Annotated in this window: 100 protein-coding genes, 2 tRNA genes, 1 pseudogene and 1 riboswitch (2 of these 104 running past the window's edge); of the genes and pseudogenes, 53 read left to right on the forward strand and 50 right to left on the reverse strand. The window is 70.7% G+C overall.

Annotated elements, in window-relative coordinates; translation table 11 throughout:
- A protein-coding gene (locus OG303_RS28865; RefSeq protein ID WP_405871966.1) for a DUF1876 domain-containing protein crosses the window boundary here: on the forward strand, positions 1–46 show its 3' end. It extends 230 nt beyond the left edge of the window; the window shows 46 of its 276 coding nt (coding positions 231–276); its start codon lies beyond the left edge, outside the window; the stop codon is at positions 44–46.
- A 1-nt stretch (position 47) separates the two neighbouring features.
- Here the strand turns inward: OG303_RS28865 and OG303_RS28870 are convergent, their stop codons facing one another.
- The 6 genes from OG303_RS28870 to OG303_RS28895 all read right to left on the reverse strand — a co-directional run bounded on the left by OG303_RS28870 (position 48) and on the right by OG303_RS28895 (position 4,931).
- Positions 48–1,223 carry a serine hydrolase domain-containing protein gene (locus OG303_RS28870; protein ID WP_405871967.1) on the reverse strand — a complete coding sequence of 392 codons (1,176 nt, stop codon included), beginning with the start codon at positions 1,221–1,223 and terminating at the stop codon, positions 48–50.
- Positions 1,224–1,297: 74 nt separating this feature from the next.
- Positions 1,298–1,744 carry an organic hydroperoxide resistance protein gene (locus tag OG303_RS28875; RefSeq protein WP_405877532.1) on the reverse strand — a complete coding sequence of 149 codons (447 nt, stop codon included), beginning with the start codon at positions 1,742–1,744 and terminating at the stop codon, positions 1,298–1,300.
- A 114-nt stretch (positions 1,745–1,858) separates the two neighbouring features.
- The gene (locus OG303_RS28880) at positions 1,859–2,329 is read right to left on the reverse strand and encodes a MarR family winged helix-turn-helix transcriptional regulator (protein WP_405871968.1); all 471 of its coding nucleotides are present in this window, start codon (positions 2,327–2,329) and stop codon (positions 1,859–1,861) included.
- Positions 2,330–2,339: 10 nt separating this feature from the next.
- On the reverse strand, positions 2,340–3,119 hold the full coding sequence (locus tag OG303_RS28885) for an energy-coupling factor ABC transporter ATP-binding protein (RefSeq protein WP_405871969.1): 780 nt from the start codon (positions 3,117–3,119) through the stop codon (positions 2,340–2,342).
- On the reverse strand, positions 3,107–3,868 hold the full coding sequence (gene cbiQ, locus OG303_RS28890; RefSeq protein WP_405871970.1) for a cobalt ECF transporter T component CbiQ: 762 nt from the start codon (positions 3,866–3,868) through the stop codon (positions 3,107–3,109). Before cbiQ ends, OG303_RS28885 begins: the two co-directional genes overlap by 13 nt.
- Position 3,869: 1 nt before the next feature.
- The gene (locus tag OG303_RS28895; RefSeq protein ID WP_405871972.1) at positions 3,870–4,931 is read right to left on the reverse strand and encodes an energy-coupling factor ABC transporter permease; all 1,062 of its coding nucleotides are present in this window, start codon (positions 4,929–4,931) and stop codon (positions 3,870–3,872) included.
- Positions 4,932–5,140: 209 nt separating this feature from the next.
- Between OG303_RS28895 and OG303_RS28900 the strand changes: the two genes are divergently transcribed.
- Positions 5,141–5,485, forward strand: a complete 345-nt coding sequence (locus OG303_RS28900; RefSeq protein ID WP_405871973.1) for an SsgA family sporulation/cell division regulator — start codon at positions 5,141–5,143, stop codon at positions 5,483–5,485.
- Between the two features lie 21 nt (positions 5,486–5,506).
- Here OG303_RS28900 and OG303_RS28905 read toward each other — a convergent pair whose 3' ends face one another.
- The 3 genes from OG303_RS28905 to OG303_RS28915 form a co-directional block, all read right to left on the reverse strand.
- Positions 5,507–7,183: a penicillin-binding transpeptidase domain-containing protein gene (locus tag OG303_RS28905; RefSeq protein ID WP_405871975.1), complete on the reverse strand. Its 1,677-nt coding sequence runs from the start codon at positions 7,181–7,183 to the stop codon at positions 5,507–5,509.
- 113 nt (positions 7,184–7,296) lie between these two features.
- Positions 7,297–8,928 carry a penicillin-binding transpeptidase domain-containing protein gene (locus OG303_RS28910; RefSeq protein WP_405871976.1) on the reverse strand — a complete coding sequence of 544 codons (1,632 nt, stop codon included), beginning with the start codon at positions 8,926–8,928 and terminating at the stop codon, positions 7,297–7,299.
- Between the two features lie 108 nt (positions 8,929–9,036).
- On the reverse strand, positions 9,037–10,776 hold the full coding sequence (locus OG303_RS28915) for a dolichyl-phosphate-mannose--protein mannosyltransferase (RefSeq protein WP_405871977.1): 1,740 nt from the start codon (positions 10,774–10,776) through the stop codon (positions 9,037–9,039).
- A 98-nt stretch (positions 10,777–10,874) separates the two neighbouring features.
- On the opposite strand from OG303_RS28915, the gene rsmI reads away from it, so the two are divergent.
- The 11 genes from rsmI (at position 10,875) to OG303_RS28970 (ending at position 25,076) form a co-directional block, all read left to right on the forward strand.
- The gene (gene rsmI / locus OG303_RS28920) at positions 10,875–11,735 is read left to right on the forward strand and encodes a 16S rRNA (cytidine(1402)-2'-O)-methyltransferase (RefSeq protein WP_405871978.1); all 861 of its coding nucleotides are present in this window, start codon (positions 10,875–10,877) and stop codon (positions 11,733–11,735) included.
- A gap of 244 nt (positions 11,736–11,979) precedes the next feature.
- Entirely contained in the window at positions 11,980–12,384 is a 405-nt protein-coding gene (locus OG303_RS28925; RefSeq protein ID WP_405871979.1) for a hypothetical protein, read from the forward strand.
- Positions 12,385–12,431: 47 nt separating this feature from the next.
- Positions 12,432–13,370: a TatD family hydrolase gene (locus OG303_RS28930; RefSeq protein ID WP_405871980.1), complete on the forward strand. Its 939-nt coding sequence runs from the start codon at positions 12,432–12,434 to the stop codon at positions 13,368–13,370.
- A 166-nt stretch (positions 13,371–13,536) separates the two neighbouring features.
- The gene (locus tag OG303_RS28935; protein ID WP_405871981.1) at positions 13,537–14,955 is read left to right on the forward strand and encodes a ubiquitin-like domain-containing protein; all 1,419 of its coding nucleotides are present in this window, start codon (positions 13,537–13,539) and stop codon (positions 14,953–14,955) included.
- Positions 14,956–15,167: 212 nt separating this feature from the next.
- Positions 15,168–16,061, forward strand: coding sequence for a 16S rRNA (adenine(1518)-N(6)/adenine(1519)-N(6))-dimethyltransferase RsmA (gene rsmA / locus OG303_RS28940; RefSeq protein ID WP_405871982.1), 894 nt, complete (start codon positions 15,168–15,170; stop codon positions 16,059–16,061).
- Complete coding sequence (locus OG303_RS28945; RefSeq protein WP_405871983.1) at positions 16,058–16,987, forward strand: 4-(cytidine 5'-diphospho)-2-C-methyl-D-erythritol kinase; 930 nt, start codon at positions 16,058–16,060, stop codon at positions 16,985–16,987. The genes rsmA and OG303_RS28945 overlap by 4 nt, the downstream gene beginning before the upstream one ends.
- 154 nt (positions 16,988–17,141) lie before the next feature.
- Entirely contained in the window at positions 17,142–18,254 is a 1,113-nt protein-coding gene (locus tag OG303_RS28950) for a peptidoglycan recognition family protein (RefSeq protein ID WP_405871984.1), read from the forward strand.
- Positions 18,255–18,349: 95 nt separating this feature from the next.
- Positions 18,350–20,152, forward strand: coding sequence for an ABC-F family ATP-binding cassette domain-containing protein (locus OG303_RS28955; RefSeq protein WP_405871986.1), 1,803 nt, complete (start codon positions 18,350–18,352; stop codon positions 20,150–20,152).
- A 193-nt stretch (positions 20,153–20,345) separates the two neighbouring features.
- The gene (locus OG303_RS28960) at positions 20,346–22,184 is read left to right on the forward strand and encodes a PQQ-binding-like beta-propeller repeat protein (RefSeq protein ID WP_405871988.1); all 1,839 of its coding nucleotides are present in this window, start codon (positions 20,346–20,348) and stop codon (positions 22,182–22,184) included.
- A gap of 61 nt (positions 22,185–22,245) precedes the next feature.
- Positions 22,246–24,060: a PQQ-binding-like beta-propeller repeat protein gene (locus tag OG303_RS28965; RefSeq protein WP_405871989.1), complete on the forward strand. Its 1,815-nt coding sequence runs from the start codon at positions 22,246–22,248 to the stop codon at positions 24,058–24,060.
- Between the two features lie 254 nt (positions 24,061–24,314).
- Positions 24,315–25,076, forward strand: a complete 762-nt coding sequence (locus OG303_RS28970) for a LuxR C-terminal-related transcriptional regulator (RefSeq protein WP_405871990.1) — start codon at positions 24,315–24,317, stop codon at positions 25,074–25,076.
- A 17-nt stretch (positions 25,077–25,093) separates the two neighbouring features.
- On the opposite strand, the gene OG303_RS28975 is transcribed toward OG303_RS28970, so the two are convergent.
- Complete coding sequence (locus tag OG303_RS28975) at positions 25,094–25,441, reverse strand: hypothetical protein (RefSeq protein ID WP_405871991.1); 348 nt, start codon at positions 25,439–25,441, stop codon at positions 25,094–25,096.
- A gap of 29 nt (positions 25,442–25,470) precedes the next feature.
- Complete coding sequence (locus tag OG303_RS28980) at positions 25,471–27,150, reverse strand: sodium:solute symporter family protein (protein ID WP_405871993.1); 1,680 nt, start codon at positions 27,148–27,150, stop codon at positions 25,471–25,473.
- 148 nt (positions 27,151–27,298) lie between these two features.
- Here OG303_RS28980 and galT point away from each other — a divergent pair, with 148 nt between their 5' ends.
- Genes galT through galK form a run of 3 tightly spaced genes read left to right on the forward strand, consistent with a single transcriptional unit; the run spans position 27,299 to position 30,480 of the window.
- The gene (gene galT / locus OG303_RS28985; RefSeq protein ID WP_405871994.1) at positions 27,299–28,357 is read left to right on the forward strand and encodes a galactose-1-phosphate uridylyltransferase; all 1,059 of its coding nucleotides are present in this window, start codon (positions 27,299–27,301) and stop codon (positions 28,355–28,357) included.
- The gene (gene galE / locus OG303_RS28990; RefSeq protein ID WP_405871995.1) at positions 28,357–29,325 is read left to right on the forward strand and encodes a UDP-glucose 4-epimerase GalE; all 969 of its coding nucleotides are present in this window, start codon (positions 28,357–28,359) and stop codon (positions 29,323–29,325) included. The genes galT and galE overlap by 1 nt, the downstream gene beginning before the upstream one ends.
- Entirely contained in the window at positions 29,326–30,480 is a 1,155-nt protein-coding gene (gene galK / locus OG303_RS28995) for a galactokinase (protein ID WP_405871996.1), read from the forward strand.
- Positions 30,481–30,600: 120 nt separating this feature from the next.
- Here the strand turns inward: galK and OG303_RS29000 are convergent, their stop codons facing one another.
- Positions 30,601–31,044, reverse strand: a complete 444-nt coding sequence (locus OG303_RS29000) for a GNAT family N-acetyltransferase (RefSeq protein WP_405871998.1) — start codon at positions 31,042–31,044, stop codon at positions 30,601–30,603.
- A gap of 301 nt (positions 31,045–31,345) precedes the next feature.
- Here OG303_RS29000 and OG303_RS29005 point away from each other — a divergent pair, with 301 nt between their 5' ends.
- Positions 31,346–32,113 carry a LuxR C-terminal-related transcriptional regulator gene (locus OG303_RS29005; RefSeq protein WP_405871999.1) on the forward strand — a complete coding sequence of 256 codons (768 nt, stop codon included), beginning with the start codon at positions 31,346–31,348 and terminating at the stop codon, positions 32,111–32,113.
- Here the strand turns inward: OG303_RS29005 and tamR are convergent.
- On the reverse strand, positions 32,072–32,569 hold the full coding sequence (tamR, locus tag OG303_RS29010) for a MarR family transcriptional regulator TamR (RefSeq protein WP_405872001.1): 498 nt from the start codon (positions 32,567–32,569) through the stop codon (positions 32,072–32,074). The genes OG303_RS29005 and tamR overlap by 42 nt on opposite strands.
- A gap of 118 nt (positions 32,570–32,687) precedes the next feature.
- On the opposite strand from tamR, the gene OG303_RS29015 reads away from it, so the two are divergent.
- Complete coding sequence (locus OG303_RS29015; RefSeq protein ID WP_405872002.1) at positions 32,688–33,506, forward strand: trans-aconitate 2-methyltransferase; 819 nt, start codon at positions 32,688–32,690, stop codon at positions 33,504–33,506.
- A 2-nt stretch (positions 33,507–33,508) separates the two neighbouring features.
- Positions 33,509–33,871, forward strand: coding sequence for a VOC family protein (locus OG303_RS29020; RefSeq protein WP_405877534.1), 363 nt, complete (start codon positions 33,509–33,511; stop codon positions 33,869–33,871).
- A gap of 72 nt (positions 33,872–33,943) precedes the next feature.
- Here OG303_RS29020 and OG303_RS29025 read toward each other — a convergent pair whose 3' ends face one another.
- Entirely contained in the window at positions 33,944–34,621 is a 678-nt protein-coding gene (locus tag OG303_RS29025; protein ID WP_405872003.1) for a TetR family transcriptional regulator, read from the reverse strand.
- The gene (locus OG303_RS29030; RefSeq protein WP_405872004.1) at positions 34,618–35,625 is read right to left on the reverse strand and encodes an acyl-CoA desaturase; all 1,008 of its coding nucleotides are present in this window, start codon (positions 35,623–35,625) and stop codon (positions 34,618–34,620) included. The genes OG303_RS29025 and OG303_RS29030 overlap by 4 nt, the downstream gene beginning before the upstream one ends.
- A 310-nt stretch (positions 35,626–35,935) precedes the next feature.
- Between OG303_RS29030 and ppc the strand changes: the two genes are divergently transcribed.
- Entirely contained in the window at positions 35,936–38,677 is a 2,742-nt protein-coding gene (gene ppc / locus OG303_RS29035; protein ID WP_405872005.1) for a phosphoenolpyruvate carboxylase, read from the forward strand.
- A 66-nt stretch (positions 38,678–38,743) separates the two neighbouring features.
- Here ppc and OG303_RS29040 read toward each other — a convergent pair whose 3' ends face one another.
- From OG303_RS29040 to OG303_RS29070, 7 genes are all read right to left on the reverse strand, one after another.
- On the reverse strand, positions 38,744–39,421 hold the full coding sequence (locus OG303_RS29040; protein ID WP_405872006.1) for an LPXTG cell wall anchor domain-containing protein: 678 nt from the start codon (positions 39,419–39,421) through the stop codon (positions 38,744–38,746).
- A gap of 135 nt (positions 39,422–39,556) precedes the next feature.
- Positions 39,557–40,060 (reverse strand): hypothetical protein, encoded by a 504-nt coding sequence (locus OG303_RS29045; protein WP_405872007.1) that lies wholly within the window; start codon positions 40,058–40,060, stop codon positions 39,557–39,559.
- A gap of 42 nt (positions 40,061–40,102) precedes the next feature.
- Entirely contained in the window at positions 40,103–40,705 is a 603-nt protein-coding gene (gene pth / locus OG303_RS29050) for an aminoacyl-tRNA hydrolase (RefSeq protein WP_405872009.1), read from the reverse strand.
- Positions 40,706–40,782: 77 nt separating this feature from the next.
- The gene (locus tag OG303_RS29055) at positions 40,783–41,379 is read right to left on the reverse strand and encodes a 50S ribosomal protein L25/general stress protein Ctc (protein ID WP_405872010.1); all 597 of its coding nucleotides are present in this window, start codon (positions 41,377–41,379) and stop codon (positions 40,783–40,785) included.
- Between the two features lie 211 nt (positions 41,380–41,590).
- Positions 41,591–42,565 carry a ribose-phosphate diphosphokinase gene (locus OG303_RS29060; RefSeq protein WP_405872012.1) on the reverse strand — a complete coding sequence of 325 codons (975 nt, stop codon included), beginning with the start codon at positions 42,563–42,565 and terminating at the stop codon, positions 41,591–41,593.
- Positions 42,566–42,702: 137 nt separating this feature from the next.
- Positions 42,703–44,151: a bifunctional UDP-N-acetylglucosamine diphosphorylase/glucosamine-1-phosphate N-acetyltransferase GlmU gene (gene glmU / locus OG303_RS29065; RefSeq protein WP_405872013.1), complete on the reverse strand. Its 1,449-nt coding sequence runs from the start codon at positions 44,149–44,151 to the stop codon at positions 42,703–42,705.
- 122 nt (positions 44,152–44,273) lie between these two features.
- A tRNA-Gln gene (locus tag OG303_RS29070) sits at positions 44,274–44,345 on the reverse strand.
- 297 nt (positions 44,346–44,642) lie between these two features.
- On the opposite strand from OG303_RS29070, the gene OG303_RS29075 reads away from it, so the two are divergent.
- Positions 44,643–45,947 carry a sensor histidine kinase gene (locus OG303_RS29075; protein ID WP_405872014.1) on the forward strand — a complete coding sequence of 435 codons (1,305 nt, stop codon included), beginning with the start codon at positions 44,643–44,645 and terminating at the stop codon, positions 45,945–45,947.
- A gap of 25 nt (positions 45,948–45,972) precedes the next feature.
- Here the strand turns inward: OG303_RS29075 and OG303_RS29080 are convergent, their stop codons facing one another.
- Together OG303_RS29080 and OG303_RS29085 are read right to left on the reverse strand one after the other, a co-directional pair.
- Positions 45,973–46,467: an SUKH-3 domain-containing protein gene (locus OG303_RS29080; protein ID WP_405877536.1), complete on the reverse strand. Its 495-nt coding sequence runs from the start codon at positions 46,465–46,467 to the stop codon at positions 45,973–45,975.
- A 76-nt stretch (positions 46,468–46,543) separates the two neighbouring features.
- The gene (locus OG303_RS29085) at positions 46,544–47,080 is read right to left on the reverse strand and encodes a YwqJ-related putative deaminase (RefSeq protein WP_405872016.1); all 537 of its coding nucleotides are present in this window, start codon (positions 47,078–47,080) and stop codon (positions 46,544–46,546) included.
- A 356-nt stretch (positions 47,081–47,436) separates the two neighbouring features.
- Between OG303_RS29085 and OG303_RS29090 the strand changes: the two genes are divergently transcribed.
- The 3 genes from OG303_RS29090 to OG303_RS29100 all read left to right on the forward strand — a co-directional run bounded on the left by OG303_RS29090 (position 47,437) and on the right by OG303_RS29100 (position 52,316).
- Positions 47,437–48,435 (forward strand): SMI1/KNR4 family protein, encoded by a 999-nt coding sequence (locus OG303_RS29090; RefSeq protein ID WP_405872017.1) that lies wholly within the window; start codon positions 47,437–47,439, stop codon positions 48,433–48,435.
- A gap of 7 nt (positions 48,436–48,442) precedes the next feature.
- Entirely contained in the window at positions 48,443–51,208 is a 2,766-nt protein-coding gene (locus OG303_RS29095) for an SUKH-4 family immunity protein (RefSeq protein ID WP_405872018.1), read from the forward strand.
- A 220-nt stretch (positions 51,209–51,428) separates the two neighbouring features.
- Positions 51,429–52,316: a cellulose-binding protein gene (locus OG303_RS29100; protein WP_405872020.1), complete on the forward strand. Its 888-nt coding sequence runs from the start codon at positions 51,429–51,431 to the stop codon at positions 52,314–52,316.
- 90 nt (positions 52,317–52,406) lie between these two features.
- Here the strand turns inward: OG303_RS29100 and OG303_RS29105 are convergent, their stop codons facing one another.
- From OG303_RS29105 to OG303_RS29115, 3 genes are all read right to left on the reverse strand, one after another.
- A complete protein-coding gene (locus OG303_RS29105) occupies positions 52,407–54,020 on the reverse strand; it encodes a cation acetate symporter (RefSeq protein WP_405872022.1) in 1,614 nt (537 codons plus the stop codon).
- A complete protein-coding gene (locus OG303_RS29110) occupies positions 54,017–54,469 on the reverse strand; it encodes a DUF485 domain-containing protein (protein ID WP_405872024.1) in 453 nt (150 codons plus the stop codon). Before OG303_RS29110 ends, OG303_RS29105 begins: the two co-directional genes overlap by 4 nt.
- Before the next feature lie 190 nt (positions 54,470–54,659).
- A complete protein-coding gene (locus OG303_RS29115) occupies positions 54,660–56,162 on the reverse strand; it encodes an MFS transporter (protein WP_405872025.1) in 1,503 nt (500 codons plus the stop codon).
- Positions 56,163–56,604: 442 nt separating this feature from the next.
- Between OG303_RS29115 and OG303_RS29120 the strand changes: the two genes are divergently transcribed.
- The 3 genes from OG303_RS29120 to mfd all read left to right on the forward strand — a co-directional run bounded on the left by OG303_RS29120 (position 56,605) and on the right by mfd (position 63,939).
- Positions 56,605–57,393, forward strand: coding sequence for an ABC transporter ATP-binding protein (locus OG303_RS29120; protein WP_405872026.1), 789 nt, complete (start codon positions 56,605–56,607; stop codon positions 57,391–57,393).
- Entirely contained in the window at positions 57,390–59,969 is a 2,580-nt protein-coding gene (locus tag OG303_RS29125; RefSeq protein WP_405872028.1) for an ABC transporter permease, read from the forward strand. The genes OG303_RS29120 and OG303_RS29125 overlap by 4 nt, the downstream gene beginning before the upstream one ends.
- A 439-nt stretch (positions 59,970–60,408) precedes the next feature.
- Positions 60,409–63,939, forward strand: coding sequence for a transcription-repair coupling factor (gene mfd / locus OG303_RS29130; RefSeq protein WP_405872029.1), 3,531 nt, complete (start codon positions 60,409–60,411; stop codon positions 63,937–63,939).
- Positions 63,940–64,079: 140 nt separating this feature from the next.
- Here the strand turns inward: mfd and OG303_RS29135 are convergent, their stop codons facing one another.
- Entirely contained in the window at positions 64,080–64,265 is a 186-nt protein-coding gene (locus OG303_RS29135) for an antitoxin (protein WP_405872030.1), read from the reverse strand.
- A gap of 189 nt (positions 64,266–64,454) precedes the next feature.
- Between OG303_RS29135 and OG303_RS29140 the strand changes: the two genes are divergently transcribed.
- Complete coding sequence (locus OG303_RS29140; protein WP_405872031.1) at positions 64,455–65,171, forward strand: HNH endonuclease family protein; 717 nt, start codon at positions 64,455–64,457, stop codon at positions 65,169–65,171.
- An 82-nt stretch (positions 65,172–65,253) separates the two neighbouring features.
- Complete coding sequence (locus tag OG303_RS29145) at positions 65,254–65,997, forward strand: GNAT family N-acetyltransferase (protein WP_405872032.1); 744 nt, start codon at positions 65,254–65,256, stop codon at positions 65,995–65,997.
- A 43-nt stretch (positions 65,998–66,040) separates the two neighbouring features.
- On the opposite strand, the gene OG303_RS29150 is transcribed toward OG303_RS29145, so the two are convergent.
- Both OG303_RS29150 and OG303_RS29155 read right to left on the reverse strand, forming a co-directional pair.
- Complete coding sequence (locus OG303_RS29150; protein WP_405872033.1) at positions 66,041–66,871, reverse strand: hypothetical protein; 831 nt, start codon at positions 66,869–66,871, stop codon at positions 66,041–66,043.
- Between the two features lie 195 nt (positions 66,872–67,066).
- The gene (locus OG303_RS29155) at positions 67,067–67,741 is read right to left on the reverse strand and encodes a hypothetical protein (RefSeq protein ID WP_405872034.1); all 675 of its coding nucleotides are present in this window, start codon (positions 67,739–67,741) and stop codon (positions 67,067–67,069) included.
- Between the two features lie 203 nt (positions 67,742–67,944).
- Between OG303_RS29155 and OG303_RS29160 the strand changes: the two genes are divergently transcribed.
- From OG303_RS29160 to OG303_RS29185, 6 genes are all read left to right on the forward strand, one after another.
- Positions 67,945–70,245, forward strand: a complete 2,301-nt coding sequence (locus tag OG303_RS29160; protein WP_405872035.1) for an N-6 DNA methylase — start codon at positions 67,945–67,947, stop codon at positions 70,243–70,245.
- A gap of 152 nt (positions 70,246–70,397) precedes the next feature.
- The gene (locus tag OG303_RS29165) at positions 70,398–71,009 is read left to right on the forward strand and encodes a hypothetical protein (RefSeq protein WP_405872037.1); all 612 of its coding nucleotides are present in this window, start codon (positions 70,398–70,400) and stop codon (positions 71,007–71,009) included.
- A 38-nt stretch (positions 71,010–71,047) separates the two neighbouring features.
- Positions 71,048–72,541, forward strand: a complete 1,494-nt coding sequence (locus tag OG303_RS29170) for a protein kinase domain-containing protein (RefSeq protein ID WP_405877538.1) — start codon at positions 71,048–71,050, stop codon at positions 72,539–72,541.
- A gap of 141 nt (positions 72,542–72,682) precedes the next feature.
- The gene (locus OG303_RS29175; protein WP_405872038.1) at positions 72,683–73,510 is read left to right on the forward strand and encodes a glycoside hydrolase domain-containing protein; all 828 of its coding nucleotides are present in this window, start codon (positions 72,683–72,685) and stop codon (positions 73,508–73,510) included.
- A gap of 157 nt (positions 73,511–73,667) precedes the next feature.
- Complete coding sequence (locus OG303_RS29180; protein WP_405872039.1) at positions 73,668–74,315, forward strand: SurA N-terminal domain-containing protein; 648 nt, start codon at positions 73,668–73,670, stop codon at positions 74,313–74,315.
- A gap of 105 nt (positions 74,316–74,420) precedes the next feature.
- Positions 74,421–75,473, forward strand: a complete 1,053-nt coding sequence (locus tag OG303_RS29185) for a nucleoside triphosphate pyrophosphohydrolase (RefSeq protein ID WP_405872040.1) — start codon at positions 74,421–74,423, stop codon at positions 75,471–75,473.
- On the opposite strand, the gene OG303_RS29190 is transcribed toward OG303_RS29185, so the two are convergent.
- Positions 75,438–76,676: a cytochrome P450 gene (locus OG303_RS29190; RefSeq protein WP_405872041.1), complete on the reverse strand. Its 1,239-nt coding sequence runs from the start codon at positions 76,674–76,676 to the stop codon at positions 75,438–75,440. The two genes, OG303_RS29185 and OG303_RS29190, sit on opposite strands and share 36 nt — an antisense overlap.
- Before the next feature lie 206 nt (positions 76,677–76,882).
- Here OG303_RS29190 and OG303_RS29195 point away from each other — a divergent pair, with 206 nt between their 5' ends.
- From OG303_RS29195 to OG303_RS29230, 8 genes and pseudogenes are all read left to right on the forward strand, one after another.
- Positions 76,883–77,896: a transglycosylase family protein gene (locus OG303_RS29195; protein ID WP_405872043.1), complete on the forward strand. Its 1,014-nt coding sequence runs from the start codon at positions 76,883–76,885 to the stop codon at positions 77,894–77,896.
- Between the two features lie 195 nt (positions 77,897–78,091).
- Positions 78,092–78,259: riboswitch (cyclic di-AMP (ydaO/yuaA leader) on the forward strand.
- 3 nt (positions 78,260–78,262) lie between these two features.
- Positions 78,263–78,940, forward strand: coding sequence for a transglycosylase family protein (locus OG303_RS29200; protein ID WP_405872044.1), 678 nt, complete (start codon positions 78,263–78,265; stop codon positions 78,938–78,940).
- A gap of 326 nt (positions 78,941–79,266) precedes the next feature.
- Positions 79,267–80,553, forward strand: coding sequence for a phosphopyruvate hydratase (gene eno, locus OG303_RS29205; protein WP_405872046.1), 1,287 nt, complete (start codon positions 79,267–79,269; stop codon positions 80,551–80,553).
- Between the two features lie 116 nt (positions 80,554–80,669).
- Positions 80,670–81,146: a septum formation initiator family protein gene (locus tag OG303_RS29210; RefSeq protein ID WP_405872047.1), complete on the forward strand. Its 477-nt coding sequence runs from the start codon at positions 80,670–80,672 to the stop codon at positions 81,144–81,146.
- 53 nt (positions 81,147–81,199) lie between these two features.
- A pseudogene (locus OG303_RS29215) lies at positions 81,200–81,601 on the forward strand (DUF501 domain-containing protein); the annotation flags it as partial.
- Between the two features lie 204 nt (positions 81,602–81,805).
- A complete protein-coding gene (locus OG303_RS29220; protein WP_405877540.1) occupies positions 81,806–82,762 on the forward strand; it encodes an exopolyphosphatase in 957 nt (318 codons plus the stop codon).
- Positions 82,763–83,218: 456 nt separating this feature from the next.
- Positions 83,219–84,619 carry an NAD(P)/FAD-dependent oxidoreductase gene (locus OG303_RS29225; protein WP_405872049.1) on the forward strand — a complete coding sequence of 467 codons (1,401 nt, stop codon included), beginning with the start codon at positions 83,219–83,221 and terminating at the stop codon, positions 84,617–84,619.
- A 229-nt stretch (positions 84,620–84,848) separates the two neighbouring features.
- Positions 84,849–86,144 carry a class I SAM-dependent methyltransferase gene (locus tag OG303_RS29230; RefSeq protein ID WP_405872051.1) on the forward strand — a complete coding sequence of 432 codons (1,296 nt, stop codon included), beginning with the start codon at positions 84,849–84,851 and terminating at the stop codon, positions 86,142–86,144.
- A gap of 61 nt (positions 86,145–86,205) precedes the next feature.
- Here OG303_RS29230 and OG303_RS29235 read toward each other — a convergent pair whose 3' ends face one another.
- On the reverse strand, positions 86,206–88,734 hold the full coding sequence (locus tag OG303_RS29235) for an ABC transporter permease (protein WP_405872052.1): 2,529 nt from the start codon (positions 88,732–88,734) through the stop codon (positions 86,206–86,208).
- Positions 88,734–89,507 (reverse strand): ABC transporter ATP-binding protein, encoded by a 774-nt coding sequence (locus tag OG303_RS29240; protein WP_405872053.1) that lies wholly within the window; start codon positions 89,505–89,507, stop codon positions 88,734–88,736. Before OG303_RS29240 ends, OG303_RS29235 begins: the two co-directional genes overlap by 1 nt.
- 403 nt (positions 89,508–89,910) lie before the next feature.
- Here OG303_RS29240 and OG303_RS29245 point away from each other — a divergent pair.
- The 3 genes from OG303_RS29245 (at position 89,911) to OG303_RS29255 (ending at position 92,480) form a co-directional block, all read left to right on the forward strand.
- Positions 89,911–89,994 (forward strand) — tRNA-Leu (locus OG303_RS29245).
- 170 nt (positions 89,995–90,164) lie between these two features.
- Positions 90,165–91,340 (forward strand): 4-hydroxybenzoate 3-monooxygenase, encoded by a 1,176-nt coding sequence (locus tag OG303_RS29250; RefSeq protein ID WP_405872054.1) that lies wholly within the window; start codon positions 90,165–90,167, stop codon positions 91,338–91,340.
- A gap of 213 nt (positions 91,341–91,553) precedes the next feature.
- On the forward strand, positions 91,554–92,480 hold the full coding sequence (locus tag OG303_RS29255) for a Bax inhibitor-1/YccA family protein (RefSeq protein WP_405872055.1): 927 nt from the start codon (positions 91,554–91,556) through the stop codon (positions 92,478–92,480).
- A 75-nt stretch (positions 92,481–92,555) separates the two neighbouring features.
- Here the strand turns inward: OG303_RS29255 and OG303_RS29260 are convergent, their stop codons facing one another.
- Entirely contained in the window at positions 92,556–92,786 is a 231-nt protein-coding gene (locus tag OG303_RS29260) for a DUF4287 domain-containing protein (RefSeq protein ID WP_150951115.1), read from the reverse strand.
- A gap of 104 nt (positions 92,787–92,890) precedes the next feature.
- Between OG303_RS29260 and OG303_RS29265 the strand changes: the two genes are divergently transcribed.
- Positions 92,891–93,202, forward strand: a complete 312-nt coding sequence (locus OG303_RS29265) for a hypothetical protein (protein ID WP_405872057.1) — start codon at positions 92,891–92,893, stop codon at positions 93,200–93,202.
- A gap of 3 nt (positions 93,203–93,205) precedes the next feature.
- Here OG303_RS29265 and OG303_RS29270 read toward each other — a convergent pair whose 3' ends face one another.
- The 3 genes from OG303_RS29270 to OG303_RS29280 all read right to left on the reverse strand — a co-directional run bounded on the left by OG303_RS29270 (position 93,206) and on the right by OG303_RS29280 (position 96,800).
- Complete coding sequence (locus OG303_RS29270; RefSeq protein WP_405872059.1) at positions 93,206–93,988, reverse strand: hypothetical protein; 783 nt, start codon at positions 93,986–93,988, stop codon at positions 93,206–93,208.
- A 295-nt stretch (positions 93,989–94,283) separates the two neighbouring features.
- A complete protein-coding gene (locus OG303_RS29275; RefSeq protein WP_405872061.1) occupies positions 94,284–95,504 on the reverse strand; it encodes an acetyl-CoA C-acetyltransferase in 1,221 nt (406 codons plus the stop codon).
- Between the two features lie 237 nt (positions 95,505–95,741).
- Positions 95,742–96,800: an SGNH/GDSL hydrolase family protein gene (locus OG303_RS29280; RefSeq protein ID WP_405872062.1), complete on the reverse strand. Its 1,059-nt coding sequence runs from the start codon at positions 96,798–96,800 to the stop codon at positions 95,742–95,744.
- A gap of 179 nt (positions 96,801–96,979) precedes the next feature.
- Here OG303_RS29280 and OG303_RS29285 point away from each other — a divergent pair, with 179 nt between their 5' ends.
- Entirely contained in the window at positions 96,980–98,368 is a 1,389-nt protein-coding gene (locus OG303_RS29285; RefSeq protein WP_405872064.1) for a cystathionine beta-synthase, read from the forward strand.
- A gap of 352 nt (positions 98,369–98,720) precedes the next feature.
- On the opposite strand, the gene OG303_RS29290 is transcribed toward OG303_RS29285, so the two are convergent.
- On the reverse strand, positions 98,721–99,572 hold the full coding sequence (locus tag OG303_RS29290; protein WP_405872066.1) for a helix-turn-helix transcriptional regulator: 852 nt from the start codon (positions 99,570–99,572) through the stop codon (positions 98,721–98,723).
- Positions 99,573–99,720: 148 nt separating this feature from the next.
- On the opposite strand from OG303_RS29290, the gene OG303_RS29295 reads away from it, so the two are divergent.
- Positions 99,721–100,485: an SDR family oxidoreductase gene (locus tag OG303_RS29295; RefSeq protein ID WP_405872068.1), complete on the forward strand. Its 765-nt coding sequence runs from the start codon at positions 99,721–99,723 to the stop codon at positions 100,483–100,485.
- A 13-nt stretch (positions 100,486–100,498) separates the two neighbouring features.
- Here OG303_RS29295 and OG303_RS29300 read toward each other — a convergent pair whose 3' ends face one another.
- The 7 genes from OG303_RS29300 to OG303_RS29330 all read right to left on the reverse strand — a co-directional run bounded on the left by OG303_RS29300 (position 100,499) and on the right by OG303_RS29330 (position 106,813).
- Complete coding sequence (locus tag OG303_RS29300) at positions 100,499–100,930, reverse strand: hypothetical protein (protein ID WP_405877542.1); 432 nt, start codon at positions 100,928–100,930, stop codon at positions 100,499–100,501.
- A gap of 32 nt (positions 100,931–100,962) precedes the next feature.
- The gene (locus OG303_RS29305; RefSeq protein ID WP_405872069.1) at positions 100,963–102,564 is read right to left on the reverse strand and encodes a SulP family inorganic anion transporter; all 1,602 of its coding nucleotides are present in this window, start codon (positions 102,562–102,564) and stop codon (positions 100,963–100,965) included.
- 54 nt (positions 102,565–102,618) lie between these two features.
- On the reverse strand, positions 102,619–103,293 hold the full coding sequence (locus OG303_RS29310; RefSeq protein ID WP_405872071.1) for a carbonic anhydrase: 675 nt from the start codon (positions 103,291–103,293) through the stop codon (positions 102,619–102,621).
- Positions 103,294–103,513: 220 nt separating this feature from the next.
- Positions 103,514–104,446 (reverse strand): ABC transporter substrate-binding protein, encoded by a 933-nt coding sequence (locus tag OG303_RS29315; protein WP_405872073.1) that lies wholly within the window; start codon positions 104,444–104,446, stop codon positions 103,514–103,516.
- Between the two features lie 12 nt (positions 104,447–104,458).
- Positions 104,459–105,121, reverse strand: coding sequence for an ABC transporter permease (locus OG303_RS29320; RefSeq protein WP_405872074.1), 663 nt, complete (start codon positions 105,119–105,121; stop codon positions 104,459–104,461).
- Position 105,122: 1 nt separating this feature from the next.
- On the reverse strand, positions 105,123–105,764 hold the full coding sequence (locus tag OG303_RS29325) for an ABC transporter permease (RefSeq protein WP_405872075.1): 642 nt from the start codon (positions 105,762–105,764) through the stop codon (positions 105,123–105,125).
- Complete coding sequence (locus OG303_RS29330) at positions 105,761–106,813, reverse strand: ABC transporter ATP-binding protein (RefSeq protein WP_405872076.1); 1,053 nt, start codon at positions 106,811–106,813, stop codon at positions 105,761–105,763. The genes OG303_RS29325 and OG303_RS29330 overlap by 4 nt, the downstream gene beginning before the upstream one ends.
- A gap of 142 nt (positions 106,814–106,955) precedes the next feature.
- Here OG303_RS29330 and OG303_RS29335 point away from each other — a divergent pair, with 142 nt between their 5' ends.
- The 3 genes from OG303_RS29335 (at position 106,956) to OG303_RS29345 (ending at position 110,043) form a co-directional block, all read left to right on the forward strand.
- Positions 106,956–108,470, forward strand: coding sequence for an aromatic amino acid ammonia-lyase (locus tag OG303_RS29335; RefSeq protein ID WP_405872077.1), 1,515 nt, complete (start codon positions 106,956–106,958; stop codon positions 108,468–108,470).
- The gene (locus OG303_RS29340; protein WP_405872078.1) at positions 108,470–109,330 is read left to right on the forward strand and encodes a MurR/RpiR family transcriptional regulator; all 861 of its coding nucleotides are present in this window, start codon (positions 108,470–108,472) and stop codon (positions 109,328–109,330) included. Before OG303_RS29335 ends, OG303_RS29340 begins: the two co-directional genes overlap by 1 nt.
- A 119-nt stretch (positions 109,331–109,449) precedes the next feature.
- Positions 109,450–110,043 (forward strand): hypothetical protein, encoded by a 594-nt coding sequence (locus tag OG303_RS29345; RefSeq protein ID WP_405872079.1) that lies wholly within the window; start codon positions 109,450–109,452, stop codon positions 110,041–110,043.
- Positions 110,044–110,078: 35 nt separating this feature from the next.
- Here OG303_RS29345 and OG303_RS29350 read toward each other — a convergent pair whose 3' ends face one another.
- The 5 genes from OG303_RS29350 to OG303_RS29370 form a co-directional block, all read right to left on the reverse strand.
- Entirely contained in the window at positions 110,079–110,453 is a 375-nt protein-coding gene (locus OG303_RS29350) for a hypothetical protein (RefSeq protein ID WP_405872081.1), read from the reverse strand.
- A gap of 20 nt (positions 110,454–110,473) precedes the next feature.
- Positions 110,474–111,007, reverse strand: a complete 534-nt coding sequence (locus OG303_RS29355) for a roadblock/LC7 domain-containing protein (protein WP_405872082.1) — start codon at positions 111,005–111,007, stop codon at positions 110,474–110,476.
- A 13-nt stretch (positions 111,008–111,020) separates the two neighbouring features.
- A complete protein-coding gene (locus tag OG303_RS29360; RefSeq protein ID WP_405872084.1) occupies positions 111,021–111,863 on the reverse strand; it encodes a transcriptional regulator in 843 nt (280 codons plus the stop codon).
- Positions 111,860–112,276, reverse strand: coding sequence for a hypothetical protein (locus OG303_RS29365; RefSeq protein ID WP_405872085.1), 417 nt, complete (start codon positions 112,274–112,276; stop codon positions 111,860–111,862). The genes OG303_RS29360 and OG303_RS29365 overlap by 4 nt, the downstream gene beginning before the upstream one ends.
- A gap of 169 nt (positions 112,277–112,445) precedes the next feature.
- A complete protein-coding gene (locus OG303_RS29370) occupies positions 112,446–113,813 on the reverse strand; it encodes a diaminopimelate decarboxylase (protein ID WP_405872087.1) in 1,368 nt (455 codons plus the stop codon).
- A gap of 166 nt (positions 113,814–113,979) precedes the next feature.
- Here OG303_RS29370 and hutU point away from each other — a divergent pair, with 166 nt between their 5' ends.
- Positions 113,980–114,596: the start of a urocanate hydratase gene (hutU, locus tag OG303_RS29375; RefSeq protein WP_405872088.1), read on the forward strand. 1,048 nt of this gene lie beyond the right edge of the window; 617 of the gene's 1,665 nt are visible here — the first part of the coding sequence; it begins with the start codon at positions 113,980–113,982; its stop codon lies off the right edge, out of view.

Raw genomic sequence — 114,596 nt, forward strand, 5'->3', positions numbered from 1 at the left:
GATCGACTCGGCGTCGGGCCGGACCTCGCACTCGATCAACGTCTGACCTACGCCGGTACGGCGGACACCGCGCTTCGTACCGCCCTGACCAGGGCCTGCGCCCGCGGGTCCGCCGTCACGCTCTTGCGGAAGCCGTTCGTCACATAGCCGAAGGCGATGCCGGAGTCGGGGTCGGCGAATCCGAGGGCGCCGCCGCGGCCGGGGTGGCCGAAGGAGGTGGGGGACAGGAGCGGGGAGGCCGCTCCGTGCAGCATGTAGCCGAGGCCGAACCGCGTGCCCACCACGAGTACGCGGTCCGGGCCCGCGCTGCGCTCGGTGCGGGCCAGTTCCACCGTCTCCGGCGTGAACAGGCGTGTCCCGCCGTCCAGTTCGCCGGACAGCGAGGCGTAGAAACGGGCCAGGCCGTCCGCCGTGGCGATGCCGTTTGAGGCGGGCAGGGCGGCGGCGCGGTAGCCGGGGTCGTTCTCGTCGGGGAGCGGGGTGATCGCGGCGAAGGCCCGGCGGGTGAGCGAGGCCGGGTCCGCGTAGGCGTCGGCGACCGCCTTCTTGGGGCGCGTCCGCAGCGTGCCGGCCGGGTCCGCCGGCGGGTCGACCTGGGCGACCCGGCCCACCCGCGCCGCCTCGCTCCTGGGCAGTCCCAGCCACAGATCCGCTCCGACCGGCCCGGCGATCTCGTCCGCGATCCACTCGCCCACCGTCCGGCCGGTGATCCGCCGGACCAGCTCGCCCGTCAGCCAGCTGTACGTCTGCGCGTGATACCCGTGGTCCGTGCCCGGCTCCCAGACCGGTGCCTGCGCCGCGACCGCCTCGGCACCGAGGTCGGGGTCCGCGGCCTGGGCGGGCGTGAGCGGGCGGTCCAGGACGGGTACGCCCGCGCGGTGGGCGAGCACATGCCACACCCGCGTCCGCTCCTTGCCCGCCGCCTTGAACTCGGGCCAGTACTCACCGACCGGCGCGTCCAGGTCCAGGTCCCCGCGCTGCCGCAACAGCAGCAGTACGGCGGCGGCCACACCCTTGGTCGCCGAGCGCACGATCTGCGCGGTGCCCTGCTCCCAGGGTTCGGTGCCGTCGACGTCCTTCGTGCCGCCCCACAGGTCGACGACCTTGCGCCCGTCGCGGTAGACGGCGACGGCCGCGCCCCGGTCGCCCAGCACCTCGAAGTTGCGCACGAACGCGTCCCTGACCGGCTCGAAGCCCCCGGCCACCGCACCGTTCACGTCCACGCCCGCACTTCCCTCCGGATCACCTACGACTGCGGGGGCAACACCCCCGTACAGCCTGCGATTCCCCGGTGTCGCTACCCCAACAGGATCGTTACGTCGATGTTGCCGCGCGTCGCATTCGAGTACGGGCACACCTCGTGCGCCGCGTCCACGAGCTTCGCCGCGACGTCCGCGTCCAGGACCGGGAGTGAGACGCTGAGGGCGACCGCGAGGCCGTAACCGCGCTGCTTGTTCGGGCCGATGCCGACCTTCGCGGCGACCGTGGAGCCGGTGAGGTCGAAGCCGGAACGGCGGCCGACCAGCACCAGCGCGTTGTGGAAGCAGGAGCTGTAGCCGGCCGCGAAGAGCTGCTCCGGGTTGGTGCCGTTGCCGTCACCGCCGAGCTCCGGCGGCATCGCGACCTTCAGCTCGATCTGCCCGTCCTGGCTGGTGACGTAGCCGTCCCGGCCGCCGTGCGCGGTCGCCTCGGCGACGTACATGATCTTCGACGGACGGGTGTCGACGGCGGTCTCGTCACTCACGGCGCTCATGGCTGGCCCCCCAAAACGAATGCGCACAAGTACATCGTGCACAAGATACTGGCCAGTAGGTAGTGCGGGAATGACCAGGGGGTGGCAACTGCGGGTAACAGGAGGTCAGTGGGGGCGCTCGGCTGCCTCGTGCGCTCTCTGCGCGAGCCGCCACAACTCCTCGCGCAGCTTCGCCACGTCCGCGCCCTCCAGCCCCGTCGCCGCGATCAGGGCTCCGGGGACGCGTGCCGCGCGCTCCCGCAGTTGCTCGCCGCGCCCCGTGCACGCCACCAGCACCGAGCGCTCGTCGTGCGCCGCGCGCTCCCGGCGCACGAAACCCGCCGCCTCCAGCCGCTTGAGCAGCGGCGACACCGTGCCGTAGTCGAGCCGCAGGGCCGCTGCCAGTTCCTTGACGGTGCTCTCGCCGCGCTCCCACAGGACGAGGAGCACGAGGTACTGCGGGTAGGTGAGGCCGAGTTCCTCCAGCACCGGACGGTACGCGGCCGTCACCGCGCGCTGCGCGGCGTACAACGCGAAGCACAGCTGGTCGTCGAGCAGCAGCGAGCCCTCGGCCGCCGTATGGTCCTCGTTCGTCACGCGCCCATTGTCACGGACGGCCGGTGCCCGCCGTCACCGAACGCGGATCGAAGCCGAAGGGCAGCTCCAGGCGGTGGGCGCGCATCAGGTCCTCGTCAGACAGCAGATCCGCCGTCTTCCCGTCCGCCGCGATCACGCCCTCGCTCAGAATCAGGGAGCGGGGGCACAGCTCCAGGGCGTACGGCAGGTCGTGCGTGACCATGAGGACGGTGACGTCCAACGAGCGCAGGATGTCGGCCAGTTCGCGGCGCGAGGCCGGGTCGAGGTTGGAGGAGGGCTCGTCCAGGACGAGGATCTCCGGCTCCATGGCGAGTACGGTCGCCACGGCCACCCGGCGCCGCTGCCCGAAGGAGAGGTGGTGCGGGGGCCGCTCCTTGAACTCGGCCATGCCGACCTGCGCGAGCGCCCGGTCCACGCGCTCCTCCAGCTCCGGGCCCTTCAGCCCGGCCGCGGCCGGGCCGAACGCCACGTCCTCGCGGACCGTCGGCATGAACAGCTGGTCGTCCGGGTCCTGGAAGACGATGCCGACCTTGCGGCGGATCTCGGCCATGTGCCGCTTGCCGACGGGCAGTCCGGCGACCGTCACGGTGCCCGCGCCGCCGGTCAGGATGCCGTTGAGGTGCAGCACGAGGGTCGTCTTGCCGGCGCCGTTCGGACCGAGCAGCGCGACCCGTTCGCCGCGCTCGACCCGGAAGTCCACGCCGAACAGGGCCTGGTGGCCGTCGGGGTAGGCGAAGGCGAGGCCGGAGACCTCCAGGGAAGCAGGAGAAGCAGTACTCACAGGGCCCATCCCAACACGCAGACGACAAGGGCGGCGACGGGGAGCGTGAGGGCGTACGACCACTGCGCCCGGGACGCGGTCACCTCGTCGATCACCGGCATCGAACCGGCGTAACCGCGGCTGACCATGGCCAGATGCACGCGCTCGCCGCGCTCGTAGGAGCGGATGAACAGCGCGCCCGCCGACTTCGCGAGCACGCCCCACTGCCGCACCCCGCGCGCCTCGAACCCGCGCGACTCCCGTGCGATCCGCATCCGCCGCATCTCGTCCGTGATGACGTCGCCGTAGCGGATCATGAAGGACGCGATCTGCACGAGAAGCGGCGGGAGCTTCAACCGCTGCAGTCCCAGCAGGAGTTCGCGCAGTTCCGTGGTGGAGGCCAGCAGCACCGACGCGGCGACGCCGAGCGTGCCCTTGGCGAGCACGTTCCACGCCCCCCACAGGCCGTTGACGCTCAGCGACAGCCCCAGGACGTCCACCCGCTCGCCCTCCGCCACGAACGGCATCAGCACGGCGAACGCGACGAACGGCACCTCGATCAGCAGCCGCTTGAGCAGGAAACCGGCCGGCACGCGCGCGAGGTACGCGACGGCGGCAAGGAGTACGGCGTACAGGCCGAACGCCCACATCGCCTCCCGCGGCGTCGACACCACGACCACCACGAACGCGAAGGCGGCGGCCAGCTTGGTGTGCGGCGGCAGTGTGTGCACGGGGGAGTGCCCGTGCCGGTAGAGCCTGTGTGCGTGCCCGGCGCCCATGTCAGACGCTGCTCGTGCTCGCCGGCGACACCGCGGAGGCGTCGGCCGTACGGCGCCTGCGCACCGCCCAGAACACCGTGCTGCCCGCGACGACGGTCACGCCGACGCCGATCACGCCCGCCAGCCCCCCGGACAGGCGGGCGCTCTCGACGTCCTTGACGCCGTAGTCGGCGAGCGGGGAGTCGGAAGACGCGTGCTTCTCGGTCTTCCTGTCGATGCCCTTGTCCCGGGCGACCTTCTCCAGGCCGTCGGGGTTCGAGGAGGCGTAGAAGCTGACGAACCCGGCCAGGACGAGAGAGGTGACCAGGCCGATCGCCCACACCTTGCGGTGCGAGCGGGCGGCGACCGGGACCGCCGCCGGCCCGGCGGCGGGGGCGTCGACGAGCTCGCCGTTCACCCGCAGCTTGAGCTTCTGCTCCAGTCCGCGCGCGCCGTACACGAGATCCGGGCGTACGGCGATGACCGCGCCGACGGTCAGCGCCGTGATGGCCGCCTCGCCGATGCCGATCAGGACGTGTACGCCGATCATCGCCGTGGCGACCTTGCCGATGGCGATGTCGGTGGTGCCGCCGACGGCGTAGACGAGCGTGAAGGTGACCGCGGCGGCCGGTACCGAGAGGAGCGCGGCGACGAAGGAGGCGACGGTGATCGAGCGCCGCTTGCGGGGCAGCACCTTCACCAGACCGCGGAAGACGGCGTATCCGACGACCGTCGTGACGATCGCCATGTCCGTGATGTTCACGCCGAGCGCGGTCAGACCGCCGTCCGCGAACAGGATGCCCTGCATGAGCAGGACCACGGAGACGCAGAGAACCCCGGTGCAGGGCCCGACGAGTATCGCGGCGAGCGCGCCGCCGAGCAGATGGCCGCTGGTCCCCGCCGCGACGGGGAAGTTCAGCATCTGCACGGCGAAGATGAACGCCGCGACGAGGCCGGCCAGCGGCGCGGTGCGCTCGTCGAGCTCGCGGCGTGCGCCGCGCAGGCTCACGGCGATCGCACCCGCGGCGACGACACCGGTCACGGCGGAGGCAGGGGCGTTGATGAATCCGTCAGGCACATGCACCGTTCGATAATAGAGGCTTATTGCGAACGCTTTGCAAGAGCTAGACGCTCGTGCATCGTGCAGGGGGCGTCACCCGCGGGGCCTCCCCTGTGGGACGTCAGTCATGAGTTTGTCCGGCGCCAGGGGGCATGATCCGGAAAATATGGGACATTGGAAAGAGGTGGATGCACAGGTTCCACACAGGTCACGCAGCGTGAAGGGCCGTCACGATGTCCGTAGTCGAACAGTACGCACGAGCCCACCTGGTCACGGACGCGGACATCCCGGAGGACGAGACGATCCCCGTCGTCCTGCGCTACGACCCCGACGCCGACCCGCGGTCGGTGCGGGTCGGACTTCCCGGGACGGATGAGTGGACCTTCTCGCGTGCGCTCCTCGAGCAGGGCCTGCGCGCCCCGGCCGGCAGCGGAGAGGTCCGCGTGTGGCCGTGCGGGCGGGTGCAGGCCGTGGTCGAGTTCCACTCGGCGCAGGGCGTCTCGGTGGTGCAGTTCGAGCAGAAGGCCCTGCTGCGGTTCCTGCGCCGCACGTACATGGCGACGCCCGTCAGCAGCTGATCAGCCGCCCGACCGCACCGGTCAGCCGCCCATCTTCAGCAGCGCCGCCACGATCGGACCCGCCGTGTCACCGCCGTGGCCGCCCGCCTGGACCACACCCGCGGCCGCGAGGTCGCCCCGGAACGCGGTGAACCAGCCGTTGGGCTTCTTCTGGCCGTCGACCTCCGCCGAACCGGTCTTCGCCCCGTAGTTGGGGCCGAGGCCCGCCATCGCCTTGGCGGCCGTGCCGTAGGACGCCGTGTACTGCATGACCTCCTTCAGCTCCGCCTGCGTCGTCGACGACATCGTGCGCGAGGCCTTCGCCAGCGTGCGGTTGTCCACCGACGGGGCGACCAGGTACGGCTGGTGGAAGACGCCCGTCTCCACCGTCGACGCCACCGACGCCATGTTCAGCGGGTTCATGCGCACGCCGCCCTGCCCGATCAGCGAGGCGCCCATCTGCGCGCCGCTCTGCACCGGGATCGAGCCGTCGAACGACGGGACGCCGATGGCCCAGTTGTTCATGCCGAGGCCGTAGACCTGCTGGGCCTCGTTCGTCAGGTCGCTGTTGGACAGCTTCGGCGCGAAGTTGATGAAGGCGTTGTTGCAGGAGGCCCCGAAGGCCAGCTTGAACGTGCCCTTCTTGATCTCGGAGTCGTCGTCGTTGTGGAACGTCCAGCCGGCGAGCTTGTACGTCTTGGGGCAGGGGTGCGACTCGTCGGGGTGGACGAGGTCCTTCTCGAAGAGCATCGTCGACGTCACGATCTTCATCGTGGAGCCGGGGGCGAGGGAGCCCTGGAAGGCGACGTTGAAGCCGTGCGAGGTGTTCGCGACGGCCAGGATCTCGCCGGTCGACGGACGCATCACCACCGCCGACGCCTTCGCCTGCTTGGCCACCTGCTGCTCGGCGGCCGCCTGCAGGGTCGGGCTGAGCGTCGTCTTCACCGAGCCCGGCGTGCCCTTGGTCAGCGTCAGCAGCGTCTTGTCGGACAGCTTCGACTTCTCGGACGCCTTGCCCCGCACCACGCGCAGCTCGATGCCCGCCTTGCCGCCGGCGATCTTGCCGTACTTCTCCCGCAGGCCGTCCAACACCGGGCCCAGCGACGGGTACTTGGCCGTCGTCAGCTCGCCGCCGTCACGGTCGTACGCCTTGACCGGGGGCGTCCCGGACTCGCCGGTGACCAGCGAGTCGCCGTCCTTGAGATCGGGGTGCACGACGGAGGAGTGCCAGTCGACGTACGGCTTGCCGTCCTCCTTGCTGCGCACGACCGTCAGCGAACTCTCGTACGCGAGCGGCTTCTTGGTGCCCTTGTACGACACCGTGCCCTTCACGGAGAAGGGGACCTCGTCGCCGGTGCGGGTGCCCTCGGTGAGGGTGACGCCCGTGATGTGGGCGTCCTTGGTGTAGCCGGTCAGCAAAGTGGTGGCCGCCGTCGAGTCGTTCGTGACGGCGGCCGCCTGCGGCACCTTGCCCTGCTGCCAGGCCGTGAGGAAGCCCGCGGCCGCCGTCTTGACCTCGGCCGCGGACAGCGGACCGGTCTTGATGTCCTTGTGGTGGGCCGTCGCGGACGTGGCGGTCGACCTGTCGTCGGCCGCCGCTCCGCCGCCGTACAGCGCGTAGACGCCGAAGCCGGCGCCGCCGATCACCACGGCGATCATCCCGCCGACCACGGCGGGTTTGGTCTTCCGTCGCTCGGCGACGCGCCTTCTGTTGCCCACTGCTCCCGATCCTCCGCGATGTCCCCAGGGTCCCCGTCAGCGCACGCTGCCCTCGTTGTCCTCACAACACAACGACGGCCACCACCCTAGAGTCCCGTCCTGTACGGGTGACGTCAGCCACCAGTCCGTAGCACAGCTGCGACAATCGGACCCGCCGCGTCGATGCCGTGGCCGCCGTCCTGGGTCATGGCCGCGGCCGCGATGTCATTGCGATAACCGGTGAACCAGCTGTTGGACTTGGACTGCCCGTCGACCTCGGCGGAACCGGTCTTCGCGCCGATGGTGCCGTTCAGGCCCGCCATCACACCGGCCGCGGTGCCACTGGTCGCGGTGCGGTTCATCATCGCGCGCAGCTGGGCGACCGTACCGGCCGACAGGCCCTGGGCGGTGGCCAGTTGGCGGTCGTCGAGCTTCGGCGACACGATGATCGGCTGCCGGAAGCGGCCCGTCATCGCGGTCGCCGTCACCGACGCCATGTTCAGCGGGCTCATCTGTACCTGGCCCTGGCCGATCATGTTCGCCGCCGTGTCCGGGCCGCCGGAGGCGGGGACCGAGCCGTCGAAGGACGGGATGCCGGTCTTCCAGTTGTCCTGGCCCAGTCCGAAGCGGTTCTCGGCCTCCTTGGTGAGGGAGTCCACCTTCACCTCGTCCGCGTACTTCACGAACGCCGTGTTGCAGGAGCGGGCGAAGCTCTCGGAGAGGGTGGCCTTCTCGTTCGGGGCCATGCCCTCGAGGTTGTGGAAGGTCTGGCTCTGCCACACCGCCTCGTTCGGGCAGGGCGCCGGGCCGTTCATGCTGGTGATGCCGTTGTCGATGAGCGTGGCGGCGCTGAGGATCTTCATCGTGGAGCCGGGCGCCAGCTTGCCCAGGAACGCCGCGTTGAACGCGTCGTCGCGGTGGTTGGCGACCGCCAGCACCTCACCGGTGCTCGGCTTCACGGCCACCACGGACGACTCGGCGTACTTCTTCACCGCCGTCTCGGCCTCCGCCTGCGCGCTCGCGCTGAGCGTGGTCCGCAGCTTGCCCGGCCTGCCCTTGGCGAGCGTGAGCAGCGTGGTCTCGGCGGTGTCCTCGGCCTGGTGCTGGATGGACAGCTCGATACCGGGCGTGCCGCCCGCCGAGTCGCCGTACTTGGCGCGCAGTTCGTCCAGGATCGGCCCGAGCGACGGGTACTTCTCCTTGGTCAGCACGGCGCCGTTGCGGTCCACGGCCTCGATCTCCGGGTTCGCGGACTCACCGGTGACGAGCGTGTCGCCCGTCTTCAACTGGGGATGGACGACGGACGGCTCCCAGTCGACCAGCGCCCGCCCGGTGGTCTTCCCGCGCACCACCGTCAGCTCGCTCCTGTACGTCAGGGGCTTGGACCTGCCCTCGTACGACACCGTCGCCTTGACCGTGTACGGAATCGTCGCGCCGCTCGCGGCACCCGGCGTGATCTTCACGCCGGTGATGTGCGCGGCCTCGCCGTAGGCGGTCAGCAGTGGTTCGGCCGCCGCGTCGTTGTTCGTGTACGTCGCCGCCTGGGCCGCCTTCCCCTTCTCCCAGGCCGCGAAGAACTTCGCCGAGGTCTCCTTGATCTCGCTGCTGCTCGGCGGACCGGTCTTCACGCTCGCGGACCCCCCGGTCCCCGAGCTCCCGCCGTCGTCGCTCAGCGCCGACACGATGTTGAAGGCGCCGTAGCCGGCACCGCCCACCATCACGGCGAACACGCCGCCTACGACGGCGGTTCTGACCCCCTTGCCCATGAAGGGCCCCCTCCCCGTTCCCCGTTTCAGTGCTCGCACTGTATGTGGCGTGAGGGCCCTCTGTGGGGGGTGTTTCCGTTTGTTGTCCCAACGGAGACGGGGAAGGGGCTAGACCCAGGTATCCAGCCACATACGTGAACGCCAGTCGTCGATCGGGATGGCCGTACCGGTGTACAGAGGCCAGAAGTAGATGAAGTTCCAGGCGATCAGCAGGACCAGGACGCCCGCTCCCGTCGCCCCGGCCACACGGCGGGTGTCGCTCGACCCCGGTGGCCCGACGATCGCGCCCAGCAGCATCGCCACCGCCAGGCAGAGGAACGGCACGAACACGACGGCGTAGAAGAAGAAGATCGTCCGCTCCTGGTACATGAACCAGGGGAGGTAACCGGCCGCGATGCCGCAGGCGATGGCGCCCGCGCGCCAGTCGCGGCGGAACAGCCAGCGCCACAGGACGTACAGGACCGCGAAGCAGGCCACCCACCACAGCAGCGGGGTGCCGATCGCGAGGACCTCGCGGGCGCACTTCCCGCCCGCGTCGGCGGGGCAGCCGTCCGTGCCGGGCGAGGGGGACTCGTAGAAGTACGAGACCGGGCGGCCGTCGACGATCCAGCTCCACGGGTTGGACATGTACGTGTGCGGCGAGGAGAGGCCGACGTGGAACTTGTAGACCTCGTGCTCGTAGTGCCACAGGCTGCGCAGCCAGTCGGGCAGGAAGGTCCAGCTGCCGCCCTTGCCGTCGGTGGCGGCCCAGTTGCGGAAGTAGCCGCCGGAGCCGTTCGTGGGCGAGAGGATCCAGCCGATCCAGGAGACGAAGTAGGTGACGACCGCCACCGGGACCGTCGCCAGGAACGTGATGCCCGTGTCGCGCTTGAGGACCGCCGCGTACGGGTGGCGGGCGCCGGCGACCTTGCGCGAGCCGACGTCCCACAGGACCGCCATCACGCAGAACGCGACCAGGATGTACAGGCCGTTCCACTTGGTGCCGATGGCCAGGCCCAGCAGGAGGCCCGCCAGCCAGCGCCAGGGGCGCCACCCGAAGCGGGTCGTCTGAGCCGCGTGCGCGTCCGGACGGACGGTGCCGTCCGGGTCGGCCGGCAGCGCGGCGGCGAGTTTCTCGCGGACCCGGTCGCGGTCGATGACCAGGCAGCCGAACGCGGCCAGCACGAAGAACATCAGCACGCCGTCGAGCAGCGAGGTGCGCGCCATGACGAAGGCCAGCCCGTCGACCGCCATCAGCGCGCCCGCCAGACAGCCGAGGAAGGTCGAGCGGAAGATACGGCGCCCGATGCGGCACAGCATCAGGATCGACAGCGTGCCCAGCAGCGCGGTCATGAACCGCCAGCCGAACGGGTTGAACCCGAACATCAGCTCGCCGAGCCCGATGACGTACTTGCCGACCGGCGGATGCACGACGTACGCCGCGTCGGCCGGGATCGTGACATGCCCGTTCGTCTGCAGGATCAGGTCGTTGGCGTTCTTGTCCCAGTTGACCTCGAAGCCGCGGTGGACGAGCGCCCAGGCGTCCTTGGCGTAGTACGTCTCGTCGAATATCACCGCCTTCGGGCTGCCCAGGTGCCAGAACCGCATGACGCCCGCCAGCAGCGTGACCAGCAGCGGACCTCCCCAGCCCGACCAGCGCGTGATCCGCTCGGCGAGCGACTTCGGCACGCCGAGGACCTGCCACACACGCGGGCTGGGCCGGACGTACGGCGGCACCAGACGCTCGCGGACGTCGCTTCTGGGCCCCGCCGTGTAGCCGAAACGGCGCAGCCGCTGCTGCCACGACGGCCGCTGGTCCTGCGGGCTCTGGCCTTGGCGGGTGTCCGGGGAGGACGCGGTACTGGTCACCGCGCCATCGTAGGGAACCGTGCTGTGTGAGTCCCGTGCATGAGAGGTAACGGGGCGGTATGCGTTCGCCCGCGTCGGCCCCTGGGAGGATGGGGGGCGTGACTGGAACCCTTGTTTTGGCGGGCACCCCCATCGGCGACACCGCGGACGCGCCGCCCCGGCTCGCCGAGGAGCTGGCCGGGGCCGACGTCGTCGCGGCCGAGGACACGCGGCGGCTGCGCCGGCTGACCCAGGCGCTGGGCGTCACGCCCAAGGGGCGGATCGTGTCGTACTTCGAGGGCAACGAGTCCGCGCGTACGCCCGAGCTGGTCGAGGAACTCGTGGGCGGCGCGCGCGTGCTGCTCGTGACGGACGCCGGGATGCCGTCCGTGTCCGACCCCGGGTACCGCCTGGTCGCCGCCGCCGTCGAGAAGGACATCCGGGTCACCGCCGTGCCGGGCCCGTCCGCCGTGCTCACCGCGCTCGCGCTCTCGGGGCTGCCCGTCGACCGGTTCTGCTTCGAGGGGTTCCTGCCGCGCAAGGCGGGGGAGCGGCTGTCCCGGCTGCGGGACGTGGCCGCCGAGCGGCGCACGCTCGTCTACTTCGAGGCCCCGCACCGCCTCGACGACACCCTCGCCGCCATGTCGGAGGTGTTCGGGGGCGAGCGACGGGCCGCCGTCTGCCGTGAGCTGACCAAGACGTACGAGGAGGTCAGGCGGGGCGGCCTCGCCGAGCTGGCGGCGTGGGCGGCCGAGGGGGTGCGCGGCGAGATCACCGTGGTCGTCGAGGGCGCGCCCGAGAAGGGGCCCGAGGAACTCGACGCCGCCGAGCTGGTGCGCAGGGTGCGTGTGCGCGAGGAGGCGGGGGAGCGGCGCAAGGAGGCCATCGCGGCGGTCGCCGCCGAGGCGGGGCTGCCCAAGCGGGAGGTTTTCGACGCGGTTGTGGCCGCGAAAAACGCCGCTTCCGCGAGTCGTTCGTGAGGAGTTCGTGAACTGCGCCACACCGCCTCTGAGCAGGGCGCATCTCTCCTGAGCGTGCGCCCCACGGACAGGCAAAGGGCTGTCGCCGAAAGCAAAGCCCAGACCCCGCCGGCGAGGCCGGATGGCAAGGAGAGTCCAAATCGACTCCAACAGTCGACAGGCCTGATGCATTCGCGCCGGCGGAAGCGTCCACTGGTTGCAGGGACGCACCCGTCCCTGTGTCCAGCGGACTAGAGGAGCTGGCATGAGTGAGATCGCAGGGCAGTCTGCCCCCCGCGGCGCGGCGACCGCAGTCGTGCACGAGTCGTATTCCTTCGCCTGCATGCGCTGCGGGCAGGGCTGGGAGCAGTCCTACGAGATAGAGCACCACACCGACGCCGAGGGCCACCAGTTCGTCATGTACGTGGCCGACGGCCAGGTCGTGCCGTCTCCGCTGTCCAAGCCGACATGCCACAACTGCGACAGCCATGTCGTACGGATCATGCGGCCCGGGCAGGTCTCGTCGGTGCAGGACGCGGTGCACCGGCAGCAGCGCCGGACGCCCGAGGCCGGGCCGGTCGAGGCGCCGGAGCCGGGCGTCGAGGGCGGGCACCGGGACCACCACTGGCATCTGTCCGATCTCCTGCATCCGTTCCGCAAGGCGAGCTGACAGCTCCGGCAGCAGAGACGGGCGTGCCCCTTTCGTAGGATCGGGGCATGCCTTCGAACGAGCCCGACAAGAACGCGGCGCCGCCGCTCCCGGAGCCCCTCCGGGTGCCCGTCGCCGACTCCCACACCCACCTCGACATGCAGTCCGGCACGGTCGAGGAGGGGCTCGCGAAGGCCGCCTCGGTGGGTGTGACGACCGTGGTGCAGGTCGGCTGCGACGTACGTGGGTCGCGGTGGGCCGCGGAGACGGCGGCACTGTACGACGCCGTCCACGCGACCGTCGCCCTGCACCCCAACGAGGCGCCGCGCATCGTCCACGGCGACCCGGACGGCTGGTCCCGGCAGGGGGCGCGCGAGCCGGAGAATCAGGGGGCGGCCCGAAGGGCCTCGGTTGAGGACGGTGGTGGGAGACGGGCGGGCGGCACGGCGGCGCTCGACGAGGCGCTCACCGAGATCGAGCGCCTGGCCGCGCTTCCCCAGGTCAAGGGCGTCGGCGAGACCGGCCTCGACTTCTTCCGCACCGGACCCGAGGGCAAGGACGCCCAGGAGGCCTCCTTCCGCGCCCACATCGAGATCGCCAAGCGGTACGGCAAGGCCCTCGTCATCCACGACCGCGACGCCCACGCGGACGTGCTGCGCGTCCTCAAGGAGGAGGGCGCCCCCGAGCGGACGGTGTTCCACTGCTACTCCGGCGACGCCGAGATGGCGGAGGTGTGCGCCCGCGCCGGATACTTCATGTCCTTCGCCGGCAACGTCACCTTCAAGAACGCCCAGAATCTGCGGGACGCGCTCGCCGTGGCGCCCCTGGAACTGGTCCTGGTGGAGACCGACGCGCCGTTCCTGACGCCGGTGCCGTACCGCGGACGGCCCAATGCCCCGTATCTCATTCCGGTCACGGTGCGCGCGATGGCCGCCGTGCGCGGCATCGACGAGGACGCGCTGGCGACAGCCCTCGCGGCGAACACGGCCCGCGCCTTCGGCTACTGAGGGTGCCTCGTTCATAACCCTCCGATAACGCGAGGGAGGGCCCACCTTGGGCCTTGCCGCCACTCTGTGTAGTCGTATGACTTTGGAGAGTGATACTAGCTCCGCTAGGTTCTGGTGCCCGATTCCGGACCCCTCTGGACCCCTCCGGCCCCTGGAGCGTGTCGGCGTGAGCAGCTCGCAGTACTCGCAGAACTCGCAGTACGAGACGTATGAGGAGCACGGCCCGGACCCGGCGTACCAGCCGCCGGAGTACGGCGGTTTCGACGTGCACAGCGCGCAGACGCTGGCGTACGGGGTGTCCGGGGTGTTCCCGGCCTACGACGACACCTACCGGCCCGCCTACGAGGTGGCCCAGGCGGCCGAAGCACCCGAGCCGGTACTTCCGCGGCAGGTGGGGAGCGCGGCGGGTGAGGCAACGCCCGCGCCCGTCGCGCCCGCCGGGGCGGGGCGGCGGGCCGCACGCCGACGCAAGGCGCGGTACGCCGTGCGCTCGGACGGCTCCATGCGCCGGCTGCTGCCGCAGGCACTGGTCGTCGCGTTCCTGGCCGGCGGCACCACCGCGTTCGTCGCCAAGGACAAGGCCATCGAGCTGAGCGTCGACGGTAAACCGCGCACCCTGCACACCTTCGCGGACGACGTGACCGAGCTGCTCGCCCACGAGGGCGTCGAGGTGGGGGCGCACGACGTGATCGCGCCGGCTCCCGGCACGGCGCTCGCCAGCGGTGACGAGGTCGCGGTGCGCTACGGGCGTCCCGTGCGGCTCACCATCGACGGTCACCGGCGCGAGGTGTGGACGACGGCGCACACGGTGCAGGAGGCGCTCGAACAACTGGGGGTGCGGGCGCAGGGCGCGTACATGTCCGTCTCGCGCTCCCAGCCCATCGGGCGCACCGGGCTCGCGCTGGACGTGCGCACCGAGCGCTCCGTGACGATCATGGCCGACGGCCATGCGCGCACGGTCCGCACGAACGCGGCCACCGTGCGCGAGGCCGTCGAGGAGGCCGGGATCTCCCTGCACGGCCAGGACACCACGTCCGTCCCGGGGGACAGTTTCCCGCGCGACGGGCAGACCGTCACCGTGCTGCGGGTCACCGGCACGAAGGAGGTCCGCGAGGAGGCGATCCCCTTCAAGACGGAGCGGACGGAGGACTCCGCGCTGTTCAAGGGGACGGAGGTCGTCGAGCGCGCGGGACGGCCGGGGCTGCGCCGGGTCACCTACGCCCTGCGCACCGTCAACGGCGTCAAGCAGAAGCCGCGTACGACCGACTCCGAGGTGGTGCGCGAGCCGCGGCCCGAGGTCGTGAAGGTGGGCACCAAGCCGCTGCCGACGTCCGTGCGCGGCGCCGACGACCTGAACTGGAAGGGCCTCGCGGCCTGCGAGTCCGGCGGGCGGACGCACGCCGTCGACCCGTCGGGGACGTACGGCGGCCTCTACCAGCTCGACTCCCGGACCTGGCACAGCCTCGGCGGCAGCGGGCGACCGCAGGACGCGTCGGCGGGGGAGCAGACGCTGCGCGCGAAGAAGCTGTACGTACGCCGGGGGTCGAGCCCCTGGCCGCACTGCGGGGTGCGGCTGCACGGGTGAGCGGCGGCCCAGGGCCTGTGTCGGAGCTGGCGCCTGCCGGCCGACGCCTGGCACGCACTCTCGCCGCACCGGGCGAAGGCCCAAGTACGTCCAGTACGAGGGCTTCCGCCCGGCGCACCGAGAGCACGCACCAGACGCCGCCCGGCCCGCCCTTCGGGCGGACGACGCCACCTCCGACACAGGCCCTGGCGCCGCCCCGTACCCTTGTCGCCGTGAGCACCGCCCCCACCCCCGACGCCCTCCTGGGCCCCGCCGACGTCCGTGAACTCGCGGCAGCCCTCGGCGTCAGGCCGACCAAGCAGCGCGGACAGAACTTCGTGATCGACGCGAACACCGTCCGCCGCATCGTCCGTGTCGCCGAGGTCCGCCCGGACGACGTGGTGGTGGAGGTCGGCCCGGGGCTCGGCTCCCTCACGCTCGCCCTGCTGGAGGCCGCCGACCGCGTCACCGCCGTCGAGATCGACGACGTGCTGGCCGCGGCGCTGCCCGCCACGATCGCGGCCCGGATGCCCGGCCGCACCGACCGTTTCGCGCTGGTCCACTGCGACGCGATGCAGGTGACCGAGCTGCCGGGCCCGGCGCCGACCGCGCTCGTCGCGAACCTCCCCTACAACGTCGCCGTGCCCGTCCTCCTGCACATGCTGGAGACCTTCCCGAGCATCGAACGCACCCTGGTCATGGTCCAGTCGGAGGTCGCCGACCGCCTCGCCGCGCCGCCCGGCTCGAAGGTGTACGGCGTCCCGTCCGTGAAGGCCAACTGGTACGCCGAGGTCAAGCGGGCCGGCGCCATCGGACGCAACGTCTTCTGGCCCGCGCCGAACGTCGACAGCGGGCTCGTCTCCCTCGTCCGCAGGACCGAGCCGCTCAAGACCACCGCCTCGCGGCGCGAGGTGTTCGCCGTCGTCGACGCGGCGTTCGCCCAGCGACGCAAGACGCTGCGGGCCGCGCTCGCCGGATGGGCCGGATCGGCCGCGGCGGCGGAGGCGGCCCTCGTCGCCGCCGGGGTGTCGCCGCAGGCGCGCGGCGAGTCCCTCACGGTCGAGGAGTTCGCCCGCATCGCGGAAAACGCCCAGCACGTCGACAACAAGGAGCCCGGTCAGAAGTGAGCGTCACCGTACGCGTCCCCGCCAAGGTCAACGTCCAGCTCGCGGTGGGGGCCGCCCGCCCCGACGGCTTCCACGACCTGGCGAACGTCTTCCTCGCGGTCGGTCTCCACGACGAGGTGACCGTGACGCCCGCCGACGAACTGCGCGTCACCTGCGCGGGACCGGACGCCGAGCAGGTGCCCCTGGACCGTACGAACCTGGCGGCGCGCGCGGCCCTCGCGCTCGCCGAGCGGCGGGGCATCGAGCCGGCCGTGCACATTCACATCGCCAAGGACATCCCGGTCGCCGGCGGCATGGCGGGCGGCAGCGCGGACGGCGCGGGCGCGCTGCTGGCCTGCAACACGCTGTGGCAGGCGGGCGCCTCCCGGGCCGAACTCCTCGCCATCTGCGCCGAGTTGGGCAGCGACGTGCCGTTCAGTCTGGTGGGCGGGGCGGCGCTCGGCACCGGGCGTGGCGAGAAGCTGCGCACGCTGGATGTCGGCGGGACCTTCCACTGGGTCTTCGCGATGGCCGACCGCGGCCTGTCGACCCCGGCCGTCTTCCGCGAGTTCGACCGGCTGGGGGAGGGGATGGACATCCCCGAGCCCGTCGCCTCCGAGGAACTCCTCGACGCCCTCGCGAAGGGCGACCCGGACGCGCTCGCCGCGGCCGTCTCCAACGACCTGCAGCCCGCCGCCCTCTCCCTCTTCCCCGACCTCGCCGAAACCCTCGCCGCAGGCCGCACCGCCGGCGCCCTCACCACGCTGGTCTCGGGCTCCGGTCCGACCACGGCGTTCCTCGCGCGGGACACGGAGTCGGCGGTCAAGGTGGCGGAGGCGCTGCGCAGTTCGGGCACCTGCCGGACGGTGCGCACGGCGTCGGGACCGGTGCCCGGCGCGACGGTGCTCGCGGCGCCGCACGACGAGACCGCGCGTACCGGCGCGTAACCAAGCGCCGACGCGGGCGTCTTCGCCGTATCTCCACACAGAAGTACTGCAACGGCAGTACGGGTGGGGCGGACGGGACCGTTAGTGTTTGTTGATGTTTCAAGCGCCTGGTGTGGCGCATTTACGTCTTCTGCACTGCCGAAGGGTCACTCCCGTGTCCGAACCCCCCACCCCCACCCCCACCCCCACCCCCGCCCACCGCAGGAAGCGGTCCCTGTCCCGTCGCGGCGTCATCGGGACCGCCGCGGCCGTGGCAGGCGCGGCCGCCCTGACACCGGCGGTCTTCGCGGCCACCGAATCCGGAGAGTCCGGTGCCTCCGACAGCCCCGGCACCACGCCGGAGAAGTTCCCCGCGACCCGGACCGAGGCCGCCACCGGCACCGGCGGGGCCACCACGGCCTTCGCCGCCTCCTACGTCGGTCTGCGCTGGTCCGGCGCGCAGGAGGGCGCCGCCATCCGGCTCGCGAACGGCGACTGGCAGACCCTGACGAGCGGCTGCGCGACCGTCGAGGACGGCGGCACCGCCCTGGTCGCCGCCCAGAACGCCACCGCGTACGAGGTGAAGGCCCCGAGCGACGTCACCGACGTGCGCTCGCTGGCGATCGACACCACGGACGGCCCCGACCACACCTTCAAGGTGCCGAGCGAGCCCACGCGCGTGCGGGGCGTGCGCTATCTCTCGCGTCCGGCCTGGGGCGCCGACGAGTCCAAGCGCTACAAGGACGGCAAGGTCAACTCGCCCGAGACGTACTACCCGTTGCAGGTGATCACGGTCCACCACACCGCGACGCCGAACGGCGATCCCGACCCGGCCGCGACGGTGCGCGCGATCTACGAGTACCACGCGATCACCAACGACTGGGGCGACATCGGCTACCACTTCCTCATCGACGAGGCGGGCACCGTCTACGAGGGCCGTTACTCCGGCGACGACGGCATTCCGGCCTTCAACCCGGACGGCGACCTCGTCACCGGCTTCCACAGCGTGGGCTACAACTCCGGCGCCCTCGGCATCGCCCTGATCGGCACCCTCCAGGAGAACGGCCCCACGGCCGCGGCCAAGGCCTCCCTGATCCGGCTGATCAAGGTGATCTCCCGGTTCAAGGGCCTGGACCCGCAGGCGAGGGTCACGTACGTCAACCCCGTCAGCGGCGTGAAGAAGGACACCAACACGGTCGGCGGCCACCGCGACTACTTCGACACCGAGTGCCCCGGCCAGGACATGTACGACCTCCTCGCCGAGGTCAGGGCGGCCGCTGCCCGCTGACCTGCGGGTGATCTGCCGCTGACCTGCTGGGGGATCGGCCACCGACCGGCGCGCATTAGGCTGGGAGGCTGATCGATCCCCCGGGCAGGAGCAAAATGGCCGTCAATCTGGTCAATGTCGAGAACGTCAGCAAGGTGTACGGCACTCGTGCCCTCCTCGACGGCGTCTCCCTCGGCGTCTCCGAAGGCGACCGCATCGGGGTGGTGGGGCGCAACGGCGACGGCAAGACGACGCTGATCCGGATGCTGGCCAAGCTGGAGGACGCGGACACGGGGCGGGTCACCCACTCCGGCGGGCTCCGCCTCGGCGTGCTCACGCAGCACGACTCCCTCGACCCGACGGCGACCGTCCGCCACGAGGTCATCCGGGACATGGCCGACCACGAGTGGGCCGGCAACGCGAAGGTGCGGGACGTGCTCACCGGGCTGTTCGGCGGGCTCGACCTGCCCGGCTTCCCGCAGGGCCTGGACACCGTCATCGCGCCCCTGTCCGGCGGTGAGCGCCGCCGTATCGCGCTCGCGAAGCTGCTCATCGAGGAACAGGACCTGATCGTCCTCGACGAGCCCACGAACCACCTCGACGTCGAGGGCATCTCCTGGCTCGCCGGGCATCTGCGCGAGCGCCGTTCCGCGCTCGTCTGCGTGACCCACGACCGGTGGTTCCTCGACCAGGTGTGCACGCGCATGTGGGACGTCCAGAAGGGCGACGTCTACGAGTACGAGGGCGGCTACTCGGACTACGTCTTCGCACGCGCCGAGCGCGAGCGCATCGCCGCCACCGAAGAGGTCAAGCGGCAGAACCTGGTCCGCAAGGAGCTGGCCTGGCTGCGGCGCGGCGCCCCCGCCCGTACGTCCAAGCCGCGCTTCCGCGTCGAGGCCGCCAACGAGCTGATCGCCGACGTGCCGCCGCCGCGCGACAGCAGCGAGCTGATGAAGTTCGCCTCCACCCGGCTCGGGAAGACCGTCTTCGATCTCGAGGACGTCACCGTGCAGGCCGGCCCCAAGGTGCTGCTCAAGCACGTCACTTGGCAGCTCGGCCCCGGCGACCGCATCGGTCTGGTCGGGGTCAACGGCGCCGGCAAGACCTCCCTCCTGCGGGCCATGGCCGAGGCCGCCCGCAGCGAGGGCGAGGTGCAGCCCGTCGGCGGGCGGGTCGCCGTCGGCAGGACCGTCAAGCTCGCCTACCTCTCCCAGGAGGTCGCCGAGCTCGAACCGACCCTGCGGGTCCTGGAAGCCGTACAGCAGGTGCGCGAGCGCGTCGACCTCGGCAAGGGGCGGGAGATGACCGCAGGGCAGCTGTGCGAGACGTTCGGGTTCAACAAGGAGAAGCAGTGGACGCCGGTCGGGGATCTCTCCGGTGGTGAGCGGCGGCGGCTGCAGCTGCTGCGGCTGCTCATGGACGAGCCCAACGTCCTCTTCCTCGACGAGCCCACCAACGACCTCGACATCGAGACCCTGACCCAGCTCGAGGACGTCCTCGACAGCTGGCCCGGCTCGATGATCGTCATCTCCCACGACCGGTTCTTCGTCGAGCGCACCACCGACCGGGTGTTCGCGCTGCTCGGCGACGCCACCCTGCGGATGCTGCCGCGCGGCATCGACGAGTACCTGGAGCGCCGCCGGCGGATGGAGGAGGCGGTCGCCGCCTCGGCGCCGGTCGCGGTCAAGGCCGTACCCGAGAAGAGCGCGGCCGACCAGCGCGCCGCCAAGAAGGAACTGCAGAAGATCGAGCGGCAGCTCGACAAGGTCTCCGAGCGGGAGTCCAGGCTCCACGCTCAAATCGCCGAGAACGCCACCGACTTCGCGAAGGTGGCCGAACTGGACGCCGAGTTGCGGGATTTGACCGGCGAGCGAGAGGAACTGGAGCTGCGGTGGCTGGAACTGGCCGAGGACGCGTGAAGGGTGCGTGAAGGCGCATAACAGCGGCATCACGGGCCGGTCCTCCCTTGGGAACAGGGGATGAACCGGCCCGGTGCGTTGTCGGTCCCGGGTGATAGAAAGAGCCGTCTGAGAACTTTCTGAGTACGACTCTGGGTCCATCACGTACCTCGGGGCGTGGCTAAAAATCAGTGAACGAGGGGGAGACGCGCTGATGACTCAGCCGCCCAACCAGCCGCCGCAGCCCGGTGGTTTCGGAGCACCGCAGGACCAGCCGCAGCAGCCGCCGCAGGGTGGCTTCGGCGCTCCGCAGACCCCGCCGCCGCCCCAGGGCCCGCCGCAGACGCCGCCGCCCCCGCAGGCCCCGCCGTCCGGCGCGCCCCAGCCCGGCTACGGCTACCCCCAGGCACCGCAGCCCCCCCAGCAGCCGGGTCCCTACGGCCAGCCGTCGGGCCCGTATTCCCAGCCCGGCCCCTACGGCCAGCCCGGCGCGTACGGGCAGCAGCCCGGCCCGTACGGACAGCCCCAGCAGCCGGGCCCGTACGGCCAGCAGCCCGGTTACGGCTACCCGCCGCAGCCCCAGTACCCCGGCGGGCCCGGCACGCCGCCGCCCGGCTCCGGCTCCCGCAATCCCTTCAAGGGCAAGCCCGCCCTCGTCATCGGCGCGGTGGTCGCCGCGCTGGTCGTCATCGGCGGCACCGTCTTCGCCGTGACCAGTGGTGGCGACGACGACAAGAAGCCGGTCGCCGAGAAGAGCGACGACTCGAAGGCGTCCGCCTCCGGCAACCCGGTCAACCCCGGTGACGGCAGCGGCGACGGCGACTCGGACCCCGAGAACCTCAACGAGGCCCGCCAGGCGGGCGAGTCGAAGGTGCTCTGGTACAAGGAGGCGCCGGACGCGCCCGGTTCCGGCGCCGACGCCCCCGGCATGTGGATCACCGACAAGACGGCGGTGAAGGCGGCGTACAAGCAGGTCGTGGCCTACAACGTGGGCGACGGCAACCCCACTTGGGACCCGATCACCTTCCCGCAGAAGATCTGCGCGGTCACCCCGCAGCAGTCGGGCGACGGCAAGGTCGTGGTGGCGTACGAGAGCGGCACCAGCGACCGCGCCAAGTGCAACCAGCTCCAGCAGATCGACCTGAACACCGGCAAGAAGGGCTGGAGCGACGAGCTCGCCGACGGTGCGCTGTTCGACAGTGCCATCACCATCGAGATGTCCATCACCGGCAAGACGCTGATGGTGGGGCGCTCGCAGTCGGGCGTGGCGTTCAACGTGGACTCCGGCAAGAAGCTGTTCGACAAGAAGAAGTACGGCGACTCGTGCTTCCCGACCGCGTTCGCGGGCGGCAGCAAGCTGATCTCCGTCGCCTCCTGCGACGCCACCGGGTCGAACGAGCACGACGAGATGCAGGAGCTCGACCCGACGACCGGCAAGGTCAAGTGGACGCAGAAGTTCGACAAGGGCTGGACGGTCGCGCGGACCTACTCCGTCGACCCGCTGGTCGTCTACAGCACGAACGAGGACAAGAAGGCGTGGAACATCTCCACGTTCACCGACGGCGGCAAGTTCCGCTCGCAGGTCGGCTTCGACGAGGACTTCGGCCCCGAGTGCGGGTGGGCCATCCTCGACCGTGACCTGCAGGGCTGCAAGGGCGTGGCCACCGACTCCACCACGCTCTACCTGCCGACCGAGGCGACCAGCGGCGCGAACGAGGTCGTCGCGATCAACCTCGCCACCGGCAAGGAGAAGTGGCGCGTCAAGTCCCCGGCGGACGAGTCGATGCTGCCGATGAAGGTCGAGGGCGGCAAGCTCATCGCCTATGTGCAGCCGTCGTACGACGCGGGCGGCCAGGTCGTGTCGATCGCGACCGGCGGGTCGAGCCACAAGCCGGTGAAGCTGCTGCAGAACCCGGCGAGCACCGCCGAGATCGAGAACGGCTTCTACTCCAAGGACTTCGACTGGGTCGACGGCCGCTTCTACCTCTCGACCACCCGGCTGACCGGCAATGACGAAACGAAGGAGAAGTTGATGCTCGCCTACGGCAAGTGACTCTTCCTCCGCCCGCGCCGTCCCCGCCGCCCGGCCACCCCGTTCACGAGGTATTCACGCGATGACCCAGCCACCGCCCCCACCGCCCAACCAGCCCCCGCAGCAGGGCGGTTTCGGCCCGCCCCAGGACCAGCCGCCCCAGCCGCCGCAGCAGCCCGGCTTCGGCGCCCCGCAGCAGCCGGGCTACGGCTACCCGCAGGCGCCCCAAGCTCCGCAGACACCCCCGCCGCCGCCTCCGCAGCAGCCCGGCTACGGCCACCCCCAGGCGCCGCAGGGCCAGCAGCCGCCGCAGACGCCCCCGGGCTACGGCTACCCCGGCCAGCAGCCGAACCCGTACGGCCAGACCCCGAACCCCTATGGCCAGCAGCCCGGTTACGGCTACCCGCAGCCGACCGTGCCGCTGCAGCCGCAGGCCGGGCAGCCCACCGGCGGACGGGGTGTCAACGCGCAGCTGATCATCATCGTCGCGGCGGTCGTCGCGATCGCGCTGATCGTCGGCGGCGGCATCTGGTACGCCTCCTCCGGCAAGGACGACGGCAAGAAGGACGACACCGCGAGCTCCAGCGGCGGCACCGGCGGCAAGGAGGACAAGGGCGACACCGGCGGCACCTCCACCAAGGGCGAGGAGAAGGTGCCCGCGGACACCAGCGCCAAGGTCCTGTACCAGATCCCGGAGCCCAAGGTGGACGACAGCACCGTGGTGTCCGGTTCCTGGCTGACCGACAAGGCGTACGTCAAGGCCGGCGTCGCCGAGATCAACGGCTACGACCGCGACAAGGGCACCAAGCTGTGGACGATCAAGCTGCCCGGCCCGGTGTGCGAGGCCAGCACGCACACCACCGCGGACGACAAGACGGCCATCCTCTTCCAGCCCAAGATGCCGGCGAAGAACAGCTCGGCGGGCTGCAGCCAGGTCGCGGCGCTCGACCTGGACGCGGGCAAGAAGCTGTGGACCAAGACCGTCAACTCCGGTGACCGGGCGATCAGTCTGGACAACGTCACGGTCAGCGGGAGCACCATCGCCGTGGGCAGCACCAGCGGCGGCGCCGCCTGGGACGTCTCCGGCAAGTCCCTGTGGTCCCCGAAGCCGACGGACACCTGCTACGACGCCGGTTACGGCGGCGGCGACAAGCTGGTCGCGGTGCGCAAGTGCGGCTCGTACGACCAGCGTCAGTTGCACATCCAGACCATCGACCCGAAGTCCGGGAAGGTGATCTCGGAGTACAAGATGACCCAGGGCATCGAGTACGCCTCCGTGGTGTCGACGAACCCGCTGGTGGTGGCCGCCGACGTCGGCGACAGCGCGGGCGACGGCAGCGGCATCTCCGACTTCTTCTCCATCGACAACAAGACCGGCAAGCTGATCACCCGCATCTCGGCGCCGGGCGACCAGTTCGCGGCCCGTTGCGACGGCATCTCGAAGATCGAGGCGTGCAGCGGCATCGCGGTCGGCAACGACCGGCTGTACATCCCGACCGAGGAGCACGACGGCACCGGCGAGTACAGCCAGACCAACGAGATCGTCGCGTTCGACCTGGCCACCGGCAAGCAGACCGGCCAGCGCGCCGACGCGGGCGACGGCTACACGATCACCCCGCTGCGCATGGACGGCGGCAACGTGATCGCGTACAAGCGCCCGCCGTACGACAAGGGCGGCCAGATCGTCAGCATCGACGGCGGCTCCTTCAAGGAGACCAAGCTCCTGGAGAACCCGTCGACGGAGTCGGTGCGCGACGCGGAGTCCAGCATGTCCCCGGACTACTCCGAGATCATCTACGCCCAGGGGCACCTGTACATGTCCGGGGTGTACGCGGACAAGTCGTCGGGTTCGAGCGACAAGGAGTACCTGGCGCTCGCGTTCGGCACCGCCGGCTGAGCCTTCCAGGCACCCGCGTGACGGCCCCGCCCCTGCTCAGGGGCGGGGCCGTGCGCGTATCGCTCATCACCCTCGAATGCCAGAAATTCCGTCGATCCGGGGCACTTCTCACCAGTAGGGGGAGCGCAACGTCGAACAAGCGTGTAGCTTCCGGGGGCATGAAGGGGCGGGGGGAGCCGGGAGGGGGCTTCTGTCCGTGAGGACCAGTGGGCATCCATAGTGGGCATCCATTGGGGGGACTGGGGGGTTGCTCGATGGGAGTGCGGCTCATGGTGGTCGACGACCACCGACTGCTCGCCGAGGCGCTGGCCTCGGCGCTGAAGCTGCGGGGGCACCGGGTGCTCGCCGCGGCGGCGCCGGCCGCGGGCGCGGCGGAGCTGGTGATCACCCGCGCGCCGGAGGTGTGCCTGCTGGGCACGGCGACACCGGCCGAACCGGGCATCTTCGACCCGGTGGTGAAGATCAAACGGGAGCGTCCGCAGGTCGCGGTCCTGGTGCTGGGCCCGGTGCCCAGCCCGCGAGGCATCGCCGCCGCCTTCGCCGCGGGCGCCTCGGGCTACGTACGCCATGACGAGCGCATCGAGGGAGTGGAGCGGGCGATCATGAAGGCGAGGGCGGGCGAGGCGGCCGTGGCCCCGCAGCTGCTGCAGGGCGCCTTCAGCGAACTGCTCAACCCCGCAGCCCAGCCCGACGACGAGGGGCAGCGCCTGCTTCAGATGCTCACGCCCAGAGAGGTCGAGGTCCTGGTCAGGGTCGCCGACGGCGAGGACACCCGTCTGATAGCGGCCGGCATGGGCATCGCCCCGTCCACCGCGCGCACCCATGTGCAGCGGGTCCTGATGAAGCTGGGCGTCGGCTCCCGTCTGGAGGCGGCGGCCCTGGCGGCGCGGACCGGCCTGCTGGACAGGGCGGGTCCGATACCGCACTCGCAGCCGCCGGAGACGGAGACGGGGATGGGGACAGGGGCAGGGACCGGGCTGGGTACGGAGGCGGGGGCGGGGCCGGAGGCCTTGTAGCCCCGGCCCCGCGGCCGTCACGGCGTCGGCTCGTCCGGCCTGTCCGGCTCGCCCTCCGGCGCCGCCGCAGGAACCGGCGGCGGTGTGGGCCGCAGCTTCAGCCAGACCAGGAAGAAGATGCCGAGGAGCAGCATCCCCAGCCCTGTCCACAGGTTGATGTTGATGCCCTGTGCCTTGTCGATCTCGGCGTCGGAGTCGGTGAGGCCGGCGATCCCGACCATGAGGCCGTAGAGCACGAAGATTCCGCCGATGATGCGGCGCAGGTCGAAGATGCGGGCCGCGGTCGCGGACTTCCCCTGCAGCTCGGTGACCTCGCGCTGGACGTCCTTGTCGGAGTATCCGGAGGGCCCGGACTGATCAGTCATGGTTTTCCAACTCCTCAGTCAGGATGCCATCAGAACGAGAACGGGATGTAGCAGGCGGCGGCCAGGATCACGGCACCCCAGCCCAGCAGGGCCGGCCTGCGGTACCAGGCGTCGTCGCCGGCCGCGGGCGCCTCGGACATGCCGGGGGAGCGGGTGCCGTAGACCAGGCCCTGCAGCTCCTCGGCCGGCTTCGGCCTGGTGAACAGCGACACGATGACCATGACCACCGCACCGGCGACGAAGCCGACGATCGCGGAGACGAAGTTGGCGCCCTGGTCGGTGGGGATGTCGATGATGCCCTTCTTGTAGATCACGAAGTAGTTCACCATCGCGGCCACGGTGCCGGCGAGCAGGCCCCAGAAACCGGACTTCACGGACGCGCGCTTCCAGAACATGCCGACGATGAAGACGACGAACATCGGCACGTTGAAGAAGGAGAACAGCGTCTGGAGGTAGCTCATGATGTTCGAGAACGACGACGCCAGGAAGGCGGTGCCGACCGAGGCGCAGACGCCGATCACCGTGATCAGGCGGCCGAAGCGGACGTAGTACGCGTCCTCGCGGCCCTTGACCACGTACCGGCCCCAGATGTCGTTGGTGAACACGGTGTTGAAGGACGACACGTTGGCCGCCATGCCCGCCATGAAGGCGGCCAGCAGACCGGTCACCGCGATGCCGAGGACGCCGTTGGGCAGCAGTTCCTGCATCAGGTAGGGGATGGCGTCGTTGTACTGGTAGCCGGAGTCGGTGGTGCCGAACTTCGGCACGAGCGCGGCGGCCACCAGACCCGGGATCATCACCAGGAAGACGATGAAGATCTTCGGGTACGCGGCGATGAGCGGCGTGCGCTGGGCCGCGCTGAGGTTCTTGGCCGACAACGCGCGCTGCACCTCGGCGAAGTTGGTCGTCCAGTAGCCGAAGGACAGCACGAAGCCGAGGCCGAGGACGATGGTGAGCCAGTTGGCGCCCAGCGGGTTGGCGCTGCCGATGCCGGTGCCGCCCCACGCGGTGGTGAAGTCGGCGCCGTGCGTCCTGGTGAGTGCGTCGGTCAGGCCGTCCCAGCCGCCGACCTTCTTCAGGCCCAGCACGCAGAGTGGGATGAGGGCCGCGAGGATCACGAAGAACTGCAGCACCTCGTTGTAGATCGCGGACGACAGACCACCGAGGGTGATGTACGCCAGCACGAAGGCACCGGCGACCACGATCGCCACCCACTGCGGCCAGCCCAGCAGCGCCTCGACGACGATCGCGAGGGCGTAGAGGTTCACACCGGCGATCAGGATGGCGGCGAACGCGAAGAGGACCGAACTCAGGATGTGTGCCCACTTGTCGAAGCGCAGCAGCAGCATCTCGGGGACCGAGCGCACCTTGCTGCCGTAGTAGAAGGGCATCATCACCAGGCCGAGGAAGACCATCGCCGGGATGGCGCCGATCCAGTACCAGTGCACGGTGTACGCGCCGTACTGCGCACTGTTCGCGGCCATGCCCAGGATCTCGGTGGCGGCCAGGTTGGCCGAAATGAACGCAAGACCGGTGATCCAGGCGGGCAGTGAGCGGCCCGAGAGGAAGAAGTCGAGGGTGGTCTTCACCGATGTGCGGGCGGCGAATCCGATGCCGAGAACGACGGTGAAGTAGATGCCGAGGATCGTGTAGTCGAGCCAGTTCGTGGGGAGCCGGAGCTCGGCAGCCAGATAGGTGGGGGTGTGCATGCACGTATCTATGCCCTCCGCGCACGACATACGCCTGGTCACGATGGGCGACTCTCCGTTTCCGGCCTCCCGACCATTGACGTCGCTGTTGCCTTGTGGTTTGTTATGTTTAGTTATGTTGAGGGTTGCGTGTGTGAGGAGCCGTGGCGTGAAAAAGACCTCGACCTCGTTGGCCGACGGTCGCGAGCTCATCTACTACGACCTGCGGGACGACACCGTGCGCGACGCGGTGGACAGGCGTCCGCTGGAGCGGACCGTCACGACCTCCGAGATCCGCCACGACCCGCTGCTCGGCGACGCGATCGCCATCGCCTCGCACCGCCAGGGCCGCACCTACCACCCGCCGGCCGACGAGTGCCCGCTGTGCCCCTCCCAGGGCGAGAGGCTGAGCGAGATCCCGGACTCGTCGTACGACGTGGTCGTCTTCGAGAACCGTTTCCCCTCGCTGGCCGGCGACTCGGGCCGCTGCGAGGTCGTCTGCTTCACCTCCGACCACAACTCGTCCTTCGCCGACCTGACCGAGGAGCAGGTGGCCCTCGTCCTGGAGGCATGGACGGACCGGACGTCCGAGCTGTCGCATCTCACCTCCGTGGAGCAGGTGTTCTGCTTCGAGAACCGGGGCGCGGAGATCGGCGTGACGCTCGGACATCCGCACGGCCAGATCTACGCGTACCCGTTCACCACCCCACGCACCGCGCTGATGCTGCGTTCTCTCGCACGTCACAAGGAGGCGACGGGCGGTGAGAACCTCTTCGACGCCGTCGTGGAGCGTGAACTCGTCGGCGAGCGGGTCGTCCTGGAGGGTGAACACTGGGTGGCGTTCGTGCCGTACGCCGCGCACTGGCCCTACGAGGTCCACCTGTACCCCAAGCGCCGCGTGCCCGACCTGCTCGGCCTCGACGAGGGGGCGCGCACAGAGTTCCCCAAGGTCTATCTGGAACTCTTGAGGCGCTTCGACCGGATTTTCGGCGAAGGTGAACCGCCCACGCCCTACATCGCGGCCTGGCACCAGGCCCCGTTCGGCGCGCTGGAGGACTTCGAAGGCGTCAACCGCGACGACTTCGCGCTCCACCTCGAGCTTTTCACCATCCGCCGTACGTCCGGCAAGCTGAAGTTCCTCGCGGGTTCCGAGTCCGGCATGAACGTGTTCATCAACGACGTGCCGCCGGAGCGCGCGGCCGAGCGACTGCGAGAGGTAGCGAGTTGATGAGCGGTAAGTACCTGGTCACCGGTGGCGCGGGCTACGTGGGCAGCGTGGTCGCCCAGCACCTGCTGGAGGCGGGGCACGAGGTCACGGTCCTCGACAACCTCTCCACGGGCTTCCGGGAAGGCGTCCCGGCCGGTGCCGCCTTCATCGAGGGCGACATCCGCGACGCCGCCAAGTGGCTGGACTCCTCCTGCGACGCGGTCCTGCACTTCGCCGCGTTCTCGCAGGTCGGCGAGTCGGTCGTGAAGCCCGAGAAGTACTGGGACAACAACGTCGCGGGCACGATGGCGCTGCTCGGCGCGATGCGCGAGGCGGGCGTCCGCAAGCTGGTCTTCTCCTCCACGGCGGCGACGTACGGCGAGCCGAAGGAGGTTCCGATCGTCGAGTCGGCGCCGACCTCCCCGACCAACCCGTACGGCGCCTCGAAGCTCGCCGTGGACCACATGATCACCGGCGAGGCGGCGGCCCACGGCCTGGGCGCGGTCTCGCTGCGCTACTTCAACGTGGCGGGCGCGTACGGCAAGCAGGGCGAGCGCCACGCCCCCGAGTCCCACCTGATCCCGCTGGTGCTTCAGGTCGCGCAGGGCAGGCGTGAGGCGATCTCGGTCTTCGGCGACGACTACCCGACGCCGGACGGCACCTGCATCCGCGACTACATCCACGTCGCGGACCTCGCCGACGCCCACCTGCTCGCGGTGCGGGCCGCCACCCCCGGCGAGCACCTCATCTGCAATCTCGGCAACGGCGAGGGCTTCTCGGTCCGCGAGGTCATCGAGACGGTCCGCACGGTCACCGGCCACCCGATCCCGGAGGTCGTGGCCCCGCGCCGGGGCGGCGACCCGGCGGTCCTGGTGGCCTCGGCCGCCACGGCCCGCGAGAAGCTGGGCTGGAACCCGTCCCGCGCGGATCTCGCGGGGATCGTCGCGGACGCGTGGGAGTTCGCTCAGCACATCGCAAGGGAGCAGTAAGTGGGGGCACATCAGGTGCGGGACGGTTTCGTGGAGCTCTACGGAACCGCCCCCGAGGGTGTCTGGTCGGCGCCGGGCCGCGTCAACCTCATCGGTGAGCACACCGACTACAACGACGGCTTCGTGATGCCCTTCGCGCTGCCGCACACCGCCGTGGCGGCCGTCTCCCGCCGCACGGACGGCGTGCTGCGCCTGCACTCGGCGGACGTCGAGGGCGGGGTCGTGGAACTCCGGCTGGACGCGCTGACCCCCGAGTCGGACCGCAACTGGACGGCGTACCCGGCGGGTGTCGTCTGGGCCCTGCGCGAGGCAGGCCACGCGGTGACCGGCGCGGACGTACACCTCGCCTCGACGGTCCCGTCCGGCGCGGGTCTTTCGTCCTCGGCGGCCCTGGAGGTCGTCGTCGCGCTGGCCCTCAACGACCTGTACGAACTCGGCCTGCAGCGCTGGCAGCTGGCCCGCCTGTGCCAGCGCGCCGAGAACGTCTACGTCGGCGCCCCCACCGGCATCATGGACCAGACGGCGTCGGCCTGTTGCGAGCAGGGCCACGCCCTCTTCCTCGACACCCGCGACCTCTCCCAGAAGCAGATCCCCTTCGACCTGGCCGCCGAGGGCATGCGCCTGCTGGTCGTCGACACCCAGGTCAAGCACGCCCACAGCGAGGGCGAGTACGGCAAGCGGCGCGCGGGCTGCGAGCGGGGCGCGGCGCTGCTGGGCGTCGACGCGCTGCGGGACATCCCCTACGCCGACCTGGACGCGGCGCTGGCCCGCCTCGGCGACGACGAGGAGGCGGTCCGCCTGGTCCGCCACGTCGTCACGGAGGACGAGCGGGTGGAAAAGGTCGTCGCCCTCCTCGAGTCGGGCGACACCCGGGCGATCGGCCCGATCCTGATCGCGGGCCACGCCTCTCTGCGCGACGACTTCCGCATCTCCTGCCCGGAACTGGACCTGGTCGTGGACACGGCCCTGGCCTCCGGCGCCCTGGGCGCCCGCATGACCGGCGGCGGCTTCGGCGGCTCGGCGATCGTCCTGGCGGAGGCGGCAGACGTGGACACGATCACCAAGGCGGTGGAGGAGGCCTTCGCGGCGGCGGACTTCACGGCGCCGCGGGTGTTCGAGGCGGTGCCGGGGGCGGGGGCCCGGCGGGTGAGCTGAGGGCCGTGAGGCTGTCGTGGCCGTCGGGCCGGCAGGTCCGGCGGACCGCCCGTCCGGACGCCCCGCGAAGGGTGCGGCTGCTACCGGCTCCCACCGGCCCGCAGGTTCGCTGCCCGGTGCTCAGCCCAGCCGCTTCACCAACGTGTACTCCGTGACACCCGGCGGATAGTCCGGGATCACGGACACCACCTCGTACCCCTGCTTCTTGTAGAACTCCGGCGCCTGGAAGTCCCACGTCTCCAGGCGGGACGACCTGCAGCCCCGCTCGCGTCGTGCGATTCCTTCGGCCTCCGAAAGCAGGCGTGATCCCAGCCCCGCCCCGCGCCATCGCTCGTCCACCCACAGGTACGTCACGTGCAGCCAGGTCGTCCAGGTGTGGCCGACCAGGCCGGCGGCCAGGTCGTCCTGGTTGTCCAACACCCAGACGTGGAGCGGAAGTTCGCGTTCGGCGGGTGTTCCGCGCAGGGCGCGCAGGACGGGGGAGGCCTTCGTGTTCGTGTCGCGCAGGCGGGAACGGAGAAGATCGCGCCGGGCCTTGTCGACTTCTGTCTCAAGACGAAACATGCGGCTCACGATAAACGTGCTGGACAGCCAGTTCTGCAAATTACCTTCCGCTCCTGGCCCCCGGCCGTACCCTGATGAACAGCACCGGTGGGGGCCGGTGCTGATCAGGGGGCGAGACAGTCGGGTACGACGCCCGAAGCGGGGGTAGCAGTTTCCGCATGGCGGCGGCCGTGCGGTGTGCCGTTCCGGTCCCGGGTGGTCACATGTGACCCGGGGCGCTTCGGGCGCCGTACCAGCGCCCGTGCCGTCTCCCGACGATGAGGTATCCCCTGCTCTTCGAGAGCTTGGGGAAGGGGGTTTCGTGGTTCGCATCCGAGTCCTGGTCGTCGACGACCATCGCATCTTCGCCGAGTCGCTCGCCGCCGCACTGGCGGCCGAGCCCGACGTCGACGTCTCCGCGGCCGGCAGCGGTCCCGCCGCGCTGCGCAGCCTGGAGCGTGCGGCAGCCGAGGGGCGCCGGTTCGACGTGCTGCTCGTCGACTCCGACCTGGGGGGCAATGTGCCGGGCGTACGTCCCGCCGTGCCCGTCCAGGAAGGCAATGAGGACGGGCTCGTCGACGGGATTTCACTGGTCGCCGGGGTACGCACCGGGCAGCCGGGCGTACGGATCATCGTGCTCGCCGAGAAGGACGATCCGCGGCGCGCCGCGCTCGCCCTGCAGGCCGGGGCCTCCGGCTGGGTGGCCAAGGACTGCTCGCTGTCCCGGCTGCTCAGCGTCATCCGGGGCGTGCTGCGCGACGAGACGCATCTGCCGCCGGCCCTGCTCACGGGCGTCCTGCGGGAGTTGACCGCCGCGCGCAAGCACCGCACCGAGAGCGAGCGGCTGGTGGAGTCGCTCACTCCGAGAGAGCGGGAAGTGCTGCGCTGCATGGTCGCCGGGCTGGGCAGAAAGGCCGTCGCCGAGCGGCTGTTCCTGTCGCCCCACACCGTGCGCACGCACATGCAGAACGTCCTGGGCAAGCTCGGCGTCCACTCCACCCTTGCCGCCGTCGCGCTCGCGCGCCGGGCCGGGGTCGGACCCGTCGACCTAACCGGGGATGTTGTCGAACGGGGCGGTCAGCTGGCGTAGCAGCCCCGCGAGTTCGCCGCGCTGGGCACGTGACAGCTCGGCGAGGATCGCGCGCTCCTGGTCCAGCAGACCGGCCAGGGCCTGGTCCGCGCGGTCCTGGCCCTCGTCCGTCAGCCGCACCAGCACACCGCGGCGGTCGCTCGGGTCGGGCAGCCGCTCCACCAGGCTCTTCTTCGCCAGGCGGTCGATGCGGTTCGTCATCGTGCCCGAGGTGACCAGGGTCTGCGTCAGCAGCTGCCCCGGCGAGAGCTGGTACGGCGTTCCCGCGCGCCTGAGCGCCGTCAGCACGTCGAACTCCCAGGGCTCCAGGCTGTGCTCGGCGAAGGCCAGCCGGCGTGCCCGGTCCAGGTGCCGGGCCAGTCTGCTGACCCGGCTGAGCACCTCGAGCGGTTCCACGTCGAGGTCCGGGCGCTCCCGGCGCCATGCTGCGACCAGCCGATCGACCTCGTCCTCCATGGCGATCAGTGTAGTGGTTGTGTCGATGTGAAGTCTCTTGACATCAAGTCTCTTGACGTCAAGGTAAATGGCGGCGAGGCTGGGTACGCGTCCAGTACCCGTACGTCGAGGAGGCCTCATGCCCGCCACCGCCCCCACCTGGGACCCCGCCCAGTACCTGCGTCACGCAGGCCATCGCGCCCGCCCCTTCACCGACCTCCTCGCCCGCATCCCGGAGCTGCCCGAGGATCCGCCCCGCATCGCCGATCTCGGCTGCGGCCCCGGCAACGTCACCGTCCTGCTCGCCGACCGCTGGCCCACCGCGCACATCACCGGGTACGACAACTCGCCCGAGATGCTGGACAAGGCCCACGTCGACCACGGCGGCCCCACCCCGGGCGGCGGCCGCCTCGACTTCGCCCCCGCCGACGTACGGACCTGGGCGCCCGCGCGGCCGTACGACCTGATCGTCAGCAACGCCACCCTGCAGTGGATCCCCGGGCACGCCGAGCGGTTCGGGGAGTGGGTCGCGGGGCTGAAGCCCGGCGGCACCTTCGCTTTCCAGGTGCCCGGCAACTTCGGCGCCCCCAGCCACACGCTGATGCGCGAACTCGCCCACTCCGCCCGCTGGAAGGACCGCCTCGCCGACGTCCTGCGCCATGCCGACGCCGTCCTCGCGCCGGAGACCTACCTGGAGCGCCTGGCCGCCCTCGGCTGCGAGGCGGACGTATGGGAGACGACGTACGTGCATCTCCTCACCGGCGAGGATCCGGTGCTCGACTGGGTGAAGGGGACCGGGCTGCGGCCGGTCCTGACCGCGCTCGCCGGCGACCCGGCGGCCCGGGAGGAGTTCGTGGGCGAGTACCGGGCGGCCCTGCGGGAGGCCTATCCGGCCACGGCGTACGGCACTGCGTTCCCGTTCCGCCGTATCTTCGCCGTCGCCCGCAAGGAGGCGTGAGAGTGATCACCGCCGTCGATCATGTCCAGCTCGCCGCACCGCCCGGCTCCGAGGACCGGCTGCGGACGTACTACGTCGACGTCCTCGGGATGACCGAGATCCCGAAGCCGCCGGTGCTCGCGGCGCGGGGAGGGTGCTGGTTCCAGGTGGGAGGCGTGCAGCTGCACCTCGGGATCGAGGAGGACTTCCGTCCGGCGAAGAAGGCCCATCCGGGGCTGCGGGTCAGCGGCATCGAGCGGTACGCCGCCCGGCTGGAGGCGCGGGGCGCGACCGTCACCTGGGACGACAACCTGCCGGGGCACCGGCGCTTCTACTCCGAGGACCCGGTCGGCAACCGGCTGGAGTTCCTGGAGCCGGGGCGCTGACCGGCGTCTGCCGGCCGCCGGGCGCCTGGAGAAGCCGAGTCCCGTGCCGACGGTTCCACGTCGGTACGGGACTCAGTGCTTTCGGCGCCCTATCAAGTGCGGCTTGGCCTCCAGGCCGTCCAGGCCGTGCCAGGCCAGGTTCACCAGATGTGCGGCGACCTCCGCCTTCTTCGGGCGGCGCACGTCCAGCCACCACTGGCCGGTCAGGGCGACCATGCCGACCAGGGCCTGGGCGTACAGCGGGGCCAGCTTGGGGTCGAAGCCGCGCAGCTTGAACTCGCGGCCCAGGATGTCCTCCACCTGGGTGGCGATGTCCGAGATGAGGGACGCGAAGGAGCCCGTGGACTGGGGGATGGGGGAGTCGCGGACCAGGATGCGGAAGCCGTCCGTGTACTCCTCGATGTAGTCCAGGAGCGCGAAGGCGGCCTGCTCGCACAGCTCGCGGGGGTGGCCGGCCGTCAGGGAGCTGGTCACCATGTCCAGCAGGCGCCGCATCTCGCGGTCCACCACCACCGCGTACAGCCCCTCCTTGCCGCCGAAGTGCTCGTACACCACCGGCTTGGACACCCCGGCCTTCGCCGCGATCTCCTCCACCGACGTGCCCTCGAAACCCTTGGCGGCGAACAGGGTGCGACCGATCTCGAGCAGCTGCTGACGGCGCTCGGCCCCCGTCATCCGGGTGCGACGCGCTCGCCGCGGCTTCTCATTGCTCGGGGTGCTGCTTGAGTCGGTCGCCACGGCGTCAATCATGCCGCCTTCGCCGACTCCTTCCGGGGCCCGGAGCCGTCCTGGCCGGTGATACGGCGTGAATCGATACGCGAGCGTGACGGCCAGCGCACGTCGTACGCCCAGCCGAGCATCTCGAACCAGCGGATGAAGCGTGCCGACGAGTCCACCTGGCCGCGCATCACACCGTGCCGCGCGGACGTCGGGTCGGCGTGGTGCAGGTTGTGCCAGGACTCGCCGCAGGAGAGCACCGCCAGCCACCACACGTTGCCGGACCTGTCACGCGACTTGAAGGGCCGCTTGCCGACCGCGTGGCAGATCGAGTTGATCGACCAGGTCACGTGGTGCAGCAGAGACACCCGCACGAGCGATCCCCAGAAGAAGCCGGTGAACGCGCCCCACCAGGACATCGTCGCCAGGCCGCCGATCAGCGGGGGCAGGGCCAGGGAGAGCACCGTCCAGTAGATGAACTGGCGGGAGATGGCCCGGATCGCCGGGTCCTTGATCAGGTCCGGCGCGTACTTCTCCTGCGGCGTCCGCTCCTCGTCGAACATCCACGCGATGTGTGCCCACCAGAGGCCCTTCATCAGCGCCGGAAGCGTCTCGCCGAAGCGCCACGGAGAGTGCGGGTCGCCCTCCGCGTCGGAGAACTTGTGGTGCTTGCGGTGGTCGGCGACCCAGCGGACCAGCGGGCCCTCCACCGCCATCGAGCCGGCGATGGCCAAAGCGATGCGCAGCGGGCGCTTCGCCTTGAAGGAGCCATGGGTGAAGTAGCGGTGGAAACCGATCGTCACGCCGTGGCAGCCGAGGAAGTAGAAGAAGACCATGAGGCCGAGGTCGAGCCAGCTCACACCCCAGCCCCAGGCCAGCGGGATCGCGGCGAGAAGCGCGACGAAGGGGACGACGATGAAGAGGAGCAGCGCGATCTGCTCGACCGACCCCTTCTTGTCCCCGCCGAGGGTTGCCGAGGTCGAGGTGCCGTCGTTCGCCTTCGGGGCGTCTTCGATCACATCGGAGCTTGTGGTCATGGGCGTCCCCTGTGGGGTCGAGGGTTGAGAGAGATGCCGGTGCGGCTGAGGGAACCGTGCCCGGGTTCCGTTACAGCGGTCCCTACGGTTCCGTAACCTACGGCGTCGTAAGTATGGCAGCGAGTCGCCCGGCGGCAAGAGCCCGAAATTCTGCGCGTCCGCATGGACACCTATCCTTGGACTCGGTCGGACAGCGCGGTCCGCTCTGATTTCTTCCCGGATGTCAGGGCCGTATGCGGCGCCCGCCGCGCGGCCCCACCGCCCGGGTTCCCCTCCCGGACGAGCTTCAACACTGCAAGGAGCCGCACCTGTGAGCAGTGCCGACGACCAGACCGAGTCTCAGACGAACACCAGCAGCGAACTGCGCGCCGACATCAGGCGACTGGGTGACCTCCTCGGCGAGACCCTCGTCCGGCAGGAGGGTCCCGAGCTGCTGGACCTCGTCGAGAAGGTCCGCCGCCTCACCCGCGAGGACGGCGAGGCCGCCGCCGAGCTGCTGCGCGGCACCGAACTGGAGACCGCGGCCAAGCTGGTCCGCGCCTTCTCCACCTACTTCCACCTGGCCAACGTCACCGAGCAGGTCCACCGCGGACGCGAACTGCGCGAGCGGCGCGCCGCCGAGGGCGGACTTCTGGCCCGTACGGCCGATCGGCTGAAGGACGCCGACCCCGAGCACCTGCGCCAGACGGTCCGGCACCTCAATGTCCGGCCCGTGTTCACGGCGCACCCGACCGAGGCCGCGCGCCGTTCGGTCCTCAACAAGCTCCGGCGCATCGCCGCACTCCTGGAGACCCCGGTCATCGAGGCCGACCGCCGCCGCTACGACACCCGGCTGGCCGAGAACATCGACCTCGTCTGGCAGACCGACGAGCTGCGCGTCGTACGCCCCGAACCGGCCGACGAGGCCCGCAACGCCATCTACTACCTGGACGAGCTGCACGCCGGCGCCGTCGGCGACGTCCTCGAGGACCTGACGGCCGAGCTGGAGCGGGTCGGCGTCAGGCTCCCCGACGACACCCGCCCCCTGACCTTCGGCACCTGGATCGGCGGCGACCGCGACGGCAACCCGAACGTCACCCCGCAGGTCACCTGGGACGTCCTGATCCTCCAGCACGAGCACGGCATCAACGACGCCCTGGAGCTGATCGACGAACTCCGCGGCTTCCTGTCGAACTCGATCCGCTACACCGGCGCCACCCCGCAGCTCCTGGAATCCCTCCAGGCCGACCTGGAGCGCCTGCCCGAGATCAGCCCCCGCTACAAGCGCCTCAACGCCGAGGAGCCCTACCGCCTCAAGGCCACCTGCATCCGGCAGAAGCTGGAGAACACCAAGCAGCGCCTGGCCAAGGGCATCCCGCACGAGGCGGGCCGCGACTACCTCGGCACCGCCGAGCTGCTCCAGGACCTCACCCTGATCCAGACCTCCCTCCGGGAGCACCGGGGCGCGCTCTTCGCCGACGGCCGCATGAACCGCACCATCCGCACCCTGGCCGCCTTCGGGCTCCAGCTCGCGACCATGGACGTACGCGAGCACGCGGACGCCCACCACCACGCCCTCGGCCAGCTCTTCGACCGCCTCGGCGAGGAGTCCTGGCGCTACGCCGACATGCCCCGCGAGTACCGGGCCAAGCTCCTCGCCAAGGAACTCCGCTCGCGCAGGCCGCTGGCGCCCACCCCGGCGCCCGTGGACGCGCCCGGCGAGAAGACCCTCGGCGTCTTCCAGACCGTCAAGCGGGCGCTGGAGGTCTTCGGACCCGAGGTCGTCGAGTCGTACATCATCTCGATGTGCCAGGGCGCCGACGACGTGTTCGCGGCGGCCGTGCTGGCCCGTGAGGCCGGTCTCGTCGACCTGCACGGCGGCTGGGCGAAGATCGGCATCGTCCCGCTCCTGGAGACCACCGACGAGCTCAAGGCCGCCGACACCATCCTCGAGGAGATGCTCTCCGACCCGTCCTACCGGCGCCTCGTCGCGCTCAGGGGCGACGTCCAGGAGGTCATGCTCGGCTACTCCGACTCCTCCAAGTTCGGCGGCATCACCACCTCCCAGTGGGAGATCCACCGCGCCCAGCGCCGCCTGCGCGACGTCGCCCACCGGTACGGCGTACGGCTGCGGCTCTTCCACGGCCGCGGCGGCACCGTCGGCCGCGGCGGCGGCCCCTCCCACGACGCGATCCTCGCCCAGCCATGGGGCACCCTCGAGGGCGAGATCAAGGTCACCGAGCAGGGCGAGGTCATCTCCGACAAGTACCTCGTGCCGTCCCTGGCCCGCGAGAACCTCGAACTCACCGTCGCCGCCACCCTCCAGGCCTCCGCGCTGCACACCGCGCCCCGCCAGTCCGTCGAGGCGCTCGCCCGCTGGGACGCCGCGATGGACGTGGTGAGCAACTCCGCCGAGGACGCCTACCGCAGGCTGGTCGAGGACCCCGACCTGCCCGCGTACTTCTTCGCGTCGACCCCCGTCGACCAGCTCGCCGACCTGCACCTCGGATCCCGGCCCTCGCGCCGCCCCGACTCCGGTGCCGGCCTCGACGGCCTGCGCGCCATCCCGTGGGTCTTCGGCTGGACCCAGTCGCGGCAGATCGTGCCCGGCTGGTACGGCGTCGGCTCCGGCCTCAAGGCGCTGCGCGAGGCCGGTCTGGACACCGTGCTCGACGAGATGCACGAACAGTGGCACTTCTTCCGCAACTTCATCTCCAACGTCGAGATGACGCTCGCGAAGACGGACCTGCGGATCGCCACGCACTACGTCGACACCCTCGTCCCCGACGACCTCAAGCACGTCTTCGAGACGATCAGGGCCGAGCACGAACTCACCGTGCGCGAGGTGCTGAAGGTGACCGGAGAGAAGGAACTCCTCGACGCCACCCCGGTGTTGAAGCAGACCTTCACCATCCGCGACGCCTACCTGGACCCGATCTCCTACCTCCAGGTGACCCTCCTCAAGCGGCAGCGCGACGCCGCGGCCGCGGGCGAACAGGCCGACCCGCTGCTCGCCCGCGCCCTGCTGCTGACGGTCAACGGCGTCGCGGCGGGCCTGCGCAACACCGGCTGACCCGTCGTCGGACATGAGGGTGCCCCCGAGCTCGTACGAAGCTCGGGGGCACCCTCATGTCATACGTCAGGCCCTGCGCCGCCGGACCAGCAGGTAACCGCCCGCGGCGACCAGCGCGGCCGCGACGCCGGAGAGCAGGCCCACGGGCGCGCCGTTGCCGGTCTCGGCGAGGTCGCCCGAACCGCCCTGCGGGGACGCGGAGGCCGCAGCCTCACCCGCCGACGAGCCGGGGGACGTGGAGGCCTCGGAGGACGGGGACGCGGAGGCGGACGGAGAAGCGGACGTGGACGGAGCCGGCGTCGTACCGCCGTCCTCCCCCGAGTCCTTGCAGTCCGTCCAGAACACCTTGTGCTTGGCGGCGCCGTTCTCGCCGTCGAAGTTCCAGAACAGCTTGTAGTGCCCGTCGGGCAGCGACAGGTCCACCGTGCGGCCGTGACCGTCGGCGTCCAGCGTGATGGCGCCGGTCTTCACGGTCTCGCCCTTGGTGGCGGCCGTGGGAGCCCAGGCCTCGATGTGCCAGTCGACCTGCTGGACGGCGTCGAAACCGAACGCGTCCAGATAGAAGGTGCAGACGTGAGGCTCGTTGCGCCTGAGCTCCTCGCCGGTGGTGGAGTCGTGGATCTTCACGGTCCCGTTGTCGCCAGGGCCTGCGGCAAAGGGAGTGGCATGAGCGGAGACCGGAGCGGCGAGCAGCGCTGCCGCAGCGACGGCGGACAGGGCGCCGGCGCGGGTGAGGGTACGCATGGGGCAGTCCATCTTCGAGTTACGGACGGGAAGATGTGGAGGGGGCGGCTCAGCTTCCAGCTCCGCCTGACCCAAGGTCAATCACGAACAGACAACGCTCAGGCTCTCCACAGACGTGGAGAACGGTGAAAGGCCTCAGATCGTCACGAACGCCGCCGTCAGCAGCGCGACCCCCGACCCCGCCATGACCCAGCCCGTGCGCGTCCGCCCCAGCCCCCCGGCCACCACGACCGACGCCAGCAGCAGCGCCCCGCCGAACGGGACCCACGAGTACAGGATTCCCGCCGGTCCCGAGCGCACCACCTCGTCGCTGCCCGGCTTCACCACAACCGTGTAGGTCTGGCCCTTCTTCACCGCGACCGTCTTCTCGATCACGACCCGGTCGTGGTCGGACGAACCCTGCGCGAGCGACGTGAACGGGCCGGTGCAGGTGTCGTCACCGCACCGCGTCACCTCGATCGTGCCGCGCTCCCGCCCCTTCGTGAGCATCACGTACGGGGCGGTCTTCCACGACGCCCAGACACCGGCGATCAGGATCAGCGCCGCGACCGTACCCATCGCCGCGAGCCGCCCGAACCGCAGCGCGACGACCGAGGCCTGGCGGGAGGTGGTGGCAGTGGCAGGCATGGCCGGGATCATTGGCCATGGTCCTGCACGCGGTCAACTCCGGTGGTGGACAAGTCAGGAGTTGTACGTGCTTTGCGCCCGCTCGAGGCCCTCGATGACGAGACACTCCACGGCATCCGTCGCCCGGTCCACCAAGTAGTCCAGCTCCTTGCGCTCGGCGGCGGAGAAGTCCTTCAGCACGAAGTCCGCCACCTGCATACGCCCCGGAGGCCGCCCGATCCCGAACCGCACCCGGTGGTACTCCGCCCCCATCGCCTTCGTCATCGACTTCAGCCCGTTGTGCCCGTTGTCCCCGCCACCGAGCTTCAGCCGCAGCGTCCCGTAGTCGATGTCGAGTTCGTCGTGCACCGCCACGATGTTCGCCACCGGCACCTTGTAGAACTCGCGCAGCGCGTTCACCGGCCCGCCCGACAGGTTCATGTACGACATCGGCTTCGCCAGGATCACCCGGCGGTTCGCCGGCCCCGGCGGCCCGATCCGGCCTTCGACGACCTGCGCCTGCGCCTTGCCCGCGCGCTTGAACCTTCCCCCGATCCGCTCGGCCAGCAGATCGGCCACCATGAACCCGACGTTGTGCCGGTTCCTGGCGTACTCGGGTCCGGGATTCCCGAGGCCCACGACGAGCCAGGGGCCATTGGCGGGGGTGGTCACGTCCATGTCTCCTTGATACGGGCCAGCCGCTGCCCCCGGAGGGAACAGCGGCTGAACGAACCGTCGAACAACGTCGGTGAGGATCAGGCCTCGGCGACGGCCTCTTCGCCCTCGGACTCCTCGCCCGCGGCCTCCTCCGCCTGCGCGGCCAGGACCTGCAGGACGACGGTGTCGTCGTCCACGGCCAGCTTGGTGCCGGACGGGAGCACGATGTCCTTGGCGAGGATGGAGGCGCCGGCCTCCAGGCCCTCGACGGACACCGTGACCGACTCGGGGATGTGGGTGGCCTCGGCCTCGACCGGCAGCGCGTTCAGGACGTGCTCCAGCAGGTTGCCACCGGGGGCGAGCTCGCCCTCGGCGTGCACCGGGATCTCGACCGTGACGGTCTCGCCGCGCTTGACCAGCTGCAGGTCGACGTGCTCCAGGAAGCCCTTGATCGGGTCACGCTGCACGGACTTCGGGATCGCCAGCTCGTTGCTCTTGCCGTCGATGTCCAGGGAGATCAGGACGTTCGACGCGCGCAGCGCGAGCTGCAGCTCGTGGCCCGGGAGGGTCAGGTGGATCGGGTCGGAACCGTGACCGTACAGAACACCGGGAACCTTGCTGTCACGGCGGATACGGCGGGCAGCGCCCTTGCCGAACTCGGAACGGGTCTCGGCGGAGATCTTTACCTCGGACATGATCACTCCTCGTAGAAATAGGAACGGACGTGGTCACCCGGCCACGAACGGCCTGCTACGAAGAGCGCGTCGATAACGGACAGCCGATTCCCTGGACCTTCGAACCTTCCGGAACGGGGAACGGCCTCCCTCGCCGAGCAACTTGAGGATTCTACTCGGAGGGGGAGGCCGTTCCCAAAAGGATCTTCGCTGAAGAACCCTTACTTCTCGTCTACTGCTCGTCGAACAGGCTCGTCACCGAACCGTCCTCGAACACCTCGCGCACCGCACTCGCGATGGTCGGTGCGATGGAGAGGACCGTGATCTTGTCCAGTTCCAGCTCGCCCGGGGTGGGCAGCGTGTTCGTGAAGATGAACTCGCTGACCTTCGAGTTCTTCAGGCGGTCGGCGGCCGGACCCGACAGCACACCGTGCGTCGCCGTCACGATGACGTCCTCCGCACCGTGCGCGAACAGCGCGTCCGCGGCGGCGCAGATCGTGCCACCGGTGTCGATCATGTCGTCGACCAGGACGCACACGCGCCCCTTCACCTCACCGACCACCTCGTGCACGGTGACCTGGTTGGCGACGTCCTTGTCACGACGCTTGTGCACGATCGCCAGCGGCGCACCCAGCCGGTCGCACCAGCGGTCCGCGACCCGCACCCGGCCCGCGTCCGGAGAGACCACGGTCAGCTTGTTCCGGTCGACCTTCGCCCCCACGTAGTCCGCGAGCAGCGGAAGCGCGAAGAGGTGGTCGACGGGGCCGTCGAAGAAGCCCTGGATCTGGTCGGTGTGCAGATCGACCGTCAGGAGCCGGTCCGCACCCGCCGTCTTCATCATGTCCGCGATCAGACGCGCCGAGATCGGTTCACGGCCGCGGTGCTTCTTGTCCTGCCGCGCGTAACCGTAGAACGGCACGATGACCGTGATGGAGCGGGCCGACGCACGCTTCAGCGCGTCGATCATGATCAGCTGCTCCATGATCCACTGGTTGATCGGAGCCGTGTGGCTCTGGATCACGAAGCAGTCCGCACCGCGCGCCGACTCCTGATAGCGGACGTAGATCTCGCCGTTGGCGAAGTCGAAGGCCTTGGTCGGGACAACCCCGACACCCAACTGCTCGGCGACCTCCTCGGCAAGCTCGGGGTGGGCGCGGCCGGAGAAGAACATCATCTTCTTCTCGCCGGTCGTCTTGATCCCGGTCACAGCACTGTCTCCTCAGAGGTGTCTCAGCTGGGTGTCGAGCCGACCTCTCAACTGGGCGTGAGATGCCGTCTCAGCTGGTGGGGGTGCGGGTGTGTGCAGTTATCACGGTACGCCGTGTTTGACGCACCCGTTTCCGGTCAGTCTTCGCTCTCGCCCTGCTGGGAGGCCGCCTCGGCGGCCTTCGCCGCAGCGCTGCCCGGACGCTTGCGAGCCACCCAACCCTCGATATTCCGCTGCTGACCACGGGCCACGGCCAGCGAACCGGGCGGCACGTCCTTGGTGATCACGGATCCGGCAGCGGTGTACGAGCCGTCCCCAACCGTGACGGGAGCCACAAACATATTGTCCGAACCCGTGCGGCAGTGCGACCCGACGGTGGTGTGGTGTTTCTCCTGCCCGTCGTAGTTCACGAACACGCTGGCGGCACCGATGTTGGTGTGGTCGCCGATGGTCGCGTCACCGACGTACGACAGGTGCGGGATCTTGGTCCCCTCGCCGATGGAGGCGTTCTTGGTCTCGACGTACGTACCCACCTTGGCCTTGAGCCCGAGCCGCGTACCGGGCCGGAGATAGGCGTACGGCCCCACGCTCGCCTGCGGCCCGACATGGGCGCCGTCGGCCACGGTGTTGTCGACTCGGGCGCCGGCGTCGACGCGGGTGTCCTTGAGGCGGCTGTTGGGCCCGACCTCCGCGCCCTCGCCGAGGTGCGTCGTGCCGTGCAGCTGGGTGCCGGGGTGGACGACGGCGTCCCGCTCGAAGGTGACGGTGACGTCGACCCAGGTGGTCGCCGGGTCGATGACGGTGACGCCGGCGAGCATCGCGCCGGTGAGCAACCGGTCGTTGAGGATCCGCCGCGCCTCGCTCAGCTGCACGCGGTTGTTGATCCCGGCGATCTCGCGGTGGTCACCGGCGACGGAGGCCCCCACGCGGTGACCGGCCTCGCGGAGGATGCCGAGGACGTCGGTGAGGTACTCCTCGCCCTGACTGTTGTCCGTACGGACCTTCTTGAGGGAGTCGGCGAGGAGCTGCCCGTCGAAGGCGAAGACGCCGGAGTTGATCTCACGGATCGCCCGCTGCTCCTTGGAGGCGTCCTTGTGCTCGACGATCCCGGTGACGGCGCCGGTCGCCTCGTCCCGCACGATGCGCCCGTATCCGGTCGCGTCCGGGACCTCGGCGGTCAGCACGGTGACGGCGTTGCCGTCGGAGGTGTGGGTGGTGGCGAGCTCCCGCAGAGTCTCGCCGGTGAGGAGAGGAGTGTCCCCGCAGACGACGACGACCGTCCCGTCGACGCTGCCGCCGAGTTCGTCCAGCGCGATCCGCACGGCGTGCCCGGTGCCGTTCTGCTCGGCCTGCACGGCGGTGCGTACGGCGGGGTCGGTCTCGGTGAGGTGGGCGCGGACCTTCTCGCGGGCGTGGCCGACGACCACGACGAGGTTCTCGGGCTCCAACTCCCGTGCGGCGGCGAGCACATGACCCACCAGGGAACGGCCACAGATCGCGTGCAGGACCTTGGGTGTGGCCGACTTCATACGGGTGCCCTCACCCGCTGCGAGAACGACGACGGCTGCCGGGCGAATGGCGCTCACGGGGTTGCCCTTCGGCTGTGGAGTAGGTGGGGACAACCGCAGGATACCGGGGCGTTTCATGGGGGACATGAGAGTGGGCCCCGACCGTGCTGTCACTGGTCAGGGCCCGAAGAGTGCCGTTGCTCCCCCGCCAGGACTCGAACCCGGACAGATGGCACCAAAAGCCACAGTGCTGCCAATTACACCACGGGGGATGGAACTCGACTGGACCGGACATTGCGTCAGGTCGCCGAGCGGCCACCCAACACTATGCCGTACGGGGCGCCCTCCGTGCGACGGTCAAAGTCGTCGCCCCCGCGGACTCGATCGGCGAGCGCCTGTCGAGGACATGTCGGCCGGGCGGAATTCGAACTTCCGGTGTCGAACGGTGTGCGATTCGGCAGTTCGAGGGATATCGGGCTGTTTCGCTTACGGGCGGTCACGGAGTGTGGTGTGCGCCAGTCACGGAAACTCACCGGAAAACGGGGCACGGACGCCCGTAGGCTGGAGGCATGACCACGACGGGGGAAGACCGCGCCGCGGCCCGGGGAGGGCCGTGGTGGTGGGCCAGGTGGCGCAGTGCGGCGTTGGATGTCGGTCTGGCGGCGGCGTCCGCGGTGGAGTGTGCGTTCGAGGGGATCCGGTTCGCGCGGGACGCGGGGATACCGGTGGCCGCGGGGGTCGTCTTCGGGGTGCTGGCCGGATCGGCGTTGCTGGTCCGCAGGCAGTGGCCGATCGCTGTCGTGCTGGTTTCGATCGCCATCACTCCGGCCCAGATGGGCTATCTGATGGGGATCGTCGGGCTGTACACGCTCGCCGCCTCCGAGTTGCCGCGGCGGATCATCGGTTCGCTGGCCGGGATGTCGCTGATCGGGATGCTGATCGTGATGTTCGTGCGGGTGCGGCAGGACATGGCGCGGGGGACCTGGGATCTCGGGGACTGGTTCGTTCCGTTCGCCGCGATCACCACCGCGATCGGGATGACCGCGCCGCCGCTGCTCCTCGGTCTGTATGTGGGGGCGCGGCGCCGCCTGATGGAGAGCCTGCGGGAGCGGGCCGACAGTCTCGAGCGCGAGTTGCAGCTCCTGGCCGAGCGGGCGGAGGAGCGGGCCGAGTGGGCGCGGAACGAGGAACGGACCCGGATCGCGCGGGAGATGCACGACGTCGTCGCGCATCGGGTGAGTCTGATGGTCGTGCATGCCGCCGCGCTGCAGGCCGTTGCCCGTAAGGACCCGGAGAAGGCCGTCAAGAACGCGGCGCTGGTGGGGGACATGGGGCGGCAGGCGCTGACCGAGCTGCGGGAGATGCTCGGGGTGCTCAGGAGCGGGGACGGTCTGCGGTCGGCCGCGCAGCCGGTTCCCCTGGCGGCGGTGGGGGCGGCCGCGGCCGTGGCGGCTTCGAAGGCCGCCGACGAGGGGGAGGGGCCCTGCCTGGAGGAGTTGGAGGAACTCGTCGGGCAGTCGGCGGCCGCGGGGATGGTCGTGGATCTCTCGGTGGAGGGGGACTCGCGGTCCTATGCCGCCGAGATCGAGCAGACCGCGTATCGCGTCGTCCAGGAGGCGTTGACCAACGTCCACAAGCATGCGGCGGGGGCGAAGACGCATGTGCGGCTCGCGCACCGGGTGTCGGAGATCGCGATGCAGGTGGAGAACGAGCCGCCGCCGGAGGTGTCTTCGGCGTCGTCGGCGCGGTTGCCGTCCGGGGGCAACGGGCTGGTGGGGATGAAGGAGCGGGTGTCCGCGCTGGGCGGTGTGTTCGTGTCGGGGCCGACCGACGCGGGGGGTTTCCGGGTGTCGGCGGTGATTCCGGCCGCGTGACGGAGCCCTCGGGGTCCGTACGGGCTCAGCTCGCTGTCAGCCGGGCCGGTTCGATGCCTGCGACGAGGCCGGCCAGGGCCTGGTCGATGTCCGGGCCGAGGTACCAGTCGCCCGTGTGATCGAGGGCGTAGACGCGGCCCTCTGCGTCGACGGCGAGGAGGGACTGGGTGTCGGTCTCGGTGCCCAGCGGGCTGACCTCGGTGTCGAGGGCGCGGCCGAGATCGGCGAGCGTGCGGGCCATGTGGAGGCCGTACAGCGGGTCGAGGTGGAGCGCGGCGGGGGCGACCTGACGGCCGGGCCCGGTGGGGGTGATGTGCAGACCGCCGAACTCCGCCCAGGCCTCGACGGCGGCGGGGAAGACGGCGTGGCGGTGGCCTGCCGGCGAGGCGTGGTCGCGCAGGGCGTCGGCCCAGATCTCGGCCTGTTTTATGTCCCAGCGTCCGGGTTGCCAGCCGGCGGCGCGCAGGGCGGCGTCGACGGGCACGGGGAAGCGGGTGGCGGCGGCGCGGTCGGGGTGCATCTGCCCTTCGTTCGTCGAGGTCATGGGTGGGCGCGGGCGGGCGCCGTCGTGCGGGTGTACGTGCGTGGTGCGGGGGTCAGTCGCCTGCCGCTGCCGGGTCGACGACGCGTACGCCGAAGTGGGAGCTGAGGGCGGTGCAGGCGCGGCAGGGGGCGGCGAAGCTGCCGTGCAGGGGGTCGCCGTCCTCGCGGATGCGGCGGGCGGTGAGTTTGGCCTGCTTGAGGGCTTTGCGGGCCTCGCCGTTGGTCATCGGTCTGCGGGCCGCGCGCTTGCTGCGGGCGGCGTCGGTCGTGGCTATGTGGCGGGAGATGAGGATGGTCTCGGCGCAGCGGCCGGTGAAGCGGTCGCGCTGCGCGCTGGTGAGGGTGTCGAGGAAGTCCTGCACGAGCGGGTGCAGGGGCGGCGGCTGGTCGCCGCGGGCGGCGGTGCCGGTGAGGGTGGCGCCGCGGACGGAGAGGGCGGCGGCGACGGTGGGGAGTATGCCGTCGCGGCGGTGGCGGAGGGCCGGCGCATGCGGGGTCTCGGAGGCGCTCCAGCCGATGCGCGGGTCGCCTGATGTGCCCGTGTGCGGTGCCGTGTGTGGTCCCGTCTGCGTCGCGTTCATGATCGTCATCCCCTCCCGAGCATCCCCCGGACGTCACAGAGTGCCAAATGGCGTGGCTGGTGCGGAAGCTGGGGCGGTGCGACACGCCCGGGTTTGGGCGGGCTGTCACGAGGGGGTGACGGCTGGTCACGGAAGCGGAGGGCCGCTGACCGGTGCCCGGTGACCGGTGCGGTCGTACCGCATAGGCTGTCGGCACCGCGATCCATGCGGTCGGCGCGTGGTGATACACGCGGTGGCCCGTGGTGACACACGCGGTGACGGTCGAGACGGAAGTCGCGACGGACGAGACAGTCGATACGGGGCGTAGCGGACGGTTTGGGCCGGTCGCTGCGGGTCGTACCAGAGTGCCGCAGGGGGCAACCGCCATGACGACAGGTCGGCTCGGGCAGCAAGCCGCGCCGCCGAACGCGGCCTATGCCGGGCAGGTCGTGCATTTCCCGGATCCGGTCCGGGCCGCACGTCACCCGAGAGGGGTACGCATCGACGAGCGGGGCTATCCCGATTTCTCGGCCTACGCGCGTGCCGCCGCGGAGATCGCGGAGCCGCCGGAGGGCTTCGGCGTCGACGAGCTCAGGCTGACGGACTACGTGTCGGCGAACGCGGCGCTGGCGGCGTCCGGGCACGAGTTGTGGGACACGGTGCCCGCGGTGGCGACACCGCACGGCTGGACGTGGCATCACGCGATGGGCTCGCGGCGGCTGGAGTTGGTGCCGGTCGAGGTGAAGGCGCTGCTGCGGCACCACGGCGGGATCGCGACGTCGAACGTCGACCAGAACAAGCGGGGCACGCGGCCGTTGCAGGAGACGCGGCCCGCACACTTCGGGCTGCCGAAGTCGGGTGTGGCGGTGACGGAGTCGCAGGTGCAGGGGGCCGAGGAGGAGCTCGGCTACCGGCTGCCGGGTGCCTACCGCTCGTTCCTGAAGGTGGCGGGCGGTTGTGCGCCGGTGGGTACGGCGCTGGACGCCGAGCTGGGCCTGCTGATCGACCAGCCGTTCTTCACGGTGCGGGACGAGGCGGCCGTCAACGACCTGGTCTACGTCAACAAGTGCCTGCGCGACCATCTGACCAAGGACTACCTGGGCGTCGGTTTCGTCCAGGGCGGTCTGCTCGCCGTGAAGGTGAAGGGCGAGCGGATCGGTTCGGTGTGGTTCTGCGCGTACGACGATGCCCGGGACGTCGATCCCTCGTGGGCGCCGGCGGACCGGGTGGAGCGGCTGCTGCTGCCGTGCGGTGAGGACTTCGACCAGTTCCTGTCCCGACTCGCGGGCAGTCCGCCGGAGTTGGAGACAGTGGCGAACCTGATGGTGGACGGCGGGTTCGCGCGTCCCGTTTCCGTCTCTTCCGTCTCTTCCGTGGGGGAGTGAGCGTCCGATGGTGACCTTCGCGCAGGCGCAGGAGCGCGCCGAAGAGTGGATCAACGGGGATGTGCCGTCGTACCAGCACCGTGAGGTGCGGGTGCGGGAGTTCGAGCTCGGGTTCGTGGTGTGGGCCGAGGACCGGGCGGACGGGCCGCGTTCGGACGGGGGCAGGCAGCGGCTGGTGATCGCCCGGGACAGCGGCGAGGCGACGCTGTGGCCCTCGCTTCCGGTGGGTGAGGTCATCCGCCGGTACGAGGAGGAGTACGGCCGCCCGGACGAGGCTCCGGAGCCGGCACCGGCGGCTTCGGCGCGGGTGGATCTGAACCAGACGTCGTTCCTGCTGAGCCCGCCGGAGTGGTTGCAGGAGGCGGCGGACAAGCTGGGGATCCCGGACCGGCGGAGCGGTGCCGATGCGCCGGCGGCCGCCTCCTCGGGTGACGGTGCGGCCGCGGGCGGGGCGTTGCCCGAGACGCAGGCCGGGGTTCCGGCCGGGTCGGGTGCGGCTCCCGGCGGTGGTGCGGGGTGGCCGGAGGCCGGAGCGCAAGGGGCGCCCGCCGGGGCGACCCCCTGGTCCGGGACCGACACCAACGCGGACGCCGGCGAGGACCGTTCCGTACCGCTGCCCGCGACCGTGTTCGCGCCGCCGCTGAGCGTGTCCGACGACGACACCCCGCCGGACGCCAAGACGGCACTGATGTCGGGCGGCAGCCAGCTTCCGCGCACGACGGTGGCACCGGCGCTCGACGAGCCGGGAACACCCGCGGGTACGCCCCCGCCGGGCGCACCGGGCGGCGCCCCTGTACCTCCGCCCGGGCCGGGCACCACGCCTTCGCCGGGCGCTCCGGCGCCGGGTGCGACGCCTCCGCCTTCTACGTATGGCTATCCGCAGGGTGCTGCCGCCGGGCCGGGTGGTACGCCTCCGCCGGGCGCTCCCGTGCCCGGTGCGACGCCTCCTCCGCCGCCCTCTACGTACGGCTATCCGCAGGGCGCTCCCGCCGGGCCGGGTACGCCTCCCCCCAGCGCTCCCGTGCCGGGCGCCACGCCTCCGCCTCCGCCCTCGACCTACGGCTACCCGCAGGCGCCCGGCGGGGCGCCGGGTGCGCCTCAGCCGCCGGCGGCGCCGTCACTCGCGCCGAACGCCGGGGACATCGCCGACGCCGCGACGAGCAAGGCGGCGCCTCCGCCGCGGCGGGCTTCGACCACGCCGCCTCCGCCGAGTGCCCCCGGGGCTCCCGGTGCGCGGCCGGGGAGCACGCCTCCGCCTCCGCCCGGGCCCGGCGCGGGCGGGTACGTTCCGACGCAGATGGTGTCGGCGCTCGGTCCCGACGGGCCCGAGGGTGCTGCCGGGCCGGGGGCGCCGCAGCCTCCGGGTGGTGCCCCGCATCCGCCCGGCGCTCCGAACCCGCCGGGCGCCCCCAACTCGCCCGGTGCGCCTCCGGGCGGTGTCCACCACGCCGCCACGATGCTTGCCGACCCGAGTCGGATGGGTCCGGGCGCACCGCAGCCTCCGGGCGCCCCGAACCAGCCGGGCATGCCTGGCGCACCCCAGCCTCCCGGCGCCCCCGGTGCGCAGGGCGGTTCGACGGGTGGGCGGGGTGCCGTTCACCACGCGGAGACCGTGCTGGCCGCGCCCCCGGTGGGCGCTCCCGGCGCGCCCCCGCCGCCGCAGGCCCCTGGTATCCCCGGCGCTCCCGGTATGGCGCCGGGCGCCCCGCAGCCGCCGATGCCGCCCGGCGCGATGCCGCCGCCCGGGCAGCCCGTGCCCGGTCAGCAGCCGCCGGCGTACGGATATCCGCAGCAGGGGCAGCCGACGGTGGGCCCCGGCTACCAGGCCGTTCTGCGCTACCGCGCGCAGGACGGTTCCGAGCAGCAGTTGATCCGGCGGTCCGCGCCGGGCACGCCGCACCCGGAGTGGCAGATCTTCCACGAGCTGCGCGGTATGAACGTGCCGCCGGACCAGGTGCTGGAGCTGCACACGGAGCTGGAGTCGTGCGAGCTGCCGGGCGCGTACTGCGCGCGGATGATCCGGGAGCAGTGGCCGCAGGCGCGGATCACCAGCATCGCGCCGTACGGCACGGATCACGCGAGCCGGCAGCAGGGCATGCAGCAACTGCTGGTGCACCAGGGCGAGTTGCACCAGGTGGCGGACGGCCCCGCGCGTCCGGCGCCGGTGCGCGCGCCGCTGCCGCCGGTGCAGGCGGCGCCGCCGATTCCGCCGGAGGGGATCGCCCAGGAGACGGCGGGTGCGTTCGGGCCGGGCGTGTTCCGGTTCGAGCAGGCGGCCGTGTCCCGGCAGGGCGTGCCGCCGGTGGTGGCGCACTCGCTGGTGACGGCGGGGCTGCCGATGGACATGGGTCCGTTCTTCTGGGCGCAGGCCCAGCCGGGGCGGCCGGTTCCGACGCTCGCCGAACTGGCGCAGGAGCGCGGGGTGCAGCCGGCCCCTGACGCGGGCTCGTACCTCGTCATGGGCAGCGACTTCGGCCGCGCGATCTGTGTGCAGTACGGCACGGCGAACATCGTGGCCGTACCGGTGGAGGCGGGTCCCGGCGGTGCGCCCGTGCCGCCGCAGTTCGTGAACACGGGGCTGCCCGAGTTCCAGCGGTGCCTGTCGCTGCTCGGGCGGATGTGGCGGCTGCGGTTCGGCCTGAACCAGGAGCAGGCGGGCCGTTGGACCGTCGACTTCCAGGCCCAGCTGGCCTCCCTCGACCCGGCGGCGCTCGGCTCGCCGGAGAGCTGGTGGTCGGTGCTGCTGGAGCAGATGTGGGACGGACTGCTGTGAGGCGCCACCGCTGACACACCCGATCCCGAGGGATCACGAGGGGCCGGGCCGGTCGTTTGACCGGCCCGGCCCTTTCGTGTGCGTCCCGGCCGAGACCCCCCGCCCGGAGTGTCGCGTTATGAACACTTACGTCCGATATATCAAGATGTGCGCGAAATCGTCGTCTCGCGCCCGTTCGGCAGAGAGTTCGGCGCAGGGTTCGGCGGAGAGGGGTTCCAGGATGAGCAGCGCATCGGTCTCGCCCCACGGCTTCTGGGTCGTACGGGGGCGCGGTTACTGTCCCGATCAGGTCGACGCCTTCGCCGACGCCCTCTCCCTGGACCGGGACGCCGCCTGGGAGCGGGCGGCCCGTCTCACCGTGCTCGCCAGGGACATGGAGGAGGACGCCGCGCTGCTGGAGGAGACGGTGGCGCAGCTGGCCCCGCAGACCTACGAGACGCTCGGGGAGGGCGCGCGGCACCTCTTCCAGGCCGTACAGGAGGAGGCCGCGGCCGTGCGGCAGCGCGGTCGGCAGGAGGCGCAGGCCGTCGTGGACGCGGCGCAGCAGTGCGCGACCGGCGTGACCGATGCCGCGCAGGCGCACGCCGACGCCGTACTCGCCGAGGCCGACGAACGAGCCCGCCAGCGGCTCAACGCGGCGCACGCCGAGGCCGACGGGTTCCGGATCGGCACACGGCGTGCGGTGAAGGCGGCCCGGGGTGAGGCGCTGGCCGCGCTCCGGGAGGTGCGTCAGCGCACCGCCGCGATGCTCGCCGAGCAGGCCAAGGAGTTCGCCGAGCGGTGGGCCGAGATGAAGGAGATCGAGGCCGAGCGCCTGGCCGCGCGCGATGTGCGGGGAACCGAGCGACTGGCTCGGGCGAAGGCGGAACTGGCCGAGGCGAAGCGGGTGTTCGACGAGGCGGAGCAGTTCGCCGAGCGCTCCCAGGAAGAGGCGGGCGCGCGTGCCGCCGAGATCCTCGCGGGAGCGCGGCTGCGCGAGGAGCAGATCGCCCGGGACACGGAGCAGGTGCTGCGGGAGCACCAGGAGCGGTCCGGCGACGTGCAGGCGCAGATGGACAACGTACGCAACAGTCTTACGGCGTTGACGGGGTCGGCGTCGGGGGAGTGACGGGTGGGGCGGGGCGGCGCGCGGTCGACACCGCGCGCTGCCCCGTCCCACGGGCATGGGCCGGCCGGACGTGTCCGCCCCGGCCGCACCTCACCCGTTCCTGCGCACCGCCCCCGCCAGAATCCACCCCTCCACCGCTTCGTACTGCCGCCGCTGTTCCTCCGACGCCCGGCGGCCGGAGAGCACCGTGCCCAGCCAGCCGAGGGCGAAGCCCAGGGGGATGGTCACCAGGCCGGTCGTCGTGAACGGGAACCAGTTGAAGTCGGCGTCGGGGAAGGCGGAGGCGGGGGAGCCGGAGACCAGGTTGGTGCCCGGCATCAGGAGCAGGACCGCGACGGTGCCGCCGATGAGGGTGCACAGCAGGCCCGTACGGGTGTAGCGGCGCCAGAAGAGGCTGTAGACCAGGGCGGGGCCGATGGCGGAGGCGCCGAGGCAGAACGAGAGCGTCACCAGGGGTTGCAGGCTGCGGTGTTGGACCAGGGTGGCCAGCAGGATCGCCGGGACGCCCACCGCGAGGGCCGAGATCCGGGCCACCGTCATCTCGCGGCGCGGTGACATCTCCTGCACGCGCGTGGCGAAGACGTCATGCGCGAGGGAGTTGGCGCAGGCGAGGATCATGCCGGCGACCGAGGCGAGCACGGTCAGGAAGATCGCCGTGGTGACCGTGGTGAACAGGAACGTTTCCGCCGCGGACACGTCCGGGCCGAACGCCGCCTGTGAGCCCAGCAGGTACGCCGTGTTGCCCTGCGGGTCCGCCTGCGCGATCACCGCGCGTCCGATCAGCGCCGTGGCGCCGAACCCGACCACCGTCATGATGAGCACGAACAGCACCACCGACGACACCGCCCACGACATCGAGCGCCGCACCTGACGGGCGCTGCGCGCGGTGTACATGCGCATGGTGACGTGCGGCAGGCAGGCGCCGCCGAGGACGACCGTGAGCTCCGAAGTGATCATGTCCAGGCGGGGGTTGGCACCGCCGGCGAACTGCAGCCCCGAGTGCAGGAAGGACGAACCGACCCCGCTCTGTGCGGCGGCCGCGTTGAACAGGGCGCCCGGATCCCAACCGAAGCGGTGCAGGATCAATAGGGCGACCACGGCGCCCGAGCCGAGGAGCATCACGATCTTCAGGATCTGGATGAGGGCGGTGCCCTTCATGCCGCCGATCGCCGCGTAGCTGATCATCAGCGCGCCGAGCCCGATGATGCAGCCGGTCTTCAGCGAGTCGCCGGAGAAGCCCAGGATGAACGCCAGCAGCTGCCCGGTGCCCGCCAGTTGCACCAGCATCAGCGGCATCAGCGCGGCGATGGTGACCACGCACGCGGTGATGCGCACGGTGCGGCCCGGCATGCGTCGCGCGAGCGCGTCGCCCATGGTGAACCGGCCCGCGTTGCGCAGGGGTTCGGCCAGCAGGAACATCAGCAGCATCAGCGACAGGGCGGTGCTCAGGGCCAGCGCGATCCCGTCGTATCCGCACAGGGCGATCACGCCGCCGGTGCCCAGCACGCTCGCCGCGGAGATGTAGTCGCCGGCGATCGCGAGGCCGTTGCGCATGGGGGAGAGGGAGTTGTAGCCGGTGTAGAACTCGTCGAGGTCGTCGCCGTCCGGGCCCGTCATCACGCACAGCAGCAGGGTGATCGCGGCGACGGTGGAGAAGGCGACCAGGGACATGGCCTGGGCGTTGCCGCTGAAACCGTTCGTCATCGTGCCGCCTCCCGCTTGGCGTCCAGTTCGGACTGCTTGCGGATGCGGTCCGCGATCGGGTCGACGTAGCGGCGGGCCGTGTGCTCGTACAGCGCGATCGCCAGCCAGGTGACGGGGATCTGGACGAGGGCGAGCAGCAGGCCGGTCGGCAGCCCGTCGGTGACGGTGCTCGTCATGAACGAGGGCGCGAACGCCGAGAGGATCAGGAACAGCGTGAAGTAGCCGAGTGCGGCGAGGGTGGCGGTGCGCCGCTGCCAGCGGTACGCGCTGCGCAGGATCCGCAGGTCGCTGTGGTGACCGAGCGCGGGCTCGGAGGGCCGGCGCCGTCTCGTGGGTTCGGGTGGCGCGGCGGGCGGTTGTGGTTGCCACGGGAACGTGGCGTCGTACGGCGGGGACGAGTTCTGCGGTGGACGGCGGTACGGGTACGACGGGGACTGGTCGTAGGACATCCCGGTACTCCTTGCGTGGCTCGGGTCCTGTGCGGGGGACCGCAGGGAGGTGGGGGGCGTGCGGAGCCACGCACGCTACTCGCCGGTATGGCGAAAACGCGAGCTTTTCACCAAACTGATTGGTCGGTATGCGCTTACTACGCTGACCTCGGGTGTTACCCGGATTAACTCAGATTTTTGGCGGGGGAGTTCAGTCCTTGAGCACCGGGAAACGGCGCGGTGCGAGGAACAGCAGGACCAGGAAAGCCAGCACCGCGGCGCAGAACGCGCCGAGGTACACCGCGTGCACCGCGTCCGCGACCGCCCGTCGCGTCGCCTCCGGCACGGCACCCGAATCCAGGCCCCGCGTCACCGAGTCCAGGTCGCCGGTGCCGCCCAGGCGGGAGGCCAGCACCCCGTTGGCGACAGCGCCGAAGACCGAGGCGCCGATCGTCTGGCCGGTCTGGCGGCAGAACAGTACGGACGCCGTCGTCGTGCCGCGCTCCGCCCATCCCACCGTCGACTGCACGCCCACGATCAGCGGGAGTTGGAACAGACCCAGCGCCCCGCCCAGGAACAGCATCAGCAGCGCCGGCTGCCACGCCTGGCCCGGGTAGGGCAGGAACGGGAACGCGAGCAGGATCAGCGCCGCCGTCCCGATGCCGAGCATCGCCGTGTTGCGGAAGCCGATCCTGCGGTACACGTGCTGGCTCAGGGCCGCCGACACCGGCCAGCTCAGCGTCCACACGGACAGCACGAAGCCGGCCGCCACCGGGGCCAGGCCCAGCACCGACTGCGCGTACGTCGGCAGGAACACGCTCGGCGCCACCATCAGCAACCCCAGCGCACCCAGGGCGAGATTGACCGCGGCGATCGTACGGCGGCGCCACACCCACCCGGGGATGATCGGCTCGGCCGCCCGGCGTTCGACCAGGACCACGACCCCCACCAGTGCAAGTCCCGCAGCGAACAAGGCCGTTGACGGCGCCGACAGCCACGGCCACGCCACTCCGCCCTGCACCAGCGCCGTCAGCAGGACACCCCCGCACGCGAACACCGCGAGCGCGCCCGCCCAGTCGATGCGGGGACGCTCGGTCAACTTCCTTTGCGGCTCGTGCAAATGACGGACGATCAGCCACAACGCCACCGCTCCGATGGGGAGGTTGACGAGGAAGATCCAGCGCCAGTCGGCGTAGGCGGCGAGGACGCCTCCGACGCCGGGGCCCGCGACCGCCGACACCGCCCACACCGTGGACAGCTTGGCCTGGATCTTGGGGCGGTCCTTGAGCGGGTACAGGTCGGCCGCGAGCGTCTGCACCGTGCCCTGCAGGGCTCCGCCGCCAAGGCCCTGGACGATGCGGAACGCGATCAGGGCGCCCATGTTCCAGGCGACGGCGCACAGCAGCGAACCCAGCAGGAACAGCACCGCGCCCGCGATCAGCACCGGCTTGCGGCCGAAGGTGTCCGACAGCTTGCCGTACACCGGGAGCGTCACCGTCACGGCGAGCAGATAGCCGGAGAAGAGCCAGGAGAAGACGGAGAAGCCGCCCAGGTCGCCGACGATCTGCGGGACCGCCGTCGAGACGATGGTGGAGTCGAGGGCGGCGAGCGCCATGGCGAGCATCAGCGCGGCGACGACGGCGCCCCTGCGGCCGGTGGAGGCCGGTGGGCGATCCGCCGCCTCGGCGCGTATCTCGGTGTCCCCCTGATCCACGCTGTCCCCCTGGTCCACAGGATTCCTTCCCCTTGCATCTATCTGCCGTCGGACAGCTTCCCACTTGACCCTCACGTCGCGGCAGGGTGGAAGGTGAGTGGGCCGGAGGGTGGAACGAACCCCGAGAACGTCTCCACCCGACGGTGGACTGCCCCTAGGGGTTCCTCCGTACTACGGCCCGGGGAGGGTTCGTACCGCCGGAGGACGAGACGGGGCACGGGGCGTCCTTAACCTGGCTTTATGCCGCTGGGGAGCGGCCGGGGGGCGGTTGACCGAACCGTCGGGGGTGGGGTTTTCCCCCGTAGAAGAGGGTGCTGAGCACCAGCGCGCGAAGCACCTCCCCGGCAGCAGACTCAACGTCGTACCGCATCGCACCGCAGCTCCGAACGGACCAGGCGCAGCACTCGTGCGTCTCACGTATGACCGACATAGGAGAATTACCATGACTTCGGCCGTGACCATTCCCAGGCACGGGGGCACTGGAGGGCGTACGGCCGTTGCCGCCCGGGCGCGGCAGGTCGTCAAGGCGTACGGGGCCGGTGAGACCCGCGTCGTCGCCCTCGATCATGTCGACGTGGACATCGCCCGCGGACAGTTCACCGCGATCATGGGGCCCTCGGGCTCCGGCAAGTCCACCCTGATGCACTGCCTCGCCGGGCTCGACACCGTGACGAGCGGTCAGATCCATCTCGACGAGACCGAGATCACCGGGCTCAAGGACAAGAAGCTCACGCAGCTTCGGCGGGACCGGATCGGCTTCATCTTCCAGGCGTACAACCTGCTGCCGACGCTCAACGCGCTCGAGAACATCACGCTGCCCATGGACATCGCGGGCCGGAAGCCGGACCGGGCGTGGCTGGGGCGGGTCGTCGACACCGTCGGCCTCTCCGACCGGCTGAAGCACCGGCCGACCCAGCTCTCCGGCGGTCAGCAGCAGCGCGTGGCCGTGGCCCGTGCGCTGGCCGCCCGGCCCGAGATCATCTTCGGTGACGAGCCGACCGGAAACCTCGACTCCCGTGCGGGCGCAGAGGTGTTGGGCTTCCTGCGCAGGTCCGTCGACGAGCTGGGCCAGACCATGGTGATGGTCACGCACGACCCGGTGGCCGCCTCGTACGCGGACCGTGTGCTGTACCTCGCCGACGGCCGGATCGTCGACGAGATGTACAAGCCGACCGCGGAGGCCGTCCTCGACCGCATGAAGGACTTCGACGCCCGGGGGCGTACGTCATGACCGTCCTGAAGACATCGATGCGCAACTTCTTCGCGCACAAGGGGCGGATGGCCCTCTCGGCCATAGCCGTGCTGCTTTCGGTGGCCTTCGTCTGCGGGACGCTGGTCTTCACCGACACCATGAACACCACCTTCGACAAGCTGTTCCAGGCGACGTCGTCCGACGTGACGGTGAGCGGCAAGGGCGCCTCGGACAGCGGTGAGACGACCTCCGACAACGGCCGGCCGCCGGTCATGCCGGCCTCCGTGGTCGGCAAGGTGCGCGCGGCACAGGGGGTGAAGTCGGCGCAGGGGACCGTCTTCTCCACCTCGGTGACCGTCGTCGACTCCAAGAAGGACAACCTGTCGCCGTCCAGCGGCGCCCCGACCATCGTCGGCAGCTGGAACGCCAACGACGCCCGCACCATGAAGATCACCTCCGGTGCGGCGCCCAAGGGCCCGGACCAGGTGATGGTCGACGCCGACACCGTCGACAAGCACCACCTGAAGCTCGGTGACGAACTCGGCGTGATCAGCGCGGTCGGCACGCACACCGCGAAGATCTCCGGCATCGCCGACTTCCAGGTCACCAACCCCGGTGCGGCGATCTTCTACCTCGACACGAAGACGGCGCAGGAGACGCTCGTCGGCAGGACCGGCGTCTTCACCAACGTCAACGTCACGGCCGCCTCCGGTGTGACCGACCCGCAGCTGAAGAAGAACGTGCTGTCGGCGCTCGGCACCGACTACAAGGTGCAGACGGCCAAGGAGACCGCCGACGCCAACCAGAAGGACGTCGAGGGCTTCATGAACGTCATGAAGTACGCGATGCTCGGCTTCGCCGGGATCGCCTTCCTCGTCGGCATCTTCCTGATCATCAACACCTTCTCGATGCTGGTCGCCCAGCGCACCCGCGAGATCGGCCTGATGCGGGCCATCGGCTCCAGTCGCAAGCAGGTCAACCGCTCGGTGCTGGTCGAGGCGCTGCTGCTCGGCGTGTTCGGCTCGGTCCTCGGTGTCGGCGCGGGTGTCGGCCTCGCGGTCGGGCTGATGAAGCTCATGGGCCAGATGGGCATGCACCTGTCGACCAGTGACCTGACGGTCGCCTGGACGACCCCGGTGGTCGGCGTCCTGCTCGGCGTCGTCGTCACCGTCCTCGCCGCCTACCTGCCCGCCCGCCGGGCCGGCAAGGTCTCCCCGATGGCCGCGCTGCGCGACGCCGGTGCTCCGGCCGACGCACGGGCCGGACGGATACGGGCCCTGGTGGGCACGGTGCTGACCGGCGCCGGCGGCTACAGCCTCTACCTGGCCGCGAACGTGGACAAGGCGAGCGACGGTTCGCTCTGGCTCGGCCTGGGCGTCGTGCTCTCCCTCATCGGCTTCGTCGTCATCGGCCCGATCCTCGCCTCAGCCGTGGTGCGCGTCCTGGGCGCCGTACTGCTGCGGGCCTTCGGGCCGGTCGGGCGGATGGCCGAACGCAACGCGCTGCGCAACCCGCGCCGCACCGGTGCCACGGGCGCCGCCCTGATGATCGGGCTCGCCCTGGTCGCCTGCCTGTCGGTGGTCGGCTCCTCCATGGTCGCCTCGGCGACCGACCAGCTCGACAAGACCGTCGGCACGGACTTCATCATCCAGTCCGACGGCGGCCAGATGATCACCCCGCAGGCCGTGAAGGCCGTGAAGTCGACGCCGGGGCTGTCCCGGGTCACCGAGTACAAGACGACGAGCGCCGACTACACCACGCCCGACGGCAAGACGCTCAAGGACACCGACATCACGGCGGCCGACCCGACGTACGCGACCGACCTGCGTGTCAAGACCGTCGCGGGGAAACTCAAGGACGCCTATCTGCCCGACTCGATGTCCGTGCACGAGAAGTTCGCCAAGGCCCACGGCGTCCACCTGGGCTCGAAGATCAGGATCGCGTTCAAGGACGGCGCCACGGCGAGCCTGACGGTCCGGGCCATCACCAGTAACGACGGACTGATCGACGCGGGCTCGAAGTACATCTCCATCGCCACGCTCGCGAAGTACGTGCCGGCCGACAAGATGCCGCTCGACCAGCTGGTCTTCGCGACGGCCAAGGACGGGCAGACGGACACCGCGTACAAGTCGCTGAAGTCCTCGCTGCACGACTACCCGCAGTACAAGGTGCGCGACCAGACCGACTACAAGCAGGCGCTGAAGGACCAGATCGGCCAGCTGCTGAACATGATCTACGGCCTGCTGGGCCTGGCGATCATCGTCGCGATCCTGGGTGTCGTGAACACCCTGGCCCTCTCGGTGGTCGAGCGGACGAGGGAGATCGGCCTGACGCGGGCGATCGGTATGTCGCGGCGGCAGCTGCGCCGGATGATCCGCATGGAGTCGGTGGTGATCGCCCTCTTCGGCGCCCTGCTGGGCCTGGGGCTCGGGATGGGCTGGGGCGCGACCGCCCAGAAGCTGCTCGCCCTGGAGGGCCTGAAGGTCCTGGAGATCCCCTGGCCGACCCTGATCGCGGTCTTCCTCGGCTCGGCCTTCGTGGGCCTGGTCGCGGCCCTGATCCCCGCGTTCCGGGCGGGCCGGATGAACGTCCTCAACGCGATCGCCACCGAGTAGCGATCGCTTCACAGCCACCGCAGACGGGGGTTGCGGGGGAAGGCCCGGTGCCGACGAGTCTTGGGGGACTCGCCGGCACCGGGCTGTATCCGTGGTTTCTCCGGGCTGCGCTCCGGCGCTGTTCTCGGGGCTGCTCTCCGCCTGTTCTCCGGGCTGAGGGTGCCCTTGGGCTGTTCGCCGGGCCGAGGGGCACTGTGCGACGCCGGTCGGCATCCTTCAGCCCGTCCGGCGTTTTGAGGACGAGGCCGTTCAGGCCGAAGTGCCCGTCCCCAAGAGGGCAGCCCCCAGGGACGGCCATGTGCACGCCGGGCACCTGAGAACCGGCGTTGTCCACAGGCACCGGCACCCGCGCGGGCGCCGACGTACGCTGGAGACCCCCCGGCCGGTCACCGCGTCGGGCCCTTCGTGTTGCCCGCCCCCGGACGAAAGCCGCCCCCGAATGAGCCTGCACGGTCTGCTCGACGCCGTCGTCAAGGACACCGCCCTCGTGGAAGCCGTCAAGGCGGCCGCGGACGGCAACCGCATGCATGTCGACCTGGTCGGCCCGCCCGCCGCCCGCCCCTTCGCCGTGGCCGCACTGGCCCGCGAGACCGGCCGCCCGGTGCTGGCGGTGACGGCGACGGGCCGCGAGGCGGAGGACCTGGCGGCCGCCCTGCGCTCGCTGCTGCCACCGGACGGGGTCGTGGAGTACCCGTCGTGGGAGACCCTCCCGCACGAGCGGCTGAGCCCGCGCAGCGACACCGTGGGACGCCGCCTGGCCGTCCTGCGCCGCCTGGCCCACCCCCGCCCCGACGACCCCGAGACCGGCCCGGTCTCCGTGGTCGTAGCGCCTGTTCGGTCCGTGCTGCAGCCGCAGGTCAAGGGCCTCGGGGAGCTGGAACCGGTCGCCCTGCGGACCGGCCAGACCGCCGACCTGAACGAGATCGTGGAGGCCCTCGCGGCCGCCGCGTACGCGCGCGTGGAGCTCGTCGAGAAGCGCGGCGAGTTCGCCGTACGCGGCGGCATCCTCGACGTGTTCCCGCCCACCGAGGAACACCCCCTGCGTGTGGAGTTCTGGGGCGACGACGTCGAGGAGATCCGCTACTTCAAGGTCGCCGACCAGCGGTCCCTGGAGGTGGCCGATCACGGCCTGTGGGCGCCGCCCTGTCGTGAACTCCTGCTGACGGACGACGTACGGGCGCGGGCGCGTGCCCTCGCCGAGCAGCACCCCGAACTCGGCGAGCTGCTCGGCAAGATCGCCGAGGGCATCGCCGTCGAGGGCATGGAGTCCCTCGCGCCCGTCCTGGTCGACGACATGGAGTTGCTGCTCGACGTCCTGCCCAAGGGCGCGATGGCCGTCGTATGCGATCCGGAGCGGGTACGCACGCGTGCCGCCGATCTGGTCGCCACCAGTCAGGAGTTCCTGCAGGCGTCCTGGGCGGCGACCGCGGGCGGCGGCGAGGCCCCGATCGACGTGGGTGCCGCCTCGCTCCGGTCCATCGCGGACGTCCGCGACCGGGCACGCGAGCTGGACATGATGTGGTGGTCGGTGTCCCCGTTCGCGGCAGACCTCGAACTGGACGCCGACACGCTCAAGCTCGGCATGCACGCCCCCGAGACCTACCGCGGCGACACCGCGAAGGCCCTCGCCGACACCAAGGGCTGGCTCGCCGACGGCTGGCGCACGGTGTACGTCACCGAGGGCCACGGCCCGGCTGCCCGTACGGTCGAGGTGCTGGGCGGCGAGGGCATCGCGGCCCGCCTGGACGTGGAGCTCGGGGAGATCTCCCCCTCCGTCGTGCACGTGGCGTGCGGCTCGATCGACCACGGCTTCGTGGACCCGGCGCTGCGGCTCGCCCTGCTCACGGAGACCGACCTGACCGGCCAGAAGGCGGCCGGCAAGGACGGCGCCCGGATGCCGGCCCGCCGCCGCAAGACCATCGACCCGCTCACCCTGGAGGCGGGCGACTACATCGTCCACGAGCAGCACGGCGTCGGCCGCTACATCGAGATGGTGCAGCGCACGGTGCAGGGCGCGACCCGCGAGTACCTGGTCGTCGAGTACGCCCCCGCCAAGCGCGGCCAGCCCGGCGACCGTCTGTACATCCCCACCGACCAGCTGGAGCAGATCACCAAGTACGTCGGCGGTGAGGCCCCGACCCTGCACCGCCTGGGCGGCGCCGACTGGACGAAGACGAAGGCACGCGCGAAGAAGGCCGTCAAGGAGATCGCGGCCGACCTGATCAAGCTGTACAGCGCGCGCATGGCGGCCCCCGGCCACACCTTCGGCCCGGACACCCCCTGGCAGCGCGAGCTGGAGGACGCCTTCCCGTACGTGGAGACCCCCGACCAGCTGACCACCATCGCCGAGGTCAAGGACGACATGGAGAAGTCGGTCCCCATGGACCGCCTGATCTGCGGCGACGTCGGCTACGGCAAGACGGAGATCGCGGTCCGCGCCGCCTTCAAGGCGGTCCAGGACGGGAAGCAGGTGGCGGTCCTCGTCCCGACGACCCTCCTGGTCCAGCAGCACTTCGGGACGTTCTCCGAGCGCTACTCGCAATTCCCGGTCAACGTACGGGCGTTGTCGCGCTTCCAGACGGACACCGAGTCGAAGGCGACCCTTGAGGGCTTGCGGGAAGGCTCGGTGGACATCGTCATCGGCACGCACCGCCTGTTCTCCTCGGAGACCAAGTTCAAGGACCTGGGCCTGGTCATCGTCGACGAGGAGCAGCGGTTCGGCGTCGAGCACAAGGAGCAGCTGAAGAAGCTGCGCGCGAACGTGGACGTCCTGACGATGTCCGCGACCCCGATCCCGAGGACCCTGGAGATGGCGGTCACCGGCATTCGCGAGATGTCGACGATCACCACGCCCCCCGAGGAGCGGCACCCGGTGCTCACCTTCGTCGGGCCGTACGAGGAGAAGCAGATCGGCGCGGCGATCCGTCGTGAACTGCTGCGCGAGGGCCAGGTCTTCTACATCCACAACCGGGTGGAGTCCATCGACCGGGCCGCCTCCCGGCTGCGCGAGATCGTCCCGGAAGCACGTATCGCGACCGCCCACGGCCAGATGTCGGAGTCGACGCTGGAGCAGGTCGTCGTCGACTTCTGGGAGAAGAAGTACGACGTCCTCGTCTCGACCACGATCGTCGAGTCCGGCATCGACATCTCGAATGCCAACACGCTGATCGTGGAGCGCGGCGACAACTTCGGCCTCTCCCAACTGCACCAGCTGCGCGGCCGGGTCGGCCGTGGCCGCGAGCGCGGCTACGCGTACTTCCTCTACCCGCCGGAGAAGCCGCTCACGGAGACGGCCCACGAGCGCCTCGCCACCATCGCCCAGCACACGGAGATGGGCGCGGGCATGTACGTGGCGATGAAGGACCTGGAGATCCGCGGCGCCGGAAACCTGCTCGGCGGCGAGCAGTCGGGCCATATCGCGGGCGTCGGCTTCGACCTGTACGTACGGATGGTCGGCGAGGCGGTCGCGGATTACCGGGCCCAGCTGGAGGGCGGCGTCGAGGAGGAGCCGCCGCTCGAGGTCAAGATCGAGCTCCCGGTCGACGCGCACGTTCCGCACGACTACGCACCGGGCGAGCGCCTCCGCCTGCAGGCCTACCGCGCCATCGCCTCCGCCAACACGGAGGAGGACATCAGGTCCGTACGCGAGGAACTCGTCGACCGCTACGGCAAGTTGCCCGCACCGGTGGAGAACCTGCTGCTGGTGGCGGGCCTGCGCATGCTCGCGCGCGCGTGCGGCGTCGGCGAGATCGTCCTGCAGGGCAACAACATCCGCTTCGCACCGGTGGAGTTGAGGGAGTCCCAGGAACTCAGGCTCAAGCGCCTGTACCCGGGCACGGTCATCAAGCCGGCGGTGCACCAGGTGCTGGTACCCCGCCCGAAGACCTCGAAGGTGGGCGGGAAGCCGTTCGTCGGACGGGACTTGCTCGGGTGGGTCGGTGAGTTCCTGACGTCGATTCTGGGGTCGTAGACCCACAAATCGCGGGGACCGGGAGATCGCGGTACTCGCGAACATCCGGGGATCCCGGCAATGCGAAGCCGTCCGCGGGAGGTGCTTGTCCGCGGACGGCTCTGCTCTGTCGGTCTGTGTTCCTACTACGGCCGGTCGGGCTACGGCTGGTCGGGCCTGTCGCGGTCCATGCCGAGTTGCCCCTCGATCCGCTGCTGGGCGTCGTCGACCTGGTTCTCGTACTTGTTGCCCGTCTTCTCGTTGGCCTTCCGTTCCGCCGCGTCGGACATGTCCTTGGCCTTGTCCTGCATCTGGCGGTTGCTCTTGAACCTGTCGAAGATGCCCATCCAGAGCTCCTTCCCGAGGTGACTCAGCATCGACGATACGACCGATGGGCGCGTAATGCCCACTTTGGTCTGATTGTGGTCTGGACCTCCTGAGTGCCACCGTGCGCCCGGTCGCTACGGTGTGCGGAAGTCGTACTAGGGAAGACGCCCTGTGCGGGGCCGACCGGGGTGGCAAGGGAGGGGCGCAGCGTGAGGCGTCTGAGGGGCGGGACGGCGGCTGCCGTCGTGTTGGTGTTCGCGGTGGCCGGGTGCAAGGCGGAGACGAAGACCGGGGCCGGCGGGCCCGAGGAGACCGGGGGAGGGGGCGCCGCCCTCACCGCCGCCGAGTCGCTGACCGTGAAGGGGCGGGCGCCCAAGACGGGTTACTCCCGGGACCGCTTCGGCACCGCCTGGGCGGACACCGACTCCAACAGCTGCGACACCCGGGACGACATCCTCAAACGGGACCTGAAGGACGTGAGGTTCACCGGCGGGACCTGCAAAGTGTCGTACGGCGTACTGGAGTCGGACCCGTACTCGGGCAAGAAGGTGACCTACCGGCGCGGCCGCAGCCTGGTCGACATCGACCACATGGTCGCCCTCTCCGACGCCTGGCAGAAGGGCGCCAAGTACTGGGACGCCAGCAAGCGCATAGCCCTGGCCAACGACCCGCTCAACCTCCTGGCCGTCGACGCGAGCACCAACCGTTCCAAGGGCGACGGCGACACGGCGACGTGGGTGCCGCCCAGCAAGTCCTTCCGGTGCACGTATGTCGCCGCCCAGGTCGCCGTGAAGAAGAAGTACGGGCTGTGGGTGACCGCTGCGGAGAAGGCCGCGATGGAGAAGGTGCTCAAGGCGTGCCCGGGGCAGAAGCTTCCCTCCGGCGGCAACCCGACCAAGGCACCGTCCCGGTTCCACGCGGACTGAGCGCGGGTTGAGGGCAGGCTGAGGGAGAGCGGACGCGGTGGTAGCGGTTCCCGGCGGTCGCTCTCCCGCCTACGGTGACCGCATGGAGCTGAAGGTGTCGAGCCTCGCCGAGCGCCCCGAAATGGTGCAGCCTGTCGTCGGTATGGCCAACAGCTGGCCGGAGTTCGTGACCCAGGACCTCGTGGGCGACGCCCACTACGGACGGATCGCCACCGACCTTCCCGGCTACGTCCTGTTCGCCGAGGACGAGCGGGGCGAGGTCGTTGCCCACGCCTACAGCGTGCCCTTCGCCCTCGCCGCCGAGGACCGCGGCGAACTGCCCGCCCGCGGCTGGGACCAGGTGCTCGTCTGGGCCTTCGAGGACCTGCGCCGCGGGGTCCGCCCCGACACCGTCAGCGCCATCGCGATCGTCGTCGCCCCGCAGGTGCAGGGCCGCGGCCTGTCCGCCCGGATGCTCTCCGCGATGCGCGACAACGCCCGCGCGCACGGCTTCACCGAGGTCGTCGCCCCGGTCCGCCCGAGCGCCAAACACCTCGAACCGCACACCCCGATCGAGGAGTACGCCCACCGGGTGCGCGCCGACGGGCTGCCCCACGACCCGTGGCTGCGCGTGCACGCCCGGGCGGGGGCGACCGTCGAGCGGGTGGCACCGGCCTCCATGACCGTCTCCGGTTCGCTGGAGCAGTGGCGCGGCTGGACGGGGCTGCCCTTCGACACCCGGGGCGACGTCGAGGTGCCCGGGGCACTGGTGCCGGTGCGGTGCGAACCGGAGCGGGGCTACGCGGTGTATGTCGAGCCCAACGTGTGGATGCGGCACCGCCTGTGAGCCGTCCGGGGGCCTTTCGTACGGCCCCGGGTGCGCCCGCGGTTCAGCTGCCCAGCGCGTCCAGGTCCACGATCCTGCCGGTCGGCTTCTGCGCCGGGACCGGCTCGTCGTAGTCACTGAAGGTGAGGGAACCGGGGTCCTCGGCCGTGCTGTCCAGGCGCAGGAGATACGGCTTGCCCGTGGCCGCGACGTACATCGTGTAGCGCTCCTTGCCGTCCTTGACCTTGAGGACGACCGCCTTCTTGCCGTCGATCGTGGCCGTACCGGCGCGGGTCGCGGTGGGGTCGGCGGTGCTGTCGGAGGAGCCGCCCGAACCGTCCGAACCGTCCGAGTCTCCCGAGCCGACGTCCTCGGCGCCGCCGAGCACCGTGTCCAGGTCGCAGAAGCTCGCGATGTCCTTGGCGTCCGAGCCCTTGGCGGACATCTTGGTCCACTTCCCGGCCAGCATGTCGACGGCCGCGTCGACGTCCGCCTTGGACTCGCCCTTGCTCTGCTCGCGCAGGAACGCCTCGTCGTACTTCATGTAGACCGTGTCGCCGGTCTTGATCAGGTCGGCCTTGCCCTGGGTGCCCATGCCCATGGTCCCGGCGCACTCGTTCTTCTTGTCCAGCGCCATGTCGAGCTTGATCGTGCCGTCGCTCTCGTCGTCCTGGATGGCGCCCTTCAGTCGGAGCGAGGAGGCGCCGGTGGTGGCGGTCATGGCCCGGTCGCCGATTTCGTCGGCGGTGAGGCCGGCGAAGGGTTCCTTGGGCTTGGCGGACTCGGTGGACTTGGACGTTGTGCCCTCCGCCCTGCCCTGACCGGACTGGCAGGCGGTGAGCCCCGCGGTGGCCGCGGCGGCGAGGCAGAGGGCGGCAAGTGCGGTGCGACGCATGGGGATTCCTCGGTGATGAAGGTGAAGGTGAAGGTGAAGGTGGTGACGGTGTAGGCGGTGGCGCCTGACGGTCGTGGCGGTTGAAGGCGGTGGCGCCCGGAGGCGGGCGGTGCCTGACGGCGCTGGTGCTGAAAGGTGTTGGCGGTGAAAGGTGTTGGCGGTGAACGTCGTGGCGATGAAGCCGGGCGGGCTCGGTCAGCCGGTCTTCTTCCAGGCCTTGCAGCCGGTCGTCTTGAAGTAGCCGTCCGAGGCGCTGATCGTCACGACGGCCGTGCCGGTCACGTTGTTGTTCGCGATGATCGAGCGGAGCGCGTGGTCGGCGTCCTTGGCCCGCTCCCAGTAGCAGGAGTCGTCGGTGTTGCCCGTGGACCGGTAGGTACCGGGAGCGATGTCGGCGCCGACCCGGAACATGCCGCCGTCGCCGGCCATCGTGGACGCGGGCGTGCCCTTGGCCTTGAGGTCGACCGCCTCCCAGTCCTTGCAGCCGGTCGACTTGAAGATCTTGTCGGTGGCCTTGACGGTGACGTAACTGGTGCCGCTCACATTGTCGTTGGCCAGGATCGAGTCCGTCTCGCCCTTGGCGTCCTTGGCGCGCTCCCAGTAGCACATGCCGTCGGTGTTGCCGGTGGTGCGGTAGGTGCCGGGCTTGACGTCCGAACCGACCCGGAAGTCGCCGTATCCCACGAACGCGGCCTTCTTCTCGGCGGCCTGCGTCTTCTTGCCGCCGGAGTCGTTCTGAGCGGAGGCCGAAGAGTGCTTGCCGGAGTCGGAGGCGGAGCCGTCTCCGTTGCCGTTCCCGTTCGCCGATACGACGCCGATGACGACGAAACTCACGACGGCGCCCAGCGCGATCTTGCCCTTCATACCCATGGCGATGTCCCCCCTCGGACGTGACGATCGCCGCTGCTCGGCGGTCGCTGTGTTCGATGGGTCAATGAGAGCAGAGCGTGTGAACCGAGTCAACATGGTTCACAGTCTTGGTTGTGTACACGGCCGTGAAGGGGTAGATCTTGCGTACGTCGGTATGCTCGGCGTCACAGCGGGCGTGTGGGGTGACGAGGGGAGCGGGCCGGGTGCAGGACAACGCGACAGAGGTGACCGCCGCCGGAATCGCACGGCTCGCGGGCGTCGGCCGCGCCGCCGTCAGCAACTGGCGCCGCCGGCACGCCGACTTCCCCAAGCCGGTCGGCGGCACCGAGACGAGCCCGTCCTTCGCACTCGCCGAGGTCGAGGCATGGCTGCGCAAGCAGGGCAAACTCGCCGAGGTCCCGCTGCGGGAACGCGTCTGGCAGCAGCTCGCCGGACACCCCGAGGGCCCGGTCACAGCGTTGACGCACGCGGGCTGCGTCCTGCTGCTCATCCATGACCGGCCCACCGTGTGGTTGAACGTGAGCGCGGGGTCGGACGAGCGGCTGGCCGCGATGTTGCCGGGGGCGCTGGAAGAGGTGCTGGTGCCGCGGTTCGGCGCGGTGGACCGGAGGCGCGGCGTTCACGGTGCGCACGGGGCGCGCGGAGTTCACGGGCAGCGCGGTGTTCACAGCGGGGCGCCGGCCGACGCGGCGTCAGGTGTTCACACCGAGGCGGCGGCCGAAGGCGCGACGCCGGCTGTGAACACTCAGCCGCCCACGCACGCGGCCTCACCTGTTCACACGCCTCCTGCTGTGAACGCTCCACGCCCCGTGAACAGCCCACGCTCCGTGAACGGCCCGCACTCTGTGAACAGCCCCCAGCCCGTGAACACCCCACCCGCCGTTCATGCCCCCGCCGGCCCCCAACTCCTCCCCTCCGCCCCCCTCCTGCGCGGCGCAGCCGAACTCGCCGCCGAGCTGGGTGCCCGCCAGGCCTTCGAGTTCCTGCTCGGCCGGCACCTCGACGCCAACCCCCGCCAGTACACGCTCACCCCCGCCGAACTCGCCGGCCTCATGGCCGACCTCGCCGGCCCCGCCCGTACCCTCCTCGACCCCGCCTGCGGCACCGGCGCCCTCCTGCGCGCCGTCGCGCCCCGCCCCGACCAGGAGCTGTACGCCCAGGACAGCGCCCCCGACCTCGCCGCGCTCACCGCGCTCCGGCTCGCCCTGTACGCCCCGGCCACCGTGCGCGGCGCCGCGGGCGACACCCTGCGCGCCGACGCCTACCCCGAGCTGCGCGCCGACGCCGTCCTGTGCCACCCGCCGTTCAACGAACGCAACTGGGGCCACGACGAACTCGCCTACGACCCCCGCTGGGAGTACGGCTTCCCGGCCCGCAACGAGTCCGAGCTGGCCTGGGTACAGCACGCGCTCGCCCGCCTCAAGGACGGCGGCACCGCCGTCCTGCTCATGCCGCCCGCCGCCGCCTCCCGCCGCTCCGGCCGCCGTATCCGCGCCGACCTGCTGCGCCGCGGCGCGCTGCGTGCCGTCATCGCCCTGCCGGTCGGCGCGGCACCCCCGTACAACATCCCGCTCCACCTGTGGGTGCTGCGCCGGCCCGACCGGGCGCCCGCGCAGCCGGAGTTGCTGCTTGCCGACGCGGGGCAGTTCGCGACGGAGGGGCGCGGCGGGCCGGACTGGAGGGCCGTGCGGGAGGCCGTGCTCGACGCCTGGCGCGCCTTCGACCAGGCCGGCCGGCTCGACGAACGGCCCGGGCTGGCCCGTTCCGTGCCCGTCATCGAACTCCTCGACGACGACGTGGACTTCGCCCCCGCCCGCCACCTGCCGCCCGCGACGGCGGCCGACGGCGCGGGGGCGCTCACCGACGTACGCGAACGCCTCGGTGAGACCCTGCGCCTGACCGCCGACCTCACCCCGCCGCCCGCCGACACCGCACAGCCCGCGCCCCGCTGGCCGCTCACCACCATCGGTGAACTCGCGCGCGGGGGAGCCCTGGTGATGCGCACCGGCGGAAACGGCGGCCACGCGCGCGTGCCCGTTCTCACCGACCACGACGTCCTCGCCGGAACGGACCCCTCCGGGACGCTCCCCGAGAGCGAGGAGGAGCCCGTGCTGACGCAGCCCGGTGACGTCGTCGTGCCGGTGCTCGGCGGCGGCTCCGTCGCGCGCGTGATCGACGACGCGACCGCGGGCGCCGCACTGGGGCGCAACCTCGTCCTCCTGCGCCCCGATCCCGCGGCGCTCGACCCGTGGTTCCTCGCCGGCTTCCTGCGCGGTACCGCCAACAACCGCCAGGCCAGCAGCTACGCGTCCACGGCCACCCGCCTCGACGTGCGCCGCCTCCAACTGCCCCGGCTCCCGCTCGGCGAACAGCGGCGCTACGGTGCGCACTTCCGCGCCCTCGACGACTTCGAGCGCGCGCTCAGGCACGCGGGCAGGCTCGGAGAGCAACTCGTGCGCGGGATGTACGACGGGCTGACGGACGGGACGGTCGCGCCCGGCTGAGGCGGAAGCCGGGACTCCGAGCGGCCTGCGTCGTCGTAGGAGGTGACCAGCGCGACAACGGTTCGGTACAACCCGGGACCGGTTGTCCTTGTCGGCCTATACGCTCGGACCCGGCACTTACGTTCGTCCCCATCAGGCCTCCAGGAGCAGTCATGCAGGGCCACGGCTACGCCCCGCCTCCGCCGCGTCGACCCTCGACCGCGGTGCTGGTCGTGCTGCGCGTGATCTTCGTGGCGGTGCCGATCCTCAGCATCGGATTCCTGGCGTGGGTGGCGACGCTGCGGGCGGCGATCGTGACCCGCAAGCCCCGCGACTGGTGGATCTTCGCCGGGTCGTTGGCGGTCCTGGCCATCAGCATCGGCTTCCTCAGCACCGACAACACCGACGACTTCAGCACGCGGAACGGCAACCTGGGCATGAGCATCCTGCTGCTCAACGCTGCGGCCTGCGTCGGCTACTACCTGTACGCGGACATCCACCACCACCAGCCGTACCCCACCGGCTATCCGGCGCCCCCGGCCCAGGTCCCGGCCCCGGGAATGGGCTACGGCTACCCGCAGGCCGCGTCGCCGTACGCGGCCACGCACCCGCAGACACCGGTGGCGCCCATGCCCGCCCACGCGCCCAACACCCCCGTTCCGCCGCCCCCGCAGCGCCCCGCGCCCGCCCGCATCGACCAGGTGCGCGCCGAACTCGACGAGCTCAGCGACTACTTGCGCCAGCACCCCGGCCACGGTGACGGCAACCACGAGGGCGGAAGGTGACCGCGGCGGCAGGACGGGTCGTCGCCGCCCGCTACGCGCTGTCCACGCTCATCGGTCAGGGCGGCATGGGCCAGGTCTGGACGGCGTACGACCAACGGCTCGACCGGCGTGTGGCGGTGAAGCTGCTGCGCCCCGACAAGGTGGCGGGGCAGGAGGCCGACGAACTGCGCCGCCGCTTCGTGCGCGAGTGCCGGGTGACCGCGCAGGTCGACCACCCCGGCCTGGTCACGGTCCACGACGCGGGCAGCGAGGGCGAAGAGCTGTTCCTCGTCATGCAGTACGTGGACGGCGCCGACCTCTCCGACCACCTCGCCGAGCACGACCCGTACCCCTGGCAGTGGGCCGTCGCCGTCGCCGCGCAACTGTGCGCCGTGCTCAGTGCCGTGCACGCCGTGCCGATCGTCCACCGCGACCTCAAGCCGCGCAACGTGATGGTGAAGCAGGACGGCACGGTCACCGTCCTCGACCTCGGCGTCGCCTCCGTCATGGACGCCGACACCACCCGCCTCACCCACACCGGCACCCCCATCGGCTCGCCCGCCTACATGGCGCCCGAGCAGGCCATGGGCGGCGCGGTCGGCCCGTACACCGACCTGTACGCACTCGGTGTCCTGCTGCACGAACTCCTCAGCGGCGACGTCCCGTTCGCGGGCTCGACGGCACTGGGCGTCCTGCACCGGCACCTGTACGAGCCCCCGGTCCCCGTGCGCCGCCTGCGCCCCGAGGTCCCCGAGGCGCTCGAAGCCCTGGTCCTGCGCCTGCTCGCCAAGGACCCGCAGCACCGCCCGGCGTCCGCGCAGGAGGTGTACGAGCACCTGGCGCTGCTCCTGCCCGCGCGCGGGATGCCCACCGGGGCGCCCCTCGACCCCACGCGTCCCTTCCTGCGCCCGCACGCCCCCTGGCCGGACCGCGCGCGTACGCCCGCGCCCCAGCCCGCTCCCGCCACGCCGGTCGAGCCCGCGACCGAGAAGCCCGACGTGGCGCGTGCCGTCGACGAGGTCAAGCGCCTCCTCGGGGAGGGCCGCATCACCCAGGCCGTCGACATCCTCGGCGCGATCCTGCCCGCCGCCGCCGAACAGCACGGCGAGCACTCCCCGGTCGTCCGCACCCTGCGCAAGCAGTACGCGGCGACGCTCATGGACGACGGCCAGTACCGGCGCGCGCTGCCCGAACTGCGCCGCCTCGCCGACGAGCGCGCCGCCGAGGCAGGCCAGGCCGACCCGCAGTCGCTCCGCTTCCGCTACGAGGCCGCCCAGTGCCTGGAGTCGCTCGGCGAACCGGCGGCCGCGCTCGCCGAGTACCGCGCGCTGCTGCCGTACTACGAGAACCAGTACGTGGCCGGCGACCCCGAGCTCTCGCACGACGTCCGCCGCCGCATCGGCCAGCTCCTGCTCGCCCTCGGCGACCGCGCCGCCGCCCACGAGACCCTGGCGCGGCTGCTGATGGACGTGGAACGCCTGCGCGGTCCCGCACATCCGCTCGCGGCGGAGGTACGGCGGACGCTGCAGTGGCTGGGGCAGGTGCGCGGCTAGATTTTGCCGTTCCCTGAGAGTCTCTTGTGATCCACCGGGGGCGATGTTTCCCGCACGCATGAACGACGCCGGATAGGTTGCGGTGCGTTTTGCCAGGAAGCAGGCGCGACGAAGCAAGCACAACCAGGGGTGGGGTCACGCATGTCCAGCCATCGTCAGTCGAAGAGACGCAGACACATCACGTGGGCCGTCGCCGGTGCCGCCGTCGTCGCCGGAGCCGGCATCGCCGCGCAGACCTCCATGGCCGCCACGACCTGGCCCGCGCAGAAGACGTACACCGGCCGCGCCTTCGACACCTGTGCCGCGCCCTCCCTCTCCGCGATGAAGGCCTGGAAGGGCGGCCTCTACGGCGCCGCCGCCGTCTACGTCGGCGGCAAGAACCGCGGCTGCTCCCAGCCCAACCTCACCGCCTCCTGGGTGAAGTCGGTCAGCGCGGCCGGCTGGAAGCTCATCCCGCTCTACGTCGGCGCCCAGCCGCCGTGCCAGTCCGGCTCCAACCCCGAGAAGCTCACCGCCTCCACCGCCGCCTCGCTCGGCGCGAAGGACGCGGCCGACGCCGTCTCCAAGGCGTCCGCGCTCGGGATGAAGGCGGGCAGCCCGATCTACCTCGACATGGAGTCGTACGACATCACGAACACGTCGTGCAACAACGCCGTGCTCACCTATGTGCGCGCCTTCGACAAGGCGCTGCACGCCAAGACGTACCGCGCGGGCTACTACGGCTTCACCAGCTCCAGTGCGAAGGCCATCGCGAACGCCAAGGACAAGACCGACCTGCCGGGCAACCTCTGGTACGCGCTGTGGGACAAGCAGAACACCACGACCTCGGACTGGCCGTTCGGAGCGACCCAGTTCACCGGTCACAGCCGCGGTCACCAGTACATGGTCAACAGCAAGGAGACGCGCGGCGGCTACACGATCACCGTGGACCGGGACGCCTGGGACGCGCCGGTGGCCATCACCGGCTGACCCTTTGGCCACGCGCGCGTGCAGGCGGCGGGGCGCGGCGGTGCCCGAAGTCGTGGTGAATCGTTGGTCGAATGGGTTGGCCAGAGCTTGGCCACTGCCTACCATCGATCACCGCAAGACTTTGTGCACCGCCGCACAATCTCCTCGGGAGGCTTCCTTGCACCGCCGCCGTCGCACCGCGCTCGTCCTCACCGCAGCGATCGCCGCCGCGGCCCCCCTCCTGACCGCCTGCGGAAGCGACGCGCATCCCGGCGCGGCAGCCGTCGTCGGCGGCCAGCGGATCACCGTGGCGCAGCTGGAGACCCGCGTGAACGAGGTGCGCACGGCACAGCGGTCGGCCGTGAAGGACGAGGCGCAGTACAAGCAGGCCGTCGCGCAGACCGGCAGCCTCACCCGCGACACCCTGCACGGGATGGTCCTCGACCGAGTGCTGCACCGCGCCGCCCAGGACGTGGACGTCAGCGTCACCCCCAGGGAGATCCAGCAGATGCGCACCGGCCTGGAACAGCAGGTCGGCGGCTCGAAGGCGCTGGAGACGGCCTGGCTCCAGCAGTACGGCGTCGCCCCGCGGCGCCTCGACGACAACCTCCGCCTCCAGCTCGAGGCGCAGAAGCTGGCCCAGGCACTCGGCACCGACACCAGCAAGCCGGCCTTCTGGAGCGCCCTGTCCAAGGCCTCCAAGGAACTCCACGTCGACCTGAACCCGCGCTACGGCGCCTGGGACGTCCAGAAGAGCAGCCGCGTCGACACGAAGACCCCGTGGGTACGCGAGGTCACGGCGACGGGGACGCAACAGACGGCCTAACGGTACGGCGGGCCGGAACCGGTCTGTGGCCCCTGGACAACCGTCTGTGGACAACCGCCTGTGGATAACTCCTGGGCCGTCGGCGGTGTGCGTTAGCTTCGAATCGTGAACGCAACCAGCTTCGATCCCGCCTCCGACCAGGACCCCGGCGCGGCCGCCGCCCCCGGCCGCATCGTCCTGCTCACCACCAGCCACCGCGTCGCCCCCGGCCTGCTGTCCTGGCCGGCCTGGCAGGCACTGCACGCCGCCGACCGTGTGCTGTGCGCGGACGGCGCGCACCCGCAGCTGCCGTATCTGCGGGAGGCGGGGATACCGGTCGACGAGGCGTCCCCGACGGCCGAGGAGCTGGTGGCGGCCTGCGCGGGCGGCCGCTCGGTGGTCGTCGTGGCGACGGGCGAGGGCGAGCCGGCCCTGACCGACGGCCTCGCCCGCCTCGCCGGCTCGGGCCGCGTGAGCATGCCCGACCTGGAGCTTCTTCCCGCCTCCTACGACCTGCCGGGCGCCCGCCTCCTCGACCTCGTCCAGGTCATGGACCGCATCCGCGTCGAGTGCCCGTGGTCGTCCCAGCAGACCCACAAGGGCCTGGCGAAATACGGCATCGAGGAGGCGTACGAACTCGTCGAGGCGATCGAGGAGGGCGACCGCGACGAACTGCGCGAGGAACTGGGCGATGTCCTGCTCCAGGTGGTCTTCCACGCCCGCATCGCCGAGGAGGGCGGCGCCGAGGAAGGGGACACCCCCTTCTCCATCGACGACGTGGCCGCCGGCATCGTCACCAAGCTCATCCACCGCCACCCGCACGTCTTCGGCGACGAGACCGCGTCGACGCCGGAGGAGGTGAAGGAGCACTGGCTGCGCACGAAGGCGATAGAGAAGCAGCGCACCTCGCTCACGGAGGGCATCCCCCTGGGCCAGCCGGGCCTGGCCCTCGCGTCGAAGCTGGCCTCGCGGGTGCGGACGGCCGGGCTGGCCGTACCGCTGCCGCACGTCGAGGGCATCGGCTACGAGTTGCTCGCGCTGGCGGTGCGCGCCGAGGCGGAGGGCGTGGACCCGGAGGCGGCGCTGCGGGCGGCGGCCCGGGCCTATCGGGACGCGATCAGGGAGACCGAGGGCCGGGGCGGGTCAGACGGCGGTGAACCGCACGGGCAGGTCTCGTAGTCCACGCATGATCAGCCCGCCCCGCCAGCGCAGGTCGGCCGGGTCGGCGGCGAGCCGGAGGTCGGGCAGGCGGCGCAGCAGTGTCTCGAGGGCGGTGCGGCCTTCGAGACGGGCGAGGGGGGCGCCCAGGCAGTAGTGGATGCCGTGGCCGTATCCGAGGTGCTGGTTGTCCCGGCGGGAGAGGTCGAGGGTGTCGGGCTGCGCGAAGCGTGCGGGGTCGCGGTCCGCCGCGGCGAGCACGACCAGTACGGGGTCGCCGGTGGCGATGCGCTGCCCGCCGATGGTGAGGGGCTCGGTGGCGAAGCGCCAGGTGGCGAGTTCCACGGGGCCGTCGTAGCGGAGCAGTTCCTCTATGCCGGTGTCGAGCAGTCCGGTCTCACCGCGCTCGATCGACTCCTGGAGCAGGTCCCGCTGCCCGGGGTTGCGCAGCAGCGCGTACGTCCCGTTCCCGATGAGGTTGATGGTCGTTTCGAAACCGGCGAACAGCAGCACGAAGCACATCGCGGCGGCTTCGTTCTCGGTGAGGTGCTCGCCGTGGTCGGAGGCGCGGATGAGGTCCGAGATCAGGTCGTCGCCGAGGTCGCCCCGCTTGCGGTGGATGAGCTCGGCGAGATAGCCGCGGATCTTCTTGACGGAGCGGGCGACGCCGCCGCGCGGGCCGCCGCCGTGACGGATCATCATCCCCGCCCAGTCGCGGAAGTCGTCCTGATCCTCGCGCGGGACGCCGAGCAGGTCGCAGATCGCATGGATAGGGAGAGGGAAGGCGAAGTCGTGGATCAGATCCGCCTCGCCGTGCGGCGCGAACCGGTCGATCAGATCGTCCGTCAACTCCTGCACGCGCGGCGCGAATTCGGCCACCCGGCGCGGGGTGAACGCCTTGGAGACCAGGCGGCGCAGCCGGGTGTGGTCCGGCGGGTCGATGTTGAGCAGATGCGTCATCAGATTGGCGCTGCGCTCACCCGGAATGCCGGTCCTGCTCTTGCCCTGAGCGTCCTCGGCGTGATGGTCGGGGTTCTTCGAGAGCCGCCCGTCCGCGAGCGCCTGACGTGCGTCGGCATAGCGGGTCACCAGCCATGCCTCGACCCCGCTGGGCAGTTTCGTCCAGTGGACGGGGGAGTGCTCGCGCAGCCAGGCATAGGCCGGGTACGGGTCGCTGGCGAACTCCCAGGTGAAGAGTTCGGGGACGGCGTTGGGGACGTTCACGCAACGACCGTATCGGGAGCGGGCCGGTGCATGCGCGGCCGCAGAGAACCGGTCAAAGGTGACACGCGCTCAAGTCTGTGATCTTCACGTGATCTACGCGGCATTAACTTGTGACAAGTGATCGGCAGCCGATACGTTCACGGACCAGCGCGGTGCCGGGCACCATGCGCCGCGCCGGTCACTGCTGTCTCGCGAAAGGCCCCTGCATGCTCTCCGGGAACGGTCGACACCGTCGCCCCCGTCAGGCTCCGGCTCTGCTCGTCGCGGCCGGAGTGACCGGCTCCGCCATCGCGATCCCACTCCTCGCCGCAAGCGGCGCCAGCGCTGCCGACGGCACCACGTGGGACAAGGTCGCGAAGTGCGAGACCGACGGCGCCTGGAGCGAGAACAGCGGCAACGGGTTCTACGGCGGGCTCCAGTTGACCCAGGAGCACTGGGACAGGTACGGCGGCCTCGACTACGCGCCCAGCGCCGACCTGGCCAGCCGCAACCAGCAGATAGCCGTCGCCGAGAAGCTCCTGGACGACCAGGGCGTCGGCGCGTTCCACACCTGCGGACTGACCTCGGGGCTGAGCAAGGACTCGGATTCGGCGGACGTCGACACGGGTGTTCTGGACGGGATTTCTGGTTCGTCCGACTCGTCTGATTCATCCGGTGCATCCGACTCTGCTGGGTTGTCCAACTCGTCGAGCGATACGTCCGGTGATTCCTCTTCGTCGGATTCCTCCTCGAGTTCATCGTCCGACTCGCCCTCCGATTCGGCCTCCAGCACTTCCCCTTCCGCATCTGCGGACACAGCGGACAACTCCACCGAATCCAGCTCATCTGCCTCGCCCTCCACCTCCCCGTCCGAGACGGCCGCGGGTGACTCGCAGGGGAGTGGCGGCTCATCCACGAACAAGACAAAGGGTGACGACTCGGACAACTCCGAGCAGGCGGTGGGCTCTTGGAGTCTCGTCGACACCGGCGCGATCGGCACCGGCCGCCACCGCGGCGCCAACGGCGACGCGTCCGACAAGTCCAAGGCCGACAAGTCCAAGGCCGACAGCGGTGCGGACGGCTCGTACAGGGTCCAGGCCGGCGACACTCTCGCCTCCATCGCCGACTCCCTTGACCTGGACGGCGGATGGCGGGCGCTCTACGCGAAGAACAAGAAGGCCATCGGTACCGACCCGAACCGCATCGTCGCCGGTCAGACCCTGCGACTCGGTAGCGAATAGGGCGAAAAACAACGAGAGTTCGCGTCACACTTCGGGCTTAATGTCCGCTTTGGTGAAAGTGTGGGATGAGTCTCAGAAGCCCTGATCGTCTTTGAAATTCCCCGGATTCCGTGGCTACGGTCAACACCGCTCGGCAACCCGAGCCCCGTCTGTCGCAACGCCGAATCCTGCCAGCGGCCGTACGGGAACAGTCGTCGCTTAACAGCGCCGTAGGCAGGAGCGGGGGACCCAAGGTAAGTGCCGGGCCCAGCAGTTGAGCTGGAACCGGCTTGGGGTTAAGCCGTGCACCGGGAGGTGCGCGGCCGGGCAACTCAACCGGCCCGAACCCGACAGCTCACCTCGCAGGCGTCGGTGAGGGGATCAACCATGCTGTTTTCCGGCAAGGGCAAGCACCGTCGCCCGTCCAAGGCCACCCGCGTCGCCGCTCTGGCCGGCGTCACCGGTGTCGCCATCGCCGCCCCGCTGATGGCGGCCGGCAACGCCTCTGCCGCCACCGCCTCCGAGTGGGACACGGTCGCCCAGTGCGAGTCCGGTGGCAACTGGTCCATCAACACCGGTAACGGCTACTACGGCGGTCTCCAGTTCTCCGCCTCCACCTGGGCCGCCTACGGCGGTACGCAGTACGCCGCCCAGGCCAACCAGGCCAGCAAGGCGCAGCAGATAACCGTCGCCGAGAAGGTCCTCGCCGCGCAGGGCAAGGGTGCCTGGCCGGTCTGCGGCACGGGCCTGTCCAGCGCCGCCTACAACGGCAGCAGCGCCTCGAGCAGCAGCTCCTCGGACTCCAGCCGCTCGTCCGACTCGCAGGCCGCCTCCCGCTCCGCCGAGCGCCCGGCCGCCAAGAGCCAGAAGACCGTCACCACCCCGACCGGCAAGAAGGTCAAGAAGGGCGACGGCGAGTACAAGGTCGTCAAGGGTGACACCCTCAGCACGATCGCCGAGAAGCACGACGTCAAGGGCGGCTGGCAGAAGCTGTTCAAGCTGAACAAGGACATCGTCTCGGACGCCGACCTCATCTACCCGGGCCAGCAGCTGCACCTGAAGTAGTCGCGGGCCGGCGGCCGCACCTGAAGTACTGGTGCGGCTGGTAGCTGAACCACAGGTCCCACACATCCGTGTCCTTCATAGTGGAGGCACGTGAGGGCCTCCCCCGTCCCCACGGGCTCCCCGCCTCGGTGCGTGTTCCCCCGTACGCACCGGGGCGGGGCTTTTTGTGTGTGCTTCCACGTGGGTTTTTGTTCCGTTCGGAAACAATTTACTCTCGGTTCTGCCCAAGGGATGGTCGACCGGCTGGCCGATCGGCCCGAGCCGGTTAGGCTCGTCTCGCAGAGCCCACTGCGGTACTGCGTAGCCGCGTCACATTGAAGAAGGAGATGCTCGTGCCGTCCATCGACGTCGTCGTAGCCCGGGAAATCCTGGACTCCCGAGGCAACCCCACGGTCGAGGTCGAGGTCGGCCTCGACGACGGCAGCACGGGTCGTGCCGCCGTCCCGTCCGGCGCCTCCACGGGTGCCTTCGAGGCCATCGAGCTCCGCGACGGTGACCCGAACCGCTACCAGGGCAAGGGTGTCGAGAAGGCCGTCCTCGCCGTCATCGAGCAGATCGGCCCGGAGCTCGTCGGCTACGACGCCACCGAGCAGCGCCTGATCGACCAGGCGATGTTCGACCTGGACGCCACCGACAACAAGGCCTCCCTCGGCGCCAACGCCATCCTCGGCGTCTCGCTCGCCGTCGCCCACGCCGCCTCCGAGGCCAGCGACCTCCCGCTCTTCCGCTACCTGGGCGGCCCGAACGCGCACCTCCTGCCAGTGCCGATGATGAACATCCTGAACGGCGGCTCGCACGCCGACTCCAACGTGGACATCCAGGAGTTCATGATCGCCCCGATCGGCGCGGAGTCCTTCTCCGAGGCGCTGCGCTGGGGCGCCGAGGTCTACCACACCCTCAAGAAGGTGCTGAAGACCAAGGGCCTGTCCACCGGCCTCGGCGACGAGGGCGGCTTCGCCCCGAACCTGGAGTCCAACCGCGCCGCGCTCGACCTCATCATCGAGGCCATCAAGCAGGCCGGTTACATCCCCGGCGAGCAGATCGGGCTCGCGCTCGACGTCGCCGCGTCCGAGTTCTACAAGGACGGCAAGTACGAGTTCGAGGGCAAGTCCCGCTCGGCCGCCGAGATGACCGAGTACTACGAGGAGCTCGTGGCGGCCTACCCGCTCGTCTCCATCGAGGACCCGCTGTTCGAGGACGACTGGGCCGGCTGGAAGGTCATCACCGACAAGCTGGGCGACAAGGTCCAGATCGTCGGCGACGACCTGTTCGTCACCAACCCGGAGCGCCTGGCCCGCGGCATCGAGGAGGGCAGCGCCAACGCCCTGCTCGTCAAGGTGAACCAGATCGGCTCGCTGACCGAGACCCTGGACGCCGTCGAGATGGCGCAGCGCAACGGCTTCAAGTGCATGATGTCCCACCGCTCCGGCGAGACCGAGGACGTCACCATCGCCGACCTCGCGGTCGCCGTGAACTGCGGCCAGATCAAGACCGGCGCCCCGGCCCGCTCGGACCGCGTCGCCAAGTACAACCAGCTGCTGCGCATCGAGGAGATCCTCGACGACGCCGCGGAGTACGCCGGCCGCAGCGCCTTCCCCCGTTTCAAGGGCTGAGCCGTCAAGGGCTGCGCCGCTAAGGGTTAAGCCTTAGCCAGTCGTACGTACGTCCCCGTACCCGGTCCCGTACCGTGTGCGGGGACGTACGCACGTGTGAACGGGAGGCGGGGAACATGGCCGTGAAGGACCGGGACCGGTTCTCCACCGCGACCAGGATCAAGCTGCTCGGCGAGCAGACGGCGGCCCGTGTCTACCGCTCCCAGACCAAGCGGCAGGCCCGCCGCTCGCGCCTGACCGGCCGTGCGGCCCTCCTCGCCCTGGTCCTTTGCTCGCTGATCGTGGCCCTCGCGTATCCCATGCGGCAGTACGTCTCCCAGCGCTCCCAGATCGCCGATCTCCAGCGGCAGAAGGAGCAGGCCAGGGAGCGGGTCGAGCAGCTGCGCGACCTCAAGGCCCGCTGGAAGGACGACGCGTACGCCGAGCAGCAGATCCGGCAGCGGCTGCACTACGTGCTGCCCGGGGAGACCGGTTACATCGTGGTCGACCCGCACGCGGCCAAGCAGTCGCGCGCCGAGCTGGGCGCGGCCGACCGCCCCTGGTACGCGAACGTCTGGGACGGCGTCGACAAGTCCGACGCCTCCGACCAGTGAACCGACCGGACCAGTGAACCGACCGCTCGACAAGACAGGCTAGAAAGACAGGCATGGAAACGCCCCCGCCGACCACTCCGCGCACCGAGCCCACCGACGCGGACGTCGAGGCCTTCAAGCAGCAGCTCGGGCGGCCGCCGCGCGGGCTGCGCGCCATCGCGCACCGCTGCCCCTGCGGTCAGCCGGACGTCGTCGAGACCGCGCCGCGGCTGCCCGACGGCACGCCCTTCCCGACGACGTACTACCTGACGTGCCCGCGCGCCGCCTCGGCGATCGGCACGCTGGAGGCGAACGGCGTCATGAAGGAGATGACGCAGCGGCTGCAGACCGACCCGGAGCTCGCCGCCGCGTACCGCGCCGCGCACGAGGACTACATCGCGCGCCGTGACGCCATCGAGGTGCTGGAGGGCTTCCCGAGCGCGGGCGGCATGCCGGACCGGGTGAAGTGCCTGCACGTCCTGGTGGGCCACTCGCTGGCCGCTGGTCCGGGCGTCAACCCGCTGGGCGACGAGGCGATCGGGATGCTGCCGGAGTGGTGGCGCAAGGGACCGTGCGTGCAGCCGCTCCAGGCCCCCGACCCGGCGGACGAACTCCCCGGCGAGGAGGGCGAGGTCGCCGACCCCACCGCGATCCGCAGCGGCTTCTTCTCGTACGTCCCCATGGTCCCGTCCGGTTTCAGCCGGGTCGCGGCCGTCGACTGCGGTACGAACTCCATCCGCCTGCTCGTCGCGGATGTGAACCCGACCACCGGTGAACTGCTGGAGCTGGACCGGCGCATGACGATCGTGCGGCTCGGCCAGGACGTGGACCGGACCGGGCGGCTGGCCCCCGAGGCGCTGGAGCGGACCTTCGCGGCCTGCCGCGAGTACGCGGAGGTGATCCGCGAGAAGGGCGCCGAGAAGGTGCGGTTCGTGGCCACGTCGGCCTCGCGGGACGCCTCGAACCGCGACGACTTCGTGCGCGGCGTCGTGGACATCCTCGGTGTCGAACCCGAGGTCATCTCCGGTGAGCAGGAGGCCGAGTTCTCCTTCACCGGCGCGACCAAGGAGCTGACGGGCAGCGACCACCTGGACAGGCCGTACCTGGTCGTGGACATCGGCGGCGGCTCCACCGAGTTCGTCGTCGGCGAGGACCACGTGCGCGCGGCGCGCTCGGTCGACGTCGGCTGTGTGCGGATGACCGAGCGGCACCTCGTACGGGACGGCGTCGTCACCGACCCGCTCACCGAGGAGCAGATCGCGGCCGTGCGGGCCGACATCGAGCGGGCCCTCGACCTCGCCGAGGAGACGGTCCCGCTGCGCGAGGCACGCACGCTGGTCGGGCTCGCGGGGTCGGTCACCACCGTGTCGGCGATCGCGCAGGACCTGCCCGCGTACGACTCGGAGGCCATCCACCACTCCCGTGTCTCCCGCGACAAGGTCCGCGAGATCACCGAGTGGCTGCTGCACGCCACCCACGCCGAGCGTGCGGCCGTCCCCTCCATGCATCCGGGGCGCGTCGACGTCATCGCGGCGGGGGCCCTCGTACTGCTCTCGATCATGGAGCGGATCGGGGCGGAGGAGGTCGTGGTGAGCGAGCACGACATCCTCGACGGCATCGCGTGGTCGGTGGCATAGCTCTCCTTTACTACCGGCTGGTAGCCCTCTGCTGAGCAGGTCGGATAACGTATGAGCGGTCCCGGGGGGTGGTGAAAAGGCCCCTCCGGGAGCCCTCGGAGACGCCCCGCCGAGAAAGTTCGTGAAGTTCTTCACAAGGAATTCGGCCCTGTCGGACGACGAAAGTGGTCCGGTTGGCCCTTCCGGGGGTTCGAGCGCTCGGTGAACGTGTTCAAACCGGCGGGTCGAGGACGTTTCGGGAGGGTGTCGCGAGAGCTCGTTCCGGGGGCCTCACAGGTGGCCCGGCGACCAAGAGAAGCAGCTCACGCGGCATTGACAACGGGCCACCCCACACCGGGGGTTCCGTGCCACACCATGACCTGCGTCACGGGGATCGCGGAGAATAACACACCCCCTGCCGGAGCTTGTGAAGGGGCGCACGAGCGACCCCCCTGGGGCAGGTGGATACTCGATGGCATGAGCACCACGGAGCGTCCCAGGATCCTCGTAGTAGGCGGTGGGTACGTAGGCCTGTACGCAGCTCGGCGCATCCTCAAGAAGATGCGCTACGGCGAGGCGACCGTCACGGTCGTCGACCCCCGGTCGTACATGACCTACCAGCCCTTCCTCCCCGAAACCGCCGCCGGCAACATCTCCCCGCGCCACGTCGTCGTCCCGCTGCGACGCGTGCTGCCGAAGGCGGAGGTTCTCACCGGTCGGGTCACCACCATCGACCAGGACCGCAAGGTCGCTTCGATCGCCCCGCTGGTCGGCGAGGCGTACGAGCTGCCCTTCGACTACCTGGTGATCGCGCTCGGCGCGGTCTCCCGCACCTTCCCGATCCCCGGCCTCGCCGAGCAGGGCATCGGTATGAAGGGCATCGAGGAGGCCATCGGCCTGCGCAACCACGTTCTCGAGCAGCTCGACAAGGCCGACTCCACGAACGACGAGGAGATCCGCCGCAAGGCGCTCACCTTCGTCTTCATCGGCGGCGGTTTCGCCGGCGCGGAGACCATCGGTGAGGTCGAGGACATGGCCCGCGACGCGGCCAAGTACTACAAGAACGTGTCCCGCGAGGACATGCGGTTCGTCCTCGTCGACGCCGCCGACAAGATCCTTCCCGAGGTCGGCCCCAAGCTGGGCGCCTACGGCAAGGAGCACCTGGAGAGCCGCGGCGTGGAGATCTACCTCTCCACCTCGATGGACTCCTGCGTCGACGGCCACGTCGTCCTGAAGAACGGCCTCGAGGTCGACTCCAGCACCATCGTGTGGACCGCCGGCGTCAAGCCGAACCCGGTCCTGTCCCGCTACGGCCTGCCGCTCGGCCCCCGCGGTCACGTCGACTGCGCCCCGACCCTCCAGGTCCAGGGCACCGACCACATCTGGGCCGCCGGCGACAACGCCCAGGTCCCGGACCTCGTCGGCCGCAAGGCGGGCAACGAGAACGCCTGGTGCCCGCCGAACGCCCAGCACGCGCTGCGTCAGGCACGCGTCCTCGGTGACAACGTGATCTCCGGTATGCGGGGCTTCCCGCAGAAGGACTACAGCCACGGCAACAAGGGCGCCGTCGCGGGTCTCGGCCTGCACAAGGGCGTCGCGATGATCGTCATGGGCAAGATGAAGATCAAGCTCAAGGGCCGGCTGGCGTGGTACATGCACCGCGGCTACCACGGCCTGGCGATGCCGACCTGGAACCGCAAGATCCGCGTCTTCGCCGACTGGACCCTCGGCATGTTCCTCAAGCGCGAGGTCGTCGCGCTCGGCGCCATGGAGAACCCCCGCGAGGAGTTCTACGAGGCCGCCAAGCCCGCGCCGGCCCCCGCCGCGAGCAAGACCGCCGAGAAGGCCGACAAGGCCGAGAAGGCCAAGGCCTCCTGACCTCCGGCCGCTGAACCGATCGAAGGACCTCCTGCCATCCGTGGTGCAGGGGGTCCTTCGGCGTTCCCGGGGGTTCCGGGTCCGGTCCCGAGCCCTCCGGCGGCCAGAAGTCTGTGGTGCATGCATGTATTTTGCCGATCCGTAACGCCTCTGGGGGACTGCGCAGCCGCCCTGTTTTTGTTTACGTGGTGTTGGACATTCAGGGATCGCTGTCATGGAGGTGTGCGCCATGGCCGACGCCGCGTTGCGGCTGAAGAGCCTCGTCGAGCAGTTGCTGGGAGTCCCCCTCCCGGTGCGTATCCGCGCCTGGGACGGGTCGCAGGCGGGGCCGCCCGGCGCGCCGGCGCTGGTGGTGCGCAATCGCCGGGCCGTACGGCGGCTGCTGTGGAAGCCGGGGGAGCTGGGGCTCGCCCGGGCCTGGGTCGCCGGGGACCTGGACATCGACGGGGATCTCTACGCCGTGCTCGATCTGATGTCGGAGTTCGTGTGGGAGCGCGACGAGGACGCCAGGAGCCTGGGACAGATGCTGCGGGACCCCGAGGTGCGCGCCGCCGCCCGCGGGCTGGTGAAGGTCGCCGGGCTGCCGCTGCCGCCCGCCCCGCCCCGCGAGGAGGTCCGCAGAAGCCGCGGCCACCTGCACACCAAACGCAGCGACAGACGCGCCATCAGCCACCACTACGACGTCGGCAACGACTTCTACGAGATCGTCCTCGGCCCGTCGATGGTCTACTCGTGCGCCTACTGGCCCACCCCCGACGCCACCCTTGAGGACGCCCAGCGCGACAAACTCCAACTCATCTGCCAAAAACTCGACCTGACGCCCGGTCAGCGCCTGCTCGACGTCGGCTGCGGCTGGGGTTCCCTGGCCATCCAGGCCGCCCGCGAGCACGGCGTGAGCGTCGTCGGCATCACGCTGTCGCACGAGCAGGCCGCGTACGCCCGCAAGCGCGTCGCGGGCGAAGGGCTCACCGACCGGATCGAGATCCGGGTGCAGGACTACCGGGACGTCTCCGACGGTCCCTACGACGCCATCGCCTCCATCGGCATGGCCGAACACGTCGGCGCGGAACGGTACTTGGAGTACGCCGAGGACCTCCACCGGCTGCTGAGGCCCGGCGGGCGGCTGCTCAACCACCAGATCGCCCGTCGGCCGCAGCGCGACGAATCCTCGTACAGCGTCGACGAGTTCATCGACGCCTACGTCTTCCCCGACGGCGAACTCGCCCCGCTCGGCAGCACCGTCACCCAGCTGGAGCGCGCCGGGTTCGAGGTGCGCGACGTGGAGGTGATCCGCGAGCACTACGGGCTCACCCTGCGCCGCTGGGTGGCCAACCTGGAGGCCGACTGGGCACGGGCGATGGGGCTGGCCGGCGCCGGCCGTGCCCGTGTCTGGCGGCTGTACATGGCGGCCTGCGCCCTCGCCTTCGAGCGCAACCGCATCGGCGTCAACCAGGTGCTGGCGGTCAGGACACCCGAGGGCGGAGACTCCGGGCTGCCGTTGCGCGCCCGTACCTGGGGGTCGTGAGTCCCGTACGTACGAAGGGGCCCCGTCCGGTTGCCGGACGGGGCCCCCAACGCATGTGCTGCTACTCCGACTTGATCGCCGCCAGCATGTTCAGCCGGGCCGCCCGGCGGGCCGGCCACAGCGCCGCCAGGACGCCGACCGTGGCCGCCAGCAGGAGGAAGAGGGCCATCCTCGCCCAGGGCAGGACCAGTTCGTACGTCGGCATCTTCGTGCCGAGGAGTTCGCCGGCCGCCCAGCCGAAGAACACACCCAGGCCGATGCCGAGCACGCCGCCGAACAGGGAGATGACCAGGGACTCCAGGCGGACCATCCGCTTGATGCTCCTGCGGTCCAGGCCGATCGCGCGGAGCATGCCGATCTCCTGCGAGCGTTCGAAGACCGACATGGCCAGGGTGTTGATGACACCGAGGACCGCGACGATCACCGCCATGGCGAGCAGGCCGTAGACCATGTTCAGGACCAGCGTGAACGACTTCGCGATGCTGTTGGAGAGGTCCTTCTTGTCCTGGACCTTGATGGCCGGGTTGGCGCCGAGGGCCTTCTCCAGCCTGTCCTTCGTCGCGCTCGACGCGCCGCCCGCCGTCTTCACCAGGACCTGCATGTCGGCCGGGTCGGTCTGGTGCGGGGTGACGTTCGCGTTGTCGAGCAGGATGCCCTGGATCAGCTCGTTGCCCTCGTAGACACCGGAGACCGTCAGCCGCTGGGACTTGCCGTCCTCGTAGTGCGCGACGAAGCTCGAACCGGCCTTCCAGCCACGCGACTTGGCAGTGTCGTTGTCCACCACGACCTGGGTGCCGCCGACCTTGAAGGCTCCGCTGTCGATCTTCAGGTCGGTCAGCTTGCCGATCGCGGAGCCGTTCACGCCGGTCAGGTACTCCGTCGTGCCGTCGATGCGCGAAGGGGCGTTGCGCAACGGGCTGGTGGCGGTGACCGCGTCGGTCGCGTTCAGCTTCTTGTCGACGTCGGGCGAGAGCTCGTTGCCGTTCGCCATCGACACCACGTAGTCGGCTCGGATCGCAGAACTCGCCATCTTGTCGATCGACTTCTGCAGGCTGCCCGCCATCACCGTCATGCCGGTGATGAGGGTGAGCCCGATCATCAGCGCGGACGCGGTGGCGGCCGTACGGCGCGGGTTGCGCACCGAGTTCTGGCGGGCCAGCTTGCCGGAGATGCCGAAGACGCGCAGGACCGGCGCCGCGGTCGCGATCAGCGGGCGGGACAACAGCGGGGTCAGGATGAAGACGCCGATGATGAGGAGGACCGCGCCGAGACCCATGGGGGCCTGGCCGTCCGAGCCGTCCATCGTCGTGGCCGCCAGGACGGTCGCGACGCCCGCGGCGCTGAACAGCGCGCCCAGCGTGTTGCGCAGCACCAGCGACTTGGTCGTCGCCTTCGCGTGCACGCTGCTCATCGCGGCCACCGGCGGGATCTTCGCGGCCCGGCGGCCAGGCAGCCACGCCGCCAGTATGGTGATGACGATGCCGACCACCAGGGCGCTGGCGACCGTGCCGGGCGAGATCACCAGCGGCCCGTCCGGGACCGTGGCGCCCAGCGTGTTCATCAGGGAGCGCAGTCCGGCGCCGATGCCGATGCCCGCGACCAGTCCGGTCACGCCGGCGACCGCGCCGACGACGAACGCCTCGATGAGCACGGACCGGGTGACCTGGCGGCGGGAGGCGCCGACGGCGCGCAACAGGGCCAGTTCCTTGGTGCGTTGGGCGACCAGCATGGTGAAGGTGTTGGCGATGATGAACGTGCCGACGAAGAGCGCGATGCCCGCGAAGACCAGCAGGCCCTGCTTCAGCCCGCTCATCGACTGGGAGATCATCTCGGCCTGGTCGTCGGCGAGTTGCTGCCCCGTCGTCGTCTCCGTGGCGCCCTTCGGGAGCGCCTTGTCCAGCTCGGCCTTGAGCGCGCTCTGCGAGGTGCCGGAGGCGGCCTTCACGTCGATCTCGTCGTACGTGCCCGGCTTGCCGAACAGCGTCTGCGCGGTGGCCGTGTCGAAGAGGGCGAGGCTGCCGCCGGCGGCGACGTTGCCGTCGTCGGTGGTGAAGATGCCGGTGACGGTGGGGTTCAGCACGGGCCCGTCGACCGAGATCCGTATCTTGTCGCCGACCTTGTACCCGGCGCGCCGGGCGGTCTCCGAGTCGATGGCGACCTGGTTCTTCCCGTGCGGCGCGCTGCCGGTCTTCAGCGGGTACCGGGCGTCCTTGTCGCCCCAGTAGTTGCCGCCCTCCGACTGGAAGCCGCCGCCGATGAGTTTGCCGTCCTTGTCGGCGATGGCGGTGAAGCCGCTGACGACGCCGATGGCGGACGCGGCCCCCGGCACCTTTCCGCTCCTGTCGAGCATCGCCTGGGTCAACTCGGGCGTCTTGCCGACCTTGTTGCCCTTGTTCTCCTGGTACTTGGCCTGCACGGCCACGTCGACCTGGTCGAAGCCCTTGGCCGAACTCTTCTGGTAGGCGTCCGAGATGGTGTTGGTGAAGACCAGCGTCCCGGACACGAACGCGACGCCGAGCATCACGGCGAGCACGGTCATCAGGAGCCTGGCCTTGTGCGCGAGTACGTTGCGCAGGGCGGTGCGGAACATCAGCTCGTACGGCCCTTCCCGTCGAACTGCTTCATGAAGTCGAGGACCGAGTCCGCCGAGGGCTGGTACATCTCGTCGATGATCCGCCCGTCCGCGAGGAACACGACCCGGTCCGCGTACGCCGCCGCCACCGGGTCATGGGTCACCATCACGACCGTCTGCCCCAACTCCCGTACGGAGTTGCGCAGGAAGCCCAGCACCTCGGCGCCGGAGCGCGAGTCGAGGTTTCCGGTCGGCTCGTCGCCGAAGATGATGTCGGGCCGGGAGGCCAGCGCGCGGGCCACCGCCACGCGCTGCTGCTGACCGCCGGAGAGCTGGGCGGGACGGTGACCGAGCCGGTCCGCGAGCCCGACCATGCGGATCACGCTGTCCAGCCACTGCTTGTCCGGCTTACGGCCCGCGATGTCCATGGGCAGCGTGATGTTCTCCAGGGCCGTCAGCGTCGGCAGCAGGTTGTACGCCTGGAAGATGAAGCCGATCTTGTCCCGGCGCAGCTTGGTCAGCTGCTTGTCCTTGAGGGAACCGAGCTCGGTCTCGCCGATGCGCACCGAGCCGGAGGAGAAGGTGTCGAGGCCGGCCACACAGTGCATCAGCGTGGACTTGCCCGAGCCGGAGGGGCCCATGATCGCGGTGAACTCCGCCTGCCGGAAGTCGGCGGAGACCCGGTCGAGGGCGACCACCTGGGTCTCGCCCTGTCCGTAGATCTTCGAGAGATCCGTGGCGCGTGCGGCCACGGTGTGGGTGGACCGGTCGGCGACTGGTGTGGTGGTCACGGGAAGGGACTCCTCGCGGGACGACGTCTTGAAGGGACGTGTTCCATCGTGGTGTCCGTAAGCGGCCGTGTAGTCAGCCGCTGTTCCGGTTCCGAAGGCAGACTCGGGTCGGACCCTCCGACGCCGTGTCATACCTGGGGATGACGACCACCCCTGACAGCCGGCCGGGACAAGCGCTTGCGTCGAGAACGGGTGGAGCACCCTCGTTCGGGCGGTGAAATTCCGTCATTCCGCATGCGCGGCCCAGCGTCGCACGCAAGGCTATTGGCAAGTGCGGATGGCTCGTTCCATGGGCTGATGCACCCTCAGACGTCAATAAAATAAGACAACATCGGTCCGCCGTTCCGCTGTTCGGGGGATGTATCCCGATAGGCTCGGAACCTCGACGCGGAGCCCATGGCCTGCCCGGATGGTGGAATGCAGACACGGCGAGCTTAAACCTCGCTGCCCCTTCGCGGGCGTGCCGGTTCAAGTCCGGCTCCGGGCACCTCCACGTCGTCGTATCCCTGCATCCTCCATTGAAGACTTCACGCGCGAACGTTGACAGCGGGCGTGTGTGGTCGGAGACTCGCGTCAGAAGTTGGTGAAGTAAATTTCACTACACGAACAACAATAGATGATCGAGTCGCCATGACGCTCACCCGAAGGGAACGCCCGATGCACACCACCGTCGGCATCATCGGAGCCGGCCCCGCCGGTCTCCTGCTCGCCCGGCTGCTCCACAACGCCGGCATCGACTCGGTCGTGCTCGAGAGCCGTGACCGTGCCTACGTCGAGCAGCGGCAGCGGGCCGGGATCCTGGAGCAGGGCACGGTGGACGTGCTGCGGGCGGCCGGGGCCGGGGAGCGCATGGACCGGGAGGGGCTGCGTCACGACGGCATCGAGCTGCGGTACGCGAGGAAGCGCCACCGCGTCGACTTTCCCGCCCTCACCGGTGGGCGGACCGTGATGGTCTACGCCCAGACCGAGGTGTGCAAGGACCTCATCGCCCTCCAACTCAAGGAGGGCGGCCCGCTGCTGTTCGAGGCCGAGGCGCTGGCGGTCGAGGAGGCCGGCAGTGAGAGGCCGCGGGTGCGGTTCCGGTACGAGGGCCGCGAGGACGTGCTGGAGTGCGACTACGTCGTCGGGTGCGACGGGTTCTGGGGCGTGGCCCGCAAGGCGATCCCCGCCGAACTGACCCGCGTCTTCGAGCGGACGTATCCCTTCGGCTGGCTCGGCGTCCTCGCCGACGTACCGCCCTCGCACGACGAGCTCGTCTACGCCCGCCACGACCGCGGCTTCGCCCTGCTGTCCATGCGCTCCCCGTCCGTCTCCCGCCTCTACCTCCAGGTGCCCGAGGGTACGGACGCCGAGGCGTGGGGGGACGAGGAGATCTGGGACGAGCTGGAGCGGCGCTTCGAGACGGCGGACGGGTGGCGGCTGGAGCGCGGGCCGATCACCCAGAAGTCGCTGACGCCGATGCGGTCGTACGTCCACGAACCCATGCGGTACGGGCGTCTGTTCCTGGCCGGCGACGCCGCGCACATCGTGCCGCCCACCGGCGCCAAGGGGCTGAATCTCGCCGTGGGGGACGTCGTCACCTTCGCGCGGGCGCTGACGTACCAGAAGGAGACCCGTTCGGCGGAGCTCCTCGACGCCTACTCGGCGACCTGTCTGCGCCGTGTCTGGCAGGCCGAGCGGTTCTCCTACGACATGACGACGCTCCTGCATCGCGCCCCCGACGCCACGCCCTTCGAGGAGCGGCTCCAGCTCGCCCGGCTCGAGCGCATCGCCTCCTCGCGGGCGGCCGAGACCGACCTCGCCGAGGGGTACACGGGCTTCCCGATCGGGTGACGTACGGGTGGCGTAAGGAGGTGATCTCCGGCGGGTTCCGGCCATGTCGCAGGTTGGTCATGAATGGGGCCCTGTGGTGAGGGGAATCACCGACCCGCGTAGCGTGTTGCGCAGCACGACGAGGGAAAGATCCTCCCCAAGCACTAGGGTCAATCCTTTGCCTACCTATTACCCTGATGCCAAGGCCGCGCAGTGTGGCCATGGAGGAGTGCAATGAGGAGCAGAAACCCGGTCTTCTCGCGACGGGGGTTCAGCCGCGACAACGGCTACGCGGGCTTCAACGCCTCGCCGCAGGCCGGGGGACAGGCTGTCGGCACGCAGGGCAACCCGTACGCGCAGGGCAATCCGTACGCCCAGCCGACCGGCGACCCCTACGCGCAGAACCCGTACGCGCAGAACCCCTACGCCCAGCAGGACCTGCAGCAGGGCGCCCCGCCGCAGGCCCCGGCCACCACCGGCCGGATGACGATGGACGACGTCGTCCTGCGCACGGGAACCACGCTCGGCACCCTGATCGTCACGGCCGCGCTCGCCTGGGCGCTGCTGCCGGTCGACGACGCCCACATCAGCAAGTCCTACGGCATCGGCATCGGTGCCGCGCTGATCGGCATGGTCCTGGCGTTCGTCCAGTCCTTCAAGCGCAAGGCCTCGCCGGGCCTGATCCTGTCGTACGCCGCGTTCGAGGGTGTCTTCCTCGGCGTCGTCTCCAGCATCGTCGACAACCGCATCGCGAGCGGCGCGGCCATGCAGGCCGTGATCGGCACGATGGCGGTGTTCGCCGGTGTGCTGATCGCCTACCGGGCGGGCTGGATCCGCGTCAACCGCCGCTTCTACGGCTTCGTGATGGCGGCCGCGATCGGCTTCGTCCTGCTGATGATGGTGAACCTGCTGTTCGCCGTCTTCGGCGGCGGTGACGGCCTCGGCTTCCGCAGCGGCCCGCTCGGTGTCGTCTTCGGCGTCGTCGGGATCCTGCTCGGCGCGTGCTTCCTCGCCCTGGACTTCAAGCAGGTCGAGGACGGCATCGCCTACGGCGCGCCGAAGGAAGAAGCGTGGCTGGCGGCCTTCGGCCTGACGCTGACGCTGGTGTGGATCTACATGGAGTTCCTGCGGATCATCGCGATCCTCAACAGCAACGACTAGTCGCTGGACGGTTGTGCAGCGAAGGGCCCCGGGTCGCGACCCGGGGCCCTTCGTCGTTGTCCCGGTGCGCGCCGCCTAGAGCAGTTTGCGCGCGGCCCTCCTCAAGTCGTACTCGTGGATGATCGCCTTCGCGTGGCCGTACGCGAGGTTGTGTTCGTGGCGGAGCCAGCTGACCTTCTCCTCGAAGCGGAAGAGGGCGGGGCCTTCGTCGACGGTGCGGAGCCAGTCGGAGACTTCACGACCGGTGCAGTGGGGGATGCGGGCGAGCATGTTGCGGTGGGTCTCCTCGGAGAGGACGTGGGACATCGGCGCCTCCGGACGCAAAGGGGATGTAAGCCGGTCCTTCAGGTCACCGTGCCTGAGCGTTCGCCCGTTGGCAACAGTCGGGATGCGACGCGTACGCTCACCGCGTGGTTGATACGACGCCTTTGACTCGTGCCGTGGATCACTTTGCCGACCGTCTGCGGGCGGCGCCGCAGAGTCGGCTGCAGCGGGGAGCCGCTGCTGAGGCTCTTGGGCTCGCCAGGGAGATGGCCCGGCGGGCGCAGCTCATGGAGGAGCCCGGTACCGAGCCCCGCGAGATGCCCGACGCCGGGATGTTCGCCGCCGCCGACCAAATCACCGTTGCCGTGCATGACTTGGCCCTCGTCCTGCCGGACGAGGGCGCAGTTGCCGAAGCGGTGGAACTGGTGACGCAGGCCCAGCAGCGTGCCGGGGTGTGATTCCTAGAGGGACGCTATGACCCTGTCCGCCAGGATGTAGACGTTCTCCGCACCGCACTCGAACGTCAGCGTGTACGCGCCCGAGATGCCCGAGCCGCCCAGCAGTACCGGTGTTTCGCCCGCGCGCAGAGCGGTCGCCAGGCGTTCCGCCGTCTCGCGGTGGCCCGGGGTCATGCAGAGCGTGGTGCCGTCGGTGAAGACGTAGACGTCGAGGGTGCCGAGCGGGCCCGGGCGGACGTCGGCCAGTTCGACGCGGGACGAGGCCAGTTCCTCGAGGGTGGCCACCGTGCGCTCATGGTCGTTCACGACCGGTGACTGGACCGGGACGAAGTCCGGGTGGGAGGGGTGGCGGCGGCGGGCCGCGGCCAGTTCGGGGGAGTCGCCCGCGAACTCCTCGGCGTCCGCGGTCGGCTCGGCCACCGGCTCCAGCGGCTCGAGGCCCACGAAGTCGCTCTGCCGGGGCAGGAACAGCTCGCTGTCCGGGAGGCCCAGCAGCGAGGGCGTGTCGGAGGCGTCACGGGCCTCCTGGGCGGCCCAGAAGGCGCGCGCCTCGGCGAGTTCGCGCTCGCGCTCCTCGGCGAGCGCCTCGGCGACGGCGGCGCGTATCTCGTCGGCCTCCGAGGAACGGGCGGCCGGCACGAGACCGCGCGGGGCGCGGTTCTCGGCGAGCTGGGTGTGCAGTACCGCGACCTCACGGCGCAGCACCATGAGCGTGCGCAGGACGGCGACGCCCACGGCGCCGGTGGCGGCCGTGATGACCAGCAAAGCGATCGGCATGGCGCTCACTGACGTACTCCCGGTTCAAAGTCGACCCCCGACTTCCTACATCAGCTTGAAGGGCGGACTAACCAGCTGTCAGTGCGTAACGTCACGAAACGGGCAGGAGTTTGGGCCCGGGGTTTACTGCCGTACCGGCGCTGACCTGCGTAAATCCCTCCTCTAAGGGAGATAGGTCACATCCTGGGGGAGATTGGATCACAAAACGGCCCGGAGGCCGGGGTTTTCCCCGACTCCGGGCCATTGGCTCACCGTTGGTGCCGCGACGGTTACGGAACGAGTCCGTCCGGTCGGCTCCGCCGGCTCAGCTGAGGCGCTCGATGACCATCGCCATGCCCTGGCCGCCGCCGACGCACATCGTCTCCAGGCCGAACTGCTTGTCGTGGAACTGGAGGGAGTTGATGAGCGTGCCGGTGATGCGGGCGCCGGTCATGCCGAAGGGGTGGCCGACGGCGATGGCGCCACCGTTGACGTTCAGCTTGTCGAGGTCGATGCCGAGGTCGCGGTAGGAGGGGATCACCTGGGCGGCGAACGCCTCGTTGATCTCGACCAGGTCGATGTCGTCGATGGTGAGGCCGGCGCGGCGCAGGGCGTGCTGCGAGGCCTCGACCGGGCCGAGGCCCATGATCTCGGGGGACAGGCCGGAGACGCCGGTGGACACGATGCGGGCGAGCGGGGTCAGGCCCAGCTCGCGGGCCTTGGTGTCGCTCATGATGACGACCGCGGCCGCACCGTCGTTCAGGGGGCAGCAGTTGGCGGCGGTGACGAGTCCGTCCGGGCGGAAGACCGGCTTGAGGCCCTGGACGCCCTCCAGGGTGACGCCGGCGCGCGGGCCGTCGTCCTTGGAGACGACCGTGCCGTCGGGCAGCGTCACCGGGGTGATCTCCCGCTCCCAGAAGCCGTTCTTGAGGGCTTCCTCGGCGAGGTTCTGCGAGCGGACGCCGAACTCGTCCATGTCCTGGCGGGTGACGCCCTTGATGCGGGCCAGGTTCTCGGCGGTCTGGCCCATCGCGATGTAGGGGTCGGGGACGAGGCCGTCCTCGCGCGGGTCGTGCCAGGTGGTGCCCTCCTGCTGGGCGACCTCGGCGGTGCGGGCCTCGGCCTCGGCGAAGAGGGGGTTGTGCGTGTCGGGGAGGCTGTCGGAGTTGCCCTTGATGTACCGGGAGACCATCTCGACGCCGGCCGAGATGAACACGTCGCCCTCGCCGGCCTTGATGGCGTGCAGGGCCATGCGGCTCGTCTGGAGGGACGAGGAACAGTAGCGGGTGACCGTGCAGCCGGGGAGGTGGTCCATTCCCATCTGGACGGCGACGATGCGGCCGAGGTTGTGGCCCTGCTCGCCGCCGGGGAGGCCGCAGCCGAGCATGAGGTCCTCGATGTCCCTCGGGTCCAGCTCGGGGACCTTGGCCAGGGCCGCCTGGATGATCGTGGCGGTGAGGTCGTCCGGGCGCAGGTCCTTGAGAGAGCCCTTGAAGGCGCGGCCGATGGGGGAGCGGGCGGTCGAGACGATCACGGCTTCGGGCATCACGGCTCCATTGGCGTACGGGGGTGTAGGGCTGTCTTGGAAGTTACCCGTACGTATGAGCTCGGTCACCCGTGTCGGGGTGTGACCCTGACCGCACTTTCTAAGCGCTTGCTTGGGCCTCCGGCGGTTGGGCCGGAAAGGGGTGCGGGTCGGCTGTCGGTGGCGCCGTCGGTGTCGGTTGCCGTGCCTGGGGGCTGCCGCCCCCAGACTCCCGCTTCGGCCCGAACGGCCTCGTCCTCACACGCCGGACGGGCTGGAGGGGGCGGATGTCGGCTTCGACTTCCGGTCCGATTCCCGATCCGGCTCCGACACCCTCCTCCGCCGCCTTCGCTTGAGCAGGGCCCATGGGCCCCGGGGGCCCGTCGGCATGGCTGCTGTGACCTCTGTGCCTGCTTCCGAGGCGGCCTCCGCGGCTGCCTTTGCCACCGGGAGGAAGCCCTCGCGGCGGGAGACGTCGGGGCGTTCCTCTTCCGCCGGCCACAGGCCCAGGGCCGCGCAGAGTGTCGGCAGTACCGCCATGGCCGCCGTCGCGTAGCCCTCGGCCGAGGGGTGGTAGTTGTCGGGGCCGAACAGTTCGCGGGGGTTCGCCTCGAACTCGGGGCCCAGGAGGTCGCCCAGGGACACCGTGCGGCCGCCCTGTTCGACGGTGCCGATGGTCTGGGCGGCCGCCAGCTGGCGGGAGGCCCGGCGGGCCAGCCAGCGCAGCGGCTGCTGCACCCGTTCCACCGTGCCCAGGTCGGGGCAGGTGGCGACCACCACCTCCGCGCCTGCCGTGCGCAGCCGCCGCACCGTCGACGAGAGGTGGCGCACCGAACGGGTGGCCGGCATGCGGTGGGTGACGTCGTTCGCGCCGATCATGATCACGCAGATGTCCGGCACCAGGGAAGGGTTCGCCAGGACCAGGGCCACCTGGCGGTCCAGGTCGTCGGAGGTGGCCCCCGGGAGGGCCACGTTGTGCAGTTCCACCGGGCGTTCCGCCACCGCCGCCAGGCCCGACGCCAGCAGTGCGCCCGGCGTCTGGCCCGCCCGGTGGACGCCCTGGCCCGCGGCCGTGGAGTCACCCAGCATCGTCAGGCGCAGGGGCGGTTCGTCCGGGGTGGTGTACGCGTTGCCGTACAGGCCGTCCGCCACCGGGACGCGCCCTCCGGAGCCGTTACCCACGTGACGCCTGGCCAGGTGGACCTCCGCCAGCACCAGACCGACGGCGGCCGCGCCGGCCAGCCCGACCCCGCCACCGCCGTATGCCGCGCCGGCCGCGATCCGCCGGGCCACCCTCGCCCTCGACATGCTCGTCATGCGTCGCCGCCACCTCCTCGTAGCCGTACATCCACTCCTTGCCCCGTACAGGCCGTTCGCCAATCTCAACCGCGAGTGCTGTTCCTTCTGGGGGAAACCCCCAGACGCCCGAGCTCCTGCGAGCCGTAGGCTGGCGGAACAATCACGACCACTTCTTTTGCAAGCATCCGGAGACAACGGTGCAATTCCACGACTCGATGATCAGTCTCGTCGGCAACACCCCGCTGCTGAGGCTCAACAGCGTGACCAAGGGCATTGGGGCGACCGTCCTGGCCAAGGTCGAGTACTTCAACCCGGGCGGCTCCGTGAAGGACCGCATCGCCCTGCGCATGATCGAGGCGGCGGAGGAGAGCGGCGCGCTCAAGCCGGGCGGGACGATCGTGGAGCCGACCAGTGGGAACACCGGGGTCGGCCTGGCCATCGTGGCCCAGCAGAAGGGGTACCACTGCATCTTCGTGTGCCCCGACAAGGTGAGCACCGACAAGATCAACGTGTTGCGGGCGTACGGGGCGGAGGTCGTGGTGTGCCCGACGGCCGTCGACCCCGAGCACCCGGACTCGTACTACAACGTCTCCGACCGGCTGGTGCGCGAGACGCCGGGCGCCTGGAAGCCCGACCAGTACTCCAACCCCAACAACCCCCTCTCCCACTACCACTCCACCGGCCCCGAGCTGTGGGAGCAGACGGAGGGGCGGATCACCCACTTCGTGGCGGGTGTGGGGACCGGCGGCACCATCTCCGGGACCGGGCGGTACCTGAAGGACGTCAGCGACGGCAAGGTGCAGGTCGTCGGCGCCGACCCCGAGGGGTCCGTGTACTCCGGCGGCTCCGGGCGGCCGTATCTCGTCGAGGGCGTCGGTGAGGACTTCTGGCCGACCGCCTACGACCGGACCGTCGCCGACGAGATCGTCGCGGTGTCCGACAAGGACTCCTTCCAGATGACCCGGCGGCTGGCCAAGGAGGAGGGGCTGCTGGTCGGCGGCTCCTGCGGCATGGCGGTCGTGGCGGCGCTCCGGGTCGCCGAGCGGCTCGGCGAGGACGACGTCGTGGTCGTGCTGCTGCCCGACAGCGGGCGCGGCTACCTCAGCAAGATCTTCAACGACGAGTGGATGGCCGACTACGGCTTCCTCGAGGACGAGGGCCCCAGCGCCCGGGTCGCCGACGTCCTGAACGACAAGGTGCACGGCGCCATCCCGTCCCTCGTGCACATGCACCCGGACGAGACCGTCGGCGAGGCCATCGAGGTGCTGCGCGAGTACGGCGTCTCGCAGATGCCGATCGTGAAGCCGGGCGCCGGCCACCCGGACGTCATGGCCGCCGAGGTCGTGGGTTCCGTGGTCGAACGGGAGCTGCTGGACGCCCTGTTCACCAAGCGGGCCTCCCTCGAGGACCCGCTGGAGAAGCACATGTCCGCCCCGCTGCCCCAGGTCGGCTCCGGCGAGCCGGTCGGCGACCTGATGTCCGTGCTCGGCGGCGCGGACGCGGCGATCGTCCTCGTCGAGGGCAAGCCGACCGGCGTGGTCAGCCGCCAGGACCTGCTGGCCTTCCTTGCCAAGGGCGGGAAGTGACGGGAAACGTCCGGTGAACGGGCCGTGTCGGCACCGGATTTGCGGTGATCGACAACGTTCGTGGACTTCGCGGAAGTGGTACGAGGGCGTCACGTCCACGCAGCACACGCTTAACACGGGTCCGGCACATTAGTGGGTGTCGGCAGGGCGGGAGCGGCTCCCCGCCCCAGCCGGCACCGAAACGTCCAAGGACCTCCGGAGCGGCTCCCGGACCTCCATGGACGCCACGGATGCGAGACCCGTCCCTGACCGGTCCGTGTCCTTCGCGGGGACCGCCGTCGTCCCGCCCCCCGGCAACGGGGGTGCGGCGGTCCCCGCGCACAGCTTTTTCAGCGGTGCCGTTCCAGTGGGCCTACGCGCCCGTGGTGGCCCAACTTCCCAGCAGCGCAAGCCGTTCTTCCGTCTCCGAGCCCCGCTCCTGCGTGTAGACCAGCAGGGTCTGGTCCCCGTCCCCCGGGACCGTCAGGGTTTCGTACGGGAAGGTCAGCAGGCCCGCGACCGGGTGCCGGATGCGCTTGACGCCGTATGCGCACTCCCTGACCTGGTGGTCGGCCCACAGGCGGCGGAAGTCCTCGCTCTTGAGGGAGAGTTCGCCGACCAGCGAGGTGAGCTGCCGGTCCTCCTGGTGGTGGCCCGCCAGCATCCGCAGATGCGCGACGCACTGGGCGGCCACCGCCTGCCACTCCGGGTAGAGGTCGTGGGCGACCGGGTCCAGGAGGACATGGCGCGGGATGCTGCGGGCCTTGGCCGCCGTGCCGCTGTAGCCGAACACCGCGTCGGCCAGGGCGTTCCAGGCCATGACGGTCATACGGCGGTCCAGCACGACGGCGGGGGTGCGGTCCATGCTGTCGAGCAGGAGCTGCACGCCCTGGCGGACCCGGGGCGCGGCCGGGCGTTCGGACTGCCGGCGGGGGCGGGCCACCGCGTGCAGATAGGCGTGCTCGGTCTCGTCGAGGCGCAGCACGCGTGCGATGGCGTCCAGTACGGCGTCCGAAACTCCCCCGGACTTCGTCCGGGAGGGGTCTCCGGGCCCGCGGCCCTGCTCCAGACGGATGTAGTAGTCGACGCTGACGCCGGCCAGCTGCGCCACCTCCTCGCGGCGCAGGCCGGGTACCCGGCGCCGCCCGTAGGAGGGCAGCCCCACCTCCTCCGGCTGGATGCGTGCACGGCGTGAGCGCAGGAAGTCTCCGAGGTCCCCGTCCATGGGTTCGAGCGTAGGGGAGGGCGGGGATTCCATCCTGGTTCTGGCAGACCCAGGAAAAGCTCACCCCTGGGTAGGGCCGGCGGGGCGGCGAAGAGTGAGGGGCATCGCCGGGGAGATGCCCGGGCGGCTTCGCTCTGGAGGAGCACTCATGTCGTACGAGAACCTGGCCGGCCGCACCGCCGTCGTCACCGGGGCCGCGAGCGGGATCGGTGAGGCCGTCGCCGTACTGCTGGCTGAGCAGGGTGCGAAGGTCGCGCTGCTGGCGCGGCGGGCGGAGCGGCTGGATGCCGTCGTCGGGAAGATCCGGGCGGACGGCGGGCAGGCGCTGGCCGTGGTCGCCGACGTCACCGACGACGCGTCCGTCGCGGCTGCCGCGGACCGGATCCACGAGGCGTACGGGACGGTCGACCTGGTCGTCAACAATGCCGGCGTCATGCTGCCGAACCCGATCGAGGACGCGCGGGTCGACGAGTGGCAGCGGATGATCGACACCAACGTCACCGGGGTCCTGCGCGTCATCGGCGCCTTCGCCGAGGACCTGACGGAAGCGGCCGCGCAGGGCCGCAGCGCGGACCTGGTGAACGTCTCGTCCATCGGCGCGCATGTCACCGGCTTCACCAACTACGCCGTGTACGGGGCGACGAAGGCCGCGGTCACCCACCTTTCGGCGCTGCTGCGCGGCGAGTTCGGGCCGCGGGACGTGCGGGTCACCAACATCGAGCCGGGGTTCACGGAGAGTGAACTCGCCTCGCACATCGACAACGACGGTCTGCGGGAGCAGGTCGGCGGGATGGTCGAGGCGATGGGCACCCTGGCGGCCGGGGAACTCGCCGATCTCGTCGCCTACGTCACCAGCCGTCCCCGGCACGTCAACCTGCGGCAGATCATGGTGCTGCCGACCCGGCAGGTGTGATGCCGGGAGCCGGTCACTCCTCCCAGCGGTCGTCGTCCTTCGCGGACCTGCGGCGGTGGCCGCCGAAGAGGCCGGGGGTGCCGCGGACCGCCTGGAAGGCGTTGACGCCCACGATGCCCGCCCAGGCGACCAGCAGGCCGGGCAGATGGGCGATGCCGCCGCCGATCGCGGACAGCGGGATCGCCAGGACCAGCGAGACGATGCCGAAGCCGAAGCGCTCGCCCCAGGAGTCCGTCGCCTTCGGCGCCCGGGAGCCGCGGGCCACCACCATCTGCTGCTCGGCGAGCTGCCGGCGCACCCGGCGCTCGACCGCGCCGTCGATGCGCTGGTCGACCTTCTCCAGGAACGAGTCGACCAGCGCGGACTCGTACTCCTCGCCCAGTTCCCTGCGTGCCTGCAGGGTGGCGTTGAGTTCCTTCTTGAGCTCGGTGTCCCGCGCGTCCATCCCCGTCTCCATTCCCGTCATGGGAATTCAGATTAGGGAGTGGGGACGCCCGCCGCACTGGGGATAGCCCCCCTGTTCGTGCTGGGGACTGCCGGGAGCACCCCGAGCGACTCCAGCACCCTGCGGTGGCCGTGGTCGACCCCGGTGATGTTGACCTCGATGCCGCGGCCGCGCAGGTCGCCGACCGCGTCCTTCAGGGCCAGCGCGCCGGTCGCGTCCACCGCCGTCAGGCCCGACAGACGCAGGTCGACGGCCGAGACACCCTGCACGTCGGTGAGGCTCACGCGGAAGCGGTGGGCGGCGGCGAACAGGAGGGGGCCGTCGAAGCGGTACGTCACCGTGCCGGAGGCGCCGGGGAGTTCGTCGGTCGCGGCGGGCGTGAGGCGGGTGCCGCGCACGGCCGAGCGGAGGGCCAGGAGGACCGAGACGCCCAGACCGATGAGCACTGCCCGCACCAGGTCCAGGGCGAGCGTCGAGGCCGCCGTGAGGACCAGGACCAGGGCGTCGCCGCGGGTCGCGCGCGCCATGGCCCGGACCGCGTCCGTCTCCACCATCCGCACGGCGGTCGCGAGCAGTACGCCCGCCAGCGCGGCCAGCGGGATGCGGGCCACCAGCGGGGCGGCGACCGCGACGATCCCGGCCAGGATCACGGCGTGCGCGAGGGCGGCCAGGCGGGAGGTGGCGCCGGTGCGGACGTTGACCGCGGTGCGGGCGATCGCGCCCGTCGCCGGTACGCCGCCGAAGAGCGGGGCGGCGAGGTTCGCGATGCCCTGGCCGAAGAGCTCCTTGCCGGGGTCGTGGCGCTCGCCGGGGCGCATGCCGTCGGCGACCGAGGCGGAGAGGAGCGATTCGAGGGCCGCGAGCGCGGCGACCGCGGCTGCGGGCGCCAGCAGGGACGGGACGCGGGAGACGTCGAGGAAGGCGAGGGACGGGGCCGGCAGGGACGCCGGGAGCGAGCCGAGGCGGGTGACGTTCAGGTGCAGGGCCTCGGCCACGACGGTCGCGGCCGCGACCGCCGCCAGGGAGAAGGGCACGGTGGGCTTCCAGCGGGCGCCCGCGAGCATCAGCGCGGCCGACCCGAGGGCCAGGAACAGGGCGGACCACTGCGGGCCCTGTCCGAACTCCTCCGCGGCGCGCGCCGCGACGACGGCGACCTGCTCGCCGTGCGGCAGGGGCACGCCGAGCGCGTTCGGCACCTGCTGGAGGGCGATCACCGCCGCGATGCCGATGGTGAAGCCGGCGATGACGGGTGCGGGCACGTACGCCATGGCGGCTCCGGCCCGGGCGAAGGCGAGCGCCAGCAGCATGAAACCGGCGAGCAGGCCGACGGTCAGGACGCCGTCGGCGCCGTAGTGGTGGACGATCGGCACGAGGACGACGGTCATGGCGCCGGTGGGCCCGCTGACCTGGCGCGCGCTGCCGCCGAACAGCGCGGCGAGCGCCCCGGCGACCATCGCGGTGGCCAGCCCGGAGGCGGCGCCCAGTCCGGACGTGACTCCGAAACCGAGGGCCAGGGGGAGGGCGACGACGGCGACGGTGAGGCCGCAGAGCAGGTCGCGGCGCGGGGCGCGGGTCATGGAGCGGAAATCGGCGAGGGAGGGCAGGACGGAGAGGGTCGAGCGAGGGGGGTTCATGGGTCTCTTCAGGTGGGCTTCAAGTGGGGGGTTGCGAGCGGGGGTTGAAGCGGTTCAGGGCAGCAGGGAGACCAGGCCGGTGTCGAGGTCGAAGCGCGCCGCCGTCACCTGGGCCGACGTGAAGCTCGGGTCCGCGCGGATCGCGTCCCGCACCCAGACCGTGTTGGCCCGCATGGTGTGTTCGGCCCAGTCGCCGGGCAGCGCCCGGGTGCGGCGGGCGGCCGGGGCGATCTCGTCCACCAGCAGCTCCAGATGGCCGGGGACCGGGGCGCCCGTGCGCAGGTGGTCCAGCGTCGCCGCGACCGCCCCGCACCGCTCGTGGCCGAGCACCAGCACCAGTGGGATGCGCAGTTCCTCGACGCCGTACTGGATGGAGGCGAGCACCGCCTCGTCCAGCACCTGGCCGGCCGTCCTTATGCACAGCAGGTCGCCGAGCCCCTGGTCGAAGACCAGCTCCGGCGGTACGCGGGAGTCGATGCAGCCGACGACCACGGCGAACGGGTGCTGCACGGTCGCCAGGGTGTGCCGTCGCCGGAGCCCCTCGTCGGGGTGGCGGGAGTGGCCGGTGGCGTAGCGCCGGTTGCCGGCGAGCAGTTCGGCCAGGGCGGCGCGGGCGGTCGTCGGGTGGGGGCGGTCGTCGGGTTCGGCGGGGGCCGCCGGCGCGGGGGCGGCTGCCAGCGCGCCGACGGCGGCCGTGGCGGTCAGAAAGGCCCTGCGGTTCGAGGCCATGACGCTTCCTCTGGTGGTGTGCTTGTCACGCACCATCACCGTAAGCACCCGGAGAGTCACACTCCGTGCCCGTTTAACGACACTTGGCCGATTCCACGTCAGATCATCGCTCTTGCGATACCGCCCCTTGATCGAGAAGTTCGTCGAGAAGTTCTCCGAAGAAGTTCGTCGAGACGTTCTTGGCGAACTCCTTCGGGGAATTCCTCGAGGTGACCCGCCGTCACTTCGCCAGGCCGTGCTGCTTCGCGTACGCGTTCGCCACGTCCTCCGGGTCCTTCTTGTCCTTGTCCACCTGGCGGTTGAGCTCGGTGAGCTGGGCGGTGGTGAGGACGTTGCCGAGGCGGGCGAGCGCCTTGCGGACCGTGGAGTCGGCCTTGCGGTCGGCGATGAGGGGGACGACGTGCTGGCCCGGGATGAGGTTCTTCGGGTCGGTGAGGACCACCCAGTGGTTGGCCTGGATGTCGGTGTCGGTGGTGAACAGGTTCGCCACGTCCACGTCGCCCTTCTTGAGGGCGCCCTTGACCAACGGCCCCGAGGAGTCGAGGGACTTGAACTCCTTGAACTCCACGCCGTAGACGTCCTTGAGGCCGACCACGCCCACCTGACGCTTCTTCACCTCCGCGGAGGCGCCGATGACCAGCTTGCCGTTCTGCTTCTTCAGGTCGGCCAGCGAGGTCAGGCCGTACTTCTTCGCCGTCTCCTGAGTGACCACGAAGGCGTCCGAGTCCTCGGCCATGCCGTACGGCAGGACCTGGAGGCCGGCGGGGAGCGCGATCGCGAGGGCGTTCTGCATCGCGCCCTCCTCGGTCGCCGTCGCCTTGGGGTCCAGGTAGTGCAGGAGGGCGCCCTGGTACTCGGGGAGGAGGTCGATGTCGCCGCCCTTGAGGGCGGGGATGAGGATCTCGCGGGTGCCGAGGTTGGGGCGGACGGTCGTCTTCACGCCGGCCGCCTCCAGGACGGCGGCGTAGAGGTAGCCCAGCACCTGGTTCTCGGTGAAGTTGGCGGTGCCGATGGTGACTCCGCCCTTGCTGGAGCCGCCGCCACCGGAGGAGGAGCCCTGGCTGTCGAGGGACGTGATGCCGCTCGAGCACGCGGACAGGGCGGGGACGGAGGCGGCCGCGAACAGGCCGCCGATGAGGGTGCGTCGGTTCATGGTCTGTGTTCCCTAGGCGGTGCGGTGGCGGAAGAGGAAGCGCTGGAGGGTGCTGAGTCCGAGGTCGAGGACGACGGCGACCACGGCGACCAGCACCGCGCCGCCCAGCACCTGGACGAGGTCGCGCTGGGCGAGGCCGTCGAAGACGTAGCGGCCGAGGCCGCCGAAGGAGACGTACGCGGCGATCGTGGCGGTGGCGACGACCTGGATCAGCGCGAGGCGCAGGCCCGTCATGATCAGCGGGAGCGCGAGCGGCAACTCGACCTGGAACAGGACCTGGTGGCCGCGCATGCCCTGGCCGCGCGCCGCGTCCTTCACGTCCGGATCGACGGCGGTCATGCCGGCGTAGGTGTTGGTGACGATCGCCGGGACCGCGAGGGCGACCAGGGCCACGTACACCGGCAGCATCGACAGGCCGCCGGCCAGGAAGACCAGGACGACCAGGCCGACGGTCGGCAGGGCGCGGCCGAAGGACGAGAGGTTGATCGCGACGAAGGCGCCCTTGCCGGTGTGGCCGATGAGCAGGCCGAGGGGGAGGCCGATAGCGGCCGCGATGACGGTCGCGAGCAGCGAGTACTGGAGGTGCTCGGCGAGGCGGTGGGCGATGCCGTCGGAACCGGCCCAACTCGCGCCGCTGGTGAGCCACTTGCCGAGGTTCTTGAACAGTTCGTACATCTCAGGCTCGCCGCCTCTTCCACGGGGTCAGCACGTACTGGAGGGCCACCAGCAGCGCGTCCGCGACCACGGCGAGGAGGATCGTGAGGACCACGCCCACGATCACCGGGGTCGGGAAGTTGCGCTGGAAGCCGTCGGTGAAGAGCTGGCCGAGGCCGCCGTCGCCGATGTAGGTCGCGACCGAGACCAGCGAGATCGACATGACCGTCGCGATGCGGACGCCCGCCATGATCACGGGGAGCGCGAGGGGGAACTCCACGGTGAGGAGCGTGCGCAGGGGGCGCGTGCCCATCGCCTTGGCCGCCTCCTTGGTCTTCACGGGGACCGAGTCGAGGCCCTCGACCGTGTTCCGCAGCAGCACGACCAGGGTGTAGACCGTCAGGCCGATGACCGTGGTGGTGCGGGTCAGGCCGCTGATCGGCAGCAGGAGCACGAAGATCGCGATCGACGGGATCGTGAACAGGACGTTCGAGAGGCCGAGCAGGAAGCCGCGCAGCGGGCGGACCCGGTGCGCGACCACCGCGAGCGGCAGCGAGATCAGCAGGCCGAAGAACACGGCGGTCATGGCGGCCTGGAGGTGGGAGACCGTGAGGCTGGTGAGGTCGTCGGTGTGGTCGCCTATCCACGACCAGTCGATGGTCATGCGGCCACCTCGGTCTCCGTGTGGGTGCGCGCCTCGGTGTGGGCCCGGCCCGCGTGCTCGTGGATGTCCTCGCGGGAGGTGACGCCGGTGAGGACGCCGTCCGCGTCGACGCGGGCTATCAGGCCGGTGGGGGAGGCGACCGACTCGTTGAGCGCGGCCAGGAGGGAGTCCCCGTCCCGCAGCGGCCGTACGGGGAGTTCGGCGTCCTTGTCGGCCCAGTGCAGTGGCTTGCGCGCCTCGTCGAGGACGAGGGTCCAGGTGCCGCCCTCGGGGGCCGGGCCCTGCGGGACGGCCGCGAGGGTCCGCAGCGAGAGCAGCTTCAGGCCGCGCTCGGCGCCGAGGAAGTCGGCCACGAAGTCGTCGGCCGGACGGGCCAGCAGCTCGGCGGGCGGGGCGCACTGGACGAGGTGGCCGCCGGTGCGGAAGATCGCGATCTGGTCGCCCAGCCGGACCGCCTCGTCGACGTCGTGCGTGACGAAGACGATGGTCTTGCTCAACTCCTTCTGCAGGCGCAGCAGTTCGTCCTGGAGCTGGGTGCGCACCACCGGGTCGACCGCGCCGAACGGCTCGTCCATGAGGAGCACCGGCGGGTCGGCGGCCAGGGCGCGGGCCACGCCCACGCGCTGCTGCTGGCCGCCGGAGAGCTGGTGCGGGTAGCGCTTGCCGGCGTCGGCGGCGAGGCCGACGGTCTCCAGCAGCTCGGCGGCCCGGGTGCGGGCCTTCCTGCGCCCCCAGCCGAGCAGGATCGGCACGGTGGCGATGTTGTCCAGCACCGTGCGGTGCGGGAACAGGCCCGACTGCTGGATGACGTACCCGATGGAACGGCGCAGCTCGGCGGCGTCCTGCCGCGTGACGTCCTTGCCGCCGACCTGGATGGTTCCGGAGGTCGGCTCGATCATCCGGTTGATCATCCGCAGGGTGGTCGTCTTGCCGCAACCGGAGGATCCGACGAGGACGGTCACGCCTCCCTCCGGCATTTCCAGGGAGAGATCATGGACTGCTGTCGTGCCGTTGGGGAAGCGCTTGTGGACCGCATCGAACTGGATCATGAGTTGTCCCTTGCCCGGCTGTATAACGTCATGCAGAGTTCTTGGTAGCTGAATAGGTTGTCAACGGTTCCGTGTTAATCCGACGTAACTGATGACCGAAGAGCAAGATCGGATGTCCGGATTGAGGGGAGATTGGGGCCTTATGTCGTCTCGTATCGTGGACACGCCGCGAACTCCGTTTTCCGGGGGGACCGGTCTCGTCGTCCTCGACGGGGTCGGCCTCGGCGTCGCGGATGTCGTTCGCCTCGCCGACGGGTCCGCGCGGCCCGTCCCCGGCAGCGAGGCGATGCGGCGCGTGGAGGACTCCTGGGACGCCGCCCGCCGCATCGCCGCGACCGGACGCGTCTACGGCCGCTCCACCGGCGTCGGCGCCAACCGGAACGAGGACGTGCCCACCGAGGCGGCCGCCGAGCACGGGCTCAGGCTGCTGCGCAGCCATGCCGGCGCCATCGGCGACGAGCTGCCCGCGCGGGAGGTGCGGGCCATGGTCGCCGTCCGGGCCAACCAGCTCCTCGCGGGCGGCGCCGGGCTGCGGCCCACCGTCGTCACCGCGCTGTGCGAGGCGCTGGAGAGCGGCGCCCACCCCGTCGTGAACGAGTTCGGCTCGGTCGGCACCGGCGACATCGCGGCCCTCGCCCAGGCGGGACTCGCCCTCGCCGGTGAGCACCCCTGGCGGGGGCCGGGCGCGCCCAAGCCGCTGCAGCTCGACAACAACGACGCGCTGGCCTTCATCAGCAGCAACGCCCTCACCCTCGGCCAGTCCGCCCTCGCCCTGCACGAACTGCGCGGACTCGTGCAGGCCACCCAGGTCGTCGGCGCCCTCTCCCTGCTGGCCGTCGACGGCTCGTTCGAGGCGTACGCCGCCCCCGTGCACGCCGCCCGCCCGCACCGGGGCTCCAGCGAAGTCGCCCGCCGGATGCGGGAGTTGCTCGGCGCGGCCGACCGGCCCACCCCGCCACTCGGCCGGATCCAGGACCCGTACGGCTTCCGCTGTCTGCCCCAGATCCACGGACCCGCGCTGGACGCGGCGGACAACCTGGAGGAGGTCGTCGCGATCGAGATCAACGCGGCCGCCGAGAACCCGCTGATCTCACCCCAGGACATGGCCGCCTACCACCACGGCGGCTTCTACCAGGCCCAACTGGCCCTCGCCCTGGACCACTTCAGGCTGGCCCTCACCCAGGTGGCCCGGCTGTCGACCTCCCGGCTGTCCACCCTCAACGAGCCCTCCTTCACCCGCCTGCGGCCCTTCCTCGCCGACGACGTGCCCGCCTCCTCCGGCGTGATGATCCTCGAGTACGCCGCCGGGGCCGCCCTCGGCGACCTGCGGGCCTTCTCCGCTCCCGCGTCGCTCGGCCACGCTGTACTCTCCCGGGGCGTCGAGGAACAGGCCAGCTTCGCCTCGCTCGCCGCACGTCAGACGCTGCGCACCTGTCGGGCGTACCGTCTCGTCGTCGGCTGCGAACTCGTGGCCGCCGTACGGGCGTTGCGCCAGCGCGACCTGCGGCCCGACCCGGACCTGCCGGTGGGCCGCGCGCAGGAGCTCGCCGAGTCGGTGCTGGCCCAGGACCAGGCCGACCGGCCGCTCACGGACGACGTGACGGCGGCGGCCGCACTGCTGGACCGGTTCACGGACATCTGGAGGGGGAGCGAGTGATGGGTGCGGAGAGGGACATGAGTGTGGTGGACAGCCCTGCGGGGCGGCTGCAGGCGCTCTTCGAGGGGCACCGGCTGACGCCGACCCAGCGGCGCATCGCGCACAGCATGGTGCGGCGGGCCGCCGACGTCCCGTTCCTGTCCAGCGTCGAGCTGGCCGAGCTGGCCGGGGTCAGCCAGCCGTCCGTGACCCGCTTCGCCGTCGCCCTCGGCTTCGACGGCTACCCGGCCCTGCGCAAGCACCTGCGCGAGGTCGCACCGACGGAACAGGCCGCGGACGCGGGCTCGTACAACGAGTACCAGCAGGCCGTCGAGGCCGAGATCGAGAACCTCAAGCACCTCGCGGAGCTGCTGGCCGACCCGCGGCCCGTGCGGAAGGCCGGGCGGCTCCTCGCGGGCAGCAGGCCGCTGCCCGTCCTCGGACTGCGCGCCGCCGCCTCCCAGGCCTACGGCTTCGCCTACTTCGCCGCCAAGGTCCATCCGGACGTACGGCTGCTCCACGAGGGCGGCACGATGATCCAGGACCGTATCGAGGCCGCCGTGCGGGCCGGTGCGAGCGCCCTGCTGTGCTTCGCGCTGCCCCGGCATCCGCGCGAGGTCGTGGACACGCTGGCCTTCGCGAAGGAGGCCGGGCTCACGGTCGTGACCGTCGCCGACTCGGCCTTCGCACCGGTCGCCAAGGTGTCCGACCTGCTGCTGCCCGCCGCCGTCGGCACGGGCCTCGCCTTCGACACCGCCTGCGCGCCGATGCTGCTGGGCCGCGTCCTGCTGGAGGCGATGTGCGACGACCTGCCGGACGCACAGGCCCGCCTGGAGGAGTTCGACGCGCGGGCGGCGGTGCGGGGGCTGTTCGTGGAGTAGGCCCGAGCAGACCCGAGCAGGCCTGATTCCGCCGGAAGCGCTTTTTCAGATTCGTCTCACGTTGCCTCGCTAGCGTGCGTCTCGCGGACGCTGTACAGAAGTGAGACGGGAGGCTGAACGTGGCACGCGGAGATCGCGGAGCTCAAGGACTGGCCCGGGTGGCCGTCGTCGTACGGGCCGGAGCCGCACCCCTGTGGTGGGCCGGACTGTTCGCGGCGGGTGTCGGGGTGCTGGTGCCGGGGCTGACCGGACGGCGGATCGGTGTGATGGCCGGAGCCGTGCTGTTCATCGTCGCGGCGGCGGTCGTCTCGACCGTGCGCCGGGGGCGGTACGTGGACCTCGCCCGCTCGGCCGCCCGCGCGGGCAAGCACGACGTGCTCCAGGACCGCGCGGTGAGCGTGCACAACTGGCGCCGCGGGCACCGCTGGTGGCTGTTGCTCGCGTTCGTGGTGGCCTTGGGCAGCGCGTTCGCGGTGCCTGCCGCGGGCGGCATGCTGCTCGCCGGATGCGGCACCGGTCTGCGGCTGAAGGCCGCCTGGCTCGGGCGGCGCGAACGGGCCGAGGACGCCCTGCTGTGGGTGCGGGTCGACTGGCTCGCCGCGAACGGCGGCCGCCCCGTCGGCAAGACCGTCAGGGCGTACCGCAGCACGGGCATCGCGGCGGGCGACGCGGCCCCGGGCGGGGCACGCCGCCGCACCGCGGCGCTCGTCTAGCGGACGGACAGCTCATCCAGTGGGCGGACGGGCGGTCAGACCTCCAGATCCTCCTCGATCCTCTTCAGCTGATGGCGGGCCATCGCCAGGTTGGACCTCTTGGCGTCGAGCACCAGGTAGAGGAAGAGGCCGTTGCCGCCGCGGCCGCTGATCAGGCGGATCAGGTGGTACTGGTCGTTCAGCGTGATCAGGATGTCCTCGATCTGGCCCTTGAGCCCGAGGTGCTCCATGGTGCGCATCTTGGCGCGGACGACATCGGTGTTGCCGGCGGCGGCGACATTGAGGTCGAAGCCTTTGCTGCCGCCCATCGTGCCCAGCGCCATGCCGCTGGTGTAGTCGACCAGCGCGACGCCGGTGGAGCCCTCGATGGAAGCGAGTGCTTCTTTCAGTGCGGTTTCGGTATTGGCCATGACTGTGCTCCTCGGTCCTCTCAACTTTCCGTGGTGGTGCGCGCGTTGGTGTTCGTGGTGCGTGGTGCGCGCGGGGTTCTGGTCCGTGGGGTGGCCGTCTTCGCGGCCGGTTTGGCCTCGGGTTTGGCCTCCGGCCCGGCCGGCTTGGCTTCCTTGGCCGGCTTGGCCTGGTGCGCGGGTGCCCGGCGGCTGTCGCCGAGCTCGCTGATGCGGGCGGCAGCCCGGCGGCCCTCCAGGAGGAGCCGGCCGACGTTCACGCGGTCCTGGGCGAGCAGGGTCAGCACGGCCGCGCTGCCTGCCGCGTAGGTCGCCACGTAGCCGTACACACCGCGTACGAGCAGTTCGTGGAACTCGCCCTGCCCCGTCGCGTCCGCCAGCTTCACGGCTGCTCCGTGCGCGGTCGAGATGAGCGCGGCCATGCCGTCCGGGTCGACGCCGGGGGTGTCCTGCGCGAGGACGCGCCCGTCGACGCCGGTCGCGAGGGCGCCCGTGAGCTGGGGGACGCGGGCTCTCAGACGGCGCAGCTCGTCGAGGATGTGGGGGTCGGCAGCCATCCGGTGTCTCCTCTCAAAGGGCCTCCAGCGCATCCCTGAGCCTCTTCAGCAAGGTGATGTGGGGATCGGGCGGCAGCTGTTCGAGGCCTGTCGGCGGTGGTGGCCCGCCGCGGGCCGACTGCGGCTGTGCCGGCCTCCGCTGTGGCGATACGAACCCCGCCGCCGTCAGCCGGCGCACGTCCACCAGCGTGTGGAAGGCCAGGCGGCCCAGTTCGCGGGCGATGTCCGTGGCTGTGTGCGCGCCGTCGACCTGGTTCAGGACCGTCCGCTGGCGGCGGGTGAGAGCGGGGGCGGCCACGGGGGCCGCGCGGATCAGGGGCACCTCGTCCGCGGCCGGGTCCGGCCAGATGCGGTGGAGGAGCTCGCGGCGGCGCAGCGTCTCGCGCTCCAGGGCGGGCACCGGCACGGGGCGGACCGGGCCGAGCCGGGACTCGGTGCCGTAGCGGAAGCGGCCCGGGGTGCTGCTGGGGGCGAGGACGAAGTACGCGGCGTCGTACAGGGCCGTCAGGTGGCACAGCTCCAGTGCGCCGGGCGCGAGGTGACCGCCGTCGATCAGGTGGTGGCCGGGGCCGCGGCCGGTGCCCGCCGCCGTGAGCGCCCGCTGCCAGACCTCGGGGGCGAGCGCGCCGTGGGCCGTCAGGAGGGTGTCCAGGCCGGGTGCGGCCGGGCTCTCGGCGTGCACGACCAGGCCGTCGACGAGGTGGAGCGTGCCGCGCTCGCGGACCAGGACGCCGGTGGCGTGCTCGTCGGCGAGCCGGGTCAGCATCGGCGAGACACCGCTCCACGCGCGCTCACGGGCCGCCGCCTTGTCCCGTACGGGCAGGCTCGGGGGCTCGGTGGTCCGGACCGTCGTCATGCCAGCACCAGCCGTTCGGCCATCTCGCCCAGCCGGATGCGGGCCAGCGCGAGGTTGCCCTCCGCGCGGGCCAGCCACAGGTGGAGGAAGACGCTGCCGTCGAAGGAGGCCCCCACGAACCGCAGCACGTGATAGCTGTCCCGGTTGCTGACGATCAGGTCCTCGACCGGTGGATCCGCGTCGGCGGCCGCGCCGGCCGCGCCGCCTTCGATGGCATCGTCGGGCGCGAACGCGTGCTGTTCGGCGGCCAGTCGGGCGATCTCGGCGGCCTCCACCGCCGCTGTCTCCTGGTCGCCGCCGGGGGACTCCCCGACGGTGCCCAGGGCCAGCCCGCTCGTCCAGTCGATCAGAGCGGCGCCCCGGGCACCGGGCAGGCGCATCGCTTCCAGCAGACACTCGTCGATTCCGGGCACCGTGGCTCCCCTCCCACCTGCGGTTCGGCTGAGTGACGCCGAAACTACGCAACGTGTGCGCGAGGGGTGAGGGATCTGGCATTTTCCGGTGGAACATGCGACGGGCTACTAAGGTGGGTCAACTTGCCTTGATTTCGGATCAGTTGACCACCAGATCCGCCGGGGTGCGTCAACGGCGGTCGGGAGCGCGGAGGGTGGTGAGCGAGCGGGCGTGCGCCCCTCCCGACTCGGCCACGATCTCGTCGAGGCTCTGCGGCTCCCGGACCGTCGCGAAGGCGACGCCCCCGGTGCCGTCCGGAGCGAAGCCGTAGATTCCGGGCCGGGCAAGGGAGTTGTACGCGTAGTGGTGCGCGAAGTAGTACGCGCCCGTGTCCAGCGCCGCCGCGTAGTCCCCCTGCTCCAGCAGCGGCAGCGCGCGCCCCTCGGCCAGCAGGTCGCCCGCGAAGCAGGCCGGCCCGGCCACGTCCTGCACGATGCGGGACCCCTCCTTGGGGCGCCCCTTGCCGTCGTACGCGGCGATCCGCAGCGGCCAGGAGCCCGGCACGTACACCGTTCGTGTCGCCACCTGTACGCCCGCGTGCGTGACGGCGATCGGGCGCCCGCCCGCGCTCTTGGCGTACTCCACCCGGGCCACCACCGTCCCGTGCTTGGCCAGCAGTGACCGCCCGAACTCGGTGACCAGCCCGTACCGCCCGTCGAACAGCCCCGGCACCGCCTCGCTCAGCAGCCGCGCGTACTGCGCGTACGTCGGTGTCGTCTCGTCCGAGCCGAAGTTCACCGGCAGCCCGCCGCCGATGTCGAGCGTGTCGATCTGCCGGCGCCCGATCCGCCGGTTGACCTCCTCGGCGAGCGCGTACGTCTCGGCCACGCCCTGCGCCATGAGCGAGAGGGGCATGCCCTGGGACCCGGTGTGCGCGTGCAGCCGCGTCAGCCACGGGCGCTCGGCGTACGCCCGTACGACCCACTCCCGCGCCCCCTCGTCCCGCAGCGCCACCCCGAACTTCGAGGTCGCCGTGGCGGTCGAGGTCGCCCCGATGGAACCCCCGCCGACCTGCGGATTCACCCGGATCCCTAGCGGGGAGCGGCTGGTCGCCGACCGCATCAAAGCGTCGATGCGGTCCAGCTCCTGCGGGTTGTCCGCGTTGACGGCGATCCCCAGCGCCAGCGCCTCGCGCAGCTCGGCCGGTGTCTTCGCGGGCGAGTCCAGGACCGTGCGGTTCGGCGGCACCCCCGCCGCCCGCGCCAGCGCCAGCTCGCCCGGGCTCGCCACCTCCGCGCCGATCCCCTCGGCGCGCAGCAGCCGCAGCACCGGCACCAGGGGCGTCGCCTTCACCGCGAAGGCGTGCAGCACCGGTGTGCCGGGCGCGACGACCGCGTCGAACGCCGCCCGCAGCTCGGTGGCCGTCTCCCGGATGCCGGTGACGTCGAGCAGGCCCACGATGGGGATGCCGGGCCCCAGCAGTCCCTGCTCCACGGCGGCCTGCACCGCCTCGTCACGCAGGGCCGCCCGTTCGCCGCCGACCCCGTCCCTGTGCATACCGTCCACAACATCCCCCGTTCGTCGCTGTCCGTGCCTGTCCGTGCCTGTACGTCCAGCCAAACATCTGCGGATGGCTCACGCTGGCCCACGAATGTATTGACTAGTTCTATTCAGGAAGTCAGGATGTGAATAACGGCAGCAACAATCCGCTAGGAGGCAGACCATGTCAGGACCCCGCCCCGTACGAGCGCCGCGCGGTACGGAACTGAGCGCCCTGGGATGGCAGCAGGAGGCCGCTCTGCGGATGCTGCAGAACAACCTCGACCCGGAGGTCGCCGAGCACCCCGACAAGCTCGTCGTCTACGGCGGCACGGGCAAGGCGGCCCGCGACTGGCGCTCCTTCGACGCGATGGTGCGCACCCTGCAGGGCCTGAAGCAGGACGAGACCATGCTGGTCCAGTCCGGCCGCCCGGTCGGCGTGATGCAGACCCACGAGTGGGCCCCGCGCGTCCTGATCGCCAACTCCAACCTCGTCGGCGACTGGGCCAACTGGGAGGAGTTCCGCCGCCTGGAGGCCCTCGGCCTGACCATGTACGGGCAGATGACCGCCGGTTCCTGGATCTACATCGGCACCCAGGGCATCCTCCAGGGCACCTACGAGACCTTCTCCGCCGTCGCCGCGAAGAAGTTCAACGGCACCCTCGCCGGGACGATCACCCTCACCGCCGGCCTCGGCGGCATGGGCGGCGCCCAGCCGCTCGCCGTGACGATGAACGACGGCGTCGCCATCTGCATCGACTGCGACCCGCGCGCCATCGAGCGCCGCATCGAGCACCGGTA

It is taken from the genome of Streptomyces sp. NBC_00005 (assembly GCF_045160215.1).
Classification (GTDB): Bacteria; Actinomycetota; Actinomycetes; order Streptomycetales; family Streptomycetaceae; genus Streptomyces.

Bases quoted from the DNA above. Each gene is read 5' to 3' on its own strand.
- OG303_RS29310 (WP_405872071.1), bottom strand. From the start codon at position 103,293: ATGGCCTCGAACCGCAGGGCCTTTCTGACCGCCACGGCCGCCGTCGGC.
- OG303_RS29110 (WP_405872024.1), bottom strand. From the start codon at position 54,469: ATGTCCTACGACCAGTCCCCGTCGTACCCGTACCGCCGTCCACCGCAG.
- OG303_RS28930 (WP_405871980.1), top strand. From the start codon at position 12,432: ATGCCTTCGAACGAGCCCGACAAGAACGCGGCGCCGCCGCTCCCGGAG.
- OG303_RS29195 (WP_405872043.1), top strand. From the start codon at position 76,883: ATGCTCTCCGGGAACGGTCGACACCGTCGCCCCCGTCAGGCTCCGGCT.
- mfd (WP_405872029.1), top strand. From the start codon at position 60,409: ATGAGCCTGCACGGTCTGCTCGACGCCGTCGTCAAGGACACCGCCCTC.
- OG303_RS29125 (WP_405872028.1), top strand. From the start codon at position 57,390: ATGACCGTCCTGAAGACATCGATGCGCAACTTCTTCGCGCACAAGGGG.
- OG303_RS29045 (WP_405872007.1), bottom strand. From the start codon at position 40,060: ATGATCCCGGCCATGCCTGCCACTGCCACCACCTCCCGCCAGGCCTCG.
- OG303_RS28970 (WP_405871990.1), top strand. From the start codon at position 24,315: ATGGGAGTGCGGCTCATGGTGGTCGACGACCACCGACTGCTCGCCGAG.
- OG303_RS29290 (WP_405872066.1), bottom strand. From the start codon at position 99,572: ATGGACGGGGACCTCGGAGACTTCCTGCGCTCACGCCGTGCACGCATC.
- OG303_RS29315 (WP_405872073.1), bottom strand. From the start codon at position 104,446: ATGAACCGACGCACCCTCATCGGCGGCCTGTTCGCGGCCGCCTCCGTC.
- OG303_RS29155 (WP_405872034.1), bottom strand. From the start codon at position 67,741: ATGGGTATGAAGGGCAAGATCGCGCTGGGCGCCGTCGTGAGTTTCGTC.
- OG303_RS29225 (WP_405872049.1), top strand. From the start codon at position 83,219: ATGAGCACCACGGAGCGTCCCAGGATCCTCGTAGTAGGCGGTGGGTAC.
- OG303_RS28925 (WP_405871979.1), top strand. From the start codon at position 11,980: ATGAGTGAGATCGCAGGGCAGTCTGCCCCCCGCGGCGCGGCGACCGCA.
- OG303_RS29305 (WP_405872069.1), bottom strand. From the start codon at position 102,564: ATGAACCCCCCTCGCTCGACCCTCTCCGTCCTGCCCTCCCTCGCCGAT.
- OG303_RS29085 (WP_405872016.1), bottom strand. From the start codon at position 47,080: ATGACGATCATGAACGCGACGCAGACGGGACCACACACGGCACCGCAC.
- OG303_RS29300 (WP_405877542.1), bottom strand. From the start codon at position 100,930: ATGGACGCGCGGGACACCGAGCTCAAGAAGGAACTCAACGCCACCCTG.
- OG303_RS29145 (WP_405872032.1), top strand. From the start codon at position 65,254: ATGGAGCTGAAGGTGTCGAGCCTCGCCGAGCGCCCCGAAATGGTGCAG.
- cbiQ (WP_405871970.1), bottom strand. From the start codon at position 3,868: ATGGGCGCCGGGCACGCACACAGGCTCTACCGGCACGGGCACTCCCCC.
- OG303_RS29105 (WP_405872022.1), bottom strand. From the start codon at position 54,020: ATGACGAACGGTTTCAGCGGCAACGCCCAGGCCATGTCCCTGGTCGCC.
- OG303_RS29055 (WP_405872010.1), bottom strand. From the start codon at position 41,379: ATGTCCGAGGTAAAGATCTCCGCCGAGACCCGTTCCGAGTTCGGCAAG.
- OG303_RS29250 (WP_405872054.1), top strand. From the start codon at position 90,165: ATGCACACCACCGTCGGCATCATCGGAGCCGGCCCCGCCGGTCTCCTG.
- OG303_RS28980 (WP_405871993.1), bottom strand. From the start codon at position 27,150: ATGCACACCCCCACCTATCTGGCTGCCGAGCTCCGGCTCCCCACGAAC.
- OG303_RS29330 (WP_405872076.1), bottom strand. From the start codon at position 106,813: ATGATCCAGTTCGATGCGGTCCACAAGCGCTTCCCCAACGGCACGACA.
- OG303_RS28900 (WP_405871973.1), top strand. From the start codon at position 5,141: ATGTCCGTAGTCGAACAGTACGCACGAGCCCACCTGGTCACGGACGCG.
- OG303_RS29165 (WP_405872037.1), top strand. From the start codon at position 70,398: ATGCAGGGCCACGGCTACGCCCCGCCTCCGCCGCGTCGACCCTCGACC.
- OG303_RS29335 (WP_405872077.1), top strand. From the start codon at position 106,956: ATGTCGTCTCGTATCGTGGACACGCCGCGAACTCCGTTTTCCGGGGGG.
- OG303_RS29080 (WP_405877536.1), bottom strand. From the start codon at position 46,467: ATGCACCCCGACCGCGCCGCCGCCACCCGCTTCCCCGTGCCCGTCGAC.
- OG303_RS29230 (WP_405872051.1), top strand. From the start codon at position 84,849: ATGGCCGACGCCGCGTTGCGGCTGAAGAGCCTCGTCGAGCAGTTGCTG.
- OG303_RS29370 (WP_405872087.1), bottom strand. From the start codon at position 113,813: ATGCACAGGGACGGGGTCGGCGGCGAACGGGCGGCCCTGCGTGACGAG.
- OG303_RS28965 (WP_405871989.1), top strand. From the start codon at position 22,246: ATGACCCAGCCACCGCCCCCACCGCCCAACCAGCCCCCGCAGCAGGGC.
- OG303_RS29275 (WP_405872061.1), bottom strand. From the start codon at position 95,504: ATGCCCGAAGCCGTGATCGTCTCGACCGCCCGCTCCCCCATCGGCCGC.
- pth (WP_405872009.1), bottom strand. From the start codon at position 40,705: ATGGACGTGACCACCCCCGCCAATGGCCCCTGGCTCGTCGTGGGCCTC.
- OG303_RS28885 (WP_405871969.1), bottom strand. From the start codon at position 3,119: ATGGGCCCTGTGAGTACTGCTTCTCCTGCTTCCCTGGAGGTCTCCGGC.
- OG303_RS29120 (WP_405872026.1), top strand. From the start codon at position 56,605: ATGACTTCGGCCGTGACCATTCCCAGGCACGGGGGCACTGGAGGGCGT.
- OG303_RS29360 (WP_405872084.1), bottom strand. From the start codon at position 111,863: ATGACGACGGTCCGGACCACCGAGCCCCCGAGCCTGCCCGTACGGGAC.
- OG303_RS29075 (WP_405872014.1), top strand. From the start codon at position 44,643: ATGACCACGACGGGGGAAGACCGCGCCGCGGCCCGGGGAGGGCCGTGG.
- OG303_RS29295 (WP_405872068.1), top strand. From the start codon at position 99,721: ATGTCGTACGAGAACCTGGCCGGCCGCACCGCCGTCGTCACCGGGGCC.
- OG303_RS28955 (WP_405871986.1), top strand. From the start codon at position 18,350: ATGGCCGTCAATCTGGTCAATGTCGAGAACGTCAGCAAGGTGTACGGC.
- OG303_RS29000 (WP_405871998.1), bottom strand. From the start codon at position 31,044: ATGTTTCGTCTTGAGACAGAAGTCGACAAGGCCCGGCGCGATCTTCTC.
- OG303_RS29325 (WP_405872075.1), bottom strand. From the start codon at position 105,764: ATGACCATCGACTGGTCGTGGATAGGCGACCACACCGACGACCTCACC.
- OG303_RS29135 (WP_405872030.1), bottom strand. From the start codon at position 64,265: ATGGGCATCTTCGACAGGTTCAAGAGCAACCGCCAGATGCAGGACAAG.
- OG303_RS29040 (WP_405872006.1), bottom strand. From the start codon at position 39,421: ATGCGTACCCTCACCCGCGCCGGCGCCCTGTCCGCCGTCGCTGCGGCA.
- OG303_RS29015 (WP_405872002.1), top strand. From the start codon at position 32,688: ATGCCCGCCACCGCCCCCACCTGGGACCCCGCCCAGTACCTGCGTCAC.
- OG303_RS29175 (WP_405872038.1), top strand. From the start codon at position 72,683: ATGTCCAGCCATCGTCAGTCGAAGAGACGCAGACACATCACGTGGGCC.
- OG303_RS28960 (WP_405871988.1), top strand. From the start codon at position 20,346: ATGACTCAGCCGCCCAACCAGCCGCCGCAGCCCGGTGGTTTCGGAGCA.
- OG303_RS29280 (WP_405872062.1), bottom strand. From the start codon at position 96,800: ATGACGAGCATGTCGAGGGCGAGGGTGGCCCGGCGGATCGCGGCCGGC.
- OG303_RS29200 (WP_405872044.1), top strand. From the start codon at position 78,263: ATGCTGTTTTCCGGCAAGGGCAAGCACCGTCGCCCGTCCAAGGCCACC.
- OG303_RS29210 (WP_405872047.1), top strand. From the start codon at position 80,670: ATGGCCGTGAAGGACCGGGACCGGTTCTCCACCGCGACCAGGATCAAG.
- OG303_RS29090 (WP_405872017.1), top strand. From the start codon at position 47,437: ATGACGACAGGTCGGCTCGGGCAGCAAGCCGCGCCGCCGAACGCGGCC.
- OG303_RS28910 (WP_405871976.1), bottom strand. From the start codon at position 8,928: ATGGGCAAGGGGGTCAGAACCGCCGTCGTAGGCGGCGTGTTCGCCGTG.
- OG303_RS29220 (WP_405877540.1), top strand. From the start codon at position 81,806: ATGGTCCCGTCCGGTTTCAGCCGGGTCGCGGCCGTCGACTGCGGTACG.
- OG303_RS29095 (WP_405872018.1), top strand. From the start codon at position 48,443: ATGGTGACCTTCGCGCAGGCGCAGGAGCGCGCCGAAGAGTGGATCAAC.
- OG303_RS29150 (WP_405872033.1), bottom strand. From the start codon at position 66,871: ATGCGTCGCACCGCACTTGCCGCCCTCTGCCTCGCCGCCGCGGCCACC.
- OG303_RS29025 (WP_405872003.1), bottom strand. From the start codon at position 34,621: ATGATTGACGCCGTGGCGACCGACTCAAGCAGCACCCCGAGCAATGAG.
- galE (WP_405871995.1), top strand. From the start codon at position 28,357: ATGAGCGGTAAGTACCTGGTCACCGGTGGCGCGGGCTACGTGGGCAGC.
- tamR (WP_405872001.1), bottom strand. From the start codon at position 32,569: ATGGAGGACGAGGTCGATCGGCTGGTCGCAGCATGGCGCCGGGAGCGC.
- OG303_RS29350 (WP_405872081.1), bottom strand. From the start codon at position 110,453: ATGGCCAATACCGAAACCGCACTGAAAGAAGCACTCGCTTCCATCGAG.
- OG303_RS29260 (WP_150951115.1), bottom strand. From the start codon at position 92,786: ATGTCCCACGTCCTCTCCGAGGAGACCCACCGCAACATGCTCGCCCGC.
- eno (WP_405872046.1), top strand. From the start codon at position 79,267: ATGCTCGTGCCGTCCATCGACGTCGTCGTAGCCCGGGAAATCCTGGAC.
- OG303_RS29340 (WP_405872078.1), top strand. From the start codon at position 108,470: ATGGGTGCGGAGAGGGACATGAGTGTGGTGGACAGCCCTGCGGGGCGG.
- OG303_RS29320 (WP_405872074.1), bottom strand. From the start codon at position 105,121: ATGTACGAACTGTTCAAGAACCTCGGCAAGTGGCTCACCAGCGGCGCG.
- OG303_RS28975 (WP_405871991.1), bottom strand. From the start codon at position 25,441: ATGACTGATCAGTCCGGGCCCTCCGGATACTCCGACAAGGACGTCCAG.
- OG303_RS29235 (WP_405872052.1), bottom strand. From the start codon at position 88,734: ATGTTCCGCACCGCCCTGCGCAACGTACTCGCGCACAAGGCCAGGCTC.
- OG303_RS29030 (WP_405872004.1), bottom strand. From the start codon at position 35,625: ATGACCACAAGCTCCGATGTGATCGAAGACGCCCCGAAGGCGAACGAC.
- OG303_RS29255 (WP_405872055.1), top strand. From the start codon at position 91,554: ATGAGGAGCAGAAACCCGGTCTTCTCGCGACGGGGGTTCAGCCGCGAC.
- OG303_RS29355 (WP_405872082.1), bottom strand. From the start codon at position 111,007: ATGGCTGCCGACCCCCACATCCTCGACGAGCTGCGCCGTCTGAGAGCC.
- OG303_RS29100 (WP_405872020.1), top strand. From the start codon at position 51,429: ATGAGCAGCGCATCGGTCTCGCCCCACGGCTTCTGGGTCGTACGGGGG.